The organism is Stappia stellulata DSM 5886 (assembly GCF_000423705.1).
Taxonomy (GTDB): Bacteria; Pseudomonadota; Alphaproteobacteria; order Rhizobiales; family Stappiaceae; genus Stappia; species Stappia stellulata.
In genome coordinates, this window is the sequence record NZ_AUIM01000011.1 from 167,357 (window position 1) to 280,300 (window position 112,944).

Sequence of the window (112,944 nt, forward strand, 5' to 3'; positions counted from 1 at the left end):
TGTCCGCATGTATCGGCATTCGACATTCGAAAAAGGCCCTGCCGCTGAAAGATCCCTGATGCTCCGCCTTTCCCTCGAACCGCGGTCGTCTCGAGGCGGACAACGGGCGGTTCGCCAGACAAGGCGGCTCCGCGTCCTTCAATGGCGCAGAACCCCCGTTCGGGTCAAGGTCGGATCGTTCGCAAGGGCCGGCGTTCAGCGCATCTTCAGGAGGCGGACGGCGCGGCTTGCCTCCATCTGGCTGAGGGCGGAGAACTCCCGAACGGCGGCGTCCACGGTGTCATCGGCAAGCGACAGCGCCTGACGGCGCGCGGTGGCGACCAACCGAAATGTCGCCTCGCTCACGCCCAGCGCCCGGCCGAGAATGACGGCGGTGTCGACGGCGAGCGCATTGAAGGCCCCTTGCGCGATCGCTACCGGGATCTGAAGGATCTGGGCGGCGAGCCAGCCGAGATCGTCGATCCGCTTCTCACGGGCCAGATGCGTGACCGCCTCGTCCACCTGCATCTTGCCGGCGTTGATCTCGTCGAGCATCAGCTTGCGCGCCATGCGCGCGCGCCGGGCCACCCCTTTTTCGGCCATATAGGCCTGCTGGGCAATCTCGACGGCATGTTCCATTTCATCCGCCGGCAACTGCGTCACGAAATCGCCGAGCTTCTTGCGCAGGCCTTCGGTGAGGGCATTGCGGATCTTGCCGGCCATGCTTCCGTCGTCGCGCGAGCGTGCCAGGAGGTTCTGCTGGACGGTGGAGTCCTCGCCCCCGCGTTCAAGCAACACCTCGACGCCCTTTTGCGAAAAGGCAGCGCCCTCGTTTCCGGAAATTGCCTGGAGAACCTCGCGACCGCTCTTCTCGACGATCACCTCCGTCACCGCCTCAGACACGCTCTCGCGCTTGGCAATCGCCATGCGATAGGCGTCGTCGCGATTTTCCGCGATCTCGACGAGTTGCGCATCGGTGAGTTTCGTCGACTGTTCGAGCACCGGCCGGGCGACCGCGATGGACTCGTCGCTGGCCATCTTGAAGGCAAGGGCTTCCGGCGTTCGCTCCATCGGCGCCAGCTTCTGCGCCAATTCGGCGCGCACGGACTCCGTCAACTGGTCGAGGATACGTCCGACCACCTCGCAAAAAAGCGCGTTCTCGTCGTCGCTGGGCGTCTTTTGCACGGCGTCGAAGGCCTGGGTGATTGCCAGGACCAGACCGCGCCGATCGTCGGGAGTTGCGGCAAGGCTGAGAGCCTTGATACTTGCGAGGGTTTGCACAGTGGACCTCGTCGGAATTCGGTTACGTTTTTGTTGTAACCGTATTTGGGTCGGCAAAGACGAGGATTCGGTTAATTCGAATAAACAAACACAGCTGACCCTGCGCCATGGTAAATATTGGTCATATCCAACGCTCCCCAGACTGTCGCGAACTGCGTTCGCATCCGGAATTTTGCCAGAATCGCGAGAAGATCCGTTAACGGGCTCACCTGTCCTTCCCGTTCTTGAGCCGGGTCGCTAGCGCATCAGGTCAGGCAGGAAAAGCACCAGCCCCGGGATCAGGACGATCAGCGCCAGCCGCACGATATCCGCCGCCACGAACGGCAGGATTCCGCGAAAGATCGTCGAGAGCTTCACATCCGGGAGAACCGACTTCAGCACGAAGACATTCAGTCCCACCGGCGGTGTGATCAGGCTGATCTCGGTCACCACCACGACGACGATGCCGAACCAGACGAGGTCATACCCGAGCGCGGCCATCACGGGCGCGAAAATGGGCACGGTCAGGAGCACCATGGACAGGCTTTCCAGCACCATGCCGAGGCAGAGATAGACGAGCAGGACCGCGGCCAGGATGACGGGGGCCGGCAGCTCCGAGGCACGCGCGAACCCGGAGAGCGCCGACGGCAGGCCCGCGATGTTGACGAAATTGGAAAAGATCAGCGCGCCGATCAGCACCATGAACATCATCGTCGTCGTCGCGGCGGTATCGGCGAGCGTTTCCAGCAGGCCGCGCAGGGTCAGCCGGCCGCGGGCGAGGGCGATGACGAAGGCACCGCTGGCGCCGATGCCGGCCGCCTCGGTTGCGGTGAAGGCGCCCGTGTAGATCCCCCCGATCACCAGGACGAACAGGCCGACGATCCCGGCCACCCCCCGCAGCGCCCTGAACCGGGCGGCATAGGGCATGCGCTCGGCCGGCGGCCCGGCGGCCGGATTGCGCCAGCAGGTGATGCGCACCGCCGCCATGTAGCCCAGGACGCCGAGGATCCCCGGCACGATACCGGCGATGAACAGCCGCGCGATGTCCTGCTGCGCCGTAACCCCGTAAAGAACCAGAATGACGCTCGGCGGAATGAGAATGCCGAGCGTGCCGCCTGCGGCGATCACGCCGCTCGCCAGACCGTCGTCGTAGCGGTAGCGGCGCATCTGCGGCAGCGCCACCTTGCCCATGGTCGCGGCGGTGGCGAGCGACGAGCCGCACACGGCGGAAAAGCCGCCGCAGGCAACCGCCGTCGCCATCGCCAGCCCGCCCCGGCGATGCCCGAGCCAGGCATGGCAGGCAGCGTAGAGTTCATCCGAGAGCCCCGCGCGCGTCACCAGATTGCCCATCAGGACGAAGAGCGGTACCACCGACAGCGAATAGGACAGACCGGTGTCGAAGGTCGTCTGGCCGACGATCGCGAGCGCCGGGCCGATGCCGAGCATCGCGGCGAGGCCGAGACCGCCCACGGCGGCCATCGCCATGGCGATGGGCACGCCCGCGAACATCACCACGACGAGGATCAGGAGGCCGGGCAACCAGGTTTCCATGGAGACAGCTTCCAGTTGGATGCGCACGACAAAGCGGCGCGACAGGGACGGAAGACGCTGGCGTGCAGCCGGACCGGACAGTCCGGCGGTCAGTCGCGCCGGAAGACAACGACGAGGGCAACCACGGCAGCGATGGCGGTGAAGGCAGCCATCGTGCCCGCAACCGGGCCGAGCGGGATGCCGAGATAGACGGTCGCGTCGCCATAAGCCATGAAATCGCCCGCGCTCACGAAGAGACGCCAGGCAAGCACCGACAGCACCACGGCGGTGACCGCGGCCGCGCCGACGGCGAACCCGCGCCGCACCGGGCCGGGCAGGCGCGCGGTCAAAAGATCGACCGACACATGCTCGCGCCGCGCGGTCGCGATCGGCAGGCCGACGAAGATCACCAGGGCCAGCAGCACCTCGGTGAGTTCATAGGCCCCGGCCAGCGGCGCGGAGAAAAGCTCGCGCCCCAACACATCGACGAAGGTCACGACCATCATCGTCAACAGCAGGAGCGAGGCGACAAGGCGCAGCAAAAGGCCCGCCGCCCCGACGAGGCGGCGCATGCCGCCGCCCCCGTTTTCGCCGAACCTCGGTGCCGTCATTGCGCTTTGGCGATCTCGGCCCTGAGCATCTCGAGCGCGGCCGCACCGTCGATGTCGCTCTTGGCAGCCGCATCGATGAAGCCCTGCTCGATGCCGGCCAGCTTCTCCTCGAGCGCGGCGGTCATGGCCGCATCGGCCTGCGAGAGGGCGACGCCCTTGTCGGTCATCACCTCGGTTCCGGCCGCATCCGCCGCATCCCATGCCTGGCCCGCGAGCCGGGCCATCGCTTCACCGGAGACGCTGTCGATCGCCGCCTTGTCTTCCTCCGACAGCCCGTCCCAGGTCCGGCGGTTCATGACCACGAAGAACGAGGTGTTATAGAGGCCGCCCGGCACGGAAACGCCGTTGCGCACGACTTCGTCGATACGGAAGAAAGGCACGGATTCGGCCGGAAACAGGATGCCGTCGGCAACGCCATTGGCGAGAATTTCATAGACCTGCGGCGAAGGGGCCTGCACGCCGACCATGCCGAGCCGGTCGGCAATCTTGGCGACGATGCCGCCGCCGATCCGCATCTTCAGGCCGGAGAGATCGGCGACCGAGGCGACCGGGGTATCGGTGGTGTAGATCATGCCCGGCCCGTGGGTGAAGACAGTCAACAGCTTGACGCCATTGTGTTCGTCGGCCGTGTCGAGCATGGCCTCCTGTACGCGCCAATAGGCAACCGAAAGCGCTTCGGCACTGTCGGAGAGGAACGGTCCCTCGACAATCGGCGTCAGCTTGAACCGGCCCGGCGTGTAGCCGTGCACGCCGTAGCCGACATCGGCGGCCCCCGAGCGGACCAGGTCGAACTGGGCCGGCGGCTTGCCGATGGGCGAGGTCATGATCTCGACCGTGACCCGGCCGTCGGTCGCCTCGCTCACCTGCTCGCCCCATGGGGTCAGGATGTCGCGCACGATCGGATGCGACGGCGGCAGCCAGTTGGAAACGCGCAAGGTGGTTTCCGCCGAGGCCGGCAGGGCTGTCGCGACGGCCGCCCCGATGGCGGCAACACTCGCCAGCACCCCGAAAAATTTCTTCATGTTCAATCCCCTCTGCTCGCCCGATTTGTCAGGCTTTATTGCTTGCAGTCCTGTCCTCCAGGGCATCCTCCGCCATTTTGCGGACCTTATCCAGCTGGATCTTGCCCAGCGCATTGCGCGGCAGTGCCGGTACGCAAACCACGGCTTTCGGATGCTTGTAGCGCGCCAGGCGCCCGGCGAACTGCGGGAGCAGGGTGGCCTGATCGCATCCCCCCTCCGACACCGGAACCACGACCGCAACCGGGGTTTCGCCCCATTGCGCATCGGCAACGCCGACGACGGCAGCTTCGCGCACCTGCGGGAAACCGTGAAGGATCCGTTCGATTTCCGCCGGATAGATGTTCTCGCCGCCCGAGATGATGACGTTCTTCAGCCGGTCGCGGAACCAGTAGACACCCGCCGCATCCGCCTCGGCGAGATCGCCGGTGCGGAACCAGCCGGCATGGAAACTCTCGTGCGTCGCTTCCGGCCGGTTCCAGTAGCCGGCGGTGACATTCGGTCCCTTGAGCTCGATCTCGCCGACCTCGCCGACCTCGGCCTCGCGCCCGTCGAGCATGATGCGGGCGGATGTGTGCAGGCCGGCGCGTCCGATGGCGCCGAACTCCTCCGCCGCGTCGTCGAGGCGCTGGTAGATCGAGACCGGGCCGGTCTCCGTCGCACCGTAGACCTGAAGCACCGGCACGCCGCGATCGACGAAGCCGCGCATCAGCTCGCGCGGCACATCCGAGGAACCGGTGGCCACCAGCCGCAGGCTCGACAGGTCCGCAGCGGACCAGCCGGGGTGCGCCAGGACCGCCGCCAGCGTGGCCGGGACCAGCACGGTGGCGCTCGGCCGGTCGGCGGCAAGGCTTTTCAGCACATCCTCGGGATGAAACCGGGCATGCAAGATGACGCTCGCGCCGACATAAAGCGCCGGCGTGGTCTGGATGTTCAAGCCGCCGACGTGAAACAACGGCAACACCGTCAGCACCGTGTCGGCGCTGGTCAGGCCCTGCATGTGGATGGCGTTGAGCGCATTGGCCTGAACCGCCGCCTGCGTCAGCACCGCCCCCTTGGGACGGCCGGTCGTGCCCGATGTATAGACCAGAAGCAGCGCATCCCTGGCCGTTCCCTCGCTCGCCTCGTGCCGGATCGGCGTGTCCCCGGCAGCCATGCGGATGACACCGCCCTCACCGGGATCGGCGCTGACACATTCGGGGAGCGGGCCTTCCGCCGCCATCGCCTCCAGGACCTGCGAAAAGGCCGGCTGGTGGATCAGCAGGCGCGCCCCGCTGTCGGCCACCGCATGCAGCAACTCGGGCGGCGCCAGCCGCCAGTTGAGGGGCACCAGGATCGCGCCGAGGCGCGCCGCGGCAAACAGCAGCACCAGCGTGTCCGGAGCATTGGTGCCGAGATAGGCGACCCGGTCTCCCCGGCGCACGCCATGGCGATCGCGCAGCAGACCGGCGACGGTCGCGACCGCCCGCGCCATCTCGCGATAGCTCAGCACCATGCCGTCGAACAGCACCGCCGGCTTGTCGGGGGTGAAACGGGCATGCGCTTCGATCCAGCTGTCGATGGAGGTCACGCGTCGGTCTCTCCCGGCAGATACAGGCTTTCGCGACCAATTCTGTCGAGACAGATCTCCGCCGTCCAGGGCAACATCAGCGCTCCGCAGCGGCTGTCGCGGTAAAGCCGCTCGAGCGGCAGCGTCTTCAGCATCGACTGTCCCCCGCAAGTCCGCACGGCAAGCTGGCAGATCTCGTTGGCATTTTCCATCACCGTGTAATGCGCCGCCCAGGCGCGCATCAGCTGCTCGCGCGAGGGATCGGGGCCGGCTTCCGTGATCGCCTGGAACCACAGCGCCTTGGTCTGCTCCAGCATGAGCTGCATCTGGGCAACGCCGATCTGCTTGGTCGGGAACATCCGCCGCTTGACCGGAGGCAGGCCCGGCCATTCGCCGCGCAGGTACTTGATCGTGAAGTCGCAGGCGGCCTGGGCGATGCCCATGTAGGTCGGCGACAGCGTCATGAACATGTGCGGCCAGCGGCTTGCCGCCTGATAATAGACGCCGCGCGGCATGAGCTGCTCGTGGTCCGGCACGAAGACGTCCTTGAAGATCAGCGTGCGCGAAACCGTGCCGCGCATGCCAAGCGGATCCCAGTCGCCGACGACCTCGATGCCCTCGGATCGCGCCGGCACGGCGATGTACATCGTGTCGCGGCGCGAGGGCCTTTCGCCCTCCTTCATCTCACCGCAGAGAATGCCGTAATAATCCGCGTGGCCCGACAGCGAGGCGAAGATCTTCTTGCCGTTGATCAGCCAGCCGCCGTCGACCCGCTTCGCGCTGGTGGAAAAGGGCACCGCGCCGGCCGCCGCCGCGCCGCCTTCGGAGAACGGCTGCGAGTAGATCGCGCCCTCGTCGAGAATGCGTGCGTAGTGGCGCGCCCGCCGCTCCAGATGCAGCTCGCGCTGGGCCGCACTCATCTCCAGATCGTCTGTCAGCGCGCCGGTCCAAAGGCACGAACACACATGCATGTTCCAGGTCAGCGCGGTCGCGCCGCAATAACGCCCGATCTCGGCCGCCGTCATCATGTAGGCGCGAAACGGCGCGCCGTGTCCGCCGTTCTCCTTCGGCACGCAGACGCCCAGCAACCCCGCCTCATGCATGTCGCGGTAGTTTTCCGTCGGGAAGGTCGCTTCGCGATCGTACATCTCCGCACGCGGCGCGAACTTCGACCGTCCGACACGGCGCGCAAGACGCGTCAGTTCGGCTTCCTGATCCGTGAGCCGGAACGCGTCTGGATCGAAGATCGGCCGGTCGATGTCCGTTTCGTCAGGGATGGCGATGGTCATGGAGCGGGTCCTCTCTGGTGTTTTTTCTAACGATCCGTGTCTTTCAGGAAGCTCCGGATTTCTCCGGTGAAGGCGTCGGGGCATTCCAGCGGCGCGAGATGGCCGATGCCCTCAAGCTCGACGACGCGCGCGGCCGGGATCTTGTCCGCCATGCGCCGCATCGTCGGTGCGGGCGCGTTGCGGTCCTCGCCGCCGGCGATCAGCAGCACCGGCACCGGGATCAGGGGAAGCGCGTCGCGCGCGTCGAAGGTCGCCAGGCAGCGGATCGCCGCGCGATAGGTCGCCTCCGGCACCTCTGACATCGCCGCGCGCGCCTGGTCCGCGGCCTCGGGCACGGCACGCGATCCGACAAGCCCGGGCACGAATTCGGCCGCGAGATCTGGCATTGTCCGTCCCGCGTCGAGCGGCGCGAGCCGCTCAATGACGAACTGTTTCTGAAAGCTCCCGTCGCGGCTGCCGAAGGCGGCTGTCGTTGCCGACAGCACAAGCGTGCGCACCCGCTCGGGATGGCGCGCGACGAAGGCCTGCGCCAGCATGCCGCCGATGGAATGGCCGACGAGATCGACACGGGCGAAATGCAACCGGTCGAGAAAGGCCAGAAGCGCCGCCACCAGACCGTCGAAGGTCATCTCGCCGTCGAGGTCGTGTCCGCCATAGCCGGGCAGGTTCCAGCCGATCGCGTCGCAGCGCCGTCCCAGGTCGGCAATCTGCGGAGCGAACATCTCCGCCCCCGCGCCGATCCCGTGCAGAAACACCACGGCGCGCGCGCCGCCGGTTGCGCGGATGTGATCTCCGCCGCTCATCGCAGTGCCTCGATCAGCTCGCCGTCGACGACCACCGCCTCGCCATCGAGCGCGATGGTGCAGCCGCGCACCGGAATGTCGAAATGTCCCCTGGTGAAACGTCCGGCGAATTCGTTCGCACCGGTCGAAAACAGGAAGTTTCCGGAATAGGCGCGGACTTCCGTTCCGTTGGTCTCGCGCTGGTCGTACATGGCGAGCGCCTCGTAGCGCGCCGCCTCGTTCATGCCGAAACCGACATGGCTGACCGCATAGGCCTCGCGTTCGCCCCAGGCAGCCAGATAGCGCCGGGTCAGTTCCACATCCGTCCCGTGACCGTCGATTTGTGTCACGTAATCATCGACGATGGTCAGCCGGACGGGGCTTTCCAGATAGCGCTTGAACGTCAGGTTCACGTCACCCGCATCGAGCACCAGTGTACCGTTGACGCTGCCGGTCTTCGGGAAACTGACGACGAGACCGGCCGGCCAGTGGGCGACGCTGCCGGGCCGGTCGCACCAGCCCCAGACACCGGCGGTCGACGCCCCCGTCATCAAGACGGTGAGATCGGTGCCGGCCTGCGAGGTCACCGTCATGGTCGAACAGCCGCGGAGGCGCCCGACCGCGTCGCGCACCCGATCCTTGTCGCGGGGCTGCGGCAACAGCCGCTCGAGCGCATCCGGATGCTCGTTGGAAATCATCAGGACCCGCGCGCCGTGCTCCAGAACGCGCGGCAGCTCCGGGGCATGAAGCAGGCCTTCGACGGTGAGATCCACGACGAGGCCGCTCGCGGCAAGCGCCGTGATGGCCGCGTCCTGACCGCCCAGCGCCGCGGAGGCGCCGGTCGATCGCACCGGCACGGGGGCGTCCTGCCGGGGCGTCGGCACCACGACATGAAAGACGGTGGCGCCAAGACGCTGCAGGGCGAGTTCCGCAATGTGAACGTTGAGCGGGCGGGACTGGGTTTCAGACAGCAGTGCGACGGTCTCGCCGGCGGTCACCTTGCACAGGACGAACACACGCTCGAACGCGTCGATCCATTTGCCCTCGATCCGATCGGCAAGCATGCGAACCCTCCCGAATGTTGTTCCTGGTCATGCTTTTGCGCAGGAACCGAAAAGAACTTGGAGGATCGTAGCAATATCGTTATTGTATGAAAAGGAATATTTTTAGATCTCAATGATCCAGTCGACACACAGGGGGCCGTGCCATGATGACCGACCACCGGGACTTCCGGACAGCACTGGGCCGTTTCGCCACCGGAGTGACCATCGTCACGACGCTGGATGCCACCGGGCGTCCCGTCGGCCTGACGGCCAATTCCTTCAATTCGGTTTCGCTCGATCCGCCGATGGTGCTTTGGAGCCTGGCCCGAAGTTCCCGGAACCTCGGCGCTTTCGAACGCGCGACGCACTACGCGATCAATGTGCTGGCCTCCGACCAGCGCGCGTTGTCCGACCGTTTCGCACGGCCCGCGCAGGACCGGTTCGCCGACGTCGACTGGTGCCCCGGACTGGGCGGCGTACCGGTTCTGGCCGGTGTCACGGCCGTGTTCCAGTGCCGCCACGACGCGCAGGTCGAAGGCGGCGATCACATCGTTTTCCTGGGCGCGGTGGAGGCCTTCGAAGGCCGGGAGCGCGAACCGCTTCTCTACCATGGCGGCCGATACGCGACCCCGCGCTACGCGCCGGCCCGGCCATGACCGGTTCGACCCGTTTCGTCGACGGCTATCTTCTCTATCTGCTGGCCCGCGCCTCCAGCGTGGCAAGCGCGGAGTTTCATCACGAAGTGCGCGGACAAGGCGTGTCGATCGCTGTCTGGCGCGTCCTCGCCTCCTTGAAGGGAACAAGGCAGGGCCTGACCGTCGGCGAACTGGCGCGCAGCTGTCTCGCCAACCAGCCGGCGATCTCCAAGACCGTCGACAAGCTCGTCGCCCAGGGCCTTCTGGAGCGGCATGCCGACGGCGAGGACCGACGGCGGGTCTGGGTCCGCCTCACCGCGGCCGGCGAGACACGCGCCGACGCGCTGGTCGACCGGGCAAAGGCCCACCAGGATCGCCTGCTCGAGGCGCTCGGACCGGACAATGCCGACATTCTCAAGACCGCGCTGACGCAGCTGATCGACCGCGCGCCCTGAGCTTCGCCCGCCCTGCGGCGGCGGCTCCCATCCGCAGTATCCCGCATTAACCGAATGTCTCGGTTCGCCCGCGTCCGGCTTGATTGTATGGTTCGCTCACGGTGACGGACGCACGCATTGCGTGATGCCGTCATTTGTCCGGACCGGCGGAATGCGCCGCGCCGGCACGCATCGGACAAGATCGGCAATCGGAAAAGCCGGACAGACCCGGGACGACCACCGCACGACCGACACCGCGTCGGGCGAACGGTCGGGCTACGCGTACGCGCGACGCCCGCGGTCGGCTTTTCACGGCCCATCTGCGAGATGCGATCGCGACGCAATTGTGGAGGAAATCGCATGAGCAACGAAAACGGCACGGAGGCGGGCAAGGCGTACTGGAAAGCCAACCTCGCCCTGATCCGCAACTGCCTGATCGTCTGGGCGCTGTCGTCCTTCGGCATGGGCATCCTGTTTCGCCCGCTGCTGACGGGCATCGAGGTCGGCGGCACCGATCTGGGCTTCTGGTTCGCCCAGCAGGGATCGATCCTGGTCTTTCTGGGACTGATCTTCTTTTACGCATGGCGCATGAACAAGCTCGACCACCAGTTCGGCGTCGAGGAATAAGCCCCGGGAGGCCTGATCGATGGATCAAACAACACTCAATTACATCGTCGTGGGGCTGTCATTCGCGCTCTACTTCGGGATCGCCATCTGGGCGCGCGCCGGGTCGACCGGCGAGTTCTATGCCGCCGGCCGCGGGGTTCCCCCGGTCCTGAACGGCATGGCGACCGGAGCCGACTGGATGTCGGCGGCGTCCTTCATCTCCATGGCCGGGCTGATTGCCTTCACCGGCTATGACAACTCGACCTTCCTGATGGGCTGGACCGGCGGCTATGTGCTGCTCGCCATGCTGCTTGCCCCCTATTTGCGCAAGTTCGGCAAATACACGGTGCCGGAGTTCATCGGCGACCGTTTCTATTCGCAAACCGCGCGCATCGTCGCCGTGATCTGCCTGATCGTCGCCTCGATCACCTATGTCATCGGCCAGATGACGGGCGTCGGTGTGACCTTCGCCCGCTTTCTCGAGGTCGATGTGACCACCGGCCTCTTGATCGGCGCGACGGTCGTGTTCTTCTATGCGGTGCTCGGCGGCATGAAGGGCATCACCTATACGCAGGTCGCCCAGTACGTCGTGCTGATCACGGCCTATACCATCCCGGCGATCTTCATCTCGCTGGCGCTGACCGGAAATGCGATCCCCTCGCTCGGCCTGTTCTCCGAGCACACCGCCTCGGGCCAGCCACTTCTCGCCAAGCTCGACCAGGTCGTCACCGATCTCGGTTTCGCCAGCTACACCGGCCATCACACCAACACGCTGAACATGGTGCTCTTCACCATGTCGCTGATGATCGGCACGGCGGGCCTTCCGCATGTCATCATCCGCTTCTTCACCGTGCCGCGGGTCGCCGACGCGCGCTGGTCCGCCGGCTGGGCGCTGGTTTTCATCGCACTGCTCTATCTGACGGCTCCCGCTGTCGGCGCGATGGCACGCCTCAACATCATGGACACGATCCAGACCGGCGAAATCGGTGCGCCGGAGGGCAATCTCGCTTACGAGAACCGGCCGCAGTGGTTCAAGAACTGGGAGGAGACCGGGCTTCTCAACTTCGAGGACAAGAACGGCGACGGTCGCATCCAGTTCTACAACGACAAGAACGCCGAGTTCGCCGAAAAGGCCCAGGAATTCGGCTGGAACGGCAACGAGCTGGACGTCAACCGCGACATCCTCGTGCTCGCCAACCCGGAGATCGCGCAGCTTCCCGGCTGGGTGATCGCGCTTGTCGCCGCCGGCGGTCTCGCAGCCGCGCTGTCGACGGCCGCGGGCCTCCTGCTCGCGATTTCCTCGGCGATCTCGCACGACCTGATCAAGTCGGTCATCAACCCGCGCATCTCGGAAAAGGGCGAACTCCTTGCCGCCCGCATCGCGATGACCGGTGCGATCATCGTCGCGACTTGGCTCGGGCTCAATCCTCCGGGCTTCGCGGCCCAGACCGTGGCGCTCGCCTTCGGCCTTGCCGCGGCGTCGATCTTTCCGGTGCTGATGATGGGCATCTTCTCCAAGCGGGTAAACGCGCCCGGTGCGATCTGCGGCATGCTGACGGGGCTGATCATCACGGTCGGCTATGTCTTCACCTACCTGGGCATGTTCTTCATCCCCGGCACCAACCTGCTGCCGAACACGCCGGACGCCTGGCTCTTCGGCATTTCCCCGGCCTCCTTCGGCACGATCGGCGCGATCTTCAACTTCGCGGTCGCCTATCTCGTGTCGATGCAGACGGCGGAACCGCCGCAGGAAATCCAGGACCTGGTGGAATCCGTGCGCATCCCGCGCGGTGCCGGTGTTGCCGTCGACCACTGACGGCGCGCCACGCCACACCGAGACCGGCCCCCGCCCACGGGCGGGGGTCGCACACCTGGCGGTTTGCACCGGAGGCTCCGGCACATCCAGACCGCATGACACTGGCGACAAGGTGAGCCATGACCCTCGACACCGCCTCCCTGACCGCCTTCTTCTCCCGACATCACCCCTTCGACCTGCTGCCCGAGGCCGAAATCGCGGCGCTCGCGCAAACCGCCAAGCGGAAAACGCTCGCGCCCGGCCTGCCGCTTTTCAATGTCGGCGAGACGCTGACCCACATCCATGTGGTGGAAAGCGGCGAAGTCGATCTCCTGTCTCCACAAGGCGATCCGGTCTCGCGCGCCGCCAGCGGCGAAATCCTCGGCGCCAAGGCGCTGCTGCGCGACGGGACCGCGACCCTGCGCGCCGTCGGCGCGAGTGACAGCGCGTTGATCGCCATTCCGGGCACGGTGTTTCGCGCCCTCCTCGGCCGGCATCCGCGCTTCGACGCCTTCTTCGATCCCTTGCGCGACACGCCGAAACGTCGGGCGACGGGCCCATCGGACGGGGCCGATGCGGCCCTCGTCTCCGTCGAACTGCGCGACATCATGACAGCCGACCCGCTGGTGTTGCCGCAAGGCATCGGCGCCCGGGACGCCGCGCGCATCATGGCGGACAAGAACATTTCCTGCGTGCTTGTCGGCGACAACGCAACGCTTGCCGGCATCGTTACCACCGGCGACCTCACCGCCCGGGTGCTCGCCGCCGGCCGCGACCCGCTGACACCGCTTCGCGCAATCATGACCGCCGACCCTGCTTCGCTGCCGCCCGGCGCGCTGCTCCTCGACGCCTTGATGCTGATGAGCGGTCGGGGGATCGGCCATCTGCCGGTCTGCGAGGAGGGGCGCGCCGTCGGCATCGTCACCCGCACAAATCTGGTGCGCCACCAGTCGCTCTCGGCCGTCTCGCTGATCTCCGACATCGCCCGCCAGGACACGCAAGACGCGCTTGCCGCCACCGTGGCGCAGGTGCCGCAGCTACTCGCGCAGCTCGTCGGCCTCGGCGTGGAAGCCCATCGCATCGGCCATCTGATCAGCAGCGTGACCGACGCGCTGACCCGGCGGCTGATCGAGCTTGCCGAACGCGATCTCGGCCCCGCGCCCGTGCCCTGGCTCTGGGCGGCCTGCGGATCTCAAGGAAGGCGCGAGCAGACCGGCGTTTCGGACCAGGACAATTGCCTGATCCTCGACGACGCCTATGACGAGGCGCGCCACGGCAAATGGTTCGCCGACTTCGCCGCGCGCGTCTGCGACGGACTGAACGCCTGCGGTTATGTCTATTGTCCGGGCGACATGATGGCGACCAATCCGCGCTGGCGACAGCCGGCGAAGGTCTGGAAGGGCTATTTCGAGGGCTGGATCGCAACCCCCGATCCGATGGCGCAGATGCTGGCGAGCGTGATGTTCGACCTGCGCCCGATCCACGGGGAGACCGCACTTTTTTCCGGCATGCAGCGCCGCACTCTGGATCTGGCGCGGCGCAATTCGATCTTCCGCGCCCATATGACGGCCAATTCCTTGAAACACACGCCTCCGCTCGGCCTGTTTCGCGGCTTCGCGCTGATCCGCTCGGGGGAGCACAAGGACACGCTCGACCTCAAGCACAGCGGCGTCGTTCCCGTCGTCGATCTCGCCCGGCTCTATGCGCTGGAAGGCGGGCTTGAGCCGGTCAACACGCGCGAACGGTTGATCGCCGCGCGCGAGGCGGGCACCCTCAGCCCGTCGGGCGGGCGCGATCTCGTCGATGCCTACGACCTGATCGCCAACATCCGTCTGGCGCATCAGGCAAGACAGGTGCGCGCGGGGGAGGCGCCAGACAATTTCATGGCCCCGGCGAGCCTGTCGGCGCTGGAGCGCAATCACCTCAAGGACGCCTTCGGCGTGATAAAGACCCTGCAATCGGCCATCGGCCACGGCCGCACGCTGTGACGAGCCCTGCACCGGCAACGCGCGCCATTTGACAGCGGCGCCGGCAAGCCCCATCCCTGACCGGCGCCGACAATTTCAAAGCGAAGGCAACGAATCCCATGTTCTTCACGCTGATCAGCACCTTCGTCCTCGGCCTCGCCGTCGCCGGCATCATTCTGCTGGTGAACCGCACCATCGGCGGACGCCTGCCGCGCTGGACGACCCCGGCCGCTGCCGGGCTTGCCATGCTCGCCTACACGATCTGGACGGAATACGACTGGGTCGACCGCACGACGCGCGGCCTGCCGAACGGGCTGGAGGTGGTGCGCACCTATGAGACCTCAAACATCCTGCAGCCCTGGACGCTGATCGCGCCGCGCATCAACCGTCTGGTCGCGCTCGACCGGCCGAGCATCGAGACGAACGAAAACGCCCCGCGCTACCGCAAGGCGTCGCTTTATCTCTTTGCCCGCTTCGACCAGCCGCGCGAATTGCGCCAGATCTACGACTGCGAGCAAAACCGCCGCATCGACCTGCTGCCGGGCGAAACCGTCGATCCGGCCGAGATCCCCGACGCCGCCTGGGAACAGCTCTCGAACGACCCGGTTGCAACGGAAGTGTGTGGCGGGTGAGGGGAAGAAATTCGCAGCGAGACCGGCCGGCGCCATTCAGAACCGGCGACAGCAAAGACAATCGGTTGGCGCGACCAAACCGACGATAGGGGATGAGAAAAAGTGGTGCCGGTGAACGGACTCGAACCGCCGACCCCATCATTACGAATGACGTGCTCTACCATCTGAGCTACACCGGCGCACCAAACCGGGACGTGTGCGTCCCGTATGTCTTCCAAAGCAAGGCGCTTCGGACGTTCGCCCGTCCCGGTCTTTCGGGGCGGACAGACCCCACGTCATCCGCGACAGCGAATACGGTCGCTGTCAGGCGTTCGGCGAGGTGGCCGCTTGATACCCGACCGGGCGGCGCGGCGCAAGAGGCTTTACGTGCCCCCTCGCGCCTTTTGGACAAAGCGGCAAGGCACCGCGATCTGGCAAGCGAAACGCCCCGACCCGTATGAGGGTCGGGACACGTCGAGACGCCGATCGCATCCCCGCCCCGAGGCGGGGACAACGCCCGCAAATGAAGCCGTGGCGAAGCCTCCCGCCTCCATCGGCGTATCGGGTCCCTGCCATCGAAACGGCCGGCCTTCCCGGCCAAGCGCGTGGCGCCGCCGGGCAGGCCGGGCATTCGTCAGTTGAAGAAGCGGAAACCCGGCTTCTTCTGGCTCGCCTTGTCCGCCTCGTCGTCCGGCCCCGGATCGTCGGGCATGTGTTTCAGCGGAAACTCGATCGGGCGCGACAGGTCGTCCTTCCCCTTGCCAGCGGTTTTGCCATCGGCCTTGGGGTCTGTCTTCGCGTCCGTCTTGGCGTCCGCTTTTGCAGCCTCCTTCGGGGCGTCGTCCTTCGGCTCGGCCGCACGTGCCGCAGCTGCCGGCGCCACTCCGGTCGCGTCCGCCGCTTTTACCGGGTCCGATGTCTCGTCCGTCCGGGCTGCGTCCTCTTGCGCCGGGGCGGCTGTATCCGCAGCTCGCGTGGCATCGGCCACGGGATGCGCCTCGGCGGCGGAGGCCGCCGCACCGCCGGGAGGAGAGGCCGGTGCGGGCGCCTGCGCGGCGCCGGACACAGTCTCGCCGGTCGCCTGCGGGCTTGCCTCGCCGGCCGGCGGCTTGCGTTCCAGCGGCGTCGCTTCCAGATGCGCCGGGGCGGCCGGAAGCGCTTCCAGAAGCGTCTCGTCCAGCGCCTCGAGCGGATCGTCGTGGTGATCGCGCGTTGCCGGGGGGGTGGTCCAGACGAAGGCATCCAGCCGTCCGTCGACCGGCGACACCGGCGACCAGGTGTCGCTGACGACGCCATCCGCCACCCAGGCCGGGTCGGAGGGCGCGCGCACCGCGCGGGCGAGCCATTCGCGCACCCGGCCCCTGTCGCCGTGCTGGCGTTCCTCCAGGTCCGCCATCATCAGGAACACGCGCTGCGTCGGCTCCAGGCGAAGTGCTGCCTTCATCTGCGCACGCGCCAGATCCCAGTCGCCCGCCTCGATGGCGGCCCGCGCCAGCGCCAGCGCGCCTTCCGCATTGTGGGCGCGCAGCGCGGCGAGCGACTTCACCCGCTTCAGCCGGTCCTGCGCCGAGTCGCCCGTGCGCGCATGGGCATAGGCATCGGCAAGCTCGGGATGCGGGGTGTGCTTCCAGGTGGTCTCGGCGATTTTCATCGCCTTGCGGATATCGCCGCGCCGTGTCGCGAGACGCGCGGCAGCCACCGCCGCCGGCACCAGCGCGGGCGCCAGTCCGTGTGCCTCGTTCGCCTTCTGGCGTGCGGCGTCCGGATCGCGATCCTCAAGCTCCAGCGCCTGCGCGGTCAGCAGCACCGCCTTGTGGCGGCGGAAGGTCTTCTTGTCGACGAGCTTGGAGGCGTAGTTCTTCTCCAGCGTCTTGATCGCATCGGCCCAGTCGCCGCTCACCGCCTGATAACCGAGCACCGCGCGCCCGGCCCAGTCGAGGCCCGGCATCAGCTGCGCGGCTTCCTCGGCATAGTGGCGCGCTGCAACCGGTTCGTTCAGCCGCTCCGCCTCGATGTAGAGACCGTGCAGACCCACGGGACGCAGCGCCGGATCGTCGAGCATCGCCTCGAAGCGCGACCGCGCCTCCTCGTGCCGTCCGTCGAGCTGGGCACTTTGTGCCAGCAGAAGCTGCGTCGCCGGTTCGCCGGACAGAAGCTTCGCGGCCTCCGCGCCGTGACGGCCCGCGCCGGCGGCATCGCCCACGCCCAGCGCCAGCAGGCCCTTGGACATGGCGTCATAGCCGCGGTCCTTGCGCCGGCGGCAGAAGAAGCGGCTCACGTGGTCGGGCGTGCGCAGGATGAACAGCGCAACGTTCCAGAAGACGATCCCGAGCACCAGGAGACCGAGCAGCGCGACGGCCGCCGTCATCACGCCGGTCTCGATCTGATAGCCCTGCCAGTCGAGGGTGACGATGCCCGGCTTGTCGGCGATCCAGGCGGAGGCCACCGCGACAAGGAACACAAGAGCGATGAAGATCAGCAAGCGAATCATGATGTTTCCCTCCCCCCAACCCGGCCTTGCGGGTCATGACGGCATGCGGGGCAATTGACGGGTCCGCCGGCAGTGGCGGTGAGCGCGGCCCTCATTGCGGCGCCGCGCTCAGCGATTTCAGCACGTCGCGCGTCACCTGGTCCACCAGCCGGTCGGCGGCAAGCCGCGCCCGCGCGTTGCCGACCCAGTCGCTCCCGGCAGCGCGCACGTTTTCCGGCAGCGTCTCATAGGCATCGAGCGCCCCGGCGAAATCGCCCGCATCGACCCGGGCCTCCATGCGGCCAAGGGCGGCCGACGGCGTGTTGGCGTCGCTTTCCCCCGGCTGGCGGATCGAGATGAGCGAGCGCGCATTGGACCAGAAGCTGTCGACCAGATCGCCATCGGCGGGGGCATCCAGCTTCGCGCTCATCGCACGCGCGGCGGCGCCAAACGCCGCCTGCAGCGCATTGCGGGTGGGAACGCCCTGCGCGGCACGCGCCTGCAGCGGCCCGAGATCCGTGTCCGCGGGAAGCGCGGACGCCACCGCGGCAAGCTCCGTCTCGAACGGCGCGCCCGCGTCCATGGCGGATTTCAGCGCCGAGACCGCGACGGCGCGCGCTGCCGTCTCGCGGGCGCCGACGCCGCCCATCTGCGCCTCGATCGGCGCGACCCGCTTTTCCAGGGCGGCGACCGTCGTCGAAACGCTTTTCAGCCCCTCGTCGACCCGGGTCTGCAGCGCGTCCTGCCCTTTGGTCAGGCTGGCCAGCGTCTCCCCCTGCGCCGACGCCTGGCTGTTCAGCGCAGCGATACTTTCCTGCAGGCCCGAGAGCTGATCCCTGACGCCCGACAGCCCGCCGAGCGTCTGGTCGAGCGAGGCGACGGTGTCCTCAAGCGCGGAAATCCGGCTGTCGAGCGCGGCACGGGCATCGCCGGCCCCGGCACTGTCGCCGATCTGGTCACGCAGGCTGGCGATGGTCTCGCCCTGCTCGCTCACGCTCTGGCCGAGCGCCTCCTGCCGTTCCTGAAGGCTGGCGAGACCGGCCGTCTCGCCGGCGCCGCCGGAAGACACGAACCGCCGCAGCTCCGCCAGTCCGCTCTCCAGTTGCGCAAGCCGCTCCGAAGCCGCCTCCGGAAGACCGGTGGCCGATTGCAGCCCGCTCTCCACCGAGCTCTCAAGCGCCGACATGCGGGAGCGCAGGTCCTCAAGCGCGGCGGAGGCGGAGGAGGTCGCATCCTGCGTGTCGCTCAGTCCGGCGATGCGCTCCTCAAGGCCGGCGATGCGGCTTTGTGCCGCGGTCAACGCGGATTGCACCTCGGAGGCCGCCGGAGCGGCGCTCACCGGCAGATAACCGGCGCGATGCGCGCCGTAGGCACCGCCGAGCACGAGCCCCGCGCCGACGATCGAGGCAACGACGAGGGAGCTCACGCCGGCGCCGCCGGATTTTTCCGGGCGCGCGGCGTCGGCCGCCGGGGGCTTGCCCGTGCCGGCGGAGGACTGAGCGGAGGATGTGGCGGAAGCCGAAGACGCGCCGCCCCCGGATCCGCCGGGCTTTGCCGCCGACGACGTTTCGCCGGGTTTCGCGCCGCTCGCGGAGGCCCCGGCCGGCGCCGTTGCCGGCGCGACGGCCGGTCCGGAAGCGGAACCGGCCGGCTTCTGGGGTGAACCGGACGACGAGGCGGGCGAAGAGGCGGACTTCGATGCAGGGGAGGCGCTCGCCGACGCCGGCGCGGCGGATTTCGCACCGGAAGCCGGAGACGACGACGCGCTCGTGCCCGCGCCGGCCGGCTTCGCGTCACCGGGCTTCGCATCGGACTGTTTGGTGTCGGACGGTTTGGTGTCCGCCTGCCTGCCTTGCGCGGATTTCGTCTCGCTCGGCGTGCCCGGTGCCGCGGTGTCCGGCCCCTGAGAACCGCTTTTCTGGGACCCGGTGGACTGCGGGCCGGTCGCCGGCTTTTGCGCGGCTGGCTTGGCGCCGGGCACTTCCCTGGCTTCCAGATCGATGGTCACCGGCTTGCGGCCGGATGCACTCCCGGACGCCGCTCCGGACCCGGGTTTGGATGAGGCTTTCGCGGAGTCGCTCTTCTGGTCCGGCTTCTTGCTGTCGGCGGCCATGACTGTCCTCTCGCTTGCCGGGCATCGGCCCGGTGTCTTTACCTGAAACATGGGGTTCGCGATGGAACCGGTCGCCCCCATGATTGCCGTTTTCGCGCTGCAAAACAAATATGTCTGTCGATTAGCATGTCTTTTCCAGCAAGGCGATCAACGCCGCCTCGCTTGGCTCCGCCGCGACATGGCAGGGGCCGAGCGCATGCAACGGTTCCGCGACCTGGTCCGACAGCGCGAAGAAGACGAGCCCTTCGTGAACGTCGAGCCGGGTCAGCGCAGCGATCAAGGCATCGGCGGAGCGGCGGGAATACACCAGCACCGCCAGCGGATCCTCGGGACCGCAGGACGCCAGCGCCGCGACAAGCGCGGCCGGCGGCTCGGCAAGCGCCTCCATGTCGTAGACCTCGTGCATCCTGCAGGGGATGTCGTTCGCCTGCAGGATGGCGCAAAGATCGCCGCTGCGTTGCCGGCCGGCCAGATAGACCACCGATCCGGGACGGGCGCGCAGCAAATGCGCGCACAACGATCCCAGATCCCCGTCCGCGGCCTCCACCCGCAGGGCACCCGCGTCTTTCGCGGCTGAGGCCGTCGCCTCGCCGACGGCAAAGACCGGATGCGCGCGCAGTCGCTCCCATGCGGGCGTTCCCTGCACAGCCTCGATGGCGCGCGCGCTTGTCACCGCGACCACGGCACCCGGCGGCACCTCGGGCACGCCGGCAAGGCCGATCGCGCGCATCCGCATCATCGGCGCGACAACCGGCGCATAGCCAAGTCGCAGCAGCTGCCGCGCCGTGCGGCCCGCCACAGGTTCGGGTCGTGTCAGCAACACGCGCGACATGGCCTCAATCCCGGAAGAAGCCGGGGCCGCCGCGTCGTTTCAGCTCCGCGCCGGCGTCCTGTCCGAGCGCGGCCGCATCCGAGGCCGGCCCGTCGCGAAAGGTCTCATGCGCTTCCGATCCGTCGGGACGCAGAATCAGTCCGTCGAGACGGATCCGGTCGCCATCGAGCTTTGCCAGTCCGCCGATCGGCGTTTGGCAGGAGCCGTCGAGCTCGGCAAGAAAGGCACGCTCCGCCGTCAGGCAGATTTCGGTCTCGCGGTGGTGAATGGCGGCGAGCATGTCGCGCGTCGCGGTGTCGTCGGCGCGCGCCTCGATGCAGATCGCGCCCTGGCCCACCGCCGGCAGGAACTCCGCGGGGTCGATCACCGAGGTGATGACATCGCCAAGCCCGAGACGGCGCAATCCGGCCGTGGCGAGAAGCGTGGCGTCGACCACCCCGTCGGCGAGTTTCTTCAGCCGCGTCTGCACGTTGCCGCGATACATCACCACCTCGATATCGGGCCGCATCCGCTTGATCATCGCCTGGCGGCGCAAGCTGGACGAGCCGATGACCGCGCCCTGCGGCAGATCCTGGATCTTCTGCGCCTTTGGCGAGAGAAACGCGTCGCGCACATCCTCGCGCGGCAGGAAGGCGATCAGCTCCAGTCCTTCGGGAAGCACGGTCGGCATGTCCTTGGCGGAGTGAACGGCGATATCGATGTCGCCGTCGACCATCGCCTGCTCGATTTCCTTGGTGAACAGCCCCTTGCCCCCGACCTCCGACAGCGGCCGGTCCTGGATCCGGTCCCCGGACGTCTTGATCACGATGATCTCGAATGCACTTTCCGGCAGTCCGTGCGCGGCGATCAACCGATCCCGGGTCTCATGGGCCTGGGCGAGCGCGAGCGCGCTGCCGCGCGTGCCGATGCGAAATTGGGAGGCGGAAGGTTTTGTTTGCAAGGAGGTTATTCCTGGTGCTAGGCGGGTGTCGTGCGATAGGCGAATGGATCGATGATAAGCCCTCAAGCTGCTTCGGCCAATGCGGTCGACCCTGAAAATCGCCCCGCACCCGGCGCGGCGGCGTCCCTGACAATTCTGGGTATCGAAACGAGCTGCGACGAAACCGCCGCCGCCGTGGTGCGGCTCGACGCCGACGGCACGCCGCATGTTCTCTCCGACATCATCCGCTCGCAGGTCGACGAACACGCAGCCTTCGGCGGCGTTGTGCCGGAAATCGCCGCGCGCGCCCATATTTCCGTGCTCGATACGATTGTCGCCGCCGCGATGGAAGAGGCCGCCGTCTCCTTCGACGACATCGACGCGATTGCCGCGACCGCGGGCCCCGGCCTGATCGGCGGTGTGATTGTCGGCCTGATGACGGCAAAAGCGGCCGCCCTTGCAGCAAACAAGCCGCTCATCGCCGTCAACCATCTGGAAGGCCATGCGCTGACGGCGCGGCTGACAGATGACGTCGCCTTTCCCTATCTGCTGCTTCTGGTCTCCGGCGGTCACACCCAGTTTCTTCTGGTGGAGGGCGTCGGCGCCTATCGCCGCCTCGGCTCCACCATCGACGATGCGGTGGGCGAGGCCTTCGACAAGACGGCAAAACTCCTCGGCCTGTCCTATCCGGGCGGTCCGGCGGTGGAGGCTGCCGCCGCCAAGGGGGACGCGCGTCGCTTTCCCCTGCCGCGCCCGATGCTCGACCGGCCGGGGATCGACCTGTCCTTCGCCGGCTTGAAGACGGCGGTGCGCACCGCCGCCCATCGCGCCGCGCCTTTGGATACTCAGGCCGTTTCAGACCTTTGCGCGTCCTTCCAGGAGGCGGTGAGCGACGTCATCGGCGAAAAGAGCCGGCGTGCGCTGGAGCTCTTCGCGACAGCCCACCCGGACGTCGCGCCCGCTCTGGTGGTGGCCGGCGGGGTTGCCGCCAATTCCGCGATCCGCGAAAAGCTCGACAGCGTCACGCGTGCCGCCGGCGCGCGGCTCGTCGCCCCGCCGCACAGGCTGTGCACCGACAATGCGGCAATGATCGCCTGGGCCGGCATCGAGCGGATGCGGGATGCGGCGACAAGAGGCGAGACCGTCGACGACCAGAACGTGTCGCCGCGCCCGCGCTGGCCGCTGGATGCAAATGCCGCCGGGCTGATCGGCTCGGGACGCAAGGGAGCCAAGGCGTGAACGACCCGAGATTCTTCGAAGGCGAGGTCTGCGAGACCCCGCCCGCACGCTACGACCGGCTGAAGCACAAGGCCTATATCTATCTGACGGCGGGGCGCGACCTTCTGGTATTTCGCCAGCCCGACCAGCCCTATGTCGGTCTGCAGATCCCCGGCGGCACCGTCGATCCCGGAGAAAGCCACCTGGGCGCGGCCCTGCGCGAGTTTCACGAGGAGACCGGGCTTGCGGTCTGCAATGCGCTCGACACGCTGAGCGAACAGCTCGTGCTCTTCGACAATGAACTCGGCCGCGACATCCATTCCCGCCGGCTCTATCACGCGGCCATGCCCCATAACGCTCCGGCCCGCCGGCGCGACCGGTGGGAACACTACGAGATGACGCCGTCGGCCGGCGGAGACCCGATCCGCTTCGAGCTGTTCTGGATCGACATCGACGCGGCCATCGCGCAAGGCACGGACCGTTTCTTCACCGGGTTTCACGCACCGCTTGCCGATCTGCGCGCGCGGCTGGAGACACGGGCATGACACCGGCGGAAGGTCGAAACATCGAGCGGATCGCGGTTCTGGGCGGCGGCGCCTGGGGTACAGCCCTTGCGCTTGTCGCGGCGCGTGCGGGCCGCAGCGTACGCCTTTGGGCGCGCGATGCCGACATCGTGCGCGCGCTGAACGAGGACAACGCCAACCCGCGTTATCTGCCGGGCGTGACAATCGACCCGCCGCTTTTCGCGACAACCGCTCTCGATGAAGCGCTTGTCGACGCCGACGCCGTGCTGCTGGTAACCCCTGCGCAGACGACCCGCGCCATGGCGGAAAACCTCGCCTCGCGCCTTGCGCCGGGAACGCCCGTGATCCTTTGCGCCAAGGGCATCGAACGCGACACGGGCCTGCTGCTCGGCGACGTGCTGCGCGAGGCCGCGCCGGGCGTGATGCCAGCGGTGCTGTCGGGGCCGAGTTTCGCCGGCGATGTGGCGCGCGGCCTGCCGACCGCCGTCACCATCGCCGCCGCCGACGGCAAGATCGCCGACCGGCTGTCGGCGGCACTCGCAAGCCCGCAATTTCGCCCCTATGCCGCGACCGATCTCACCGGCGTGCAGATCGGCGGCGCGCTGAAGAACGTGCTGGCGATTGCCTGCGGCGCGGTCGCCGGCAAGCAGTGGGGCGCAAGCGCATTGGCCGCGCTCACCGCGCGTGGCTTCGCCGAACTGACCCGCCTCGGCCTTGCACTCGGCGCACAACGCGAGACCCTCGCCGGCCTTTCGGGTCTCGGCGATCTGGTGCTGACCTGCGGTTCGGCGCAATCGCGCAATTTCGCCTTCGGCGAGGCGCTTGGAAAAGGCGCGAGCGTTGCCTCGCTCACCGCCGAGGGCCAGAAACTCGCCGAAGGCGTGCATTCCGCAGCCGTTGCCGAAACACTCGCCGCCCGCCACGGCGTGGAGCTGCCGATCTGCCGCGCGGTCTCCGCCGTGCTCGACGGACGCCTGTCCATCGACGACGCCCTCACCGAACTGATGACCCGGCCCCTGAAGCGCGAAGCGTGAGGGAAGGCGCCCGGATCGCGCCCAATCGCCCCCGGGCTTGCGGGCGCCCGCCGGTCGGTTATGTATTGCCGAAGCTTCCGGACACCGACACAGGGGGACACTCCATGCTCTATGCGTTGATCTGCACCGACAAGCCGGGCGCGCTTGAGGTGCGCAAGGCCAATCGCGAGGACCATCTCGCGTTTCTCGCCGCCATGGGCGACAAGCTCAAGGCCGCCGGCCCCTTCCTCGACGACGACGGCGGCATGACCGGCTCGCTCGTCGTGATCGAGGCGACGAGCCGAGACGAGGCGCTTGCCGTCTCCCAGGAAGACCCCTATGCCCGCGCGGGCCTGTTCGAGAGTGTCGAAATCCGGCCCTGGAACTGGGCCCTCAAGAATCCGGAGGCCTGAGGCATGCGTTACTGGCTGTTCAAGTCCGAGCCGGACAAATGGTCCTGGGAAATGCAGAAGGCCAAGGGCGAGGCCGGCGAGGAGTGGGACGGGATCCGCAACTATCAGGCGCGCAACAACATGCGCGAGATGAAGATCGGCGACCGTGGCTTCTTCTACCATTCCAACATCGGCAAGGAAGTCGTCGGCATCGTCGAGGTCAGCAAGGAGATCCACCCGGACTCGACCACCGACGACCCGCGCTGGGAATGCGTCGACGTCAAGGCGGTGTGCGACATGCCGAAACCCGTGACGCTGGCCGACGTCAAGGCGGAGCCGACGCTCTCGGACATGTCGCTCGTCACCTCGATGCGGCTCTCCGTGCAACCGGTCACGGAAGAGGAATGGAAAATCGTCTGCGCCATGGGCGGGCTCGACCCCCAATGACGCCGCGCGCGGATCCGGCGGGGTTCATTCTCGCCAACACGCGGATCCACGCCGTTCCCCATGCGCCGGAAATCCGCCTTCACCTCGCCGACGAGGCGATGGAGTTGTGGCAGAAGACCGAGGACGACCTCGGCGCGCTCGGCCTGCCGCCGCCGTTCTGGGCCTTCGCCTGGGCCGGCGGCCAGGCGCTCGCCCGCTACATTCTCGACACGCCGGAGCTGGTCGCCGGTCGCCGCGTGCTCGATTTCGCCACCGGCTCCGGGCTTGTCGCCATCGCCTGTGCAAAGGCGGGCGCGGCACATGTGCTTGCCTGCGACATCGACCCTTTCGCGAAGGCCGCCACGCGGCTGAACGCCGCGCTCAACGGCGTCCCGCTCGAGGTCTCCGATGCGGATCTTCTCCAGAGCGATCCGCCGCAGGTCGATGTGCTTTTCGCCGGCGATGTCTTTTACGAAAAACCGATGGCCGACCGGGTGCTGCCGTGGCTCGACCGGGCGCGGGCGCAAGGCAGCGACATACTCATCGGCGATCCGGGGCGCAGCTACCTGCCAAAGGAGCGTCTCACCCGGCTCGCCACCTACGACGTTCCCGTCAACCGCTCACTTGAGGACAACACGATCAAGCGCTCCAGCGTGTTTCGCCTCTGCCCGTCCGGCCCGCAAAACTGACGCAGCGTCACAGTTAGCGCCTGTCGTTCCGCGGACTTTCATTGCGGCAGGGGGGCTTGCGCAAGAGGCGGTTTCTGGCGTCAGATACGCGCCTCTTCACGGGTGCGCCAGCGACCGCAGGGCGGCTCCGCCAAGCCTTACACTCCGACACGCAAGCCGAGGTCACCATGCCGATCATCAATCGTTTTGCCGATCTTTCCGAGGAAATCACCGAATGGCGCCGGGACATTCATGCCCATCCCGAGCTCCTCTACGACACCCACCGCACGGCGGAACTCGTCGCGGAAAAGCTCAAGGCCTTCGGCGTCGACGAGATCGCCACCGGCATCGGCCAGACCGGCGTCGTCGGCGTGATCCGCGGCAAGACCGACACTTCCGGCAAGGTCATCGGGTTGCGCGCCGACATGGACGCGCTGCCGCTTGAGGAGATCACCGGCAAGCCCTACGCCTCGACGATCCCCGGCAAGATGCACGCCTGCGGCCACGACGGCCACACCGCGATGCTGCTGGGTGCTGCGAAATATCTCGCCGAGACCCGCAATTTCGACGGCACCGCCGTCGTCATCTTCCAGCCGGCGGAAGAGGGCGGGGCCGGCGCCAAGGCGATGATCGAGGACGGCCTGATGGACCGCTTCGGCATCCAGGAAGTCTACGGCATGCACAACCTGCCCGGCGCGCCGGTCGGCACCTTCCACATCCGCCCGGGCAGCATCATGGCCGCCGCCGACCGCCTGCGCATCGAGATCGAGGGCACCGGCTGCCACGCCGCCAAGCCGCATGAGGGCGTCGACACCATTCTCGTCGGCGCGCAGATCGTTCAGGCGGTACAGTCGATCGCCAGCCGCAACACCGATCCGCTGAAGTCCGTCGTCGTGTCGCTGACGACCTTCAACGCCGGCTTCACCGACAACGTGATCCCGCAGACCGCCGTGCTGCGCGGCACGGTGCGCACGCTCGATCCGGAAATCCGCGACATGGCGGAGGCACGCCTGAAGCAGATCGTGCCGACCATCGCCGAGGCCTTCGGCGCCAAGGCGACGATCCACTACAAGCGCGACTATCCGATCACCTCCAACCACGAGGAACAGACAGAGTTCGCCGCCGGCATCGCCCGCGAGATCGCCGGCGCCGACAATGTCGATACCGATGTGCCGCCGACGATGGGCGGCGAGGACTTCTCCTTCATGCTGGAAGAGCGCCCCGGCGCCTTCATCTTCGCCGGCAACGGCGACACGGCAATGCTCCATCACCCGGCCTATGACTTCAACGACGAGCTGATCCCGGTCGGCTGCTCCTACTGGGTCAAGCTCGTTGAAACGGCGATGAAGGCCGGCTGACGCCGACCACGCGGACGGCGTCAACCGCCGTCCGCACCTCCGCCAGAAACCATGTCCGCGTCATGCCCTTCCTGCTCTCCCGTATCTCCCTGCTGATCGTCTATGTGCTTGCCGGTGCGCTGGTGGGCGTGGTCCTCATCCATCCCGCGGTGCTTCTCATCGTCTGGGTGGAGGTCGGCCGGCTGACGCCGGACGCCCCGGCGCTCGCCGACTTCCTCAGCAACCGGCTCCTGCTGCTTGTGGTGCCGCGCCACCTCCACATGACACTGGCCTTTGCCGGCATCGGCGCGGCGGTGGGCCTCGGTTTCGGCATTGCCACGCGCTCCTATCTCGAGGCCTCGCGCGGCCTGCGCTTCTTTCGCGAGATCCACGGCGAGGAAATTCCGGCGTTGATCGCAGGCGGGGAGACGGCGGAGGTCGAATTCAAGTCGACCATGCGGTGGGATCTCAAGGAAGACCGCGTCAACAAGGCGCTGGAAACGGTGATCGCCAAGACCATCGCCGGTTTCTTCAATGCCCATGGCGGGCGGCTGCTCATCGGCGTCGCCGACGACGGTACGGTGCTCGGCCTTGAAAACGACTACGCCACGCTGCGCAGTCCCGGCCGCGATGCCTTCGAGCAGACCGTCGTCGGCGTCGTCACGAAGTGTCTCGGCGGCGACCTCTGTCCGGCGCTGCAGACGACCTTCGCCGAGATCGCCGGCAAGGATGTCTGCATGATCCTGGTGCAGCCGGCACCGCGCGCGGTCTATCTGACCGACGCCGGCAAACTGCATTTTTACGTGCGCAGCGGCAATTCCACCCGCCAGCTCGACCTGCGCGAGGCGATGGACTACGCCCGCACCCGCTGGCCTTGACCGCGCATGCTGTCCGATCTCTTCACCGGTTCCCTGCTTCCCCCCGGTCTCTCGGTCCTGGCCGCCGCCAGCCTGATCGCCGTCAGCTTCGTGACCTCCGTCGTGTCCTCCGCCTTCGGCCTTGGAGGCGGCATGATGCTGATCGCGGCGATGGCGCAGGTTCTGCCCGCCGCCGCCATCGTACCCGTGCATGGCGCGGTCCAGACCGGCTCCAACGCCGGGCGGGCGCTGGTGCTCCTGCGCCACGTCGACTGGCCGGTGACGCTCTGGTTTCTCGCCGGTGCGCTGGTCGGCGCGCTCGTCGGCGGCTCGCTGGCGATCCGGCTGCCGGCAGAGGCGCTGCGCATCGGCATCGGGCTTTTCGTGCTGTGGTTCGTCTGGGGACCAACGCCCCGGTTCCAGGCAATGCGCAAACGCGCGATGACAGCGGCGGGCCTCGTCGCCACCTTTCTCAGCATGATCTTCGGGGCCGGCGGTCCGATTGGCGGCGCGGTGCTCTCCACGCTTGGTCTCGCGCGCCAGACCTTCGTCGCCACGCAGGCGGTCACGGCGCTGATGTCACATGTCCTGAAACTCATCGTCTTCGGACTGCTCGGCTTCGCCTTCGCGCCCTGGCTCGGTCTCGTCGCGCTGATGATCCTCAGCGGCTTTCTCGGCACGCTCGCCGGCGCGCGCCTTCTGGGGCGCATGCCGGAGGAGACCTTTCGCGCCGGCTTCCGCGTTGTTATGACCGCTCTCGCACTCGCTCTCATCCTGCGCGGCGCCAGCTCCCTGCTGGCCTCCTGACCCAGGCCGCGCCCGTCGAAAGGATTTCGCCCATGTCCGTCACCCGCTCCGACATCGCGGCCGCCCACGCGCGCATTGCCGGCCATATCCGCCGTACGCCGGTGATCGAAAGCGGGGCCGGCAGCTTTGCCCTCGACGCCTCGATCAACCTGAAGCTGGAACTCTTGCAGCATTCCGGCTCGTTCAAGGCACGCGGCGCCTTCAACACGCTCTTGTCCGGCGACGTCCCGGCCGGCGGCGTCGCGGCGGCATCGGGCGGCAACCACGGCGCCGCAGTCGCCTATGCCGCGCGCAGCCTGGGGCACCCGGCCGACATCTTCGTGCCGGAAACCTCCGCCCCCGCCAAGATTGCCCGCATTCGCGGTTACGGCGCAAACCTTCACGTCGGCGGCGCCCGTTACGCCGACGCGGCCGAAGCCTGCGCCCGCCACCGCACACAATCCGGCGCAATGGACATCCACGCCTATGACGCGCCCGGCACCATCGCCGGACAGGGCACGGTGGGGCTCGAATGGCTGGAGCAGGTGCCGGATCTCGACACGGTGCTGATCGCGGTCGGCGGCGGCGGGCTGATTTCCGGCTGCGCGGTCTGGCTGCATGAGAAGGTCAAGATCGTCGCGGTCGAACCGGAGGGCGCCTGCGCGCTACATGCAGCGCTTGCGGCCGGGCGGCCGGTCGATGTCACGGTCGACAGTCTCGCCGCCGACAGTCTTGGCGCCAAGCGCTGCGGCGAGCTGGTCTATGAGCTGTCTGCACCGCGCGTTTCCGAAAGCGTCACGGTCACCGATGCGGCCATTCGCGAGGCGCAGACAAGGCTCTGGTCGGAGCTGCAGATCGCCGCCGAGCCGGGCGGGGCGGCTGCCCTGGCGGCACTGACCGGCGGCGCCTATCGCGCCAGCCCCGGCGAACGCGTCGGCGTTCTTGTGTGCGGCGGCAACGTGGCTCTGGAGACGATCGAAACCGCCTGACCCCGCGCAGGCAAGGCGGTACGGGCGCATCCCGCTTGCCAAGACCGGCACGACGATTTAGCAAATTCGCAACACCCCGAACACAAACCGAGGAAACGCATCCCATGTCCACGCACAAGCTTCTGCTCCTGCCCGGCGACGGCATCGGCCCGGACATCATGGAAGAGGTGAAGAAGATCCTCGCATGGTTCAACGCCCGCGGCGGAACGCAGTTCGAGACCGAGACGGATCTCGTCGGCGGTGCGGCCTATGATGCCCACGGTCAGGCGATCTCGGACGCGGCGATGGAAAAGGCCATGGCGGCGGATGCGGTTCTGTTCGGCGCGGTCGGCGGACCGAAGTGGGACAGCGTTCCCTACGAGGTGCGCCCGGAGGCCGGTCTGCTGCGCCTGCGCAAGGACATGCAGCTTTTCGCCAACCTGCGCCCGGCGATCTGCTATCCCGCGCTCGCCGATGCCTCCTCGCTCAAGCGCGACGTCATCGAGGGTCTCGACATCCTGATCTTGCGCGAGCTGACCGGCGGCGTCTATTTCGGCGAGCCGAAGGAGATCACCGATCTCGGCAACGGCCAGAAGCGCGGCGTCGACACGCAGGTCTACGAGAGCTACGAGATCGACCGCATCGCCCGCGCCGCCTTCGAGCTGGCCCGCACCCGCCAGGGCAAGGTCACCTCGATGGAAAAGCGCAACGTGATGAAGTCCGGCGTACTGTGGAACGAGGTCGTCACCCAGACCCATGCCGACGGCTATGAAGACGTGACGCTGGAGCACATGCTCGCCGACGCCGGCGGCATGCAGCTGGTGCGCTGGCCCAAGCAGTTCGACGTGATCGTCACCGACAACCTGTTCGGCGACATGCTGTCGGATGTGGCCGCCATGCTCACCGGCTCGCTCGGCATGCTGCCCTCCGCCTCGCTCGGCGCCACCGATCCCGCCACCGGCAAGCGCAAGGCGCTCTATGAGCCGGTCCACGGCTCGGCGCCCGACATCGCCGGCACGGGCAAGGCCAACCCGATTGCCATGATCGCCAGCTTCGCGATGGCGCTGCGCTACTCCTTCGAGCGCATCGAGGACGCCGACCTGCTCGACAAGGCGATCGCCGCAACGCTCGACAAGGGTCTGCGCACCGCCGACATCGCCGCCGCCGGCGAAAAGACCATCGGCACCGGCGAAATGGGCGATGCCATCGTCGCCGAGCTCGACGCACTCAGCGCCTGAGAACGGCCGGGCCACATCCCGGACCGCTGAAACGACGCTTCCCGAGACCGAAAAGGCCGGCTGCACCCCGCAGCCGGCCTTTTTCATGGATGGCACCCGCATCGGGATCGTCCTCCCGGCCGAATGCAATGAGAGCCAGGGTCGGAGAGGCACTGCCCAGGCGCTTCCTTTTGGCTGATAAATTCAGACTTCCGGCTCCCCGATACCGAGTCGCGCTGACGCTTGCCCGGTATGACGCGGGAAAGCATTCCTATCCGTCGTCATCAGTCTGAGGCCAACGTCTGGCTGCATCTGGATCCCGAATGGCTGACCGTCACCCAAGTCCGCGACCCGGTAGAGCCCCCGACTTTTGCAGCAAGGCCCGTCGCCATCGCCATCACCGATGTGATCGAGGTTCAATTCACATTTGGGAAATGAGCAAGCTCCTGACGACTGTCCGGAGGTCGCAGCCGCTCCGCGTCCCGCAACCGCCGAGGGCGCCAATAGACCCCGCATCGCGCTTCGCTTGCCCGGGGTGACGTCCGAGGCGAATTGCAATCACACGGCAGTGCCCCACACTCTGCCGTCACCCCGGCCACCGAGCCGGGGTCCATTGGCAACCGAACCGGTCGAAAAGGCACGCGGGCTTCCGCCAAGAGCCAAACAGCAGCCACGTCGCCGACCCCTCACGCAGCGACCCGGCAGACCCTCGGGCAGCGACGATCAGTCCTGCGGCACCGGCGCGTCGTCGATGGGGCGCGCCTCGTCGGGCAGCATGATCGGAATGCCGTCACGGATCGGATAGGCGAGCTTGGCCGCGCGCGAAATCAGCTCCTGATTGGCCGCATCATATTCCAGCGTCGTCTTGGTGAGCGGACAGACCAGCAGCTCAAGAAGCTTGCGGTCGAGGGCATGAACGGGTTCGGATGCCATAATCTCAAGTCTCCACGGATCGCACGGCAGGCACCGCGCCAGTCTATTGCAGCGTGACGCCGTCGTCGCCCTGCTTCTTGGCCAGATCCACCTCCGTCAGCGCCACCAGCGTGTCGGCCCGCGTCCTGAGATCGGGCGCCTCCAGCAACGCCTGCTTTTCCGCAGGACCATAGGGGCTCATCATCGACAGCGCGTTGACCAGAACCTCGGTGGACGCCCGGTCGATGCTGTCCCAGTCGGCTTCCAGGTCGTTGGCGTCGAGATAGGTGCGAAGTGCCGAAACCAGCCCGTCCCGGTCGACATCGTCCTCGCCCTCGCCGGTTTCGAAATCAACGGCGAAATCCTCAACCGAAATGCGCCCCATGCGATAGGGCGTGACCGTTTCCAGCTCTTCCGACAGCGCGAAGCGTGTGACGCCGGTCAATGTGACCAGACAGCGCCCGTCACCGGTTTCCTGGTAGGCGACGATCCGCCCCAGGCAGCCGATGCCGACCAGGGGCGGCTTTTCCGCCTGTTCAACCCCGGAAATCGAGAAATCCGGCTGGATCATGCCAATCAGCCGGTCGCCGCGCAGCGCGGCGTCGACCATCGCGAGATAGCGCGGCTCGAAAATATTCAGCGGCATCTGCGCCTTGGGAAGAAGAACCGCACCGGTGAGCGGAAAAAGCGGCACCGTCTGCGGCAGATCCGCAGGTCCGGCATAGGTGGCGTTGCCTGCAAGCATGAACATCACTCTCGTTTGCGGCGGTACCGGCTATATGGGCCCGGAGCGGGTCTTGGACCACCCGCCCCGGGTCTGAAATCGGCCACGTTCGATGCTGCTTACGCTCAGCGGAACAAAACGGACGACAGGCGCCGACGTCCGTAGCCGGTCGACGGATCCTTGGGCCCCCAGGCCTCGAAGAACTGGAGGAGCTGCAGGCGGGCGCCGTCTTCGTTCCACGCGCGGTCCCGGCGCACGATCTCGATCAGGTGGTCAACCGCCTTTTCCTTGTCCGGTCCCGAGCCGAGCGCGACAGCGAGATCGAAGCGGGCCTGATGGTCGTCCGGATCGGCTTCGATGCGCGCTTCAAGCTCGGCGAGATCGCCAAGCGACCCGGCCTGTTCGGCAAGCTCGATGGCGGCTTTCGCGGCTGCCATCGCCGGATCGTTTGCAATGCTCTCCGGCGCGGCCTCGACCACTTCCTTCGCGCGGGCGACGTCGCCTGTGGCGACCATGCACTGGGCAAGGCCACCGAAGGCCTTGGCGTTTTCCGGCTCCATCGACAAGACGCCGGCATAGAGTTCCGCCGCGCGGGCAAGATCGCCCGCCTCATGCGCCGCGTCGGCCTCGGTGAGCACCTGCTCCGCCTCGCTCGGACCGACCGGACCGGCGACGCGCTCGATGAAGGACTTGATCTGGCTTTCCGGCTGGACGCCCATGAAGCCGTCGAGCGGTTGGCCGTTCTTGAAGGCGATCACGGCCGGGATCGACTGGATGCCGAGCTGGCTTGCGACTTCGGGGTTCTCGTCGATGTTCATCTTCGCCAGCACGACGGCGCCGCGCGCGCTCTCGACCGCCTTTTCCAGGATCGGCGTCAGCTGCTTGCAGGGTCCGCACCACGGCGCCCAGAAATCGACCAGCACGGTCCGCTCGCGCGAGGCCTCGATCACGTCGCTCATGAAGGTCTGCGTCGTGACATCAATGATCACATCGCCCGCAGCCGCGCCACCGGCCGGGGCCGGGCGGGCGAGATCGCCGACGAGACCGGAGGGGCCCGTCGGAGCCGGGGGCGCCGCCGGGGCTGCGGGCTGCCCCGCGCCCTGCGCCGGTCCACCGCCAAAGCTGCCGCCGAAACTGCCGCCGACCGAAAACCCGTCATTGCTCATGGTTCGTATCCCCAATCCCGCGTCGACGCCTCATCGGCGCGCGCCCTGTATCGCTTTTCGTTGTGCCTAACATGGTCGCCTCGCGGCGAAAATTCAAACGTCACCCGCCGGACCGCTGACCGGCACAACCCGCACCGTGTGACCGCAGGCCGCGACAAAGCGTTTCAGGTCGTCCGCCGCGATCGTCGTCGTCGCCGTGTTTTGAAGCGGATGGTAGTTGAGCGGGTCAACCGCCATCATCGCTGCGTCGAGCACCGGCGTGACGCGCTGCGCCTCGCGGTCGTTGATCAGCGCGAAGGGCGTGACCGATCCCGGTTCCACGCCCAGCACCTCCATCAGGAGATCCGCCTTGCCGAAGGAGACCCGCCCTTGCGCGCCGATCTTCTGATGGATCGACTTCAGGTCAATCTCCGCATCATGCAGCGCCACCACCAGGAAAAGGCTCCCCTTTTTGTCCTTCAAAAACAGGTTCTTGGTGTGGCCGCCAGGGATCGTGTCGTGAATGCCCTCCGACTCCGCGACGGTGAAGACAGCCCGGTGGTCCTGCGTTGTCGTCTCGATGCCGAGGCTTTCGAGAAAGGCAAGAAGATCGGATCGCGTCGCCGGCATGGGGGCCTCGCAAGGGTTGGCGGTTCACGTCTGGCGGCAGGGCGCGGCGCCATGCGCATATGCCTGCTGTAGCCGAGCGCCGGCATCCGACACAAGCGCTTCGGGGAGGGGGGTTGCGAATTCGCCTTGCCACAGCCGGCAAGGCCAAGAAATCCACCGTCAATCCACAGGTCGGGCGCTGCGCGCAGAGATGCGAAAAAGGCTGTTGCAATCCCCGCTTCGTTGGTTCATATACAGCCCACCTCAGGCCCCGGCGCGAACCGGCGGCCACATGGATGCGGGCGTAGCTCAGGGGTAGAGCACAACCTTGCCAAGGTTGGGGTCGTGAGTTCGAATCTCATCGCCCGCTCCAAACTCTCTTTCAAAATCTGCAAAAACTGTCGCGGATTCTGGCGAAATTGTCGCCGGAATTGCGAAAGTTGCGTCCGATTGACGCAACACGCCGCCTCAGGCCGGCAGTCCGGAGCCACGTCCGGTGACGCTTCGATAATACCCCCAGAACAGCCGCGCGGCGATGCCGCGACAAGGCCGCCAGGCCTCCGCCCGGACCCGCGTTTCGCGCTGGTCGGGACGCACGTTTAGCGAAAACGCATGACGCACCGCCTCGCGCAGCGCCAGATCGCCGACGGGGAAAATGTCCGGGTGCCCAAGACAAAACAGCAAAAACACATCCGCGCTCCAAGGCCCGATCCCCTTGATCGAAACCAGCCTTGAATGCGCCTCCTCGCCCGGCAGATCGGCAAGCCCGGCAAGATCCAGTCCGTCGCCGAGTGCCTCCGACACCGCACGAACGGTTGCGATCTTCGGCCGCGACAGGCCGGCGGCCGCGAGTTCGGCATCCTCCGTCTTCGAAAGCGTTTCCGGGTCGAACGGATCGAGCAGCGTTTCCAGCCTGGAGAAAATCGCCGCCGCACTTGCCAGCGACACCTGCTGCGCGGTGACGATGCGCAGCAGACCCTTCGGATCGGGCGAGCTGCGCCTCAGGGGCAGGGGACCGGCCCGCTCCGCGACCGGGGCCAGCTCCGGCGCGATTGCCAGAAGCCGCGCGAGGCCTGCGGAAAGGTCCGCCTCGGTATCGATACACTGCATCCAACGGTCCTTCCGCGCTCCGGTCTTGGCGCGCAGGAGACCCCAGCCCGCGCGGCCGCGCAAGATGCGTTGACGCCCCGGCCGTTTCTTGGGATGGACGAGACATGAGCCACCCCGTCTATCGCTTCGCACCTTCGCCGAACGGCCGCCTGCATCTGGGACATGCGCTCTCGGCGCTGATCAATTTCGACGCCGCGGGGGCGAGCGGGGGCCGTTTCCTGCTGCGCATCGAGGACATCGACACCACCCGCTGCACACCGGCGCTGGAGGCGGCGATGCTGGACGATCTCGCCTGGCTCGGCATTGCGTGGGAAACCCCGGTCCGCCGCCAGTCGGCGCATTTCAAGGACTATCGCAACGCCCTTGAAACGCTTGAAGACCAGGGGCTTGTCTATCGCGGTTACCTCACCCGGCGCGAGATCCGCGACGCCGTCGCCTCCGCCGAAGCCCGCGACGGCGAGCACTGGCCGCGCGATCCCGACGGCGCCCCGCTTTATCCCGGCGATGCGGCCCTGCTGTCGGCGGACGAGATCGCCGCGCGAGAGGCGGGCGACGCCCCGCACGTGCTCAGGCTCGACATGAAGACGGCCGTCGCGCGGGTGGGCGAGCCGCTCACCTGGCAGGAGATGCCCGCACCGAAGGCCGATACAGAGAAGCAGGCCGCAACGATTGCCGCCGATCCGGCGCGCTGGGGCGACGTCGTTCTGGCGCGAAAGGACACACCGACCAGTTACCACCTGTCGGTGGTCGTCGACGATGCCCTGCAGGGGGTGACCCATGTGGTGCGCGGGCGCGATCTCTACGAGGCGACGGCGGTTCACCGGTTGCTGCAGGTGCTGCTCGGCCTGCCGCAACCCGCCTACCATCATCACCGGCTGATTCTGGACGAGACGGGGCGCAAGCTCTCCAAGTCGCAGGGAGACACGGCGCTTTCCGCGCTCAGGGAGGCGGGCGAGACCCCCGCAGACATCCGGTGCCGGATCGGCTTCGGCGCGCGGGATCCAGGTTCCTAGCTGCCGAGGAACACCATCCAGGCACCGGTGGTGACCACCGCCGCCGCCGTTGTCAGCGTGATCGAGTTTGCCGACATGGCATGACCGGTGCCGTAATGGGTGGCGAAAAGGAATGCATTGATGCCGGTCGGGCAGGCCGCCGTCAGCGTCGCGACCGCCACCCACAGCGGCGGCAACTGCACCACATGGGCGGCCATCACATAGACGATAGCCGGCATGACCGCGACCTTGAGCAGGCTGAGCACCAGCCCTGGGCCGATGTTGCCGCGAATGCCGTAGGCGACCATGCTCATGCCGAGCGAAAACAGCGCGACGGGAATGGCCGCGCCGGCGATCCGGCCGAGCACATCGGCAAATATCCCGCTCACCGGCAGGCCCGTGATGCGCCACAGGCCGCCGGCCAGAATGCCGATGACGATCGGATTGGCGGCGAGATTGCGCGCCACGCCTGCAAGGACCCCTGCGAGCGGCTTGGCCTCCTGCGTCCCGTCGACCACGGCCGCACGTTCCATCACCACCGAACAGACGACGGTCATCACGGGCAGGTGAATCGAGATCAGCACGAACAGCGGCACCAGTCCGGCCTCGCCGTAAATCGCGGTGATCAGCGGAATGCCGACGAGAACCGTGTTGGCGAAACCGGCGCTGATGCCGCCGATCACCCCGGCGCGCGCATCGCGTCCGAAACCGCGACGAACGACAAGCGTGCCAAGCGCCCAGGTGATCGCGACGCCGGTGAAATAGGCGATCCACAAACCCCAGGGCGACACGCCGTCGAGCGAGCTGGTGGCGAGCGTGCGGAAAATCAGGACCGGAATGGCGATGACGAAGACGAACTTGCCCAGCGCATCGCCGATGCGCGCATCGAGCAGACCGATGCGCGCGGCCCCATAGCCGATGCCGATGAGCACGAACACCGGGAGCACAATGGAAAGGATCTGGTCTGCCATAATCGCTCTTTCGCATGGCCCCCGTTCAAGCACAAGCATGCCGCGAACAGAACTGAAGCGCCTCGAACCGCAGCTCTCGCCCCCTTGATTTGCACGGCCGGGCTGTCAAAGTGCGGGACACGGTCGCGCATTCCCCGCCGGCGACAAGGCCATCCATGAGCAACACACCGACACCGCCGCACGATCCCCGCCAGCAAGAGGGCACGGAGCTCAACCCGGACCTGGCCGGCCTGCTGCATGACCTGCGCACGCCGCTTTCCGCGATGCGCACGGCGCTGGAACTGATCGATCTCGACCCAACCACCTCCCGTCAGGCCTCCGCCATCCGAACGCTGGAAATGGCGATCGACGCGCTTCTGGCGATGACCCAGGATTTCCTGGATCCCGACGGCCTGCCGTCGCCACGCGCGAGCGCACACGATACGGCCGTTGAGGCGATCTCCGCCGTCACCGACCTGTTCGCCGCCGATGCAAGGGCGCGCGGACTGCGTCTCGACTGCGACATCGCGGGCGATCTGGAGGCCTATGGCATCGGCGATCCGCTCACGCTGCGCCGGATCCTGTCCGTTCTCATCGACAATGCGCTGAAATACACGGGCGAGGGCAGGATCGCCGTCACGGCGCGGGCAACGCATGGCGGCGCGCGCCCCGCGCTCGAGGTCGAGGTGTGCGACACCGGCATCGGCATTCCCCAGGCGGAGCGTGGCAATCTGTTTCGTCCGCGCAAGCGCGGTGAGCGGGCCAGCGCCACAACGGCCGGCAGCGGTCTCGGGCTTTGGAGCGCCGCGCGCCTTGCCGCATCCGCCGGCGGACGGCTCGACCTGGTCGAGACCTCGGCGATGGGAACCACCTTTGCCTTGCGGCTGCCCCTTGTGGCCCCGGCCCCGGACCCGGAAAGGGCCGACGCCGATGCATCCAACATCCGTGCGCTGCCCCGGCGCCGGGTGCTGGTCGTGGACGACAATGAGACCAACCGCCGGATGCTCGAGGCGATGCTCGGCGCCTTCGGCGTCGACGCCGTTCTGGCCGACGGCGGACGAGACGCCCTTGAACGGCTGGCAACCGAAGCGGTGAACGCCGTACTGCTCGACATCAACATGCCGGACATGGACGGGATGGAAACGCTCTCCGCGATCCGTGCACTGAAGGGCACGCCGGCAAATCTGCCGGTAATCGGGATCACCGCCGCAATCCTTCCCAACCACCGCAAGCTGGAGGACGCCGGCTTTCAGGCGATCCTCGACAAGCCCGTCGCGCCGGCCGTTCTCTTCGCCGCGCTCGACCGCGCGATGGCCGAAGCCAATGCGGCTGGATCCGCCCGCGAGTGACTGTTGGACCGGCGCGCCGAAACCGCGCCCATCGCACGCCTAGAGAACGACGATACCCGTGTGCTTGGCCTTGTGCTCCGGCTCGACGTGGATCGTCGTGCGCGCGCCCGGAACCCCCTTGGCGATGCCTTCTTCGACCCGGTCGCAGATCTCATGCGCCCGGTCGACGGTCATCTCGCCGGGAACGACCAGATGAAAATCGATGAAGATCACGTGGCCGGCGGACCGGGTTCTCAGGTCATGCGCCTCCAGCGCGCCTGCGCCGGCCTCGGAGATCGCGTCGCGGATCTTGTCCTGAAGCGCCGGAGACACCGCCTCGTCCATCAGCCCGCCGACGGATTCCTTCACCAGTCCCCATCCCGACCACAGGATGTTGATCGCCACGAGGCCGGCAAGGAGGGAATCGAGCGCCTGGATACCGGTCGCGAACACAAGCAGGACGCCGACAAGCACGCCCAGCGACGACACCACGTCGGTGACCAGATGCTTGCCGTCGGCAACAAGCGCGAGCGAACGGTGCTGCCGTCCGACGCGAATGAGCACATAGGCCCAGACCCCGTTGAGCACGGAGGCGAGGCCGTTGATCGCAAGGCCCTCAACGGAAAACACCACCGGCTGCGGGTCGGCATAGGCAAGCCAGGCTTCGCGGATGATCGAAAGCGCCGCGAGCACGATCATCACCCCGACCAGAACGGCAGCGAAATACTCGACCTTGTGATGGCCGTAGGGATGATTGCTGTCGGCCGGCTTTGCGGCGAACCAAACGGCCAGAAACGCGGCAATCGCCGAGGCGACATTGACGACGGATTCCAGTGCGTCGGAATACAGCGCGACCGAACCGGTCCACCAGTAGGCGACGAGCTTCAGCCCGAGAACAAGCAAACCGACGAGAATGCTGGAAAAGGCGATACGAAGGCGCAGGGACATTACGGTCGGCCCATTCAGGATCGGTCATTGCCCAGACGTGCCGCCCGGCAGTCGCCGTTCGCCCGCCGGCGGCAAAGCCCTACCCTGTTTTCTCCGGGAAGACAAACGCCCGGGCGGCGTCCGCGTTTCGCGCTAGCGGATCGCCGCGCCGAGGATACGGCCCGGCCGGCCACCGTCCTCCATCTGCACGATCACCGCGCAGCGCTGCGCCTTCATCTTCTTCAGGTCGCTCATCGGAAGACGAAATTCCACCCGTCCGCCGTCCCACATGCCGACCGCCCGCAGGCTGCGCACGACATTGGTATAAACCACCTCGCGGCCACGGTTTTCGCCGCGCCCGATGTCCACGCTCACCGGGGCGGCGACAAGGGCGAGCATCACGGTCGCCATGCCCCCGGCCACCGGCATGCGGCCGTCAACCCGGATCGTGAGAACATCCTTGCGCGGCAGGATCTCCACATCGACGGGCAACGGCGCCGCCGATTCGAGCGCGACATCGAGCGCCCGGCGGTCGCTGCCGACCATGTGATCCTGGCCATTGACCACGATCTGCGGCGTATAGACGTCGCGATCGCCGCGCGCGGCCGCATAATCGCGCTGGCGGGCGCTGTTGGCCGGCGAGGCGAGCGTGTCCTGCCAGCCGAGATAGTCCCAGTAGTCCACGGGATAAGACAGCACGACAAGGTCGGACCGCCGGGATATCTCCGTGACCAGCCTGTCCGCCGGCGGACAGGAGGAGCAGCCCTGGCTGGTAAAAAGCTCCATCACCGCGCGCGGTCCGTCCGAGGCACCGGCAGGCACCGGAGCACTCAAGAGACACGCCGCCAGCACGGCGCGCAGCGCACGACGCGGCGAAGGCAGAAGCATGGGCATTGCGCGGTTCTTTCCTGGCACCGGAGCGACCCGATCCGGATGATCGGCGAATCGCCGGGGCACGAGCGTGCGAAAACAGACGCAACAATAGGCAGGGCGGCGTTCAATGACCACTCACGACCCCTTGAGGGTCGCGGCATTCCTCAGCGCGACATCGCGCCGGTTTCGCCGGGCGGATTGGCGAGCGGGGCCGCCGCGCGCCCTGCATCGACCTCGCGCATATGGTTGAGCGCCCAGTGGACGGACGGAAAGGCGATCTCCCGCCACGGGATCTCGGCCCAGTCGAACAGGCCCGCCTCCAGCGTTTCCGAGCCGGCCGCAAAGCGTCCGTCGAAACGCGCCCTGTAGATCATCTGCACCTGGGACAGCCGTGCGATGGTGTAGACGGCGAGCAGGCCGTCGAGTTCGATCTCGGCGCAGAGTTCTTCGCGCGCTTCCCGCCGCGCGCCGTCTTCCGGCGTTTCGTGAAGCTCGAGATAGCCCGCCGGAAGCGTCCAGAGCCCGCGCGACGGCTCGATGGCGCGACGACCGAGCAGATAACGCCCCTCATGCACCACCACCGAGCCGACGACGATGCGCGGGTTTTCGTAGGACACGAAGCCGCAACGCTCGCAGACGTCGCGCTCATGCGTGTCGCCCTCGGGCCGGGCACGGCGGAAGACCGGGGAAAGCGGGCCGTCGCCCATGCCGCTCTATCCGTTCGGCGTGGCGAGGATCTTGTCGAGCTCGGGAAGGAACACATCCCGGTAGCTTTCCGGCGACAGCGGGCCGATGAACTTGTAGCGGATCATGCCCGCCGCATCGACGATATAGGTTTCCGGAACCCCGTAGACGCCCCAGTCGATCGCGGCGCGGCCCTTGTCGTCGGCGCCGACGCGGTCATAGGGGTTGCCGAGCGTGCCGAGAAAACGGCGGGCGTTCTCCGGCTTGTCCTTGTAGTTGATCCCGATCATCTGTGCCTTGTCCAGGCGCGCCAGATCCTCCAGCAGCGGATGCTCCTGACGGCAGGGCGCGCACCAGGACGCGAAGATGTTGACCACGCTGACCTGGCCGAGAAGATCCGCCCGCGCCACGCCGGGGACGGGCGAACCGTCGTCGCCGCGCAGGTCCGCAACCGGCGGCAGCGTGAACTCCGGCGCCGGCTTGTCGATCAGTGCCGAGGGCACCTGGGACGTGTCCTTGCCGCTCAGGAGCTGCACCAGAAAGAGCGCAGCCAGAAGCGCGAACACCAACAGCGGCAGAAGCGCCATCAGCGGAATACGGCGACGCGGCGCGTGGCCTGGAGACCCTGTGTCTTGGCTCACGATCCGGCCTCCCCGGCATTGCTCTTGCGCGCCCGGGCGGAGCGGCGGGTCACGCCCTGCGCCTCCATTGCAGAAAGCCGCGCCCGCAGCCGGGCGCCATCGGCGAGGATCCACGCGAACAGCGCGCCGATCACCCCGAGCGTGACCAGGTAGCAGGCGACGATGAACCCGGCATGGGGTCCGAGAGCGAGAAGATCCGTCATTCGGCGGCCTGCGAGGTTGCCACGCCGACGCGCGCGCTGGCGGCCTGGAGTTGCATCGTGCGCAGCCGGCGGCGCAGGATCTCGTTGCGCATCGCCATCAGGTGCATCACGAAGAAGAGCAGCGTGAAGGCCAGCGCCATGACAAGCAGCGGCCACAGGATCGTCGGATGGATCGTCGGACCGTCCATGCGGATCACGCTGGCGGGCTGGTGCAGCGTGTTCCACCAGTCGACCGAGAACTTGATGATCGGCAGGTTGATGGCGCCGACGAGCGTCAGCACGGCCGCCGCCTTGCCGGCGCGGATCGGGTCCTCGATGGTGCGCCACAGCGCGATCAGCCCGAGATACATGATGAACAGCACCAGCACAGAGGTGAGACGCGCGTCCCAGACCCAGTAGGTGCCCCACATCGGCTTGCCCCAGAGCGACCCGGTGATCAGCGAGATCAGCGTGAAGGCGGCGCCGATGGGCGCGGCCGCCTTGGCCGAGACATCGGCCAGCGGGTGCTTCCAGATCAGCGTTCCCAGCGAGGAAACGGCCATCACCGAGTAGCACATCATGGCAAGCCAGGCGGCGGGCACATGCAGATACATGATCTTCACCGTGGCGCCCTGCTGGTAATCGTCGGGCGCGACGAAGAACGTCATGTAGAGACCCGCGGCGAAGGCGACGACGCACGCTGCGAAAAGCCACGGCAAAAGCCGCGCCGAAAGCGCAAGGAACCGGGTCGGATTGGCAAGGTCGAGAATGGCCATGATGTATTTCTAGTGGCGCGCGGCCAGCCTTTCAATGCAAGACGCGACGCGCGCGGCCGGATGCCGCGTCAATCGCTGGAAAACCGGAGCGCCATCGCCGCCGCAACCGGCCCGACGACCGCCGAAATCAGCGTCAGCGCGCACAAGAGCAGGAACGGCGTCATGAAGGGCGTCGGCTCCGTCACGGCCGCCCCCGACGCACTCACGCCGAAGATCAGCACCGGAATGGAGAAGGGCACCACAAGAACGGCAAGAAGCAGCCCGCCCCGGCGCAACGACACGGTGAGCGCCGCGCCAATCGCACCGATCAGCGTCAAGGCCGGCGTTCCGGCCAAGAGCGTCAGCGCCACCGCGCCGATCGCCAGCGGTTCCAGGTTGAGGAAGATCGACAGCACCGGCGCGGCCAGCACGAGCGGCAGGCCCGTGCCGGCCCAATGCGCCAGGCATTTCACCAGCACCAGCACCTCCAGCGGACGGCCCGACATCAACATGAGGTCGAGCGATCCGTCGTCGCGGTCGGCCTGAAACAGCCGGTCGAGGCCGAGCAGCGTGGCAAGCAGCGCGCCGATCCACAAGACCGCCGGGCCGATCAGCGCCAGCAGGTTGAGATCCGGCCCGACGCCGAAGGGAATGACGGTGATGACGGCGAGAAAGAACAGGACGCCGATCAGCGCCCCGCCGCCGACCCTGAGCGACAGGCGCAGCTCGCGCAGGAACAACGCCCCCATCCAGCCGCTCATGCCGGGGCCTCCAGGCGCAGCGTGCCGACGTCGGCAAGCGGCATTTTCTGGTGGGTGGCGGCGACGATCATGCCGCCTGCGGCAAGATGCGCGCTCATCAGTTGGCCGAGCCGGGCCTCCGACGCCGCATCGAGCGCGGAGGTCGGCTCGTCGAGCAGCCACACCGGCCGCGCGACGACCAGAAGCCGCGCGAGCGCCAGCCGGCGCCGCTGACCGGCGGAGAGATAGGCGGCCGGCAGATCGCCCGCGTGATCGATGCCGAGCGCTTCAAGCGCCTCGATAGGCGTCATCGGCTGCCATTGCGCACCGGTTCGCCCGGGCGCGAGGAACGCGGTCCAGAAGGCGAGATTTTCCAGAACGGTGAGGGCGGGTTTCAGCGCGTCGAGATGACCGTAATAATGGCAATGCTCGCCGGCGCTCAGCTCCGGATCGCCGTCCTCGACCCGGACTTCTCCGGACGCCGGCTGCACCAGGCCGGCGAGCACGCGCAACAGGCTCGACTTGCCCACCCCGTTCGGCCCGGTGACGGCGAGTGCGCGGCCGGCCTCCAGCGTCAGCGCGAGATCGGAGAACACACGGCGTCCGCCGCGTTCGCAGGACAGGTTTTCGGCAACAAGACGCATGGTGTTCCAGGTCCGGGCGGAGCGCGATGCGCACCGGGATGTTTCGCATCGCACGGCCGGCCATCCGGGATCAAGCGTGAATGCGGCCGGGACCGTGCCGGGGCCTATCCCATTTGCCGAGGCGAAACGCGTCGCTCGGTGCTGGCACCGCGCTGCAAAATTCGTTATACGGGCGCCAACACGCGCGCGGACCGGACACCGGATCACGCTGCGCGCCATGAGTTTTCTAGCGCACGTGCGCGGCCACAGCGCCGGCCGCGACGAGATACGAAGGGATGGCCAGCCGTGACCAAATCGCTCGACAGTTTCAAAGCCAGGAAATCGCTGAAGGTCGGTGACAAGACCTACACGTATTTCTCGATCCCCGACGCCGAGAAGAACGGTCTGGAAGGCGTGTCGCGCCTCCCGTACTCGCTGAAGGTGGTTCTGGAAAACCTTCTGCGCTTCGAGGACGGCCGCACGGTCACCAAGGCCGACATCCTCGCCTGCGCCGAATGGCTCAAGACGCGCAAGTCCAGCCACGAGATCTCCTATCGTCCGGCGCGCGTGCTGATGCAGGATTTCACCGGCGTCCCCGCCGTGGTCGACCTGGCGGCCATGCGCGATGCCGCCGTCAAGCTCGGTGGCGACCCGAAGAAGATCAACCCGCAGGTTCCGGTCGACCTGGTCATCGACCATTCGGTGATGATCGACTATTTCGGCACCAAGGACGCCTTCAAGAAAAACGTCGAGCTTGAGTACGAGCGCAACGGCGAGCGCTACGAGTTCCTGCGCTGGGGCCAGTCCGCGTTCGACAACTTCCGCGCCGTGCCCCCGGGAACCGGCATCTGCCACCAGGTCAACCTGGAGTACCTCGGCCAGACGGTCTGGACCAAGGACGAGGACGGCGAAACGCTGGCCTATCCCGACACGCTGGTTGGCACCGACAGCCACACGACGATGGTCAACGGCCTGGCCGTGCTCGGCTGGGGCGTCGGCGGCATCGAGGCGGAAGCCGCCATGCTCGGCCAGCCGATCTCCATGCTGATCCCGGAAGTCGTCGGCTTCAAGCTGACCGGCAAGCTGAACGAGGGCATTACCGCGACCGACCTCGTGCTGCGCGTCGTGGAAATGCTGCGCCAGAAGGGCGTGGTCGGCAAGTTCGTCGAATTCTTCGGCCCCGGCCTCGACAACCTGAGCCTGGAAGACGCCGCGACCATCGCCAACATGGCACCGGAATACGGCGCGACCTGCGGCTTCTTCCCGATCGACGACGACACGGTCAGCTACCTCAAGGCCACCGGCCGCGACGCCGAGCGTGTTGCGCTCGTGGAGGCCTATGCCCAGGCCCAGGGCATGTATCGCACCTCCGACACGGATGAACCGGTCTTCACCGACACGCTGGAACTCGACATTTCCACCGTGGTGCCTTCGCTTGCCGGCCCGAAGCGTCCGCAGGACCGCGTCGCGCTGACCGAAGCCGCACCGAAGTTTGCCGAGGCCCTCAAGGAGATCAGGGGCGGCAGCAAGAGCCCGACCGCTCCGGCGGCCTCCACCGGCGAGGCCCGCTTCGTGGGCGAAGGTGCCACCGGCGTGACCGGCGAGGTGCATCAGCGCTACGATGTCGACGGTCAGGACCACGGCCTTGCCGACGGCGACGTGGTGATTGCCGCGATCACCTCCTGCACCAACACGTCGAACCCGAGCGTCCTGATCGGCGCCGGCCTCGTCGCCCGCAACGCGCTCGCCAAGGGCCTGAAGGTCAAGCCGTGGGTGAAGACCTCGCTGGCACCGGGTTCCCAGGTTGTCACCGACTATCTGGAAAAGGCCGGCGTGCAGAAGGACCTCGACGCGCTCGGCTTCAACCTGACCGGCTACGGCTGCACCACCTGCATCGGCAACTCCGGTCCGCTCGACCCGGCGATTTCCAAGACGATCAACGACAACGATCTGGTCGCCTGCTCGGTGCTCTCCGGCAACCGCAACTTCGAGGGCCGCGTCAATCCGGACGTGCGCGCCAACTATCTGGCCTCGCCCCCGCTGGTCGTCGCCTATGCGCTCGCCGGCAGCCTGAATGTCGACATCACCACCGAGCCGCTCGGCGAGGACCGGGACGGCAATCCCGTCTACCTCAAGGACATCTGGCCGACCACGGCGGAGATCACCGATCTCATTCGCTCGTCCGTCAACGAGCAGATGTTCCGCGAGCGCTATTCGGACGTCTTCAAGGGCGACGAGCATTGGCAGGGCATCAAGGTCGAAGGCGGCATGACCTACAGCTGGCCGGCCGGGTCGACCTACGTGCAGAACCCGCCGTACTTCGAAGACATGACGATGGAGCCGAAGCCGCTGGAAGACATCGAGGGCGCGTCCGTTCTCGGGCTTTTCCTGGACTCCATCACCACCGACCACATTTCTCCGGCCGGCTCGATCAAGGCCGACGCACCGGCCGGCGTCTACCTGCAGGAGCACCAGGTCGCCAAGAAGGACTTCAACTCCTACGGCGCGCGCCGCGGCAACCACCAGATCATGATGCGCGGCACCTTCGCCAACATCCGCATCAAGAACCAGATGGTTCCGGGTGTCGAAGGCGGCGTCACCATGAAGGACGGCGAGAAGAAGTGGATCTACGACGCGGCGATGGAATACAAGGACGCCGACACCCCGCTGGTGATCTTTGCCGGCAAGGAATACGGCACCGGATCGTCGCGTGACTGGGCTGCAAAGGGCACGCGCCTGCTCGGCGTGCGCGCCGTGATCGCCCAGTCGTTCGAACGCATCCACCGCTCCAACCTGGTCGGCATGGGCGTCCTGCCCTTCACCTTCAAGGACGGCGAGAGCTGGCAGAGCCACAACATCACCGGCACCGAAAAGGTGACGATCAAGGGCGTGACCGAGCTGAAGCCGCGCCAGACGGTCGATGTCGAGGTCGAATACGAGGATGGCACCAAGAAGGTGATCGAGGTGCTCTGCCGCATCGACACCGAGGACGAGCTGGAATACGTGCGCGCCGGCGGCATCCTGCACTATGTGCTGAGAAACCTCGTTTCAGCCTAAGACCGGACAGGACCCGGTGACCTGACGAACCGAATGGCGGCCCGCGACGCGTGGGCCGCCATTTTTGCATTCGTGTCCGACAGGCTTTGCACTGCGGATCCGCTGCTAGCCGTCCAGCATCGCGTCGAGCAGGGCTTCGTAGATCGCCTCGACGCGGGCGGCTTCGGCCTCTCCGAGACGGTGGAAATAGGACAGGCCGGGCGCGGAGTTCACTTCCAGCACGCAGGCATCCGTGGCGTCTGCCCCCTCCAGCAGGAGATCGACGCCGGCAAAGCGCAGGCCCAGCGCTTGCGCCGCCCGGATCGCGAGATCGCCGACAGCCGCGCCGACGCGCTCCGTGACATCTTCCGCGCCCCCGCCGGTTGACAGATTGGCGTTGGGCAGCAGCTCGACGCGGGCACCCGCCTTCGGCACGCTTGCAAGTGTGAGGCCTTGCGCTGCGAGATGCGCCGCGATCCGCGGATCGGCGAGCACCACGCGCGCACCCTTGCCGCCGGCAGAGAACCCGCCAAGGACCGCCTGCGCAAGCTCCGCGATGCTCAGCCGCCCGTCGCCGGTGACCGAGAGGGGAGAGCGGCGGAAGACGCCGTACACGACACCATCGAGCACGATCACCCGGTGATCCGCACCGGAAACCGCCTGTTGCACCAGCACGCGTTCGTGAACCGCGAAAAGCCCGTCGAGCGCGCGGCAAAGCGCGTCCTGATCGGCGACCCTGGTGACGCCGTCGCCCTCCGACCCTTCGTTCGGCTTGACGAAGACCGGCCAGCCGGTCTCGCGCGCGAAGTCGGCTGCCGCCTCGACCTGCGGCAGGCGCGCGGCGACGGCCGGGTTCTTCAGCGCCAGCGCGGCGACCCGGCGCGGAGAGTGCAGGAGCAGGGAGCGGGGGACGGGCAGGCCGGCCGCCGCCAGAAAACGGGCGGCATAGTCCTTGTCCTTGGCGAGCGCGGAGGCGCCGGCGCCGTTGATGTCGAAATTGGTACCCTTGAAGATGAACCGCCGACCGTCGGCGGCCGTGATCGCGCCGGCATAGCCATAGAGCGGCTCGACCTCGATCCGCGCCCCGCGCGTGCGGCACAGGCGCGTCAGGATATCCACCCAGAGCGGGCTGGTCGCAGGCCGGGGAAGGGAAGGCGGGACGGCGTCCAAGGCGTGTGCGGCCTAGTTGTTCCGTCGCTGCATCATGTTCGCATTGTAGTCGATGCGGAAGAGCTTCGGATTGGTCGGGCCGTTGACGGTGGTGTTGTAGATCGCAACGGACGTGTCGTAGCCCTGCGCGTCCGTCACCGTCCACTGCTTCAGTTCGGTGGATTCTGCGTCGAAGATCAGCGTCAGCTTGCCGGAACCGAAGGTGGTGTCGTCGGAGAGAACCACCGTCACCAGGTCCGGCTCGACCGAAACGCCGGCGACATCGGCATCGGCGGCGAGATTGATCTGTTCCGCCAGCAGGAAGCGCAGCGGCGTTTCCGACAAGGGCCAGATGTCCTGGGTCGCGAGCTTGCGATCCTTCACCGAGACGGACTTGCCGTCGGCAACGATATCCACCTTGGACGGCGGATTGTAATAGAAGCGGATCTTGCCCGGACGGGCGAGGTAGAACTTGCCTTCCGCGCGTTCGCCGTTCGGGCCGAACTGGATGAAGTCGCCGTGCATGGTCTTCACCGAGTTGAAGTAGGTGTTGACCTCGGAAAGCGTCTCTTTCTGCTGGGCGTTGAGCGCGGCGGCGCCAGCCGGCGCGAACGGCGTCAGCAGGGCGGTCGCGGCAATCGCGGCAGAGGCAAGGCGCAAGAAGCTGCGGCGGGCGAATGTCATGCGGTTAGGCTCCGTCGAATGGACCCGCCTCGCGGGGGGAGGCGGGGAAATCGTGCCATCAAATCTGCCGTTGCGCTAGCAGGCGGCTGTGGCGAAGTTGCGACGAGAGACGATTTTAAAAATCGTCCTCCACCCCGTTTTGCACGAGGATCTCGCGCTTTCCGGCGTGGTTGGCGGCTCCGACGAGGCCTTCCTGCTCCATCCGCTCGATGATCGAGGCGGCGCGGTTGTAGCCGATCGACAGGCGACGCTGAATGTACGACGTCGACGCTTTCTTGTCGCGCAGCACGATCGCCACCGCCTTGTCGTAGAGGTCGTTGCCCTCGTCGCCGCTGCCGCCACCGGCGAGCTGGTCGTAGGGGCTGTCGGACACTTCGTCCTCCGCCGTGACCGCTTCCAGATATTGCGGCGTGCCCTGGCGCTTGAGATGGGTGACGATATGCTCGACCTCATCGTCGGCGACAAACGGCCCGTGCACGCGCTGGATGCGCCCGCCGCCGGCCATGTAGAGCATGTCGCCCTGACCGAGAAGCTGTTCCGCCCCCTGTTCGCCGAGGATGGTGCGGCTGTCGATCTTGGAGGTGACCTGGAAGGAGATACGGGTCGGGAAGTTCGCCTTGATCGTGCCGGTGATGACGTCAACCGACGGGCGCTGCGTCGCCATGATCAGATGGATGCCGGCGGCACGCGCCATCTGCGCCAGACGCTGGATCGCACCCTCGATGTCCTTGCCCGCCACCATCATCAGGTCGGCCATCTCGTCGACGATGACGACGATATAGGGCATCTTCTCCAGCGGCAGCTCCTCATCCTCGAAGATCGGCTCGCCGGTGTCGCGATCGAAGCCGGTCTGCACGGTGCGGGTGAAGACCTCGCCCTTTTCCAGCGCCTGGGTAACGCGCGTGTTGAAGCCGTCGATGTTGCGCACACCCATCTTCGACATCTTCTTGTAGCGCTCCTCCATCTCGCGGACGGTCCACTTGAGCGCCACGACCGCCTTCTTGGGGTCGGTGACGACGGGCGTCAGCAGGTGGGGAATGCCGTCGTAGATCGACAGTTCCAGCATCTTCGGGTCGATCATGATCAGCTTGCACTGATCCGGCTCCATCCGGTAGAGCAGCGACAGGATCATCGTGTTGATCGCCACCGACTTGCCCGACCCGGTGGTGCCGGCGACGAGCAGATGCGGCATGCGCGCCAGATCGGCGATCACCGGTTCGCCGCCGATGGTCTTGCCGAGCGTCAACGCCAGTTTCGCCTTGCTCTTCTCGTAGTCGCTGGCCGCCAGAAGCTCGCGCAGCAGCACCATTTCACGGCGCTGGTTGGGAAGCTCGATGCCAATGGCGTTCTTTCCCGGAATGACCGCGACACGCGCCGAAATCGCGCTCATCGAGCGGGCGATGTCGTCGGCCAGACCGATGACGCGGCTCGACTTGATGCCGGGGGCCGGCTCCAGTTCGTAAAGCGTCACCACGGGACCGGGGCGCACCTCGATGATCTCGCCGCGCACGCCGAAATCCTCCAGCACGCCTTCCAGGATGCGGGCGTTCTGTTCCAGCGCATCGGTGTTGACCGCCGTCTGGCGGCCGCCGTTCTTGGCTTCGGCCAGCAGATGCAGCGGCGGCAGCTCGTAGGCCCCGGGCTGACGCAGGAAGGAAGGCTGCGCTTCCGCCGCAACGCGTTTGCCGGGCCGCGGACGTCCCGCCGGCGGCACAACGCGCCCCGCGGGCTGCGCGTCACGGCTCGCCGGTCCGGCGATGGCACGCGGCAATGGGGTGGACATCGGGCCGCCGGCCTCCGCATCGTCCTCGTCAAGGTCGGGCAGATCGTCGAGGCTCGGAGCGGGTGGCGCGGGTTCGGCGATCTCCGGCTCGTGGTCCTGCGGATAAAACGCGTCCAGCCCGTCGTCTTCCGGCGGCATAAGGCGGTCGGCGAGCTTGCGGCGCAGCGCGGAAAAGCCACCGTGGCGGCCGACCGGATCGTCCTCATCGGCAAGGTCCTGCGGCGCATCGTCCCAGCCGTCGTCTTCGTCGTCGTAGGGCTGGAGATCGAAGCCGTCACGGCTGCGCGCCGCGCCGCGCCGGCGCGAGATCAACCGGCGTGCGGTCGCACCGGCAAGCAAACCCATGTGCGCGACGGCCCCGGCAACCGCCTGCCAGCGTCCGCCGCCGTGGTCGTCCTCGTCGTCGTCCCCATCGTAGTCCGGAACCGCGCCGACGCTGCGCGCATGGCGCGACGGCTCCGGCAGGGGCTCCAGCACCTGCACCGGCTCGCGCCCGAGCCAGCCGGCGGCGCGCAGCATCAGGATCGTCGCCGGCACGCCAAGGCCGAGCCCGCCAACGATCATCGCCATGCCGGGCGTCAGGTCGTCGGTCAGGAGAGCCGGGATCATATGGACGAAATCGCCGAGAAACCCGCCAAGCCCCGTCGGCAGCGGCCAGCTTGTCGGAACGGGCAGGGCGGCAAGCGCGCCGGCCGCCAGGAGCGTCCCGGCGGCCCAGGCGCCCAGGCGCCGCACGGCGATGCCGCTTGCGCGCGCCGACAACAGGCGCCAGCCCCACAGGACCACGGGCACGAGAAACACCGCCGCCGCAAGCCCGATCGCCTGCATGAAGAAATCCGCGATCACCGCACCCGGCCAGCCGAGCGCATTGCGCACCGGCGCGGTGGTCGCATGGCTGAAGCTTGGATCGGTGACCGACCAGGTGGCCAGCGCGGAGGCAAGGGCAGCGCTGGCCGCGATCACGGCGAGACCGGCGGCGCCGATCATGTTGCGCTTCAGGAAACGCTTCAGAGGCGCTTCGGTGTCTTCCAGCCCGAGGGCTGCGGCACGGCCGGAGCGAGCAGGGTTGGCGCGGCGCATGATCTCAAGACCCTCCCAGAACGCTGCGGACACGCGTGAGGCCGGCCTCGACGGTGGCAAGATCGTCGATCAGCGCAAGGCGGATGAAATCCGCGCCCGGATTGCCCGCACCTGCGTCCACCGCAAGCACGTCGCCCGGCAGCACCTTCACACCGGCCTCTGCCCAGAGCCTTTTCGCAACCGCGCTGCCGCCGCCCCGGCTGGCGACATCGAGCCACAGAAAAAATCCGCCCGGCGGCACGAGTGCGGGAAACAGCGATCCGAGGATCCGCTCCGCGCTTGCGTATTTCTCGTTGTAAAGACGGCGGTTTTCCACGACATGCGCCTCGTCGCGATAGGCTGCTGCGGCCACCGCCTGAAGCGGCATCGGCACCTGCGGCGCGGCCAGGCCGCGAAACCGCGACCAGCTCGCCAGAAATGCCGGATCGCCGGCGGCGAAGCCGCAGCGCAGGCCCGCGAGGTTCGACCGTTTCGACAGCGAATTCAGGCTGATCACATTGGCGAAACCGTCGCCCAATGCATGGGCTGCCTCCAGCACGCCCGGCGGCGGCGTCTCGCGGTAAATCTCGGAATAGCACTCGTCGGCGACGATGAAAAAGCGATGCTTGCGGGCAAGCCCGATCAGCTTCGTCCAGGTCGCGAGATCGGCAACCGCGCCCTGCGGATTGGCGGGGGAGGCATAGATGAAGGCGATGGTGCGCTCGAGAAGCTCCGGCGACAGCGCATCGAGATCGGGCAGGAAGCCCGTCTCCGCGCCCGCATCCAGATAGACGGCCTCGGCTCCGGCCACATGGGCGGCGGCCGCATAGGTCTGGTAGAACGGGTTCGGCATCAGGACCGCCGGACGGTCGGTCGTCTTGGCGAGATAATCGCGCGCGCCGAGGGCGGCGAAGGTCAGCCCCTCGCGCGATCCGTTCAGCGGCAACACGCCGCGCGCCGCATCCAGCGTGCCGCCAAGGCGATAGCGGGTATCGAGCCACTGCGAGACGGCGGCGCGGAAATCGTCGGTGCCGCGAATGTTGGGATAGCGGCTGAAGTCGGCCAGATTGGCGGCCAACAGGTCACCGGTAAAGGCGGGAATCGGATGACGCGGCTCGCCGATGGTCATCACGATGGGGTCTGCACCGGGCGTCACGCCCTCAATCAGCGCCGCAAGCCGCTCGAACGGATTGGCGGAGGGCAGGCCGGGACCGGACTGGACAGTGCGAATGGGCGAAACGGACATGCGAACCTGACTTCTCCCGCTCCGCGCCGTCAACCGGACGCGGAACCCAAGATATTGAAATCATTCGACCAAAGCCCGGAAAGGCGGCAGCCTTCGGTTCCAGGCGGTCTTGTTTGTCCGCAAAGCCTATCGTTGGTTGGTAAATCCCTCATTAACCAAGGACGGAAAGCGCCGGGCGCAAACGCCCCAGACCGGTGCCGGTCAGAAATCGCTGGCGATGCCCTTGATCTCCCAGTCCGCATAACGCGTCGGCTCCAGCCCGCCGCGCCCGTCGATCTCGCGCGGAAGGGCCTTTTGACGCGCATCGATCTCCTTGCGCCGGGCCTGTGCTTCCTTCAACGCGCGCTGCGCCGCTTCGGGAAGGTCCTCGAAACGCCGGGGGGCGGGGGCCTCGGGCGCGGCCTCCGGTGCCGGGGACGATGCGGTCTCGCTTTCGGTGGTGCTGGACATGATGGCGGGTGTCCCTCGCGGTTTCAGCCTTCGATGCAGGAGCCGGACTTGCACGAAACACGGGCCGGTCTCTTGCGCAACGGTTCGTCTCGGCCAACATATAGGGCGCATCGCCACATGGCCGCAACGCCGCCGGCGGATGCGCCCGGGGGAGAAGACGGTAACCGACGCGGCCAGGCCGCCAGACAGGGTTGAAACGGATGAACTATTTCCGCACGGCACTTCTGCTTGCCGCGATGACCGCGCTCTTCATGGGGCTCGGGTTTTTCATCGGCGGCCAGTCGGGCATGGTGATCGCCTTCCTGATCGCGGCCGGGATGAACGTTTTCAGCTACTGGAACTCCGACAAGATGGTGCTGAAGATGCACCATGCGGTCGAGGCGAACGAACGCCAGGCGCCGGAACTCTTCGCCATGGTGCGCCAGCTTGCGGCACGGGCGGAATTGCCGATGCCCAAGGTCTATCTGATCAACAACCCCCAGCCCAATGCCTTCGCCACCGGGCGCAATCCGCAAAACGCCGCCGTCGCGGCCACCACCGGCCTGCTCAACTCCTTGTCCCAGGAGGAGGTCGCCGCAGTGATGGCGCATGAGCTGGCGCATGTGAAGAACCACGACACGCTGATCATGACGATCACCGCGACGATAGCGGGTGCGATTTCCATGCTGGCCAATTTCGCCTTCTTCTTCGGCGGCAACCGGGACAACAACAACCCCTTCGGCTTTGTCGGGGTGATCGTGATGATGATCGTCGCCCCGATGGCGGCGATGCTGGTGCAGATGGCGATCAGCCGCACGCGCGAATATGCCGCCGACCGACTGGGTGCCGAAATCTGCGGCAATCCGATCTGGCTCGCCTCCGCGCTCGACAAGATCGCCGGCGGCGCGGCCCGCATTCACAACCCGGATGCGGAACGCAATCCGGCAACCGCCCACATGTTCATCATCAACCCGCTGTCGGGCGAACGCATGGACAATCTGTTTTCCACGCACCCGAATACGGAAAACCGCATCCGTGCCTTGCGCGAAATGGCAGGCGGGGGAGGCGGCACACGCACCGAGGGTCCCGTGCGCACCGACCCTCCCGGCCCCTGGGGCCGACGCTCGGGACGGCGCGAAACCCGCTCGGCAACGCCCCGCGGCCCCTGGGGCTGACGGGCGGGGCCGGACACCTCACGCAACGCCGGCAATGGAATTCGCCCTTGTGAAGACCGCACCGGCCGGGGCATATGCGCAGGCTCACGCAATTGCGCTCCGCGTCCGTCAGTACCGCGCCAGATCCGGCGCCCCGGAGCGACGCCGAACCGAAAGACCGCGCCCATCGTGCCGAACACCAGACCGCCCAGCCGCCCGACCGCAAACCACCGCAAGCCCCAGACGGGGCGCAAGGTGCCGGACCGGGAAACCCCGGGCCTCAAGGCACGCAAGATCGCGGCCGAAGTGCTCGGACGCGTGATCCACGGCCGGCGTCCGCTGGACGAGGAACTTCACGACGCTCGCGGACACCCCGACCTGCACACGCTGGGCGACAAGGACCGCGCGCTGGTGCGTGCGATCCTTGGCCTTGCGCTGCGTCGACGGGGCCAGATCGCGGCGGTCCTCCAGTTGCTGCTCGACCGGCCGATCCCGGAAAAGACCGGCGCCGTCATGAACATCCTGCATGTGGCCGGCGCGCAGATCCTGTTCATGGAGGTGCCCGACCGCGCCGCCGTCGACATCGCGGTCGCCGATGCCGGACGCGACCCGGTTACCCGCCGCTACAAGGGTCTTGTGAACGCCGTGTTGCGGCGCATGTCGGACAATTGCGCCGAACTGCTGGAAAAGACCGGACAAACCTGGCGCAACACGCCGGTCTGGCTCTTCGCCGGCTGGCAGAAGGCCTATGGCGAGGACGTCGCACTTGCGATGGCCGCCATGCACCAGCACGAGCCCAATCTGGATCTCACCGTGAAGTCCGACCCGCAAGCCTGGGCGGAACGGCTCGGCGGAGCGCTTGTCGCGCGCGACACGGTCCGCCTGGCGCAGGCCAGCGGACGCATCGAGGCGCTTGCCGGATACGACGACGGCGCGTGGTGGGTGCAGGACGCGGCCGCCAGCCTGCCGGCAAAGCTTCTGGGCGATGTGGCAGGCAAGCATGTTGCCGATCTTTGCGCCGCGCCCGGCGGCAAGACGGCGCAGCTCGCACAGGCCGGCGCGAAGGTCACCGCCTTCGACATCTCGAAAAAACGGCTGGCGCGGCTTTCGGAAAATCTCGAAAGGCTTGGGCTCGCCGCGGAGGTTGTGGCCGCCGATCTGCTGGAACACGATCCGAATACGCTTTTCGACGCAATCCTGCTCGATGCCCCCTGCAGCGCGACCGGTACGATCCGCCGCCACCCGGAGGTCGCCTGGAACCGGCGCAAGGAGGACATCGACGCGCTCGCCGAACGCCAGGCGGCCCTGCTCGAGCGGGCGGCAGGCTGGCTCGCGCCCGACGGAACGCTTGTCTATTGCACCTGTTCGCTGGAACCGGCCGAGGGCGAAAAGCAGGTCGAGGCGTTTCTCGCAGCCCATCCGGATTTCCGGCGTGCGCCCGTTCTCGAGACGGAAACCGGCGTGCCCGGAACGGTGACCGACGCCGGCGACCTGCGCACGCTTCCGTCATCGCTCGCGCGCGACCCGGCCGCGAGCGGGGGGCTCGACGGGTTCTTCGCAGCACGCCTCGTGCGCCGCACAGCCACAGGCGCGGACGGCTGATTCCCAAAAGGTTTGCCGTTCGGTGCGTGGATGGTTCGCACGTCGGGAGCCATCGGCTGAAAAGGCGCGTCTGCCGCGACCCTTGACGCAGTATCGGCGGCCGTATATCTCATATATGAGAGATTTGCTCAAAAGTGAGAAGCTCCATGGTGCGCGACCCGGACGCCAGGCTCGCCGAACGGATCCGGACACTGCGGACCCGCCAAGGCTGGACGCTGCAGGATCTGGCGGACAGGAGTTCGGTCAGTCGGGCAACACTGTCGCGCATCGAAAATGCGGAGGTCAGCCCCAACACGCAGGTGCTGGTTAAGCTGTGTTCCGCGTTCGGACTGACCCTGACCCGGCTGCTTGCGCCGCTGGACAGCGGATTTCAGGCGCTGATTGCACGCGACGAGCAGACGACATGGGCCGATGACGACATCGGCTACACCCGCCGGGTCGTCTCGCCACCGAACCGCGATCTTGCCGCCGAGGTGCTCCGCTGCGAGCTGCGGGCAAACACCCGCATCGACTATGAAACACCGCCCGTCGCCGGCCAGGAACACCACCTGGTCATGCTGGACGGCGAGTTGACCGTCGAAATCGACGGCCGTGCCTACGGGCTCTCACAGGGGGACTGTCTGCGCTATCGGCTGTTCGGCGCCTCGCGGTTCGAAACCCGCGCGGCGCCTGCCGCCTATCTTCTTGTCCTGGGCTGATCTCATGTCAAACATCGCAATCGCACATCTCTTCGGCGATGCGCTTGAAGCGCGCCTCGACGATCTTTCGGCCATCCTCGTCGCCAGCGTGAACGCCGGCGCGGCGATCGGCTTCCTGCAGCCTTTCGACCGTCCGGCGGCGCGGCGCTTTTGGGAAAGCCGCGTATTGCCGGAGGTCCGCCGGGGCAACAGGCTGCTGCTGGCGGCCGTTTCCGGCGACACCGTGGTCGGCACCGTGCAGCTGGAAACGATGCTTCCGCCCAATCAGCCGCATCGCTGCGAGGTCTCGAAAATGGCCGTGCACCCAGAGCACCGGCGAAAGGGCATCGCCCGGTCGTTGATGCAGGCGCTGGAAACCCACGCCAGATCACGGGGCAAGACGCTGATCACCCTCGATACAAGGACCGGGGATCCGGCCCAGAGCCTCTACGCCTCGCTGGGCTACAGACAGTCCGGCATCGTGCCGGGCTTCGCGCTCGACCCCGACGGCCGCAAGCTTCATTCGACCACCTACATGTACAAGGCGCTTTGATCCCGCGCAGTCGGTTTCAGGTCCCGCGCCAACAGGCCGTCCGGCCGGTCCCGGGGCGGAAACGCCACCAGGACGCCACCGTCCGTCGATGCGGCGCTGACGCTACGGCCGCCGCGCAATCGCGAAAAACCCGGGCATTTCCAGAGATACATGTCGAATCCTGCGGGAAGTTGTAACGGATCGCTAACCTTAATCCGTGAGACTCGTCCATCATGCGAACACGTGTCGCGAAAGGATTTGCGCGCAACGCCCAAAGGGCTGGAGGGAAACCAATCGAAATGACGCTATTATCAGTGGCCGAACGGGCACGGGTCTGGCGTCTTCTCGCGCATACGGCCTGGCAGTCCGTATTGCGATGGGTTCACGGCGGCCCCCTGTTTCGCTGGCGACCGTTCTCGGGCGCGCCCGCGCGCCTGCTGATCGCACCGCAAGACCTGCGCACCGCCGACGGCACCAACGCGGCCGACATCTACGCCGGCCGCTTCGTCTTCGCCGGCCAGCAGATCGAGGCGAACGGGCGCTCGCCCTTCGAGGTCGAGCCGCCGTCGCGCGACTGGGCGCGGGCGCTGCACGGCTTCGGCTGGCTGCGCCACCTCAAGGCCGCCGACACCGTGGTCGCGCGCCAGAATGCCCGCGCGCTCGTCGACGACTGGATGCGCTATTGCGGTTACTGGCACGAGATCGGTTGGGAACAGCCGGTGGTGGCCCGCCGGGTGCTCGCCTGGCTGTCGCAGTCGCCGCTCATCCTGGAAGACTGCGACCGGGAGTTCTATCGCCGCTTCCTGCGCGCGCTGGCCCGTCAGGTGCGCTATCTCAGACGCACGATGAACGAGACACCGGACGGCGTGCCGCGCCTCACCGCGGCGATCGCCGTTGCGGCGGCCACCGTCTCCATGTCCGGACAAGGGCGCTACGTGCGCCAGAGCCTGCGCCGCCTCGACCAGGAGCTGACCCGCCAGATCCTCGCCGACGGCGGTCATGTGTCGCGCAATCCCGCTGCCCTTCTCGATATCCTGGTGGATCTTCTGCCAGTCCGACATGCACTGACCGTTCAGGGGCTGCCGACGCCCCAGGCGGTGATGCAATCCATCGACCGAATGATGCCGATGATCCGCTTCTTCCGGCACGGTGACGGCGCCTTCGCGCATTTCAACGGCATGGGGCCGACCCCGGCGGATCTCGTGGCCACGATCCTTGCCTATGATGACGCCCGCGGCGCGCCACCGACCAATGCGCCGCATTCCGGCTATCAGCGGCTCAGCGCCGGCGACACGGTCGTGCTGATGGAAACCGGCTGCCCGCCACCGCCCGTGCTCAGTCTGAACGCCCATGCCGGCTGCCTGTCGTTCGAGCTTTCGTCGCGTCGCACGCGGCTTGTCGTCAATTGCGGCGTGTCGTCCTCCGACCGCGGAACCTGGCGCGCGGTTTCGCGCGCCACCGCCGCCCATTCCACCGCAACCATCGACGACACCTCGTCGGCGCGGTTCCTCTCCGACCCGCGTTACCGCGACTGGCTCGGCGCGCCCATCGTCGCCGGGCCGACGGCCGTTCCCGTTTCCCGGGAGGACGGGCCCGACGGGGCGCGCGTCGTCGCCAGTCACAACGGCTACCAGGAAAGCCACCGCCTGATTCATGAACGCGACCTCACACTGGCCACCGACGGCAGCGTTCTGGACGGCATCGACCGCTTCATGCCGACCGGCAAGTCCGTGCGCGGCGACGAATTCGCGCTCAGGTTCCACCTTCACCCCGCGCTCAAGGCAAGCGCGGTGCGTGCCGGGACGGCCGTCCTGATCGTTTCGCCCGACGGCGAGGCCTGGGAGTTCGTCGCTCCGGGCTGCGAGACGGTCATCGAGGAGTCCGTGTATCTGTCGGATGCCTATGGCCACAGGCGCAGCGAACAGATCGTGGTTTACGGGCGTGTCACCCACCGCCGCGAGGCGGCGTGGCAGTTCCGCCGCACAGCGACACCGCGCGCCAACCGCCGCCGTGTCAGCGACGCGGGCGCGGAGGAGCTCGACATCTAGAGCGCTGGAAGGGCTTTGCGGAAGCGGCGTTTGCGCAGGAAGCCTAGTCCGACGGGGTCCGGCTGGCATAAAAGGCAGCGACTGCGGCAATCTCCGCATCGGTCATCGCATCGGCGATCCGTTCCATGACACCGAGAGGGCTGCCGCTGCGCTTCCCCGCCTTCCAGGCGGTCAGCTGGGCTTCGATGTAGGCGGCGGGCTGCCCCTCCAGCGGCGGCGCGATCGCGATCTCGGCAAGATCGCCGATCCCCTCATGACACATGACACAGGCCGTCACATCGCGTCCGTCGGGGGCACGGCGCCCGGCATAGGCCAGCAATTCGCCGGATCGCGCAAGCTGCCAGTCGAGATCGGCCGGCGGCTTGCCTTCCGGGCGGGGCAGGCTCGCGTAATAGGCGAGAACCGCCGTTTTCTCCGCCTCCGCAAGACGGGCCGCGATGGGTGCCATCACGTCGTTGACCCGTTCGCCGCCGATATAGGCGGCAAGCTGGGCATAGAGATAATCATAGGGCAAACCCGCCAGCCCCGGCACGATCCCGGTGCCTTCGCCCTTCAGGCCGTGACAAGCCATGCATTTCATGTCGACACCGCCTGCCACCGCGCCGCCGGTGGCGATCTCGCGCCCCCGCGCGATGCGCGCATCGTCGAAACGCGCGGCTGCCTCCTCCCCAAACCCGAACAGTCCGGACGATCCCCGGTCCGCGTCCTGGGCCACGGCCTGTCCGGAACCGGACGCAATGAAAATCGAGGTCCACAGCAAGACGGGGCGAAGCCGAGCAAACAGCGACATGCGCTCACCCTCCCTCAAGTTCGGCAAATTCCTTGCGCATCCGCGCCACCGCCTCGGCCGTCACCTCTCCCTGGTAGCTGTTGCCAAGGTTGCTGCGCAGGAAGTTCACGATTGCGGCCACCTGGCTGTCGTCGAGCCATTCGGCAAAGGACGGCATCGCGCCATTGCCTTCGAGGATGAGATTGACCGGATACCGGGCGGTGCTCATGCGCGCGTTTCCGGCAAGGGCGGGATAGGCCGCCGCGCCCGAAACGCCTTCGCCATCCGATCCGTGACAGCCCGAACAGGCACGGCGAAACAGCGTTGCGCCATCCGTGTCGGTGAACCGGTCGACGGTCGATCCCAGGTCATGCGTGCCGGGCCTGGCCGGCGCGTCATGATCCTGCGACCATGCGGCAAAGCCGACGGAGGCGAAAACGACGACAAGAGCGCAACGTGCAACGTGGGTCATGCAAAGCCTCCTTCGACGCTCACGGCGCGCTCGTCGCGTGGTCATGCACCTGCCGGATGGCATCGAGCGCCGACAACAGCGAGCCCTCCTGCCAGCCGGGAAGATAGGAGATATGCTCGCCCGCACACACGAAGCGCTTGTCCATCGTCGCGGCGATTTCATAGTCGCGGCCGCGCTCGTCCCAATTGCTGTAGCAGCCCAGCATCCAGGGAACCCGGTGCCAGCTCAGGACAACGCCGGTGGAGAATTCCTCGCGATACTGCGGATGAATTTGCGCCCCTTGCGAGAGAACCGATTCCAGACGCTCCCCGGGCGCCATCGAATTGTAGGCATAGGCCTGCGGGCCGTAGACGTAAGCGCCCAGGAGCACACCGGGCCCGCTTGAATGCATCTCGTTGGAGGGATAGCTGATCTCGGCGATGGGCAGGTCCGTCAGGGTGATGCCGCCGTAAATCTGCTCGTCGCGCTCCCAGAACCGGCGCTTGAATTCCAGTCCGGCCTTGACCGCCTCGTGATAGTGCAACTGCCGCATCACGCGGCGCAACTCGGGTGATACATCGACATCCAGCTGGCTGAGGATCGTGAAGGGAATGGTACAGACACAATAATCCGCCGCGACCTGCCCACCCTCGCCGTCGCCACCGACCTTGTCGAAGTCCACGGTCACGCCGTCCTCGCCCTGCACGACCCGCGTCACACGGGCATTGTAGGTGATCAGGTCGCCGACCTCCCGCTGAAAGGCCTGCGCGATCTGCTCCATCCCGCCGACAGGCTGGAACATCGGCGCATGATGCCGGTAGGTGGTGTGGTTGCGCATGTACTGCCAGAAGCGCGACGTAAGCAGGTCGTTCAAGGCGATCGGCTCGGACGGCTCCGGCGCGGCATCCCAGAGCCCCCCGCCAGGCGCGCCGGCATCGGGGTAGCCCCGGTATTCGGCGGTGTCGAGATTGCGGCTGTAGCGATGGTTCTTGTCGAGCACTCCGAAGGAGGTCAACGATTCCAGCAGGATCTCGGTGTCCTCGACACTGGCGGTCTGGTCCAGCGCCCCCTTGTTGGTGGCCTTTGCCAGCAGTTCCGAGATCTGGCCGACGTAATCCGCCCAGGCATGACCGTAGCGCACCGGCTTGCCCCCGAAATGATCGGCCGAATGCAGATAGGCATTCTGGTTTTCCTGAACGAACACCTCCAGAGGCACATTCAGCCGCTCGCAGTAATCGAGCAGCGCCCGGTGATGGTGGGGGATGCGCCACGGGCCAATGTTGATGTATTGGCCCTTGGAAAACCCGACGTCCTGCGTGTAGCCGCCAAGCTCTTCGATCCGGTCACCGCCCTTCAGCGTCCAGCACCGGCCGCCGGCGCGTGCCTGATACTCCAGGATCCGCACCGAATAGCCCGCATTGCGCAATTCCAGCGCCGCGCACAGGCCGGCAAGACCGGCACCCAGAACGACAACCGAGGCGCCCTCAGGGGCACCGCTCAGCTCCGGCGGCCCGCGGTAGGGGCTTTGCTGGGCATGACCGAGGCTCGTCATCGCGCTCATCATGGAGCCGGACCCTGCAGCAAGCCCGATCATCTTCAGCAGCGCTCGGCGGGACGGGCGGGAAGGGGTGTCAGACATAGGGCACCTTGCAACGTCATTGAATGGCACCTCTCCAACAGCTGCAGGATCCGGTTTGTTCCGAGAATTCTGCGGGACCGACCCGGCGGAGGGGCGATGTCACCATGAATCGCACCGCCCGGCGCGTTTTCGCCGGCTTTCCACCATCGCCGGCTTCCCGAAACCCGAGCTTCATGCTAGGCGCTTGGACCATCTCCCAATGCCCAACCGTCGAAGGAAAATCCACATGGCCGTGGCGTCGAAACGCATCCCCGTTCCCGAACTGGTCCCCGTCAAGCGCGCGCTCCTGTCCGTCTCCGACAAGACCGGGCTGGTCGACTTCGCCAGGGCGCTTGCAGATCGGGGCGTTTCGCTGGTCTCCACCGGCGGCACCCGCGCGGCGCTTGCCGACGCAGGCCTTGCCGTCAGCGATATTTCCGAGGTCACGGGCTTTCCGGAAATCATGGACGGCCGGGTGAAGACACTGCATCCCAATGTCCACGGCGGCCTTCTGGCGATCCGCGACGACGCCGACCACGCGGCCGCGATGCGCGAGCACGGCATCGAGGGCTTCGACCTCGTCTGCGTGAACCTCTATCCCTTCGAGGAAACGGTGGCGAGCGGCGCGGATTTCGCGACCGCCATCGAAAACATCGACATCGGCGGCCCGGCCATGACCCGCGCGGCGGCCAAGAACCACGCCTATGTGACCATGATCAGCGATCCGGCCGACTATGCCGGCGTGATCGACGCCATGGACCACAATGAAGGCCAGGTGCCGCAGGAACTGCGCAAGCGCCTGGCACAGAAGGCCTTCGCCCGCACCGCTGCCTATGACGCGGCCGTCTCCAACTGGTTCGCCACCGCGATCGGCGAGCCGGCACCCGCGCATGTGGCGATGGGCGGCCAGCTGTCCTCGGTGATGCGCTACGGCGAGAACCCGCACCAGCAGGCGGCCTTCTACACCACGCCGGAACGCCGCAACGGCGTCGCCACCGCCCGGCAGGTCCAGGGCAAGGCGCTGTCCTACAACAACATCAACGACACGGATGCCGCCTTCGAGCTGGTCAGCGAGTTCGATCCGGCAGCGTCCGCAGCCGTCGCCATCATCAAGCACGCCAATCCCTGCGGCGTCGCCGTCGGCGACACGCTGCGCGCGGCCTATGAGAGCGCGCTCGCCTGCGATCCCGTCTCCGCCTTCGGCGGCATCGTCGCCCTCAACCGCCCGCTCGACGCGGACGCCGCCACCGAAATCGTCAAGATCTTCACCGAGGTGATCATCGCACCCGACGCGAGCGAGGAAGCCATCCGCATCGTCGCGGCGAAGAAGAACCTGCGCCTGCTGCTGACCGGGGGGCTCGCCGACCCGCGCGCGGGCGGACGGATCGTCAAGTCGGTTGCCGGCGGCCTGCTGGTCCAGGACCGTGACACCGGCATCGTCGACGATCTCGACCTCAAGGTGGTCACCAGGCGCCAGCCGAGCGATCAGGAGCTGGCCGACCTCAAATTCGCCTTCCGTGTCGCGAAACACGTGAAGTCCAACGCCATCGTCTACGTGAAGGACGGCGCAACGGCTGGCATCGGCGCAGGCCAGATGAGCCGCATCGACAGCGCGCGTATCGCCGCCCAGAAGGCGCAGGACGCCGCCGATACGGCCGGCTGGGACGCACCGCGCACGCACGGCTCTGCGGTGGCCTCCGACGCGTTCTTCCCCTTCGCCGACGGCCTGCTCGCCGCCGCCAAGGCGGGTGCGACCGCCGTGATCCAGCCGGGCGGCTCCATGCGCGACCAGGAGGTGATCGACGCCGCCGACGAAGCCGGGCTCGCCATGGTCTTCACCGGCATGCGGCACTTCCGCCACTGACGGACGATGGAAACGCGCGGCGCGTGCTTTGAAAACGCGCGCCGCGCACCCCACATGTCTTCCCGAGACGGCAGTTCACGCAAGAAGGGCGGAGGCATGGCGACGAGCGACTACGATCTTGGTATCGATCCCGAATATCTCGGTCCCGAAGACGAGCGGGAACAGAAGGTCAGCGCGCGCATCTTCACTGTCGCCCGCAAGGCGGCTAGGCAGATTCCCTTCATGGAAGACGTGATCGCGGCCTATTACTGCGCACTCGATCCGGCAACGCCATCGCGGGTGCGCGGCGCGATCTTCGCCGCCCTTGCCTATTTCGTGATGCCGCTGGACATGGTCCCGGACATGCTTTTGGGGATCGGCTTCACCGACGATGCCAGCGTGCTCCTGGGGGTTCTGGCGATGATGCGTACCCATGTACGCGACGAGCATCTGGAAGCCGCGCGCGACGCATTGGATCCCTCACGCGCGCGAACCGGCAAGACCGGCGCCTGAGGCCTCGGCGGCGCGCTCAGTCCGCCAGGTCGTCCCGCACGTCGCGCGGCGGCGTGCCGGGTGTGCGCCAGCAACCCGCCTGACGGCCCGCCAGCAGCCAATAGACGAAGCCGCCAACGAAACCGGCGGCGAGAACGACGAGGCTGCCCGGCGGAAGGCCGCGGTGCGACGCCTGGTCGCCCGCCTCCTGCATTGCCCACAGGCCAAGCGCGATCACGCCGCCGGCGGCAAGATGAAAAACGATGCCGCGCAAGCGAAGCGCTTCCGACAGGAAAACGGCGAAAAGCGCCGGCACGAAGGACAGCCCGCCGATAACGCTGGCCCCGACAAGGCCGGCGCCGACTGCCGCACCGATTTCAGCGGGATGAGCCTCTCCCGTCCAGGCCTGAAACAGGCCAAAGGCCAGGAAAAAACCGGCTGCGACAAAGGCCAGCACCAGAGCGATCACCACACGGATCGTTTGCGCCAGCGCTGCGGCGGCATTGGTCATGGCGCTCAGGCGCTCTGTCCGGCCGGCGCGCTTTCAAGCGCTGCCCGGTCGCGGGCGCGCATGCGTTCCGATTCCGACTTGAGCTGACCGCAGGCGGCGAAGATATCGCGCCCGCGCGGGGTGCGGATCGGCGACGCGTAGCCGGCATTGTTCACCACATCGGCGAAGGCTTCGATCTGCTCCCAGTCCGAGCATTCGTGCGCCGAGCCCGGCCACGGATTGAACGGGATCAGATTGATCTTGGCCGGAATGCCGCGCAGCAGCTGCACCAGCTTGCGCGCGTCGGCCAGACTGTCGTTGACACCCTTGAGCATCACATACTCGAAGGTGATGCGCCTGGCATTGTTCAGGCCCGGATAGGCGCGGCAGGCATCGAGCAGCGCCGCTATGTTCCATTTCTTGTTGATCGGCACCAGCTCGTCGCGCAACTCGTCGCGCACCGCATGCAGCGAAATCGCCAGCATGCAGCCGATTTCCGCGCCCGTGCGCGCGATCTCCGGAACGATCCCCGACGTCGACAGGGTGATGCGTCGCTTGGACAGCGACAGGCCGTCGCCATCGGAGGCGATCAACAGCGCCTTCTTGACGTTGTCGAAATTGTAGAGCGGCTCGCCCATGCCCATCATCACGATGTTGGTGACCAGGCGCCCTTCGCTCGGCACCGCCGCATCCGCGGGCGTTTCGCCGCGCGGGAAATCGCCGAGACGGTCGCGGGCGATCAGGATCTGGGAGAGGATTTCCTCCGCCGTCAGATTGCGGACCAGTCGCTGCGTACCGGTATGGCAGAAGCTGCAGGTCAGCGTGCAGCCCACCTGCGAGGACACGCAAAGCGTCCCCCGTCCCTCTTCCGGGATATAGACGGTCTCGATCTCGACAGGTCGTCCGGCGCCGCGCGGCGGAAAGCGGAACAGCCACTTGCGCGTGCCGTCATTGGAGATTTGCTCGGAAACGATTTCGGGACGCGCGATGGTAAAAGCTTCATCGAGCTGCGCCCGCAAATCCTTGGAGACATTGCGCATATCGGAAAAATCGGAGACGCCGCGCACATACATCCAGTGCCACAGCTGTGCCACCCGCATGCGCAGCTGCCGCTCGGGAACGCCAATGCGCGAAAGCGCCTGTGCCAGGTCGTCCCGGTCGAGGCCGATCAGTGTCGGCTTTTCCGCGGGCTGTGCTGCCGTGGCCGGTGCGGTTTTGCGCCGCTTGTCGGGGCCGTCGATGTCGATCACGGTCATGATCCGGTTTCCAAAGGTTCGTGCGTCTTGAGGATCCGGCGCGAATGGGCCGCCCGGGACCCGTTCGGCTGCAGGGCCGCAGTCGAACGGTCGAAGTCTAACATGCCCGGCATCGGGCAACCTGCCCGAAATGAAAAGCCCTGCACCAACGCCGAAAGGCGGTGGCCTGAACCACCGCCTTTCGACAGGACGACTGAATATACGTCATCGCCGGCAAATGCGAGTCCGATTGTCGCGGAAAACCGCCGGTTTTACCGGCAGGAAGAGTCCGCGGAGCCAATCGCAGCCGTCACGCCGGACAGCGAAAAGGTGTAGGTCGTCTGGGTACCGCGCGCCGAAACGCCCGACACGACCATGTCCCGGCCGGCCTTCATGGCGGCGACGAGCTTGCGCTCCTCCGCCGGATTGGCCATCCAGGCACCATCCTTCTTGGTGAACATCGTGAACTTCTGCCCGTCGACATCGACGGAAACGGAAGACTGCTCCTTGAAGGAATAGCCGACGATCACGCTTGGCTCATTGTCGACGTTCTCGCCCGGACGGTTCGATACGAAGAAGAACACGTCTCCGTGATTGCGATCGCTCGGGGCGAGCTTTGTGGGTTTCGAAAGCGCGTAGCAAACCTTGCCCTTGGCTCCGCCATAGGAATAGGTCGCCCATGCGCTGTGCTGGCCGATCAGAGCCGGCGTCTGCGCCAGCGCTGTCGCGCTCGTGAAAACAAGCGCAAGAAGGGCCGCAATTAGCGTTCGTGCCTGCATCATCTCCTAACCGCTACTGCTCCCGTTGCATTTGGGTCAAACTCGCCAGGTTGGGGTTACCTTGTCTTAAGGATATCGCACCGCAAGTTACGAAAGGGTTGATAGATCCGCGTGAACGTGGCGCGACCTGTAAAACTCGGTATGATCGTGATGTGGAGCACGCTGCCTGTACAAATCGGGCGAGAGTGTGACATCACCGGAAAAGCGGGAAAAACCAAAACGCTATTGACGAATGCCGTCATGGCGGGCTGTTGTGCCAGCGGGGTCGAGACACGGATTGCAGGGTGTTCGAGACTTGTTTCCAGGCGTCGCTGGCGGGACCGACGCGCCCGACAATGCGGGTGCGGCATGCAGGAATGGACAACGATAGACGATGTGGAACACTGCCGACCAGCTTCCTTGGACGGGTGAGGCCGCATAGACCGTGGCAACGCCCGACCAGCTGACAGACCTTATCCGCCGCGTTGCAGACGAGCGCGACAAGACCGCCTTTGCGGCCCTGTTCGACCATTTCGCGCCGCGTCTGAAATCCTATCTGGTGCGCCTGGGGGCCGACGCCGCCTCGGCGGAGGAACTGACCCAGGAAGTGATGATCACGCTGTGGCGAAAGGCGCATCTCTTCGATGACAGCCGCGCGACCGCGGCCACATGGCTGTTCCGCATCGCCCGCAACCGGCGGATCGACGCGCTGCGACGCGACCGCTCGGCCCTGCTCGACAAGGAAGACCCCAGCCTTCGACCAGCGGCGCCTGAAGATCAGGACGACGAGCTCGACGCGCGCCTGCGCGAGGACCGCGTGCGCGCGGCGCTGACCTCGCTGCCCGAGGAACAGGCCGACCTTATCCGCCGCGCATTTTTCTCCGGCCTGTCACACAGCCAGATCGCAGAGGACACCGGCCTGCCGCTCGGCACCGTGAAGTCCCGCATCCGCCTCGCCTTCGGTCGCCTGCGGCGCATCCTGGAGGCCGACGAGGCCGTCGACATCGACTGATACATATCTCCGGAAAACCTGGCCGCTTCAAACCGGCAGGCGCGAGACCAAAGCAAAAGGGCCGCCGGCAATGCCGCGGCCCTTTCTATTAAGCTATTGATAAATATTGTCTTTAAGACGAAACACCGAGAATTCGGCAAATCTCGTCGAGCTGTTCCAGCGACGCATAGCGGATCTTGAGTTCGCCGGTGCCCTTCTCCTGCTTGTGAGCAATGGCGATCTTCAGGCCGAGCGTATCGGTCAGCCGCTTTTCGAGCGCGCGCGTGTCGGCGTCCTTCTCAGCCTTTTCAGCCTTGCCCTTCGGGCCGGCCTTCTTGGCGAAGGCATCCGGGTCTTGCGCCAGCCGCTCCGCCTCGCGCACGTTCAGGCCCTTTTCCAGGATCAACTCCGCCAGCGCGGCCGGGTCTTCCGCCGTGATCAGCGCACGTGCGTGACCCGCGGTCAAAAGCCCCTCGGCCAGATAGTCCTTCACCGAATTGGGAAGCTTGAGCAGGCGCAGCGTGTTGGCGACATGGCTGCGGCTCTTGCCGATGACCTTGGCCAGTTCGCTCTGGCTGTAGGAAAACTCCTGGACGAGCTGGTCGTAGCCGAGCCCCTCCTCGATCGGATTGAGATCGGCGCGCTGGACATTCTCGATGATCGCCAGTTCCAGGGCTTCCTGATCGGTAACATCGCGCACCACGACGGGCACCACATGCAATCCGGCCCGCTGCGCCGCCCGCCAGCGTCGTTCGCCGGCAATAATCTCATAAGCATTGTCGCGAGAGGACACCGGCCGCACCAAAAGGGGCTGGACAATTCCCTTTTCGCGAATGGAGGAGGTCAGGTCGTCAAGATCGGCCTCGGTAAAGCTCTTGCGCGGGTTTCGCGGATTCGCGGTGAGGAACTCGATCGGCACCCGACGCGTGTCGCGCGGCGGGCGTGGATCCGAGGGCGGTTCGGTCCCGACCTCACCGATCAGTGCGGCCAGCCCCCGCCCGAGCCGCTTCTTCTTTCCGCTGTCGTCGTCCGCCATTTCGCTCACTCGTCACCCCTGCGCCCGATGCGCGTGTCCCCTGAAAGTCCTCAGTTTCAATTGTTGCGCATCCGAATCCATGCGCCGGCCGCTCCCCGATCAGGCGGCAACGCCGCGCAGAGTCCGCTCGCGCTGGATGATTTCCGACGCAAGACGCAGATAGGCCTGGCTGCCGGAGCACTTCAGATCGTAAAGCAGCGCCGGCTTGCCATAGGACGGCGCTTCCGACACCCGCACGTTGCGCGGAATGACCGTGTCGTAGACCGCATCGCCCATGGTCTCGCGGACATCCGCGACCACCTGGTTGGAAAGGTTGTTGCGGCTGTCGAACATCGTCAGCACGATCCCGTGAATGGAGAGTTCCGGATTCAGCGCCGCCTTGACCTGCTCGACCGTGCTCAGCAACTGGCTGAGGCCCTCAAGCGCGAAGAACTCGCACTGCAGCGGCACAAGGATCGAATGGGATGCCGACAGCGCATTGATCGTCAACAGATTGAGCGAGGGCGGGCAATCGATCAGCACATAGGTGAAATCGAAGCTGCCGTCGCCCCGCTCGCCATGCGCCATTTCCGAAACGGCGGAGCGCAACCGGTGGGCCCGGTCGCTGCGCGCGGCGATTTCCAGCTCGACACCCAGAAGATCCATCGTAGAGGGTGCAACCCACAAGCGCGGCACCGCCGTCTCCTGGATCGTTTCGGCGAGGGAACACTCCCCGGTCAAAACATCGTAGGTCGACAGATCGCGGGCGCGGCGGTCAATGCCGAGCCCCGTCGAGGCATTGCCCTGCGGATCGAGATCGACCACCAGCACACGTTCGCCGATAGCGGCCAGCGCGGTTCCGAGATTGATGGCGGTCGTCGTCTTGCCGACACCGCCTTTCTGATTGGCCAGCGCCAGAACGCGCGGAGACTGAGGAAGCATGCTCATCCGGATCTAACCTTTCCCTGTCGCGCCGCGCGGCCGGATCCGCTTGAGTATCAAGAGCCGGCTGTCGGGATCGATGAGGCTGTTCTGTTCTACCATGTCGAAGGCCCAGGCGTGAGACGCTTGCGCGACCTCCTCGCGAAAATTCTTCCCCTTGTGGAAAATCGCCAACGCACCGCGACGCACGAAGGGCTCCGCGAAGCCGCAGAGAACCGAGAGATCGGCCAGCGCCCGCGCCGAAACCGCCTGGATCGGCGCTGTGCCGAACGACGCCAGCTCTTCCGCCACCGCCTCGATACGCTCGGCGTGAACCGTTGCCGGGCATCCGGTCTCCCGGATCACGGCGCGCAGGAAGGCAACCTTGCGCTGGTTGCTCTCCACCAGATGCACATGGGCATCGCCTTCGGATTTGCCGTCCTGCATCAACGCGATGGCCGTCACCAGCCCGGGAAAGCCCGCGCCGCTGCCGAGATCCACCCAGTGCCGCGCGCCCTCCCCGGCCTTGAGAACCTGGAGACTGTCGGCGACATGACGGCGCCACACGTCCGGCAATGTCGACGGCGCGACGAGGTTTTGCGCCTTTTGCCAGCGCAGCAGAAGGTCGACGTAGATCCTCAGACGGTCTTCTGTTTCACGTGAAACGGGGAAAACATCGTGGAGAACCTGGGGATCGTCTGTGACGGAAACGGCGGCGGGACGGCTCATGCCGCTGCCCCCGGCCGGTCGGCCCGCCGGCGGACATGCGACAACAACAGGCTGAGGGCGGCCGGCGTCACCCCGTCGATCCGCGCCGCCTGCCCGAGGGTTTCCGGCCGCACGGCATCGAGCTTCTGCCGGGCCTCGTTTGAGAGCCCGCGCACCGATGCATAGTCGAGGTCCTCCGGCAAGACCAACGCCTCGTCCCGCCGCAACGCATCGATATCCGCCGCCTGTCGCTGCAAATAGACCGCATAGAGCGCATCGATCGCGACCTGCTCCGCGCTGGCACGGTCAAGCGAGCCGATTTCCTGCGGCCACAGCGCCGACAACCGGTCGAGGTCGATGTCAGGATAAGACAGAAGCTCGAAGGCCGAGCGGCGCACGCCGTCCCGATTGATTGGCAAGCCCGCGCGTCGCCCGGCCTCGGGCGTGGCCGTCAGGCCCTCCAGGATCGAGCGGGCCTCGGACAGCCGCGCGCATTTCGTTTCGAAAGCGACTCGACGCGTCGAGCCGACGCAGCCGACCTCCAGCCCGAGCGGGGTCAGACGCTGGTCGGCATTGTCCGCCCGCAACGACAGACGATACTCGGCACGCGAGGTAAACATGCGATAAGGCTCGGAAACCCCACAAGTGACGAGGTCGTCGATCATCACGCCGATGTAGCCCTGATCGCGACCGAAGACGATCTCTGCACCGCCACCGACCGCCCTTGCGGCATTGAGGCCGGCAACCAGTCCCTGCGCTGCGGCCTCTTCATATCCGGTGGTGCCGTTGATCTGCCCTGCGAGGAACAGCCCTGCCACCCGCCTGGTTTCCAGCGTGCGCCGAAGCTCGCGCGGATCGATGTGATCGTATTCGATGGCATAGCCCGACTTGATCACCGAAACGCGCTCCAGACCCGGAATGGTCTTCAGGAACGCGAGCTGCACATCCTCCGGAAGCGAGGTCGAGATCCCGTTCGGATAGATCGTGTGGTCGTCCAGCCCCTCCGGCTCGAGAAAGATCTGATGCCCGTCGCGATCGGCAAAGCGCACGACCTTATCCTCGATGGAGGGACAATAGCGCGGGCCCTGCCCGGAGATATGCCCGGCGTACATTGCGGAACGTTGCAGGTTCTCGCGAATGATCGCATGGGTCTCCGGCGTCGTGCGGGTGATGTGACACGAAATCTGCGGTGTCTCGATGGACGCCGTCAGGGTGGAAAAAGGTTCCGGAGCCGAATCGCCCTTCTGCTCGTCAAGACGCGCCCAGTCGATGGTGCGCCCGTCCAGGCGCGCGGGAGTTCCGGTCTTCAACCGACCGAGCTCGAAGCCATGATCGAGCAAGGATGCGGCAAGCCGCCGTGCCGGTGGTTCGCCCGCCCGCCCGGCCGGGATCCTGCGGTCGCCAATATGAATGACACCGCGCAGGAAGGTTCCGGTCGTCAGGACGATGGCGCCGGCTGAAAGCTCGCGCCCATCGGCCAGCCGGACGCCCGTGGCCCGTCCATCGACGACAAGCAGCTCCGCCGCCTCTCCCTCGACGACATCGAGATTGGCCGTTTCGCGGATCGCTTCCTGCATCGCAGCGCGATAGAGCGCCCTGTCCGCCTGGGCACGCGGACCGCGCACCGCCGGTCCCTTGCGACGATTGAGCAGACGAAACTGGATACCGGCCTTGTCGGCAACCCGCCCCATCAATCCGTCAAGCGCATCGACCTCCCGCACCAGATGGCCCTTGCCAAGACCGCCGATCGCCGGATTGCAGGACATCACGCCAACGGTCTCGAAGCTGTGGGTCACCAATGCGGTGCGCGCGCCCAAGCGTGCGCTGGCAGCCGCGGCCTCACAGCCGGCGTGACCGCCACCGATCACGATCACATCGAGGCACAAATCAGCCCGCTGCGATCCATTCGAACGCGTCGCGTCCGCCATCATTGTCTCTCCGAACGCTCGGGAAACGACGCGTGCCAGACGACACCCGCCCCTTCGCATATACCGACCTTGATCCGATTCCACGTCGCTGAGAACCGAGCCCCATCGATTTGCGGCATTGCGTCAATCCTCGCCCATGCGGCGGATGATCTGCAAGACAGGGCCCGGATCCGTGGAAATCCGCCAACCCCTGATATCCAATCCATAAGACCTGGTCAAAACAACTTGCCTTGTCCGGCGCCGGAACGATTCCCCGAACGCAGCGGGCACCCTGGTTCGCGGATCGCGGAATCCCCTATCATTTCGGCTGAGTCTTCATTTCGGTTTTGAATCGATGCCGGGTTTGTGCTGTTTCACGTGAAACGCTCGTTTACTTCCCGATACAAAACTCTGAGAAAATAACGTCCAGGAGATCCTCCACCCCGACCCGCCCGGCAATCCGTCCGAGCGCATCCGCGGCATTTCTCAGGTCCTCCGCCCGCAATTCCAGCGGCCGACCGCCGGCGATCGCGGCCGTCAGCGAGTCGCGCGCGACAGAAATCCAGCGACGATGCCGGTCGCGGGTCGCCACCGGATCGGACGTGGTTCCCACCACATCGCGCGCAAAATCCCCAAGAGCGGATATCAGGCCGGGCAGCCCGTCTTGCGTATGGGCGGACAATCGAAACGTGCCGTCCTGTGTCGAGCCGGCATCTGGTGCGGCGCGCATGTCGATCTTGCTTTCCACGATCCAGACCGGCGCGGACAGCTGAGGCGGGGACGCCTGTGCCTCGCCCGCTTCCGGGTCCGTCAGCCACAGCACGAGATCGGCATCATCCGCGCGCGCCAATGCCCGCCGGATGCCCTCCCGCTCCACCTGTCCCTCGGCCTCCCGAATGCCGGCCGTGTCGATCAGCGTCACCGGGTAACCGTCCAGATCCAGATGCACCTCGATAATATCGCGCGTGGTCCCGGCTTCCTCGGTGACGATCGCAACATCGCGCCGCGCAAGGGCATTCAACAGGCTCGACTTGCCGGCATTCGGACGCCCGAGGAGCGCCACCTGAACACCGGAGCGCAAACGTTCGGCCCCTCTCGCGCGCGCCAAATGGGCATCGATCTCGTCGCGCAGCTCCCTTGCCTGCGACCAGATACCATCCGCGACGCTCCCGGGCACATCCTCCTCGTCCGCGAAATCGAAGTCCGCCTCGATCATGGCACGCATCCGAATCAATCGGGCCCGCCAGGCGTCATAGACAGCCGTCAGCGCACCGCCCATCTGCGTCACCGCCTGCCGGCGCTGCGCTTCGGTCTCCGCATGAATGAGATCGGCAAGTCCCTCGGCCTCGAGCAGATCGAGACGGTCGTTGTCGAAAGCGCGCCTCGTGAACTCTCCGGCCTCCGCCGGCCGGTAACCGGGCAAACGGGAAAGCACGTCAAGAAGCGCAGCGACGACCGCCCGCCCCCCGTGGCACTGGATCTCGGCAATATCCTCGCCAGTGAAGCTCGCCGGAGCGGGAAACCAGAGGACGAGCGCTGCGTCGAGAAGATGCCCGGACGCCGGGTCGTGCAAGCGGGCAAGGGTTGCCTTTCGCGGCTCGGGAAGGCGACCCATCATCGCGTCGAAAGCACACCGTGCATTGCGCCCTGAAATTCGCAGGATCGCGACACCCGTCGGCAGGCCGCCACTCGACAGCGCATAAATCGTATCCTGCATTCCCAGTGCCTCATTTTTCGCTCTCGCGGCCCCAGGTCCGCGCATGTCTCACACGGCAGGCGTGAAAGAGCCGGGCCGGCATCGAGACAACAGCACCCGCCTTGCTGCTTGTCCGCTCTCGTCCCTGCATTACCTTCATGGCAACGCACGACCGGACACGCCCGCGCCCGGCGCGGCTTCTCAATAACGGGAACCCCCATGACCGACAACCGCCTTGCGAACGCCACCAGCCCCTATCTACTCCAGCACAAGGACAATCCGGTGGCCTGGCGCCCCTGGGGCCCCGACGCACTTGCGGAAGCACGCGACTGCGGCAAGCCCATCCTTCTGTCGGTCGGCTATGCCGCCTGCCATTGGTGCCATGTCATGGCCCATGAAAGCTTCGAGGACCCGGATGTCGCGGATGTGATGAACACGCTCTTCGTCAACATCAAGGTCGACCGGGAAGAGCGGCCGGACATCGACCAGATCTACATGAGCGCCCTTCATGCGCTTGGCGAGCAAGGCGGATGGCCGCTGACGATGTTCCTGACCAGCGAGGCCGAACCCTTTTGGGGCGGAACCTATTTCCCCAAAACCGCCCGATGGGGCCGCCCGGGATTTGTCGATGTGCTCGAGGCCGTGTCCAAGGCTTTTCAGTCGGACCGGTCCCGAATCGACCAGAACCGCGACGGGCTGATGTCGCATCTGCGTCAGGCCGCGACCCGACGGGGCCCGGACGACGCTGGTCCCGGCCTTCCCGCCGGGCTGGCGACAACCGCCGGACTGAGGCTCAGCGAACTCCTCGATCCGATCAACGGCGGGACCAGGGGCGCGCCGAAATTTCCACAGGCGAGCGTGATGGAGCTGATCTGGCGGGCCGGCCTGCGCGCCGGTCGCGAAGACATCCGCATGGCGGGCATTCATTCGCTCGAACGCATGAGCAACGGCGGGATCTACGATCACATCGGCGGCGGCCTCTCGCGCTACTCCGTCGACGAGCGCTGGCTCGTTCCCCACTTCGAAAAGATGCTCTACGACAATGCGCAGTACCTGTCGCATCTCGCCCTGGTCGCCGGAAGCGAACCCGCGCCGGATCATGCGGCGTTGTTCCGCCAGCGAATCGATGAGACGGTGGCCTGGATCGATCGGGAGATGCGAACCGACGGTGCCTTTGCCGCGAGCCTCGATGCCGACACCGATGGTGAGGAAGGCAAGTCCTATGTCTGGACGCCGGACGCGGTGGTCGAGGTTCTCGGAAAAGCCGATGCCGCTGCCTTCAACCGCGTCTATGACATTTCGCCGGCCGGAAACTTCGAGGGCGCCAGCATTCCCAACCGGCTGACGCGCACGGACGACCCAAACGATCCGACCACCGAGGCCCGGCTTGCCGAGACACGCAAGCGTCTTCTGACCGCGCGCGACCGTCGGCCGCAACCGGGCCGCGACGACAAGATCCTGACCGACTGGAACGGGCTTCTCGTCTCCGGCCTCGCACGCGCAGCGGAGATTGTTTCACGTGAATCCCTGCGCGACATGGCAGTTGAGACCTATCGCGTTCTCATGAAGCGGATGATGACGGAGACCGGTCTCGCCCACGCCTGGCGCGCCGGCACCATGGTCGCGCCAGGGTTCGCCACCGATCATGCCGCCATGATGCTCGCTGCCCTGGCGCTTGCCGAGACATCGCCCGATCCCCGGGAGACCGAGGGGTACATCCAGGATGCAGAACAGCTGGGCACTTTCCTCGACCGGCACTACCGGCATGAGAGCGGGGGCTATTATCTGACGTCGGATCGCGCCGAGGACCTGATTGTACGGCCGCTTTCGCCGATGGACGAGGCAACACCCAATGCCAACGCCATGGCCGCGGAAGCGTTTGTGCGTCTCTGGCACCTGACCGGTGACAACGCCCACCGAGCCAGGGCCGACGCGATCGTTGCCGCCTTCGCCGAAGCGATCCCGAAAAACGTTTTTGGAACGGCCGGGCTGTTGAACGCGCTCGACACGCTGGAACACGGAGTGCTCGCGGTTATGGTGACCCGGGACGGCGCGCGGGACCGGGGCCTCGATCACGCGATCCTCGCGCTCGGCGATCCGTCGATCATCCGCAGAACCGTCGAGGAGAGCGGCGCTGCCCTGCCCGACCAGCATCCGGCTGCAATGAAGCCGACGATCGACGGCATGCCCACACTCTATCTCTGCACGGAAGGGCGCTGCGGCCCGCCGCTCACCGATCCGTCGCGGGTGGCGGAAGCGCTTCACGCGCTGCGCGGCAGGTGATCTTCAGGGACCGCAAGACGATAGAGCACGTGATCGCGCAAGGGGTGGGCCTCGGGCAACGCCGGATGCGCGAAGGCGCCGGACGGATCCTCGCTCATTCCAAGGCGTGCCATCACCCGGCGCGATGGCACATTCGAGACGGTGGTGAAGGAAATGATTTCGCGAAGGTGGAGGGTTTCGAAACCGAATCGAAGCCAACACCGCGCCGCCTCCGTCGCGAAACCCTTGCCCCAGGCGTGACGTGCGAGCCGCCAGCCAATTTCGAACGTCTCGGGCACCGGCACGTCCGGGACGGGTCGGTTCAAGCCGACAAATCCCAAAAATGCGCCAGTTTTCTTTTCTTCCACGGGCTGAAAGCAAATCCCGCCGGCTTCCGCCTTTTCCACGGCCCGGGCAATCATTGCATCGCTCTGCGCGCGGGTGAGCGTCGCAGGAAAATAACGCATGACATCCGGATCGGCATTGAGCGCGGCGAAGGCATCGCTGTCAGCCGCGCGCCAGGGACGCAACCGCAAGCGGTCGGTTTCAAGACTGATTTCGGGCACGTGTGGATCCCTTGTCATTGCAGAACCGAATCGACCTGATTCACGTGAAACACAAAGCAAAACACCCGCAAGATCGGCTTGCGGGTGTTCCACGTGAATCCATCGTCGCGCAGACCGCGACAATCGAAATCGGTCAGGTGTTCATGCTGTCGAAGAAATCGTCGTTCGACTTGGTCTGACGCAGCTTGTCGAGCAGGAACTCGATGGCGTCGACCGTTCCCATCGGATTGAGGATCCGGCGCAGGACGAACATCTTCTTGAGCTGGACCGGATCGACCAGGAGCTCTTCCTTGCGGGTGCCGGAACGCTGAATGTCGATGGCCGGGAACACGCGCTTGTCGGAGATCTTGCGGTCGAGAATGATTTCGGAGTTACCGGTTCCCTTGAACTCCTCGAAGATGACCTCGTCCATGCGGCTGCCGGTATCGATCAGCGCGGTTGCAATGATCGTCAGCGAACCGCCCTCCTCGATGTTGCGCGCCGCGCCGAAGAAGCGCTTGGGACGCTGCAAGGCATTGGCATCGACACCACCGGTCAGCACCTTGCCCGAAGACGGAACGACGGTGTTGTAGGCGCGTCCGAGACGGGTGATGGAATCGAGGAGGATAACCACGTCACGACCGTGTTCGACGAGGCGCTTGGCCTTTTCGATGACCATCTCCGCGACCTGGACGTGACGCACCGCCGGCTCGTCGAAAGTCGAGGACACGACCTCGCCATTGACCGTGCGCTGCATGTCGGTGACTTCTTCCGGCCGCTCGTCGATCAGCAGCACGATAAGATAGCACTCGGGATGATTGGTGGTGATCGCCTTGGCGATGTTTTGCAGGACAACGGTCTTGCCGGTCCGCGGCGGCGCGGTGATCAACCCGCGCTGACCCTTGCCGAGCGGCGCGACGAGGTCGATGACCCGCGCCGTAAAGTCCTTGCCGTTGGGGAGTTCGACTTCCATCTTGAGCCGCTCGTCGGGATAGAGCGGCGTCAGATTGTCGAAATGAACCTTGTGGCGGGCCTTGTCCGGATCCTCGAAGTTGATCTTGTTGACCTTGAGAAGCGCGAAATAGCGTTCTCCGTCCTTCGGACTGCGGATTTCCCCTTCGACCGTATCGCCTGTGCGCAATGAAAAGCGCCGGATCTGGGATGGGGAAATATAAATATCATCCGGGCCAGGCAGATAATTGGCATCGGGCGAACGCAGGAACCCGAAACCATCCTGAAGCACCTCCACGACGCCCTCGCCGATAATATCGACGTCCTGTGTGGCCAGTTGCTTCAATATCGCGAACATGAGCTCCTGCTTGCGCATGGTGCTCGCGTTTTCGACCGCATGTTCCTCCGCAAAGGCAAGGAGTTCGGTCGGTGTTTTGATCTTGAGATCTGAGAGTTTCATTTCCCGCATGGGCCAGGGAGAGTCTTCTGCTGGAGTGATTGGATGCAAACGATCCGCATGCGACGACAGGGCAAGTGAACCGAAAGACTGAAAAGTTGGGGATTCCGTGGGTCGAAAGCCGGTCTCTTGAACCAGCCTGATCTCGAAACGGGTTCGGTTATGAACCCTGAGACCATGCCCAATGGATTTGAGGTTGCCGGAATCTACATTTTTAATTGAGCAAGAGCAAGCGCGATTCTGCGCCTCCCGCCGATTAAATGACGGGAAATTCAGTCATACACAAGTCGGACCCTGCGGCATTTGCAGAACACGACCTCAAAACGGTTTGATTACCACCAGAATGACGATCGCGACCATCAACAAAGTCGGCACTTCATTGATGAACCGGTAATGGCGATGTGTGCGGGTGTTTCCGTCGACGGCAAACACCCGCACACAGCGTGCGAGATATCCGTGATATCCGCTCATCACCAGCACCAACGCGAGCTTGGCGTGAAACCAGCCGTCGCGAAAAAACCCGCCCTCATACGCCACCCAGAGCCCGAACACCCAGGTTGCGATCATTGCCGGCGTCATGATCGCCTTCAACAGACGGCGTTCCATGATCTTGAACGTTTCGCTTTGCTGCGTCCCCGTGTCTGTTTCCGCGTGATAGACGAACAAGCGCGGCAAATAGAACAGCGCCGCCATCCAGGCGATCACCGACATGATGTGCAGCGCCTTGAGCCAGAGATAGAGCATGTGGCGATCAGCCCCTTGGATCCGGTGTGGCGCGCACGCGTTCGATCATGCGGCGCACATTGTCCGGATCCGCGTCCGGCGTGACACCATGCCCGAGGTTGAAAACAAGCGGGCCGTCGCCCAGCGTCTTGAGAACCTGATCGACACCCTCGTCGAGCGCGGCCCCCCCGGCGACCAGCCGCATAGGATCGAGATTGCCCTGCACCGGCACCAGCTTCTGGACGTCCTGCGCCAGGCTCGCCGGCACCGTCCAGTCGAGACCGACCGCATCGACACCCGTCTCCGCAATATAGGTCTTCAACCGGGCCGCCGAGGCCTTGGGGAAGCCGATGATCTTGGCATGGGGAACGGCCGCCTTGACGCCGGCGACAATCGCCTTCGTCGGCGCGATCGACCAGCGGGCAAAACCGGCATCATCCAGAACGCCCGCCCAGGTGTCGAACACCTGAACCGCATCGGCGCCCGCCTCGAACTGGCGGATCAGATAACGGATCGACGCCGGTACCAACTGGTCGATGAAGGACTGCATCAGGTCCGGATCGCGATAGGCGCCCACACGCGCGGCAACCTGGTCCTGGGTGGTGTGACCCGCCACCGAGTAGCAGGCGACCGTCCAGGGGGCCCCGCAAAAGCCGAGAAGGGTCGTTTCGTCCGGAAGCTCCGCCCTCAGGCGCCTTACCGTCTCGATCACCGGATTGAGATGATCTTCCGCACGTCCCTGATCGAGCCTGTCGACCAGATCGCGCTTGAGCGGATCGAGCACCGGTCCGCGTCCTTCCTCGAAGCGAACGGGATATCCAAGAGCATCGGGCACGACGAAGATGTCGGAGAACAGGATTGCCGCATCGAACCCGTACCGTCGGATCGGCTGGAGCGTGACCTCCGTTGCCTTGTCCGTGTCGTAACAGAATTCCAAAAAATTAACCGTCTTTGAACGAACTTCACGGTACTCAGGAAGATACCTGCCGGCCTGTCGCATCATCCAGACGGGAGGCGGCCACAGCCGATCTCCTTCGAGCACACGCATGACTCTTCGCGAGCTTGTCTGAGACACGAACACCCCCTTCTAAAAAAAAGAAAAGAATCCTGAATCTGGATTCTGTTGTTTTAGTTTGTCGGTGGACATCCGGGATTGCCGGTTGTCGACACCTCTCCACATGACTCATTCATGGCGAAGCTGTCGAGGAGTTTTGCCTGAAAAGATTCCCGTGCCAACCGGTGACAACCCGGATTCCGATAAATTTTTCAACCCGGTGCGTCATGGTTAACTTCTTGTTAACCTTTGATTCCCGTCTGGCCTTTCTGGGGATGGTTCTGGAACAAATCCTTTGTCCCCACTCCAGCGGATGCTTTCGGGTCCGGCGCCCTCGTCCATGTGAATTGTTGATTGTTTTTGCGCTTCGGGCATGGTGTGCGGGCATCGTGAAACTTATGCCCAGACCGGGACCCTTTATGAACACCAAACGCATGACACGGGGATAACAGCTTGGGAAAAACCCGTAACTTCTTTCATTTGCACATGGTTTCAGACTCCACCGGCGAAACGCTGATGACGGTTGCCCGCGCCGCGACCGCGCAATATGAGGACGTGCAGGCGATTGAACACGTCTATCCGTTGATGCGATCCCTCCGCCAGCTCGACCAGGCAATTGCGGAAATCGAGAACGCTCCGGGCATTGTCCTCTATACGCTTGTCGACGCAGATCTGGCGGAACGGCTGGAAAAAGCGGGCCGGGCGCTCGGTATTCCCTGTGTCAACATCCTGTCGCCGGTGTTTTCCGTCTTTCAGTCCTATCTGAATGTACAACTGACCGGGCGGGTTGGCGGTCAACATGCGCTCGATGCCGACTATTTTCACCGGATCGACGCGTTGAATTTCACCATGATGCATGACGACGGCCAGATCCCCGACGATCTGGACGAAGCCGATGTGGTGCTTCTGGGCGTCAGCCGGACATCCAAGACGCCAACCTGCATCTATCTGGCAAATCGCGGGATCAAGGCCGCCAACATTCCCATTGTTCCGGAAATCAGGCTGCCCTACCAGCTTGACGAGGTGCGTCGGGCCATGGTCGTTGCCGTTATCGCGTCGGTGGAGCGTATCCAGCAGGTTCGCCAGAACCGGATCCTGTCGCTGAATGCGGCGAGTTTCGCCAATGAAAGCTATGTCGATCGTCGTGCCATCGCAGGCGAAATCGCTGCCACGCGCAAACTGTGCGCGGAGCGCGGCTGGCCCGTCATCGATGTGACGCGGCGGTCGATCGAAGAGACCGCCGCGGAGATCATGAGCCTCTATCGTGCGCACAAGAGTGCGCTGGAAAAGTCGCCCACTGCCTGATATCGCCTCACCGAATGTCCGCATGTATCGATGCGGACCCCGTCATCCAGACCTGTTGGATCCGATCATGCCCGAACTCGTTCTTGCCAGCGGAAGCCGCATTCGCGGTGAGCTCCTGCGCAACGCCGGCCTGCGCTTTGCCGTCGATCCTGCGGATGTGGATGAACGCGCGATTGAGGACCCGCTCCTGAAAAGCGGTTTTTCGCCGGCCGATATCGCCCAGGTTCTTGCAGAAGCAAAGGCCCAGGCGGTAAGCGAACGGCATCCGGGCGCCTTTGTGATCGGCGCTGATCAGGTGCTTGAATTCGAAGGCGGGCGCTTGACCAAGCCCGAGGACATGGAGGCGGCGCGACGCCAACTCCTGGCCATGTCCGGCAAGCGGCACGAGCTTCACTCGGCGGTCGTCGTCGTTCGCGACGGCGAAACGCTGTGGCGCCATATCGGTACTGTCCGGTTGACGATGCGGCCGTTTTCGCCCGCCTTCGTCGGCCGATATCTGGCGCAGGTCGGCGATGCTGTATTGACGAGCGTCGGCGCTTATCAGCTCGAGGGACCGGGCGTACAGCTCTTCGAGACAATCGACGGCGACTATTTTTCCGTTCTCGGACTTCCGCTCCTTTCCCTTCTAGGAAGGTTGCGCGAGGAAGGGGCGATAGAGGCATGACGCGCCGCGCCGCCATTACCGGATATCCGGTCGCCCATTCCCGCTCCCCGCTCATTCACGGTTACTGGCTGAAGCGCCACGGGCTCGACGGGACCTATGAGCGGGTCGCGGTCGAGCCTGCGACCGCCGAGACATTCTACCGCGAATTCGCAAAGAGCGGCCTTGTCGGTTGCAATGTCACCGTGCCGCACAAGGAAGTGGCCGCCGCCTGCTGCGATGTTCTGGACGATGCCGCCCAGGCAATGGGCGCGGCCAATACGCTCTGGCTTGACGACAACGGTCGCCTGATGGGCGCCAACACCGATGGTCTCGGGTTTCTGGGAAACCTGGACCAGAATGCACCCGGCTGGGTTGGACGGTGCGACACGGCGCTTGTGCTGGGGGCCGGCGGTGCCGCACGTGCGATTGTCTGGGCACTTGTCTCCCGGGGTGTGAAAAAGGTGCTTGTCGCCAATCGGACGCTGTCGAAAGCTCAGGATTTTGCGGATCGTTTCGCCCCCGTCGCAAAAGCCGTTTCCTGGGACTATCTTGCGGATATCCTGGGGAGATCTGATCTCGTGGTGAACACCACATCGCTCGGCATGGAAGGCCAGCCGCCGCTCGATCTGGATCTGTCTCCCCTGCCGGTCGATGCGCTGGTGAGCGATATCGTCTATGCGCCCCTGGTCACGCCGTTGCTGCAGGCGGCGCACGACCGGGGAAATCCGACCGTCGACGGTCTTGGCATGCTGCTTCATCAGGCCGTTCCGGGGTTTGAACGCTGGTTCGGCGTGCGGCCCGAAGTCGACGAGGCCTTGCGGAACCTCGTTCTGGCCGATCTCGGGGTGGCCTCGTGATCGTCGTTGGCCTCACCGGCTCCATCGGCATGGGAAAATCGACGACAGCGGCCATGTTCGCCGGCGCGGGGGCGGCCGTTTACGACGCGGATGCCGCCGTCCACGACCTCTACCGAAGCGAAGGCGCGCCCGTGATCGAGGCCGCCTTTCCCGGGACCGTTGTCGCGGGCGTCGTTGACCGAAAGGCGCTTGGCGCGCGGGTGATCGGAAAGCCCGATGAGATGAAGCGCCTGGAGACGATCGTTCATCCGCTCGTGCATGCCCGGGAGACAGCGTTTCTTGAGACGGCAAAAGCCGCCGGTGCCCGCATTGCCGTGCTTGATATTCCATTGTTGTTCGAGACCGGCGGCGAGGCGCGCGTTCACGCCAGTGTTGTCGTCACCGCGTCCGCCGAGGTTCAGCGGTCCCGCGTTCTGGCGCGTCCTGGTATGAGCGAAGACACTTTTGCCGCGATCCTGGCCAAACAGATGCCCGACGCGCAAAAGCGCCGTCGCGCCCACTTCCTTGTGGATACCGGTCATGGAAAGGCCCATGCCCGGCGAACCGTGGCTGCCATTCTGCGCGCGCTTGCCGCTCTCGGCTGAACGAAGCGCCAATCGCCGTCATATGGATAAGCAGGGGATGAACGGTGGACCACCATTGCGCGGCTTGAGCGCTCCGCCTCGCGCGTCGAGACTGCACCGTCCCCCGGGATCAACAAGAGAGATCTGCCGCCATGCGTCGTGAAATTGCCTTTGATACGGAGACCACCGGTCTCGATCCGCGAAACGGTGATCGTCTTGTCGAGATCGGCGGCGTGGAGCTGATCAATCACGTTCCCACGGGGCGGACCTATCACGTCTATCTCAATCCCGAACGTGACGTGCCGATCGAGGCCTTCAACGTTCATGGCCTGTCGGCGGAGTTTCTGGCCGACAAGCCGAAATTTGCCGAGATCGTGCAGGAATTCCTGGAGTTCGTCGGCGATGCGACGCTCGTGATCCACAATGCCGCTTTCGACATGGGCTTCATCAACATGGAGCTCGGTCGGCTCGAACTCGGTCGCTTTCCGGATGAGCAGGTGCTCGACACGCTGGCGATCGCACGACGCAAGCATCCCGGGTCGCCCGCCTCGCTCGATGCGTTGTGCTCGCGCTACAGGATCGACAATTCCAGGCGGACCAAGCACGGCGCGCTGCTCGATTCCGAGATCCTGGCGGAAGTCTACATCGAGCTGATTGGCGGCAAGCAGGCAGGCCTTGCGCTTTCGGTTGAGGATGAGACGGATTATTCCGGGTCCGAGTCAAAGCGGAAGCGCGTGCCGGCACGCCCGCGCCCGCAACCGTTGCCTCCGCTGCTGAGCGATGCCGAGATCGAGGCGCATCGCGCCTTTGTTTCCGAGATGGGTGAGGCTGCGCTCTGGCGGCGCTACGACGCCGACTGAGCCTTTTGCGGGTTATTCGTCAATGAAAACGCCCGCGAATCGATCCGCAGGCGAATCCTTTCGCGGGCGCCAAAATGGTCGCGGGCGGTTTTCCTCGCCTCAAAGCATCGACGGCAGAACGCGATCCGGCGGACGGTGGCCGTCCATGAAGGTCTTGATGTTGATGATGACCTTTTCGCCCATGTCGATGCGTCCTTCGATGGTGGCCGAACCCATGTGCGGCAGCAGCACCACCTTGTCGGAGGCAACGAGCTTGGGATTTACCGCCGGCTCGTGTTCGAACACGTCGAGGCCGGCGCCTGCCAGCTGACCGGCTTCCAGCTGGCGGATAAGGGCCGCTTCGTCGATCACTTCGCCGCGGGCCGTGTTGACGAGATAGGCTTCGGGTTTCATCAGCTTCAGCCGGCGCGCCGACAGAAGGTGATAGGTCGCGGGCGTGTGCGGGCAATGCACCGAGACCACGTCCATGCGCGCCAGCATCTGGTCGAGACTGTCCCAATAGGTCGCCTCGAGCGCTTCTTCGGTCGCTTCCGGCACCCGGCGGCGGTTGTGGTAATGGATCGACATGCCGAAGGCTTTTGCCCGCCGCGCGACGGCCTGGCCGATGCGGCCCATGCCGACGATGCCGAGCCGCTTGCCCCAGATGCGGTGGCCCAGCATCCAGGTCGGCGACCATCCGGCCCATTCGCCGTGTTCCATCGCCTTGATGCCTTCGGCGATGCGGCGCGGCACGCCGAGCATCAGCGCCATCGTCATGTCGGCGGTGTCTTCCGTCAAAACGCCCGGCGTGTTGGTGACGGTGATGCCGCGATTGTTGGCGGTGACGACATCGATGTTGTCGACGCCATTGCCGAAGTTCGCGATGAGCCTGAGGTTCGGACCCGCTTGCGACAGGACGGCGGAATCGATGCGGTCGGTGACGGTCGGAACGACGACGTCGGCCGTCTTGACGGCCTCCACCAGCTCTGCCTGGCTGAGCGGCCGATCCGTATCGTTGAGCCGGGTTTCGAAGAGTTCGCGCATGCGCGTCTCCACGACGTCCGGCAATTTGCGTGTCACGACGACCAGCGGCTTCTTCTTCGGCATGCTCCTCGCCTTCCGCGCTTTATTGAGGGGTCCTTAACCCTGAATCCTCCAAAGTGCGCCCTTTCCACACAGGACGGCACGACGCTGTCGTTCTCCTTACCAGATGGTCCGGTCAAAACAAGGGATTGCAGCCGATTGATTTTGGCACAATCGCGACCGCTTTTGGGAGATGCCCTGTCGGGATGCCATCAAAATGTGCGATTCGGGCGGTGTTGGTAAGGGTGGTCAGCGTGCATCGTGGAGAAAGGAAACGATTGAAATGATACTTCACCCGGCCGGCAGGATCGGCCTCGTGTCCCTCCTCGCGCTCTGCCTTTTCGCCGCCGTCGCCGTGGGGCCGTCCCTGGCCCAGTCGGGAACCGTCGGCGCGAGCGGCTTTCCCGTCCCGCGGTTTGTCAGCCTGAAATCGGATCGGGTCAATGTGCGTGTCGGACCGAGCCGGGATCATCGCATCGGCTGGACCTTCGTGCGCGCCGGGCTTCCGGTGGAGATCGTTCAGGAATTCGAGAACTGGCGCCGAATTCGCGATTGGGAAGGCTCGGAGGGCTGGGTGTTTCACTCGCTGCTCACCGGTCGGCGGACCGCTCTGGTCACGCCCTGGGAGAGCGACATTGTCACGCCGCTCCGGCAGGAGCCGCGCTCGGACGCACGCATCGTGGCCGAACTTTCGCCCAAGGTCCTGAGCGAGGTCGGAGAATGCGGGCAAGGTTGGTGCGAAGTGTCGGGCGACGGGTTTTCCGGCTGGATCGACCAGACCCGCCTGTTCGGCGTTTACCCCGACGAAACGGTGGAGTAAGCGCGCCGGGCACCAGTCGATGCAGGCACGGTGCCGCATCGACCGGCGCGTGGCGGCCGGAGACGAGGATGATCAGTCGTCTTCGACGATCTTCTGCGCCCGCGCTTCCTGGGTTTTGAGTGCATCGAGACGCGGCATCGACACGGTGCTGAAACCGGAATCCACGAAATGGATCTCGCCGGTTACGCCGGACGAAAGATCCGACAGCAGATAAAGCGCCGAGCCGCCGACCTCATAGTGGGTGACGGTGCGGCCGAGCGGCGAATGCTGCTTCTGGTAATTGAACATCACCCGCGCGTCGGAAACGCCCGATCCCGCCAATGTGCGCACCGGTCCCGCCGAAATCGCGTTGACGCGAATATTGTCCAGTCCAAAATCCATCGCCAGATAGCGGACGGAAGATTCCAGCGCCGCCTTGGCAACGCCCATCACATTGTAGTTGGGCATGACCTGGTTGGAGCCACCGTAGGTCAGCGTGATCATCGAGCCGCCCTCGTTCATCATCGCTGCCGCGCGTTTTGCGACCTCGGTGAAGGAGAAGCAGGAAATCACCATGGTGCGGGTGAAGTTCTCGCGCGAGGTGTCGGCGTAGCGCCCGCGCAGTTCCGACTTGTCGGAAAAGGCAATGGCGTGCACCAGGAAGTCGATCTTGCCCCATTTTTCCCTGAGGGTATCGAAGACCGCATCGACCGTCTCGATGTCCTCGACGTCGCAGGGCAGCAGCAGATCGGCACCGACGCTGTCGGCCAGCGGCTTCACCCGGCGCCCGAAATTCTCGCCCTGATAGGTGAAGGCGAGCTCGGCGCCGTGGTCGGCAAGCGTCTTGGCGATTCCCCAGGCGATGGAGTGGTCATTGGCCACGCCCATCACCAGGCCGCGTTTGCCTTTCATGATTCCCGACATTCTGGCCCCCTCAGCCGTGATAGCGCGACAGCGCGAGGGAGGCGTTGGTGCCTCCGAAACCGAAACTGTTGGAAAGCACCGTATCGAGGCCCGCGTTGTCGACCCGCTTCATCGCGATCTCGTCGGGGCTGAGTGCCGGGTCGAGTTCCGTGATGTTGGCGGAGGCGGTGATGAAATCGTTCTGCAGCATCAACAGGCAGTAGATTGCCTCATGCACGCCGGTGGCACCGAGACTGTGACCCGTCAGCGACTTGGTGGAGGAGGCAACCGGCTGGTCGTCGCCGAACACCTTGCGGATCGCCTCGATCTCGCCGATGTCGCCGACCGGCGTGGAGGTGCCATGGGTGTTGATGTAGTTCACTTTCCGCTCGCCCAGCGTCTCGATGGCAAGGCGCATGCAACGCTCGCCGCCTTCTCCGGACGGTGCGACCATGTCGTAGCCGTCGGAATTGGCGGCATAGCCGGTGACCTCGGCGTAAATCTTGGCGCCGCGGGCCTTGGCATGCTCCAGCTCTTCCAGCACCACCACGCCGCCGCCGCCGGCGATGACGAAGCCGTCGCGGGTTGCGTCATAGGCCCGAGAGGCTGTGGTCGGCGTGTCATTGTATTTCGACGACATGGCGCCCATCGCGTCGAACAGGCATGACAGCGTCCAGTCGAGTTCCTCGCCGCCGCCGGCGAAGACGATGTCCTGCTTGCCAAACTGGATCTGTTCGGTGCCCGCGCCGATGCAATGCGCCGAGGTCGAACAGGCGGAGGTGATGGAATAGTTGATGCCCTTGATCTTGAAGGGCGTCGCAATGCAGGCGGAATTGGTCGAACTCATGCCGCGCGTAACCATGAAGGGTCCCATGCGTTTGGGAGACCCCTTCTCGATGACGATCTTGTGCGCCTGGAACAGGTTCTTGGTCGACGGGCCGCCGGATCCCATCACGATGCCGGTGCGCGGATGGGACACCTCGGTGTCTTCAAGCCCGCTGTCGGCGATCGCCTGTTGCATGGCGAGGTAATTGTAGGCCGCGCCGTCGCCCATGAAGCGCAGCTGGCGCTTGTCGATCTCGGCCGCCAGATCGATGTTCGGCATGCCGTGCACCTGGCTGCGGAAGCCGTGTTCGGTGTAGTCCGGCGCCGCGCAAATGCCGGATGTGCCGTCGCGCAGGCTTTTGGTGACTTCTTCCGCCGAATTGCCGATCGACGAAATGATGCCCAGTCCGGTTATAACCACCCGCCTCATCGCGGTCTCCCGTCTGTTTCGGACCGTCCTCGCCTCTGATCGCGATTGGCCCTGTCTTCCTTGCCGAACCGGATGGCCTCCGTTCAGGGAGATTTCCGGTTCGAAACCTGTCGAATTCGTTGACCGTTCGAGCCGCATTCGGGGTCGCCGGTGCTCGCGGCGAAACGTCGCGCCGCCCCCCCCGCAGATAGGGACCGCGGCGCGGGGGATCAATCGGTGGTGAGCTGCAAGGCTCAGTCGGTCTTGAAAAGACCCACGCGCAGATCCTTGGCCTTGTAGATGGTTTCGCCATCGGCCTTGAGCCAGCCGTCGGCAATGCCGAGCACCAGACGCCCGCGGCGCAGTTTCTTGATGTCGATGCCGTATTCCACAAGCTTCACGTCCGGCGTGACCATCTTGGAAAAGCGGATTTCGCCAGTGGAGATCGCGCGGCCCTTGCCCGGCTCTCCGAGCCAGCCAAGGAAAAAGCCGGTCATCTGCCACATTGCGTCGAGCCCCAGGCACCCGGGCATGACCGGATCGCCCTGGAAGTGACATGCGAAGAACCACAGGTCGGATTTTACGTCGAGTTCGGCGCGCACGCATCCAAGGCCGTGTTCGCCGCCGGTCTCGGATATCTCCGTGATCCGGTCGAACATCAGCATCGGAGGAAGCGGCAATTGCGCGTTGCCGGGGCCAAATGTCTCGCCGCGTCCGCAGGCAAGCAATTCGTCGTAGGAGTAGCTCGATTGCCGCACGTTCATATTCTTCCCGCAGGTTATGGATGCTTCGATCCCGTCACGAGGAAACGACGGACGGGCGAAGTCTAGATTATGGAGCGCTTACTAACATAGCCCCCTGCGCTCCGAAAGCCCGCCGCCAACCGAGAAATCTGCGTTCCGACAGCGTTTTCCGCTTCGACCCCCGATTTTCGCCCGGACCGCTTCGGTGCAGGCCGGTGGCGGGCGCGTGTCGTGCCATGCTGCAGGACTTGCAAAACGCGCGGGGTTTGTGGCAGAAATCTGCGACTGACGTGCGGTCGGATTGCCCAGCGGGCATTCGCCGGTCCTGATACGGCAAAGGGCCGCGAACGCCTTGCGCAAGCGCGCGCGAGATCGTGCAGCTTGCGCAATATGCACAGGATGGCATGATGTCGACAGACGGGGCGGCCGGACAACCTGCGGTCCACCCTGACGTTGGCAGTCCGCGAGACGCCCAGACAGCAAGCGAGGCAGAGTGAGCGAGATCGAGGGACAGCGCGAAGTTCGGGACATGCTTCGGGTGGCGGGACTGCGTCCGACGCGTCAGCGCGTGGCGCTGGCCGAACTCCTGTACTCCCGCGGCAACCGTCACATCTCGGCGGAACTCCTGCATGAGGAAGCCGAGGCCGCACATGTGCCGGTGTCGCTCGCGACCGTCTACAACACCCTGCATCAGTTTACCCAGGCCGGCCTTTTGCGCGAGGTCGCGGTCGAGGGCACAAAGACCTATTTCGACACCAACACCGACGATCACCATCACTTCTTCATCGAAGGCGACAACCAGGTGATCGACATTCCCGGTTCGGGCGTCTCGATGGCCCGTCTTCCGGAAGCGCCCGACGGCATGGAAATCGTGCGGGTCGACGTGGTCGTGCGGCTGCGTCGAAAGCAGTAGACGCGGGCCCCGACTGTTCGACGGCGAGGATTTCGTTCTTTTTCGATCTCTTGCGTTTCGACCCGCACCGGCAGGGCACGAATGCCGCGCCATGCGTCATCGGCGCTGCGTGTTTTCCGGGCTCTTGCACAGATCCGCGATCAGGCATTTCTCGCATTCCGGCTTGCGGGCCTTGCAGATGTAGCGTCCATGCAGGATCAGCCAGTGATGGGCGTGCAGCAGGAAGTCCGCCGGCACCGCCTTCTCCAGCGATATCTCCACCTCCAGCGGTGTTTTTCCGGGAGCAAGGCCGATCCGGTTGCCGAGCCGGAAGAGATGCGTGTCGACAGCGATCGTCGGTTGGCCGAAAGCGATGTTCAGGACGACGTTGGCGGTCTTGCGACCCACACCCGGCAGCCGCTCCAGCGCCGCCCGGTCGCGCGGGACCTCCCCGTCGTAGTCGTCCACCAGCATCCGTGACAGCGCGATCACGTTCTTGGCCTTGGTCTTGTAGAGGCCGATCGTCCTGATTGCCTCGCGCAGCGCGTCCTCACCGAGCGCCAGCATTTTTTCCGGGGTGTCGACGGTTTCGAACAGCGGCCGCGTTGCCTTGTTGACGCCGACGTCGGTCGCCTGTGCCGACAGGGCAACCGCCACCAGCAGCGTGTAGGGATTGACGTAATGCAGCTCGCCGGTCGGCTCGGGGTTCGCGGCATGAAAGCGCGCGAAGATCGCATGGATCTCGGCCTTCGTGTAACGCGGCCGTTTCAGTGTGCGCTTGGGTTTCGGCGCCGTCGCGGATTTCTTCCCCGCAGGTGTCGATGCCATAGGTGTTTTCACGGGATCGCTCTGGTTCTCGCTCATGGCTTCTCTATACTGTTGCATCATGACGAGCGGCAATCCGAAAACAGATCGTACCCTTGCGGACGGCGGCGGCGACGCGCGGGTCGACGACCCGCCGTTCTTCGCGGCCATGCTCACGCCCTATCGGTCGTTGGGGGCGAACGGCTTTCGCGTGCTCATGCTGGTCGTTTGCGCCATTTGCCTTGTCTCCGGCCTGGTTTTCCTGGCGCTGGGCGCCTGGCCGGTCTTCGGATTCCTGGGCCTCGATATTCTGCTGATCTTTCTGGCGTTTCGCTGGAACTACAAGGCCGCGCGGGCCTATGAGCAGGTCAGCGTGTCGCGCACCGAGATCACCATTTTGAAGGTCAGTGCCGGCGGGCGGCGCTCCTGCTACCGCTTCAACCCGTTCTGGGCGCGGCTTCTGGTGCGCGAGGAAGACGACGAGGGCGTGGTGCGCATCACCATCAAGGCGCGCGGGCAATCCGTCGACGTCGGCGGGTTCCTCAACCCCGACGACCGCACCAGCTTTGCCGGTGCGTTTCGTCAGGCGGTCGCGACGGCCAAGGCCGGCGGACCGTTTCCCGCGCCGCTTGCCTCGTGATCCGGGCAGCGCCCGCCGTCAGTTGAAGACGCGACAGGACTGGGGCGCTGCCCCGGGCCGTTTCCATGTCACCCGGTTTCCCGCGCCCGACAGAACGTATCCGCGCTGGGCATAATAGAGGTCGGCGTTGTTCGACCGGTCTGCAAGCGTCACCGGAGACAGGCCGGACTCCCGAACGATGGCGACACGGCGGGTGTTGTCGATGGTCACCGCCAGATACGCGCCGCTGTCGCAGTCGTAGCTGATCTCGACCAGATCGCCACCCGGACCGGGAAAAAGCGGGGCCGGAGCGATGGGCGCGACATAGTTGGGTTCGGGAAGGCGCGCAGGCGCACGACCCGGTGAGATCGTCACGACGCGCGACCGGTCCCGTGGCAGATAGATGCCGAGGCAGTCGCCGCGCGGGGTGGTGACGAGCCAGGGGTGACCGATGAGCGTCGGTTGCACCATTTCGCCGCCTGCAGGAACCCGGGCCTGGCTTTGCCGCTCGCCGTTGAAATCGAGCCAGTGCACGACAATCGGACGGCGGCGTTCGTTGCGAAAGATCAGCGTGGCGGGGCGGTCGCTGGCGACCGAGGTGATAAAGCCCTCCTCCCGGCAACTTGGCCGGCCGCGCGGATCCGTGTCCGAGACGCCGGAGGAGCGACGGGGCGCGGAGGCGACAGCCTCCGGCCGGGGAACGGCGCAGGCCTCGCGGAACCGACCGACCGGGCCTGCGCTTCCCGAAAGCGATACGCGATAGGCCGGACTGCCCTCGACGTTGACGGACAGGGTCGAGCCCCGGATCAGTGCGGTCCAGATCGGATCGGTCGCGCGCAGCGAGACAACGGCGTCCGGTTGTCCGCTTTGCGTGTTCGCGGACGAGCCGCGCGCGGTGTAGGAGCGCGTCTGGTCGCGGGCGGACAGTGTGACGGAGGCCGTGCCGCCCGGGGCAAGCCGGTCGACGGTGGTCTGCGTGATGAAGTCGATTTCCCCCGAACCGGGGCGGCAGGTCGCCAGAAAGCCGCGGTCGTCGGTCTCGCGAATGCCGTAGACCAGGGCCAGGCTTTCTCCGCCAGCGCGCTCGACATACCATGTGCGGTCCTCAAACAACGGGATTTCCGCCGATCGGAGGGTCCCTTGCAAGGATCGCGGATCGGTTTCGCTCGCGTCGCGCGCCAGGGCGTCGGTCTCGCCCGTCCGGGTCCGTGATCCCGACCTTGTGTCCCCGGACCGCGTCGTGGCGGAGGGCGTGTCCTCGGCGCTGCCGCGAAGGCTGGTCTCCGGCCGCCGCACGCCGCCGGCAAGCGGCGGAGCCGCCGGACCCTGGCCCGAGGGCACCGCCTGGCGCACGCCGCGCGCGGAGCCACGGGCGAGGGTTGCCGAGGAATCCACCGTCACCTTCCAGTCGCCGCAAATGTCGACATCGTCTTCCAGAATGCGGCCGTCTGCGAGCACCAGCCGCAACGACCTGCGGCAGGCGATCTGGCCGGCGTTGTCGGGATCGCCGGCGACCTCGACGAACACGCGCGCCTTCGACCGCCGGCGCACCTTGACGGCCGCGCCGTCGATGGCGACGTCGCGAATGGCGGTGTCGTCATCGGTCTGGATCATCACCAGCTTGCGCTGGATGCGCGTTTCGGGTTTGCCTCTGGCAGCAAGATCGTCCGCCGAAACGCTGACGACGTAGTTGATCGCGCAAAGATCGTAGGTCCTGGTCAGCGACCGCCCGTCCGACAGACCGAGGGTCAGCTCCTGCTCGCAGGTGAAGGCCTTGTTCTCGCGTCCCGCTTCCGCGAAGAGGATCCCCGACCCGCGCCCGACCTGCTTCAGCGCGGTGGTCCCGCTCTTCACGCTGTCGACCGTCACGCCCTCAATGGTGCTTTTCAGCGAGACAATGCGGGTTTCGGCGGTGCCGGCGTTGGGCGCGGCGATCAGCGTGACGGCAAGGGCGGCTGCAAACAGGCGGCGGCGGATTGTGGAAGAGGGCCGGATGGGCATTGGCGGTGTCATCTCGTCGGTTTCGGGTCGGGACCGTTGCTGCAACAGTGGCGCGGGTTTTTGGCCGAAGCAAGACGAAGTCCGTCCGCCCACGCTCGCAAATCGGGTGGCGGGCGCGACCGTTCGGGCGATAGTGTCACGGCACCGACAATGAAGGTGACTTGCCATGACCGCGACCGGCCCAGCCATTGCCCTGACGTCTCCCGCCGCCCTGCCATCGGGCCAGGACCTCGACGACTATGACGTGGTGCGCCGGACCTTGCAGGCGATCACCGAGCGCTGGCGCGACCAGCCGCAGCTGGAGGAACTCGCCGCGGAGGCCGGCGTGCAGCCGATCCAGCTGCAGCGGGTGTTTTCGCGCTGGGCCGGACTGACCCCGAAGCAGTTCCTGCAGGCGGTGACGCTCGATCATGCCCGGGCGTTGCTGAAGAGCTCCGCGACGGTGCTTGAAACGAGCTATGAGGTCGGCCTGTCCGGCCCGGCGCGCCTGCACGATCTCTTCGTCACCCACGAGGCGATGACGCCCGGCGTCTACCGGGCCAGGGGGGCGGGCGTCACGCTTCGCTACGGATTTCATCCGTCCCCCTTCGGCATCGCGCTGGTGATGGCGACCGAACACGGTCTTGCCGGTCTGGCCTTTTGCGATCCCGGCGGCGAGGCGGAGGCGCTCGACGACATGCGCGCGCGCTGGCCGGCCGCGGACTATGTGGAGGACCTCGCGGTCACCGCTCCCGTCGCGCGGCGCGTGTTCGATCCGGCAAGCTGGTCGGCGGAAACGCCGCTGCGCGTCGTCATGATCGGGACGGATTTCGAGATCCGCGTCTGGGAGGCGCTGCTGCGCATTCCCGTCGGTGCGGCGACGACCTATGCCCGGATTGCCGAAGGCCTCGGCAAACCCAAGGCCGCCCGCGCGGTCGGACGCGCCGTCGGGCGCAATCCGGTGTCCTTCGTGGTGCCCTGTCATCGGGTGCTGGGCAGCGGTGGCGGGCTGTGCGGCTACCACTGGGGGCTGACCCGCAAGCGGGCAATCCTCGGATGGGAAACAGGACTGGTCGGGGGCGGTGCAGCCAGCCGTTGAGAACAGCCGTCCCTATCGCGGTCCGGACGCCGTGGCGGCCGCGCGCTTGAGCCGGTAAAGCGCCTCGAGCGCATCGCGCGGCGTCATATCGTCGGGATCGAGCTCGGCAAGCGCCTCAGCCAGGACATCGCGGTCCCGGACAGCCGGAGCCGGGGCGGCGACCGGCGCGGCGGCAAACAGCGGCAGGTCGTCGATTGCCTGCTTGCCGGGCGTGCGCCGGTCCTGTTCCTCCAGTTGCGCCAGAACGGCGCGGGCACGCTCGATCACCTGCGTCGGCAGGCCGGCGAGTTTCGCCACCTGGATTCCGTAGGAGCGGTCGGCCGCGCCTGCGACGATCTCATGCAGGAAAACGACTTCGCCTTCCCACTCCTTGACGCGCACGGTGGCGTTCGACAGGCGCGGCAGGCGCGCCGAAAGCGCCGTAAGCTCGTGATAGTGGGTGGCGAAGAGCGCGCGCGCCTTGTTGGTCTCATGCAGATGCTCGATCGCCGCCCAGGCAATCGACAGTCCGTCGAAGGTCGAGGTGCCGCGCCCGATCTCGTCCAGGATGACGAGCGCCCGCTGGCCCGCCTGATTGAGGATGGCGGCGGTCTCCACCATTTCCACCATGAAGGTGGAGCGTCCGCGTGCCAGATCGTCGGCCGCACCGACGCGGGAGAACAGCCGGTCGACGATGCCGATATGGGCATGGGCTGCGGGGACGAAGGCCCCCATCTGTGCGAGAACCGCGATCAGTGCGTTCTGGCGCAGGAAGGTCGACTTGCCGGCCATGTTCGGGCCGGTGATTAGCCAGATCCGCCCGCCGTCCTCGCCCTCGCCCGGGCCGAGGTCGGCGTCATTGGCGACGAAGCCTTCGCCGCTCGATTGCTTCAGCGCCCGCTCCACCACGGGATGCCGCCCGCCCGAAATGTCGAAGGCGAGACTGTCATCGACCAGCGGTCGGGTGTGATTGTCTTCCTCTGCAAGCTCGGCAAGGGCGGCGGCAACGTCGAGGACCGAGAGACCGTCGGCAACCCCCTTGATCGCATCGCCGCGCGCGATGACATCGTCGCACAGCCGTTCGAAGGCGGCCGTCTCGAGCGCCAGCGCGCGGCCCGCCGCATTGGCGATGCGGCTTTCCAGATCCGCCAGATCCGGTGTGGTGAAGCGCATGGCACCGGCCATGGTCTGGCGATGAATGAAGCGCGCCGGATCGCCGGTGAGCTTGTCGGCATGAGCCGCCGGCACCTCGATGAACCAGCCGAGCACATTGTTGTGCTTGATCTTCAGCGCCCGGACCGCGAGTTCCTCGCAAAGGCTGCCCTGAAGCTGCGCGATCACCTTGCGGCTGTCGTCCCTGAGCCGGCGCAATTCGTCCAGCTCTCCGATATAGCCTTCCGCGATGAAATTGCCGTCGCGGGCGAGAAGCGGCAGATCGTCCTTCAGTGCCCGGGCAAGGTCCGCGCATAGATCGCGCGGCGCCGCGTCGATGCGCGTCAGGGCCGCATCGAGTTCTTCTTCTTCCAGCCGGCCGGTGTCGTCGCGCGGGACAAGTCCGGCAATCTCGAGCGCGGCCTGAAGGCCCTGGGCCAGCGCCAGAAGATCGCGCGGACCGCCCCGGTTGAGCGAAATGCGCGACAGTGCGCGGGCCATGTCCGGCACCTGCTTCAACTGGGCCCGCAGCCGTTCGCGCAGATAGGTGTCGGCGTGAAAACGGGCGACGGCGTCCTGTCGGCGACGGATTTCCGCAACGTCTGTCAGCGGACTTGCAAGCCGCGATGCCAAAAGCCTGGAGCCGGCGCCGGACACGGTGCGGTCAATCACCGACAGCAGCGATCCGCCGCGTTCGCCCGACAGCGTGCGCATGAGTTCCAGATTGGCGCGCGTCGCCGGGTCGATAAGCATGCGCGCGCCGGCGCCTTCGCGGGCCGGCGGGTCAAGCGGCGCGCGGTCGCCGAACTGGGTCTTTTCCACATAGGCAAGCGCGCCGGCGGCGGCCGTCGTTTCCAGTCGCGAAAACTGGCCGAAGGCCTCCAGCGTCGCGACGCCGTAGTAATGCGCCAGGCGGTCGGCGGCGGTCGCCCCGTCGAACAGGCTGCGCGGCACGGGCGAGAGCGACGCCGGGCTTTCCTCAAGCAACGCGCGCAGGGCGGGGTCGTCGAGCAGGGTGTCGGCGACGACGATCTCACGCGGGTCGATGCGGGCGAGATCGGCGGCAAGACGGGCGCCCTCGCTGCTCGCCACCTTGAAGGCCCCGGTGGAGATATCGACCCAGGCAAGCGCATAGGCGGTGTCGTCATCGAGCGATCCACCGCGATTGCGCGCCAGCGCCAGCAGAAAATTGTTGCGTGACGCCTCCAGCAGTCGCTCTTCGGTGAGCGTGCCGGGCGTGACCAGCCGCACGACCTCGCGGCGCACAACCGACTTTGCGCCGCGTTTTTTCGCTTCGGCCGGATCCTCGGTCTGTTCGCAAACGGCGACCCGAAAGCCCAGCGCTATCAGTTTTTGAAGATAGTCGTCGGCCGCATGCACCGGCACGCCGCACATGGGGATATCCTCGCCCAGGTGCTTGCCGCGCTTGGTCAACGTGATACCGAGCGCGCGCGAGGCATCTTCCGCGTCCTGGAAAAACAGTTCGTAGAAGTCGCCCATGCGGTAGAACAGCAGGCAGTCCGGATTGGCGGTCTTGATCTCGATGTATTGCGCCATCATCGGCGTCGGCTGCGCCAGGGGGGCCTGCGCGCGCGTCGGTGCCGCATCCTTGCCGGTCCGGGGTTCGCCTGCCTCTTCGACCATGCTCGCGACCTTCGTGTTCGGGTAGCGGGTGTCGCATCCACCCTTTGCCTCTGGTGAGGACGTTCTAGCGCGGTTTAGCAAATCGGCGGAAGGGTTTCAGCCCGAGGCGACCCCATGGCGGGTTGAGTGCAGTATTTGCAGGGGATAATGTCTGCCCCCGCTCTCACGGGCGGCAGCGCAATTGGAGGGCTATATGCCGACGACGGACAAATCGGGCAAGAGCAATGTGAGCTTCACGGAACAGGAGGCGCTGCAGTTTCACCAGCAGGGTCGCCCGGGCAAGCTGGAGATCACGCCGACCAAGCCCATGGCCACCCAGCGCGACCTGTCGCTGGCCTATTCGCCCGGCGTCGCCGTGCCGGTGCTTGCCATCGCGGAAGACCCTTCGCGCGCCTTCGACTACACCACGCGCGGCAATCTGGTCGCGGTGATTTCCAACGGAACCGCGATCCTCGGTCTGGGCAATCTCGGCGCGCTCGCCTCCAAGCCGGTGATGGAAGGCAAGGCGGTGCTGTTCAAGCGCTTCGCCGATGTCGACAGCATCGATCTGGAGGTCGACACCGAGGACGTCGATGCCTTCGTCAACGCCGTGCGCTATCTGGGGCCCTCCTTCGGCGGCATCAACCTTGAGGACATCAAGGCGCCGGACTGTTTCATCATCGAGCAGCGCCTGCGCGAACTGATGGACATTCCCGTCTTTCACGACGACCAGCACGGAACGGCGATCATCGCCGTCGCCGGCCTGATCAACGCCATGCATCTGACCGGCCGCACGCCGGCGGACACGCGCATCGTCTGCAACGGCGCCGGTGCTGCCGGCATTGCCTGCATCGAGCTCGCCAAGGCCATGGGCGTGCCGCACGACAATATCATCCTCTGCGACACCAAGGGCGTGATCTACAAGGGCCGCACCGAGGGGATGAACCAGTGGAAGTCCGCCCATGCGGTGGAGACGGAGGCGCGCAGCCTTTATGACGCGCTGAAGGGCGCGGACGTCTTCCTCGGCGTGTCGGTCAAGGGCGCGCTCACCGAGGACATGCTCCGGGTGATGGCACCGAACCCGGTGATCTTCGCCATGGCCAATCCGGACCCGGAAATCACGCCGGAAGAGGCTCATCGCGTTCGCGACGACGCCATCGTCGCCACGGGGCGTTCCGATTATCCCAACCAGGTCAACAACGTCCTGGGCTTTCCTTATATCTTCCGCGGCGCGCTGGATGTTCAGGCAACCACCATCAACGACGCGATGAAGGTGGCCTGCGCCGAAGCGCTGGCCAAGCTCGCCCGCGAAGAAGTGCCCGACGAGGTCGCCGCCGCCTATCGCGGTTCGCGGCCGAAGTTCGGACCCGAGTACATCATCCCCGTCCCCTTCGATCCGCGGTTGATCTCGACGATTCCGCCGGCGGTGGCGCAGGCGGCGATGGACACGGGCGTCGCCCGCCGCCCCATCGTCGACATGGAGGCCTATCATCACCAGCTGTCGGCACGCCGCGATCCCGTCGCCGGCACCCTGCAGCGGATCTTCTCCAAGGTGCGCCAGCAGCCCAAGCGCGTGGTCTTCGCCGAAGGCGAGGAGGAACCGGTCATTCGCGCGGCGGCAAGCTTCGTTGCCCAGGGCCTTGGCGAGGCGATCCTGATCGGCCGTGAGGACGAGATCCGCGAGGCGGCGATCGGGGCCGGCATCGACATCGAGCGTGCCGGCATCTCGGTCCACAACGCGCGTTTGTCCAACCGCAACAGCGACTATGCCGAGTTTCTCTACGGTCGGCTGCAGCGGCGCGGCTACCTGCAGCGCGACTGCCAGCGGCTCGTGAACAACGACCGCAACTACTGGGGCGCGATCATGGTCGCGCGCGGCGATGCGGATGCCATGGTGACGGGCCTGACCCGCAATTACTCCGTGGCGCTCGACACCGTGCGCAACGTGATCGACACAAAGCCCGGGCACCGGGTGATCGGCGTTTCGCTGGCGCTGTGCCGGGGGCGCACGGTGCTGGTTGCCGATACCGCCGTGATCGACATGCCGACCTCGGAGGAACTGGCCGACATCGCGGAAGAGGCCGCCCATGTCGCGCGCCGGCTCGGCTATGAGCCGCGCGTCGCGATGCTCGCCTATTCCACCTTCGGCCATCCGCGCGGCGAGCGGTCGGAAAAGGTGATCGAGGCGGTGAAGATCCTCGACCGGCGCCGGGTGGATTTCGAGTACGATGGCGAGATGGGCGCGGATGTCGCGCTCAACATGGACAAGATGGGCGCCTATCCGTTCTGTCGCCTGACGGGTCCGGCCAATGTGCTGATCATGCCGGCGTTCCACTCCGCTTCCATCTCCACCAAGATGCTGCAGGAGCTGGGCGGTTCGACCGTGATCGGCCCGCTGCTCGTCGGTCTCGACAAGCCGGTGCAGATCCTGCCCATCGGTGCCAAGGACAGCGACATCGTCAACATGGCGGCGATTGCCGCGTATAATGTGACGTGAGCCATCTGTCCCGGCGTGTCGTAAAGGGTTCGGCACGTCGGGACGGTTCGTCCCTCACCGCGATACCGAAAGTGACAGGAACAATGGCCAAGGGCCCGATCAAGATCTGCGGTCTGTCGACCGAGGACACGCTGGAGGCGGCGATTGCCGCCGGTGCCGGCATGATCGGGCTTGTTTTCTTCCCCAAAAGCCCGCGCCATGTCGACCTTGCGACCGCTGCCCGGCTCGCCGATCTGGCGCGTGGACGGACCGAAATCGTCGCCCTCACGGTAAACGCCGACGACGCGACGATCGACGCGATCGTGGCGCGCGTGCGCCCCGACTGGCTGCAGCTGCACGGATCGGAAAGCCCGCAGCGCTGCGCGGACCTCAAGGCGCGCCATGGCGTCAGGATCATGAAGGCGCTGGGCATCCGCGAGGCCGATGACATCGCCGCCGCCCTGCCCTATGTGGGCCACGTGGACCGGCTGCTGTTCGATGCCAAACCGCCGAAGGGCGCGGATCTGCCGGGCGGCAATGGCGCAAGCTTCGACTGGACGCTGCTTCAGGGCCTTGACCTTGGCGTTCCGCTCATGCTTTCCGGAGGGCTCGATCCGCGGACGGTGGCGGACGCGATCCGCATCGGCGGCATCGCCGACGTTGACGTTTCCTCCGGCGTGGAGCGAGCACGCGGGGAAAAGGACGAAGATCTCATTCATGCGTTCGTGGCGGCGGCACGCCAGGGCGCAACCGACAGGCCCGCCGGAGACAGATCGCTCTCCGGGCGCGCGGCGCAACAAGGACGGACCGCATGACCACCCAGCCCAACACCTACCGTTCCGGCCCCGACGAGCGCGGCCATTTCGGCATTTTCGGCGGTCGCTACGTGGCGGAAACACTGATGCCGCTGATCCTCGATCTGGAGCAGGCCTACGAGGACGCCAAGGCGGATCCGGCCTTCCAGGCCGAGGTCGACGACCTAAATACCCATTACACCGGCCGGCCCTCGCCGCTTTATTTCGCCGAGCGCCTGACCGAGGAGCTGGGCGGCGCCAAGATCTACTTCAAGCGCGACGAGCTGAACCACACGGGCAGCCACAAGATCAACAACTGCCTGGGCCAGATCCTGCTGGCGAAGCGCATGGGCAAGACCCGGATCATCGCCGAGACCGGTGCAGGCCAGCATGGCGTCGCGACGGCCACCGTCTGCGCCCGTTTCGGTCTGCCTTGCGTCGTCTACATGGGCGCGACCGACGTGGAGCGGCAAAAGCCGAACGTTTTCCGCATGAAGCTTCTGGGCGCGGAGATCGTGCCGGTGACGGCGGGGGCCGGAACGCTGAAGGATGCGATGAACGAGGCGTTGCGCGACTGGGTGACCAATGTCGAGGACACCTACTATCTGATCGGCACGGCGGCCGGCCCGCACCCCTATCCGGAAATGGTGCGCGACTTTCAGTCGGTGATCGGCACCGAAACCCGCGAGCAGATGCTGGCCGCCGAAGGCCGTCTGCCCGATGCGCTGGTCGCAGCCGTCGGCGGTGGATCGAACGCCATCGGCCTGTTCCATCCCTTCCTGGACGATCCGGGGGTGGAGATCTATGGCGTCGAGGCGGGTGGCAAGGGACTTGAGGGCGAGGAGCATTGCGCCTCGCTCAACGCCGGCAAGCCGGGCGTGCTGCACGGCAACCGCACCTATCTGCTGCAGGACGACGACGGCCAGATCCTGGAAGGCCATTCGATCTCGGCCGGTCTCGACTATCCCGGCATCGGGCCGGAGCACTCCTGGCTCAAGGAAAGCGGCCGGGTGAGCTATCTTCCGGTCACCGATGCGGAGGCGATGGAAGCCTTCAAGCTGCTCACGCGGGTCGAGGGCATCATTCCCGCGCTCGAGCCGGCGCATGCGCTGGCCCAGGTGATGAAGCTCGCCCCGACGATGGCGAAGGACAAGATCATTGTCATGAACCTGTGCGGGCGCGGCGACAAGGACGTCTTCACCGTCGGCAAGATGCTGGGTTACGACCTCTGATCGGTCCGGCGAGCTTCTGAATTCCGGAAAAGGCGGCGAAGTGATTTCGCCGCCTTTTCTGTCTCCCAGCGCAGGATCCCGGTCGCACTGCCGGTCGGGCTCCTTGGGGCTGTACGGCTGCGGGCGCATGACAGGTACGCATGGTGCTGACCGGCGATGATTTCGCATGGCCTGAAGCGCGCGTGAACGAGGCGGCTTGTGCGGGGACCTGCCGTGGAGATGGCCCCTCGCGGGCCCGGCCGACCGGCATGTCCGCTTTGATGGAGAAAGCGCGGCGCCGACCTCTTCGGCCGACACCTTCGCGGCGGTCTTGCAAGACCGGGATGCGCCACGCAAAGTCCCCCACCCTGCTGCCGACGATCTTCCCCACGAACAGGACGTCCGCGGTTGCGACATGCGTTCGCAGGGTCTTGGGGCCGATCCTGCGCGCGCCGGAAATGCCGCGCGACGAGAAGTCGTTTGCCGCAGGCGAAGCCGAGACAAAACCATTGCCTCTCCCCGGCGGATCGGCTATCCCTCGGCCTGTTCGGCGCATCCACGCGCCAAGGCACCCGTAGCTCAGCTGGATAGAGCGCTGCCCTCCGAAGGCAGAGGTCATAGGTTCGAATCCTATCGGGTGCGCCATCTCTTTCAATGACTTATCAGGTTCTGGCTTTCCGCCGAAATGTCCCGGGTAGCACGCTGGGCTGGGATTTCGCGCATTTTGGCCGTGACACGCGCTGCCTTTGCCGCGCTCTCGAGCGCGGGCTGTTTGCGTTTGACGGCGCAGATCTCATTCTTGTCGAGGACTTGGGGTCGCGGTTGGCGTCATCGTCCGGATTGCGGAAACTCGAAGTCCGCGCCCCGGCGGCCGCGGGATGGTCCGCCGCCGCCGGGGTCGAAAATCAACTCTGACCGTCTGGCACACATTCAGCGCCTGACGTTTCGACACCGTCAGATCTGTCAGAAGTCCGGCGCAACGCCGAAGACGAACTCGCAAGGCGTTTGCGACATGTTGAAATACTGGTGGTCGAAACCGGCGGGAATGTAGAAGCCGTCGCGCGGGTTGAGCTCGAACCAGGCTTGTCCCTCGGCCTCGGGGATATGGATGTTGAGCACGCCAGAGACAACATAGAGGCACTCATCGCCCTTGTGACGCTCGATGCGCGTGCGATTGCCGCCGAGCACTGTCGTTTTGCCGACCGTCAACTGGTCTGTGGCACAGTAAAAGCCGGTATAGGCGCCTTGTGTTTCCGCGTCGAGGCTCCACAACATGTCGGCCTCGTGCTTGGGATGGATGGTGCGGGCCTCTTGTCGCTCGGCCGAAGCCATTGGCCAGCGGCCGAGGAATTCCTCCTGGATGTAGCGGCTTTCCGCAAGCATCGGCTTGGTGCGCGCATAGGGACCGGACGTGCCCTTGGCCGGCGGCGGAGCGAAGAATTCGAGAACGCGAACCTGGTCCTGGCCAAGGTTGAAGCCATGGTGCCAGGTGTCCTTGCGGAAGAACAGTGCTTCGCCCGGCCTGGCGATACAGACTTCACCCGTTTCCGGGTTTGCGAGACCGAGCGTTCCGCTGACCACATAGAGCAACTCGTCGGCGCCAAAGATGGTGCGGAAGGCATCGGTGTGTTTGAAGCAGCCGCCCGGCTGCATGCCGAAGACGATCTGGTGGATTTTGTCCGTGGACGCGTAGATCCAGTCGTCGACGAGGCCGGCATTTTCCTCGCCCCACAGGTGGCGCGTCACGCCGGCATAGGGAATGTGGCTGGGTCGATCAAAGACGGGGCGGGGGGATGGCTTGTAGCCCATGGAAACCTTCTCCTTCATGTGGTGGAACGCTTGGATGCGGACCCAAAAATGAGACTGACGTGACGTCGGAACGCGGGAGCCTTCGCGAGACAGGGCGCGCGAAGCGGGTCGGTTGCCCGGTCGAGCGCGCCGACAATGAGGGACATGCCTGTTTCCGGGACCCGGGACTTGACCGGACTGCGTCTCCCGGGCATCGCAGAAGCTTGAAAACAGCTGCATTTCCCGCGTTTTTGCTTCCTGACGAGACGCAATCCGCGTCTGGCCGATCAACCTCATTCATGGGTCCGCACCCTAGGAAGCGGTGTTTTCGGGCCGTGTGCGTGCGACCAGCCGGTCGATGACGGCCTGTTTCATGGCGGGGTCGAGATGCATGACGTTGAACACTTCGGCCATCCACATGCCTTCGATGGCGAGGCGGATGATTGTGGCTTCAACAGGATCGAGGCCGTCTGTCTCGACAGCGGCCTGGCAGCGGATGTTCTGCTGATGGACGATCTCGAGGAGATCGGGAAAGTTCGACAGCGCTGCCGTGATGCTGGCGCCGAGGCGGTCGTAATGGTTGCCGGTGCTGGCCGCCGCTCCCATTGTCGCCTTCATGTAGGCGCGCGTATAGCGGCCATGCGGTTCCTCGTCCTCGCCTTCGAGCCCGGACAGTCCGGTCTCGAAGCGATAGACGAAACGCTCAACCATGGCGCGCACCAACGCATCCTTGCTGGCGAAATGGTAGAGGATGCCGCCCTTGGAAAGGCCGGTCACCTCCGCCACCTTGTCGAATGTAAGAGAAGAGACGCCCTCGTTGACGACGATCTCTTCGGCCGCGGTGAGAATGCGTTCCCGTGCGGTGCCACGTTTGGCCATGTCGAACCCCGATATTGTTGCTGGTCTTCGCGTTACAGCGACGAACTTTCGCGCAGACGGCCGACGATGTCTGCCATCAAGGCAAGGTCCTGGCGGGAATCGTCGAGCGTCGTCTTCGGCGTCGTGCCGTTCACGAGATGGTCGTGAAAGGCGTTCAGCTCGATGGAGAAGGGGTCGGTGTAGCTGGGACCGAATGTTCGGGTTTCCGTTTCGGTGTCGGTTGAATCCGTCACCTCCAGCGTTGTCGGCAAATTGCGGATATAGGGCGTGTCGTAGCCGACGCTCATGCGGCGGCGGTCGGAATAGACTTCAATGCTGGCGTCGAAGCGCGCGACATTGTCGATCAGCGCCTCGTAGACCGCGGTGAAATGACCGTAATCGAAGAGCGCCACGATCTGCTCCCCGTTCTGCTTGTGGTGGGCGGCGATGACCCGCTGCGGCAGGCCGATCAGCTCGCGCATCGCGGAAAGGCTGTGCGAGGAGAGCCCGGTCAGGACCTGGTAGGCGCGCATCAGGCTCGGCGGAGCGTCCTTGCCGGCGACGTCGTGCAGCAAGCTGTCGGTCTCGGCGCGGGACCGCTCGAGGAAAGCGTCGTCGAGATCGTCAGGATAGAAGATGTCACGGGTCTGCCGGATGAAAAACGGACCTTCGCAGATAAGGTCGCGCACGCGCACATAGCGCAATTCTTCGCGCGGCGGCATCATTTCCTTGGCCTTCAGGAAACTCGCCGAATAGCGTCGCATGTAGGCGACGAAGACAAGACAGCCGGACTGTCGGGCAAGCGGCATGACGCTGTCGACCTCCTCCAGGGTCAGGCAGGCCGGCTTCTCGAGGAAAACGTGCTTGCCGGCCTTCAGTGCCATGTCGAGATAGTGGCGATGCGTCTGGTCCGGCGTCAGGACGAAGACGGCATCGATATCGGGAGCGGAGGCCAGGGCCTCGGCACTGTCATAAGCCTTTGCAGAGTACCGGTCGGCGCAATGCGCGGTCAGGCTCGGCGAGACGTCGAAGACGCCGGCGATTTCGAACAGGTGGCGGTGATCGGCAAGGATCGGCAGATGCATGAGCTGGCTCACCTCGCCAAGGCCGATAAGGCCGACACGGACGATACGCATGGAAAAAGACCTTTCTGCCCCGCTAGGGGCCTATCCCTTGACCGCACCGGCGGTGAGGCCGGACACGATGTATTTCTGGAGAAGGAGTGCCAGCAGGATCAGCGGCACTGTGACGATGGTGGACGCTGCCATGATCGCGCCGTAGGGGAACTCATAACGGCTGGAGCCGGAAATGAGGCCGATCGCGACCGGCACCGTCCGGTTCTCATCCGTCAGGATGAAGGTGAGCGCGAAGAGAAACTCGTTCCACGAGGCGATGAAGGCAAGCAAGCCCGTCGAGATCAGCGCCGGCCCCATCATCGGCAGAAAAATGCAGCGCAGGATGCGCAGTGGCGAACAGCCGTCCATGATTGCCGCCTCTTCGATCTGCCGTGGCAGGCTGCGCATGAACGTGGTCAGCACCCAGATGTTGAAGGGCAGCGTGAAGATCATGTAGGCGAAGACCAGCGATCCGAGCGAGTTGTAGAGGCCCAGCCAGCGGATCATCTCGAAGAGCCCGGAAAGCAGCGCGATCTGCGGGAACATCGAGACAGCGAGGAACAGGAACATGATCGGCGAACGGCCAGCGAAGTCGATGCGGCCCAGCGCATAGGCGGCCGTGACCGCCAGTCCCAGCGAGAGCGCGACGACGGATGTGGCCACGATGAACGAGTTCAGCAGGCTGCGCAGGAACACGCCATCCGACAGGATCACCTTATAGTTGTTGAACTTGAGGTCCGGCAGAAAGGTGACGTCGAAGATCGCCTGGCCCGATTTCAGCGAGGAGGCGATCATCCAGTAGAAGGGAAACAGCGTGTAGAGCGCGATCACGGCAAAAAGTCCGTAAATCGCGATGCGCTGAAGACGCCTGCCTGTTGTGCTGTGCACCATGTCATGCCCCCAGAAGCTTGCGGTTGAGCCGGAAGACGGTCAGGTAGATCGCTGTCACGAGGGCGATCATCAGGAAGATTGCAGCACTCGCCGCCGAGCCGACACCCATGTCCTGGAAGTTGACCAGCACCTCGCGGGCATAGATCGACACGGTCTTGGTATCGTCGCTGTTTGAGGAGAGAACGAAGCTGAGGTCGAACATGCGGAGCGCGTCGAGCAGGCGGAAGAGCACGGCAACGGCAATGCTGGGTGCAAGCAGGGGCAGGGTGAGCGCGGTAAACTGCCGCCACTGCGACACGCCGTCGATTGCGGCCGCTTCGTAGATGCTCTTCGGCAGCATTTGCAGCCCGGCAAGGATGAGCAGCACCATGAAGGGCGTGGTGATCCAGACATCGACCGCGATGATGACCGGCATCACGAGATCGGGGTCGGCTGTCCAGGCGATGCCATGGTCAATGAAGCCCATCAGCTTCAGCACATGATTGACGATGCCGAACTGGTCGTGAAGCATCCACTGCCACATGCGCGCGCTCACGACCACGGGGATGGCCCACGGAATGAGAATGACCGCGCGCAAGGCACCACGGCCGGAAAGTCTGGCATTCAGCAGCAGCGCGATGGCAAGCCCCAGCGCCGTTTCGATGGAAACGGAAATGACGGTGAAATAGAGGGTATTGCGGACCGACTGCCACCAGAGCGGATCTTCGAACAGCGTGAAATAATTCTCCAGGCCGATGTAGTCGTAGAGGTCGGGCTGGGTGAGGAAGGCGTCGGTGAAGGAGAACAGGAAGGTTCGTCCGAGCGGCCAGAGCGCCACGGCAAAGAGCACGAGAAAGCTCGGTGCCAGGAAGAGCCAGGCCGTACGTGCCCGCGTGGCTTTGAGGCCGATGCGCATGGGTCCGCTCGTCATGTCATGCCCCCTTCCTGCTTAGGGCGCGTTCGTCCTTGTCGAAGAGATTTGCGCGGGTATGGTTCCAGCCGACGCTGGTTGTGGCGCCCGGGCGGATGTCCGGCTTTCCCTGCACCTTCACGACGATCGAGCGACCGTCTTCGACATTGAGATGAACCAGGGCTTCGCCGCCCAGCGGTTCGACGAGCAGGACGTCAGCCGTCAGCGTGACCTCGCCGCCGCCGAGGATAAGGTCTTCCGGACGGATGCCGACGGTGACCTCGCCGGCATAGTCGTGAGCCGGGAGACGGTGGGGGGTGCCGAAAAGCGTCAGCACGCTTTCCTCTCCGTCCTGCGTCAGCGTTCCGGGAAGGAAATTCATCCGCGGGGAGCCGATGAAGCTGGCGACGAAGCGGTTTGCCGGGCGTTCGTAAAGCTCCATCGGCGTTCCGGCCTGCGCAATGCGCCCCTCCTTCAGGACGACGATGCGATCGGCAAGGGTCATCGCCTCCATCTGGTCATGGGTGACGTAGACGGTGGTGGCTTTCATCTCGCGGTGGATGCGGGCGATTTCCACGCGCATCTCCATGCGCAGGTCCGCATCGAGGTTGGAGAGCGGTTCGTCGAACAGGAAGAGTTTTTGCTGGCGCACGAGCGCGCGGCCGATGGCGACGCGCTGCTGCTGCCCGCCGGAAAGTTGCGCGGGGCGGCGATCGAGAAGGTGGTCGATCTGCAGGAACCGCGCCGCTTTCGTCACACGCTCGCGGATTTCGGCGGCGGGAAGCCGCGCCGTTTCCAGCGCAAAGCCGAGATTGCGCTCGACATTCATATGCGGATAGAGCGCATAGGACTGAAAGACCATGGCGATGTTGCGTTTGGCCGGCGGCGTCTCGTTCATCCGATTGCCGGCGATGCGCAACTCGCCGCTTGAGATTTCCTCCAGCCCCGCGATCATGCGCAACAATGTCGACTTGCCGCAACCGGAGGGGCCGACGAAGACGACGAACTCGCCCTCGGTTATGTCGAGATCGACGCCGTCGATGACTGTCAGCTCGCCGAAGCGTTTGACGACGTTGATGAGATCCAAGCTGCTCATGACCGTTCCATCTTGCTGATTGTCTTATTCGTACCTGCGTCGAGTGACCTGGCCGCCAATGCGGCCACGCCGACGGTGCAGGCTGTGCCGCCGAGGTGGCTTGCGACAATCGGCATGTCTCGCGCGCCGTCGGCCCAGATGAATTCGCGCGTCAACGCTGCCAGGCGAGGCGTCACATTCGGATCGCTGCCGATGCCGCCACCCAGGACAAGCATGCCGGGGTCCAGAGTGTTGACAAGCTGGCCCAGATAAGAGGCGAGCGACAGGAGCGCCTTGCCGATCAGCTCCGCGGCGCGCGTATCGTCCGCCTCAGCTTCAAAAAGCGTCTGTGCCGAAGCCGCGGACCGTCCGACAAGCGCGGCATATTGTTCGCCAAGTGCCTTTCCGCTCGCGAAGAGCTCCAGATTGTGCCGGACTTCCCGGCCGTTTCCGTCGAAGGCGACGATGTCGCTGCCGGAGAAGTGGATGGCGAAACCGCGGGCGCCTTCATAGGGGGTGCCGCCGATGACCAGCGAGTGGGAAAGGCCCGTGGAAATGGTGACATAGACGAAAGGATCGACATTCTTGCCTGCGCCGATCCAGCCCTCCGCATAGGCGGCCGCGCGCACGTCGCTGTCGATGTGGCATGGGGCAAGGGCGTTCAACCGCGCACGGTAATCGAGGCCACGCCAGTCGAAATTCCAGGCCGATGCCGCTTCACCGTCCCGCGTCACGAGTTCCGGCAGGCAAATTCCGAGGGCGGCAACGCCGAGGCCCTGTGCCGTCGCGCGGTCCTGCATGCCGGCTGCGAGGCCGCAGACAAGATCGAGCACGGCCTCTCCGCCCTCACGGCAGGGTGTCGCCTCCGTGCGCTCGGCGACGACCCTTCCGTCCGAAAGCCTGACGATGCAGGCCTTTGTCTTGGTGCCGCCCACATCGATTCCGATTGCATGGCCTGTCATGGCCGGCGTCCGGCGGCGATATCGGCATGGAGTTCGCCGTTGGCGCATTCGGCAAGAATGGTTGCCGGCCAGCTGGGGTCGTAGGCCGTGGCGTTTGAAAGTCGCCCAAAGGCTGCGCGTTTGCCATCCCCCCAAACGATCATTGCAACGGCTTTCGAGAGCGTGGCGATGGAACCGGTGCCGATGGTCAGGCCATGGGCCGGGACGCTTTCGATCCCGGTGAAATCGGGAAAGGTCGCGAGGTTGTCGTGCCGTGTCTGCTCGGCCAGGGCGACGATGCGCGTCCGGCTGTTGCGATCGGAACCCGGCGGGTTGAAGGCGATGTGGCCATCGCCGGCACCGGAGGCCAGCAGGAAGAGATCGACGCCGCCGAGCTTGGCAAGATCACGATCGAAGGCCTCAGGCTCAGCGAGCGAAGGCATACGGAAATTCGCCTCCTGCATGCGCAAGGCGTCCGGCAAGGGCCCGTTTATGCGACCGACGATCTCCCGTTCGCCAAAGCCGCGGCAGGAATAATGGGCACACGCGGGGGGGACATGAAGGCCGTCGGCATCCCCCAGCAGATATTCGTCCATCATCGCGATGACCAGCCGTGAACAGTCGACCGGAGTCGCTTTCAACCGACGCTCAAGGGCCTGGTAGACGGGCATCGGGCTGCGTCCGCCCGGGCAGCCGAGAACATATGGCCTGCCGTCGGCATTGGCCTCGCCGATTTCGGCGAGAATGCGGGTTGCGAGATGTTCTCCGATCGCCTCGGGCGTATCGTGGATCGCGATTTTCATTTGCCGGCCCGCTCCGCGACCAGGCTGGAGACGAAGGTGAAGTTTCGGGCGGCGATCGCCTCGGGCGGTTCCGGGTGTTTTGGTGCAAGATCCTGTTCGACGACGAGAGGGCCGTCATAACCGCTTGCAGCCACGGCCCGCATGAAATCGGCGATATCGACGGCACCGCGGTCGAGGTCGGTCATGATGCCGTCTTCGAAGGCGCTGTCGCAATGGATGTTTTCCGCCAGGACCTTCTCGCGGAACGCGCCGTCGACGTTCTTGAGATGGATGCTGTTGATGCGTGCCTTGTGGCGCAGGAAGAACGCTTTCGGATCGGCCTTCCAATAGGCATGGTGGCCGGTATCGAGGCAAATCCCGACGAGATCAGGGTCGGTCTCTGCGAGAAGCCGCTCGATCTGGTCCTCATGCTCGATGCAGGTGCCGACGTGCGGGTGGAAGCTGAACTGGAGGCCGTATTCGCGCACGATCCGGGCGGATAACAGGGTCGATCCGACGACCGCGCGCCAGCCGTCCTCGTCGACGACCCCCATCCTGTCCTTCGGGTAAAACTCGGATTCATCCATCAGGATAAAATGCGTGCCCCCGACGGACTTGAGCAGGCTGCATATCTGATGGGTCCGCTCGGCGAGCGCGGCCGAGGTGGCCGCGTCCGCCAGCGTGTGGACATGTGCCGCCGCGACCGCGGACAGGCCGCGGCGGTCCAGTTCGCGCGAAAGCACCTCGGGATCGGTCGAGAAATAGCCGTAGGGGCCGAGTTCGGTATGGCGGTATCCGGCGGCAACGATACGGTCGAGATAATCGGTCCAGCCGAGAGTGTTTCCTGTGGGCCAGTAGATGCCCCAGCAACACGGTGCAATCGCGATGTTCACTGTCTTGTCCTTGCGTTTTTGCTGGAATTGCGTCGAGCGCCTACCAGCCGCGTTTCTTTAGCCGTTCGAGGTTGTCGCTCACCTTCGAAAGGCCTTCTTCGGCGTTTTCCTTGCCGCTCAACACGTTGTGCACGCCGCTGAAGATGCGTTGCGAAACGCGATTGTAGGAGGCTCCCGTGACCTGCGAGGGCCGCGAAGCGCTTTCCGCATAGGCCTCCTCGGCAAACCGCAGCGAGGGGTTTTTCGCGAGGATTTCCGCGTCCTGGTAAAGCGCCTTGAGCGTCGGGCTGTAGCCCTGCAAGGCACGGCGCTTTTGCTCCCTGGCGTTTGTGAGGTACCGCACCAGGCTGACGGCCGCCTCGACGTCTTCGGCGTATTTGGACACACCGAGAAGGCCGGCGCCGTAGCAGCCGCTCGAGCGTTCCCCTTCCACGCCAATCGGCAGCGCCATCACGCCGACCTTGCCGAGAAGTGCCGAGCCTTCGGCCTGGCTGGTCCCCCACACGTAACCCCAGTTGCGGTGGAAGACTGAATTGCCGGCCTCGAAGACGCCGCGCGAGCCCTCCTCGTCATAGTTGAGCACGCCTTGCGGGCTGATGCCGCCGATCCAGGTGCGCGCAAGCTCAAGCGCTTCGACAGCTTCGGGATTGTTCGCCGTGATTTCACCGTCCGGAGCGATGAAGGTGCCACCACCATGAGAGGCGACCCATTCGAGCGCATTGCAGGTCAGGCCCTCATAGGCACGGCCCTGCCAGACGTACCCCCACATGTCGTTGTTGCCGGCGGCGCGTTCCTGCTCCTGAATGAACTTTGCGGTCTCTGTCAGCTCTGCCCAGGTTTTCGGCTCTGGCTTGCCGTATTTTTCGAGCAAGTCCTTGCGGTAGAACATCTGGCCCGCATCGACGAACCAGGGCATGGCGAGCAGCTTGCCTTCAAGGGTGGAGTCGGCAAGGGCTGCTTCGAAATGGGCCGACAGTTCCTCCGCCGGCACCTTCTTCTTCAGGTCGACGAGGTGGGGGGCGAGCGCGCCGACCCAGATATTGTCGAGTGTCAGCACGTCGATATCGCCGGACTTGCCGGCAAGAAGCTGCTGGTAGAGCGGGAGCGCCTCGCCCCAGTTTGCCGGCATCTTGTTGATCTTGACCGTGTTGCCAGTTTCCTTCGCCCAGGCGTCGGAGGCCGATTGGCAAAGCTCGAGTTCGGCGCCGGCCGAGCTGCAGAAGATCGAGATTTCCGCTGCCCCTGTCGAACCGCTCCAAAGGATGGCCCCGACAAGGGCCGTCGTTTTCAATAGTCCGTCCAATTGCACCGTGTTTCCTCCCCGGTCACGTTCAAGACAGGTCAATTACTATACCGTCTGGACGGTAAAGTAAACGGATCGGCGTGGCGCATGGGTCAAGGAGCGCGAGGGGTGTGGATGCCCGAGGTGGCGTCCGCGCGCCGGCGCGACGATTCAACCGGCCATGCGGCGACTTGAGCCCGCGTTTCATTTGCTTTGGGCCGACTGGCTGAGCGGGCGATGTCCAACGGGATGCGGTGGTGCAGATCGATCGCTTTCGGCGGCGTCGGAGAGCGCGCCGCACGGAGACGTTGACAGCGCGCGCCAATCCCGTAGTGTGAATGTGACTAACTGGTCACATTTGCTGAGGGGAGCGCGTTTCGGCAATGACGATAGGGATCGCCGCATACGGACAGAACGCGGGACGCGCCGTTCTCGACGGCCTGCGCGCCACTGAAGTCCTCGGGCGCGGCGCCATCGGTGGCTTTGCGGTGTTCTCGATTCT

At 65.6% G+C, this 112,944-nt stretch carries 107 protein-coding genes and 3 tRNA genes (2 of these 110 only partly in view); 45 read left to right on the forward strand and 65 right to left on the reverse strand.

Features of this window, described 5'->3' with window-relative positions; translation table 11 throughout:
* From G572_RS26210 to G572_RS0108315, 9 genes are all read right to left on the reverse strand, one after another.
* Positions 1-26: the start of a hypothetical protein gene (locus tag G572_RS26210; protein WP_156884522.1), read on the reverse strand. The gene continues 118 nt to the left of window position 1, outside the view; the window shows 26 of its 144 coding nt (coding positions 1-26); the start codon lies at positions 24-26; the stop codon falls past the left edge of the window.
* 169 nt (positions 27-195) lie between these two features.
* Positions 196-1,260, reverse strand: a complete 1,065-nt coding sequence (locus G572_RS0108280) for a DUF2336 domain-containing protein (protein ID WP_029058063.1) — start codon at positions 1,258-1,260, stop codon at positions 196-198.
* A 237-nt stretch (positions 1,261-1,497) separates the two neighbouring features.
* The gene (locus G572_RS0108285) at positions 1,498-2,790 is read right to left on the reverse strand and encodes a TRAP transporter large permease (protein ID WP_029058064.1); all 1,293 of its coding nucleotides are present in this window, start codon (positions 2,788-2,790) and stop codon (positions 1,498-1,500) included.
* Positions 2,791-2,879: 89 nt separating this feature from the next.
* Entirely contained in the window at positions 2,880-3,380 is a 501-nt protein-coding gene (locus G572_RS23110) for a TRAP transporter small permease (protein WP_051242020.1), read from the reverse strand.
* Positions 3,377-4,402, reverse strand: a complete 1,026-nt coding sequence (locus G572_RS0108295) for a TRAP transporter substrate-binding protein (RefSeq protein WP_029058065.1) — start codon at positions 4,400-4,402, stop codon at positions 3,377-3,379. The genes G572_RS23110 and G572_RS0108295 overlap by 4 nt, the downstream gene beginning before the upstream one ends.
* A gap of 28 nt (positions 4,403-4,430) precedes the next feature.
* The gene (locus G572_RS23115) at positions 4,431-5,969 is read right to left on the reverse strand and encodes a class I adenylate-forming enzyme family protein (RefSeq protein WP_245566183.1); all 1,539 of its coding nucleotides are present in this window, start codon (positions 5,967-5,969) and stop codon (positions 4,431-4,433) included.
* Complete coding sequence (locus G572_RS0108305) at positions 5,966-7,237, reverse strand: acyl-CoA dehydrogenase family protein (RefSeq protein WP_037546254.1); 1,272 nt, start codon at positions 7,235-7,237, stop codon at positions 5,966-5,968. The genes G572_RS23115 and G572_RS0108305 overlap by 4 nt, the downstream gene beginning before the upstream one ends.
* Before the next feature lie 26 nt (positions 7,238-7,263).
* Positions 7,264-8,040 (reverse strand): alpha/beta fold hydrolase, encoded by a 777-nt coding sequence (locus tag G572_RS0108310; RefSeq protein WP_051242022.1) that lies wholly within the window; start codon positions 8,038-8,040, stop codon positions 7,264-7,266.
* A complete protein-coding gene (locus tag G572_RS0108315) occupies positions 8,037-9,083 on the reverse strand; it encodes a 2,5-dihydroxypyridine 5,6-dioxygenase NicX family protein (protein WP_029058068.1) in 1,047 nt (348 codons plus the stop codon). Before G572_RS0108315 ends, G572_RS0108310 begins: the two co-directional genes overlap by 4 nt.
* A 143-nt stretch (positions 9,084-9,226) precedes the next feature.
* On the opposite strand from G572_RS0108315, the gene G572_RS0108320 reads away from it, so the two are divergent.
* The 6 genes from G572_RS0108320 (at position 9,227) to G572_RS0108345 (ending at position 15,131) form a co-directional block, all read left to right on the forward strand.
* On the forward strand, positions 9,227-9,718 hold the full coding sequence (locus tag G572_RS0108320; RefSeq protein WP_208979068.1) for a flavin reductase family protein: 492 nt from the start codon (positions 9,227-9,229) through the stop codon (positions 9,716-9,718).
* Positions 9,715-10,152, forward strand: a complete 438-nt coding sequence (locus G572_RS0108325; protein ID WP_029058070.1) for a MarR family winged helix-turn-helix transcriptional regulator — start codon at positions 9,715-9,717, stop codon at positions 10,150-10,152. Before G572_RS0108320 ends, G572_RS0108325 begins: the two co-directional genes overlap by 4 nt.
* 339 nt (positions 10,153-10,491) lie before the next feature.
* Entirely contained in the window at positions 10,492-10,758 is a 267-nt protein-coding gene (locus G572_RS0108330; protein ID WP_029058071.1) for a DUF4212 domain-containing protein, read from the forward strand.
* A gap of 19 nt (positions 10,759-10,777) precedes the next feature.
* Complete coding sequence (locus tag G572_RS0108335; protein ID WP_029058072.1) at positions 10,778-12,553, forward strand: sodium:solute symporter family protein; 1,776 nt, start codon at positions 10,778-10,780, stop codon at positions 12,551-12,553.
* 119 nt (positions 12,554-12,672) lie between these two features.
* Complete coding sequence (locus G572_RS0108340) at positions 12,673-14,520, forward strand: DUF294 nucleotidyltransferase-like domain-containing protein (RefSeq protein WP_029058073.1); 1,848 nt, start codon at positions 12,673-12,675, stop codon at positions 14,518-14,520.
* A gap of 98 nt (positions 14,521-14,618) precedes the next feature.
* The gene (locus G572_RS0108345; RefSeq protein ID WP_029058074.1) at positions 14,619-15,131 is read left to right on the forward strand and encodes a hypothetical protein; all 513 of its coding nucleotides are present in this window, start codon (positions 14,619-14,621) and stop codon (positions 15,129-15,131) included.
* A 103-nt stretch (positions 15,132-15,234) separates the two neighbouring features.
* Here G572_RS0108345 and G572_RS0108350 read toward each other — a convergent pair.
* From G572_RS0108350 to G572_RS0108360, 3 genes are all read right to left on the reverse strand, one after another.
* A tRNA-Thr gene (locus G572_RS0108350) sits at positions 15,235-15,310 on the reverse strand.
* A 434-nt stretch (positions 15,311-15,744) separates the two neighbouring features.
* Entirely contained in the window at positions 15,745-17,601 is a 1,857-nt protein-coding gene (locus G572_RS0108355; protein WP_029058075.1) for a heme biosynthesis protein HemY, read from the reverse strand.
* 91 nt (positions 17,602-17,692) lie between these two features.
* Positions 17,693-19,006: a COG4223 family protein gene (locus G572_RS0108360; RefSeq protein WP_029058076.1), complete on the reverse strand. Its 1,314-nt coding sequence runs from the start codon at positions 19,004-19,006 to the stop codon at positions 17,693-17,695.
* 82 nt (positions 19,007-19,088) lie between these two features.
* On the opposite strand from G572_RS0108360, the gene G572_RS0108365 reads away from it, so the two are divergent.
* Positions 19,089-19,487, forward strand: coding sequence for a hypothetical protein (locus G572_RS0108365; RefSeq protein ID WP_029058077.1), 399 nt, complete (start codon positions 19,089-19,091; stop codon positions 19,485-19,487).
* A gap of 327 nt (positions 19,488-19,814) precedes the next feature.
* On the opposite strand, the gene G572_RS25415 is transcribed toward G572_RS0108365, so the two are convergent.
* Entirely contained in the window at positions 19,815-20,525 is a 711-nt protein-coding gene (locus G572_RS25415; RefSeq protein WP_029058079.1) for a uroporphyrinogen-III synthase, read from the reverse strand.
* Between the two features lie 4 nt (positions 20,526-20,529).
* Positions 20,530-21,465 (reverse strand): hydroxymethylbilane synthase, encoded by a 936-nt coding sequence (hemC, locus tag G572_RS0108380; RefSeq protein ID WP_029058080.1) that lies wholly within the window; start codon positions 21,463-21,465, stop codon positions 20,530-20,532.
* Positions 21,466-21,516: 51 nt separating this feature from the next.
* Here hemC and tsaD point away from each other — a divergent pair, with 51 nt between their 5' ends.
* The 11 genes from tsaD to leuB all read left to right on the forward strand — a co-directional run bounded on the left by tsaD (position 21,517) and on the right by leuB (position 30,871).
* Entirely contained in the window at positions 21,517-22,683 is a 1,167-nt protein-coding gene (tsaD, locus tag G572_RS0108385) for a tRNA (adenosine(37)-N6)-threonylcarbamoyltransferase complex transferase subunit TsaD (protein ID WP_084649962.1), read from the forward strand.
* Complete coding sequence (locus G572_RS23125; protein WP_051242024.1) at positions 22,680-23,207, forward strand: NUDIX hydrolase; 528 nt, start codon at positions 22,680-22,682, stop codon at positions 23,205-23,207. The genes tsaD and G572_RS23125 overlap by 4 nt, the downstream gene beginning before the upstream one ends.
* Positions 23,204-24,220, forward strand: coding sequence for an NAD(P)H-dependent glycerol-3-phosphate dehydrogenase (locus G572_RS0108395; RefSeq protein WP_029058082.1), 1,017 nt, complete (start codon positions 23,204-23,206; stop codon positions 24,218-24,220). The genes G572_RS23125 and G572_RS0108395 overlap by 4 nt, the downstream gene beginning before the upstream one ends.
* 104 nt (positions 24,221-24,324) lie before the next feature.
* Positions 24,325-24,612 carry a YciI family protein gene (locus G572_RS0108400; protein ID WP_029058083.1) on the forward strand — a complete coding sequence of 96 codons (288 nt, stop codon included), beginning with the start codon at positions 24,325-24,327 and terminating at the stop codon, positions 24,610-24,612.
* Positions 24,613-24,615: 3 nt separating this feature from the next.
* Positions 24,616-25,038 (forward strand): EVE domain-containing protein, encoded by a 423-nt coding sequence (locus G572_RS0108405; protein WP_029058084.1) that lies wholly within the window; start codon positions 24,616-24,618, stop codon positions 25,036-25,038.
* The gene (locus tag G572_RS0108410) at positions 24,996-25,706 is read left to right on the forward strand and encodes a class I SAM-dependent methyltransferase (protein WP_425423423.1); all 711 of its coding nucleotides are present in this window, start codon (positions 24,996-24,998) and stop codon (positions 25,704-25,706) included. Before G572_RS0108405 ends, G572_RS0108410 begins: the two co-directional genes overlap by 43 nt.
* Before the next feature lie 167 nt (positions 25,707-25,873).
* Positions 25,874-27,043 (forward strand): M20 aminoacylase family protein, encoded by a 1,170-nt coding sequence (locus G572_RS0108415; RefSeq protein WP_029058086.1) that lies wholly within the window; start codon positions 25,874-25,876, stop codon positions 27,041-27,043.
* 62 nt (positions 27,044-27,105) lie between these two features.
* Positions 27,106-27,900 carry an AlbA family DNA-binding domain-containing protein gene (locus G572_RS0108420; protein WP_029058087.1) on the forward strand — a complete coding sequence of 265 codons (795 nt, stop codon included), beginning with the start codon at positions 27,106-27,108 and terminating at the stop codon, positions 27,898-27,900.
* A gap of 6 nt (positions 27,901-27,906) precedes the next feature.
* Positions 27,907-28,686, forward strand: coding sequence for a sulfite exporter TauE/SafE family protein (locus G572_RS0108425; protein WP_037546258.1), 780 nt, complete (start codon positions 27,907-27,909; stop codon positions 28,684-28,686).
* A 32-nt stretch (positions 28,687-28,718) separates the two neighbouring features.
* Complete coding sequence (locus tag G572_RS0108430) at positions 28,719-29,654, forward strand: threonine/serine dehydratase (RefSeq protein WP_029058089.1); 936 nt, start codon at positions 28,719-28,721, stop codon at positions 29,652-29,654.
* A 104-nt stretch (positions 29,655-29,758) separates the two neighbouring features.
* The gene (gene leuB / locus G572_RS0108435; protein WP_029058090.1) at positions 29,759-30,871 is read left to right on the forward strand and encodes a 3-isopropylmalate dehydrogenase; all 1,113 of its coding nucleotides are present in this window, start codon (positions 29,759-29,761) and stop codon (positions 30,869-30,871) included.
* Positions 30,872-31,573: 702 nt separating this feature from the next.
* Here leuB and G572_RS0108440 read toward each other — a convergent pair.
* From G572_RS0108440 to G572_RS0108455, 4 genes are all read right to left on the reverse strand, one after another.
* A complete protein-coding gene (locus tag G572_RS0108440) occupies positions 31,574-31,783 on the reverse strand; it encodes a Trm112 family protein (RefSeq protein ID WP_029058091.1) in 210 nt (69 codons plus the stop codon).
* A gap of 43 nt (positions 31,784-31,826) precedes the next feature.
* Positions 31,827-32,507, reverse strand: coding sequence for an LON peptidase substrate-binding domain-containing protein (locus G572_RS0108445; RefSeq protein WP_029058092.1), 681 nt, complete (start codon positions 32,505-32,507; stop codon positions 31,827-31,829).
* A 104-nt stretch (positions 32,508-32,611) separates the two neighbouring features.
* Positions 32,612-33,652, reverse strand: coding sequence for a thioredoxin (gene trxA / locus G572_RS0108450; protein WP_029058093.1), 1,041 nt, complete (start codon positions 33,650-33,652; stop codon positions 32,612-32,614).
* A gap of 93 nt (positions 33,653-33,745) precedes the next feature.
* A complete protein-coding gene (locus tag G572_RS0108455) occupies positions 33,746-34,261 on the reverse strand; it encodes a prolyl-tRNA synthetase associated domain-containing protein (protein ID WP_029058094.1) in 516 nt (171 codons plus the stop codon).
* A gap of 277 nt (positions 34,262-34,538) precedes the next feature.
* Between G572_RS0108455 and G572_RS0108460 the strand changes: the two genes are divergently transcribed.
* Positions 34,539-34,613: transfer RNA gene (locus G572_RS0108460), tRNA-Gly, on the forward strand.
* A 95-nt stretch (positions 34,614-34,708) separates the two neighbouring features.
* Here the strand turns inward: G572_RS0108460 and G572_RS0108465 are convergent.
* Complete coding sequence (locus tag G572_RS0108465; protein ID WP_037546366.1) at positions 34,709-35,350, reverse strand: DNA-3-methyladenine glycosylase family protein; 642 nt, start codon at positions 35,348-35,350, stop codon at positions 34,709-34,711.
* A 104-nt stretch (positions 35,351-35,454) separates the two neighbouring features.
* Here G572_RS0108465 and gluQRS point away from each other — a divergent pair, with 104 nt between their 5' ends.
* Positions 35,455-36,363 (forward strand): tRNA glutamyl-Q(34) synthetase GluQRS, encoded by a 909-nt coding sequence (gene gluQRS, locus G572_RS0108470; protein WP_029058096.1) that lies wholly within the window; start codon positions 35,455-35,457, stop codon positions 36,361-36,363.
* On the opposite strand, the gene G572_RS0108475 is transcribed toward gluQRS, so the two are convergent.
* On the reverse strand, positions 36,360-37,313 hold the full coding sequence (locus G572_RS0108475; protein WP_029058097.1) for an AEC family transporter: 954 nt from the start codon (positions 37,311-37,313) through the stop codon (positions 36,360-36,362). The genes gluQRS and G572_RS0108475 overlap by 4 nt on opposite strands.
* 155 nt (positions 37,314-37,468) lie before the next feature.
* Between G572_RS0108475 and G572_RS25420 the strand changes: the two genes are divergently transcribed.
* Positions 37,469-38,641 (forward strand): hybrid sensor histidine kinase/response regulator, encoded by a 1,173-nt coding sequence (locus tag G572_RS25420; RefSeq protein WP_029058098.1) that lies wholly within the window; start codon positions 37,469-37,471, stop codon positions 38,639-38,641.
* A 39-nt stretch (positions 38,642-38,680) separates the two neighbouring features.
* Here the strand turns inward: G572_RS25420 and G572_RS0108485 are convergent, their stop codons facing one another.
* The 8 genes from G572_RS0108485 to ccmA form a co-directional block, all read right to left on the reverse strand.
* Positions 38,681-39,568 (reverse strand): cation diffusion facilitator family transporter, encoded by an 888-nt coding sequence (locus tag G572_RS0108485; protein ID WP_029058099.1) that lies wholly within the window; start codon positions 39,566-39,568, stop codon positions 38,681-38,683.
* Positions 39,569-39,700: 132 nt separating this feature from the next.
* Positions 39,701-40,441, reverse strand: a complete 741-nt coding sequence (locus tag G572_RS0108490) for a DUF1223 domain-containing protein (protein ID WP_029058100.1) — start codon at positions 40,439-40,441, stop codon at positions 39,701-39,703.
* Between the two features lie 143 nt (positions 40,442-40,584).
* Positions 40,585-41,127, reverse strand: a complete 543-nt coding sequence (locus G572_RS23140) for an NUDIX hydrolase (RefSeq protein WP_037546262.1) — start codon at positions 41,125-41,127, stop codon at positions 40,585-40,587.
* A gap of 6 nt (positions 41,128-41,133) precedes the next feature.
* Entirely contained in the window at positions 41,134-41,691 is a 558-nt protein-coding gene (locus tag G572_RS23145; protein WP_051242026.1) for a DsbE family thiol:disulfide interchange protein, read from the reverse strand.
* A 50-nt stretch (positions 41,692-41,741) separates the two neighbouring features.
* Positions 41,742-41,948 carry a heme exporter protein CcmD gene (gene ccmD, locus G572_RS0108505; RefSeq protein ID WP_029058101.1) on the reverse strand — a complete coding sequence of 69 codons (207 nt, stop codon included), beginning with the start codon at positions 41,946-41,948 and terminating at the stop codon, positions 41,742-41,744.
* A complete protein-coding gene (locus G572_RS0108510; RefSeq protein ID WP_029058102.1) occupies positions 41,945-42,703 on the reverse strand; it encodes a heme ABC transporter permease in 759 nt (252 codons plus the stop codon). The genes ccmD and G572_RS0108510 overlap by 4 nt, the downstream gene beginning before the upstream one ends.
* A gap of 68 nt (positions 42,704-42,771) precedes the next feature.
* Positions 42,772-43,431, reverse strand: coding sequence for a heme exporter protein CcmB (gene ccmB, locus G572_RS0108515; RefSeq protein ID WP_029058103.1), 660 nt, complete (start codon positions 43,429-43,431; stop codon positions 42,772-42,774).
* A gap of 8 nt (positions 43,432-43,439) precedes the next feature.
* Positions 43,440-44,066 carry a heme ABC exporter ATP-binding protein CcmA gene (ccmA, locus tag G572_RS0108520; protein ID WP_029058104.1) on the reverse strand — a complete coding sequence of 209 codons (627 nt, stop codon included), beginning with the start codon at positions 44,064-44,066 and terminating at the stop codon, positions 43,440-43,442.
* A 285-nt stretch (positions 44,067-44,351) separates the two neighbouring features.
* Here ccmA and acnA point away from each other — a divergent pair, with 285 nt between their 5' ends.
* The gene (gene acnA, locus G572_RS0108525) at positions 44,352-47,102 is read left to right on the forward strand and encodes an aconitate hydratase AcnA (RefSeq protein ID WP_029058105.1); all 2,751 of its coding nucleotides are present in this window, start codon (positions 44,352-44,354) and stop codon (positions 47,100-47,102) included.
* A gap of 105 nt (positions 47,103-47,207) precedes the next feature.
* Here acnA and G572_RS0108530 read toward each other — a convergent pair whose 3' ends face one another.
* The 5 genes from G572_RS0108530 to G572_RS0108550 form a co-directional block, all read right to left on the reverse strand.
* Positions 47,208-48,200 carry an ATP-dependent carboxylate-amine ligase gene (locus G572_RS0108530; protein ID WP_169391298.1) on the reverse strand — a complete coding sequence of 331 codons (993 nt, stop codon included), beginning with the start codon at positions 48,198-48,200 and terminating at the stop codon, positions 47,208-47,210.
* 63 nt (positions 48,201-48,263) lie between these two features.
* Positions 48,264-48,914 (reverse strand): outer-membrane lipoprotein carrier protein LolA, encoded by a 651-nt coding sequence (locus G572_RS0108535; RefSeq protein ID WP_029058107.1) that lies wholly within the window; start codon positions 48,912-48,914, stop codon positions 48,264-48,266.
* A 115-nt stretch (positions 48,915-49,029) separates the two neighbouring features.
* The gene (locus G572_RS0108540; RefSeq protein WP_029058108.1) at positions 49,030-51,777 is read right to left on the reverse strand and encodes an FtsK/SpoIIIE family DNA translocase; all 2,748 of its coding nucleotides are present in this window, start codon (positions 51,775-51,777) and stop codon (positions 49,030-49,032) included.
* Positions 51,778-51,781: 4 nt separating this feature from the next.
* Entirely contained in the window at positions 51,782-53,002 is a 1,221-nt protein-coding gene (locus G572_RS23150) for an aminotransferase class I/II-fold pyridoxal phosphate-dependent enzyme (protein WP_051242028.1), read from the reverse strand.
* Between the two features lie 201 nt (positions 53,003-53,203).
* The gene (locus tag G572_RS0108550; RefSeq protein ID WP_029058109.1) at positions 53,204-53,452 is read right to left on the reverse strand and encodes a DUF1674 domain-containing protein; all 249 of its coding nucleotides are present in this window, start codon (positions 53,450-53,452) and stop codon (positions 53,204-53,206) included.
* Positions 53,453-53,652: 200 nt separating this feature from the next.
* On the opposite strand from G572_RS0108550, the gene htpX reads away from it, so the two are divergent.
* The 5 genes from htpX to G572_RS0108575 all read left to right on the forward strand — a co-directional run bounded on the left by htpX (position 53,653) and on the right by G572_RS0108575 (position 59,444).
* Positions 53,653-54,606, forward strand: coding sequence for a zinc metalloprotease HtpX (htpX, locus tag G572_RS0108555; protein ID WP_029058110.1), 954 nt, complete (start codon positions 53,653-53,655; stop codon positions 54,604-54,606).
* 168 nt (positions 54,607-54,774) lie between these two features.
* The gene (locus G572_RS0108560) at positions 54,775-56,187 is read left to right on the forward strand and encodes an RsmB/NOP family class I SAM-dependent RNA methyltransferase (protein ID WP_051242030.1); all 1,413 of its coding nucleotides are present in this window, start codon (positions 54,775-54,777) and stop codon (positions 56,185-56,187) included.
* A 146-nt stretch (positions 56,188-56,333) separates the two neighbouring features.
* Positions 56,334-56,885 carry a helix-turn-helix domain-containing protein gene (locus G572_RS0108565; RefSeq protein WP_029058112.1) on the forward strand — a complete coding sequence of 184 codons (552 nt, stop codon included), beginning with the start codon at positions 56,334-56,336 and terminating at the stop codon, positions 56,883-56,885.
* 4 nt (positions 56,886-56,889) lie between these two features.
* The gene (locus G572_RS0108570; protein WP_029058113.1) at positions 56,890-57,417 is read left to right on the forward strand and encodes a GNAT family N-acetyltransferase; all 528 of its coding nucleotides are present in this window, start codon (positions 56,890-56,892) and stop codon (positions 57,415-57,417) included.
* 278 nt (positions 57,418-57,695) lie between these two features.
* Positions 57,696-59,444: a heparinase II/III family protein gene (locus G572_RS0108575; protein ID WP_029058114.1), complete on the forward strand. Its 1,749-nt coding sequence runs from the start codon at positions 57,696-57,698 to the stop codon at positions 59,442-59,444.
* A gap of 43 nt (positions 59,445-59,487) precedes the next feature.
* Here the strand turns inward: G572_RS0108575 and G572_RS23155 are convergent, their stop codons facing one another.
* From G572_RS23155 to G572_RS0108590, 3 genes are read right to left on the reverse strand one after another with little or no spacing between them, the layout of a single operon-like run.
* Positions 59,488-60,234 carry a c-type cytochrome gene (locus G572_RS23155; protein WP_051242032.1) on the reverse strand — a complete coding sequence of 249 codons (747 nt, stop codon included), beginning with the start codon at positions 60,232-60,234 and terminating at the stop codon, positions 59,488-59,490.
* 4 nt (positions 60,235-60,238) lie between these two features.
* Positions 60,239-60,685: a c-type cytochrome gene (locus G572_RS23160; protein ID WP_051242034.1), complete on the reverse strand. Its 447-nt coding sequence runs from the start codon at positions 60,683-60,685 to the stop codon at positions 60,239-60,241.
* A 19-nt stretch (positions 60,686-60,704) separates the two neighbouring features.
* Entirely contained in the window at positions 60,705-62,303 is a 1,599-nt protein-coding gene (locus G572_RS0108590; RefSeq protein ID WP_029058115.1) for a flavin monoamine oxidase family protein, read from the reverse strand.
* A gap of 226 nt (positions 62,304-62,529) precedes the next feature.
* Here G572_RS0108590 and purH point away from each other — a divergent pair, with 226 nt between their 5' ends.
* Positions 62,530-64,146, forward strand: coding sequence for a bifunctional phosphoribosylaminoimidazolecarboxamide formyltransferase/IMP cyclohydrolase (gene purH / locus G572_RS0108595; protein WP_029058116.1), 1,617 nt, complete (start codon positions 62,530-62,532; stop codon positions 64,144-64,146).
* A gap of 96 nt (positions 64,147-64,242) precedes the next feature.
* Positions 64,243-64,638 (forward strand): YkvA family protein, encoded by a 396-nt coding sequence (locus G572_RS23165; RefSeq protein ID WP_037546265.1) that lies wholly within the window; start codon positions 64,243-64,245, stop codon positions 64,636-64,638.
* Between the two features lie 16 nt (positions 64,639-64,654).
* Here the strand turns inward: G572_RS23165 and G572_RS23170 are convergent, their stop codons facing one another.
* The 3 genes from G572_RS23170 to G572_RS0108615 all read right to left on the reverse strand — a co-directional run bounded on the left by G572_RS23170 (position 64,655) and on the right by G572_RS0108615 (position 67,124).
* Positions 64,655-65,128 carry a hypothetical protein gene (locus G572_RS23170; protein WP_051242036.1) on the reverse strand — a complete coding sequence of 158 codons (474 nt, stop codon included), beginning with the start codon at positions 65,126-65,128 and terminating at the stop codon, positions 64,655-64,657.
* A gap of 5 nt (positions 65,129-65,133) precedes the next feature.
* Entirely contained in the window at positions 65,134-66,363 is a 1,230-nt protein-coding gene (rlmN, locus tag G572_RS0108610; protein ID WP_029058117.1) for a dual-specificity RNA methyltransferase RlmN, read from the reverse strand.
* Positions 66,364-66,614: 251 nt separating this feature from the next.
* Complete coding sequence (locus G572_RS0108615) at positions 66,615-67,124, reverse strand: invasion associated locus B family protein (RefSeq protein ID WP_029058118.1); 510 nt, start codon at positions 67,122-67,124, stop codon at positions 66,615-66,617.
* A 421-nt stretch (positions 67,125-67,545) separates the two neighbouring features.
* Here G572_RS0108615 and G572_RS0108620 point away from each other — a divergent pair, with 421 nt between their 5' ends.
* Positions 67,546-68,112 carry a sigma-70 family RNA polymerase sigma factor gene (locus G572_RS0108620; RefSeq protein WP_029058119.1) on the forward strand — a complete coding sequence of 189 codons (567 nt, stop codon included), beginning with the start codon at positions 67,546-67,548 and terminating at the stop codon, positions 68,110-68,112.
* Between the two features lie 112 nt (positions 68,113-68,224).
* Here G572_RS0108620 and G572_RS0108625 read toward each other — a convergent pair whose 3' ends face one another.
* From G572_RS0108625 to mnmE, 5 genes are all read right to left on the reverse strand, one after another.
* The gene (locus G572_RS0108625) at positions 68,225-69,127 is read right to left on the reverse strand and encodes a ParB/RepB/Spo0J family partition protein (RefSeq protein ID WP_029058120.1); all 903 of its coding nucleotides are present in this window, start codon (positions 69,125-69,127) and stop codon (positions 68,225-68,227) included.
* Positions 69,128-69,226: 99 nt separating this feature from the next.
* Positions 69,227-70,054: a ParA family protein gene (locus tag G572_RS0108630; RefSeq protein WP_029058121.1), complete on the reverse strand. Its 828-nt coding sequence runs from the start codon at positions 70,052-70,054 to the stop codon at positions 69,227-69,229.
* A 6-nt stretch (positions 70,055-70,060) separates the two neighbouring features.
* Positions 70,061-70,756: a 16S rRNA (guanine(527)-N(7))-methyltransferase RsmG gene (gene rsmG, locus G572_RS0108635; RefSeq protein WP_029058122.1), complete on the reverse strand. Its 696-nt coding sequence runs from the start codon at positions 70,754-70,756 to the stop codon at positions 70,061-70,063.
* Positions 70,753-72,666: a tRNA uridine-5-carboxymethylaminomethyl(34) synthesis enzyme MnmG gene (mnmG, locus tag G572_RS0108640; RefSeq protein ID WP_245566184.1), complete on the reverse strand. Its 1,914-nt coding sequence runs from the start codon at positions 72,664-72,666 to the stop codon at positions 70,753-70,755. The genes rsmG and mnmG overlap by 4 nt, the downstream gene beginning before the upstream one ends.
* Before the next feature lie 367 nt (positions 72,667-73,033).
* The gene (gene mnmE / locus G572_RS0108645; protein ID WP_029058124.1) at positions 73,034-74,359 is read right to left on the reverse strand and encodes a tRNA uridine-5-carboxymethylaminomethyl(34) synthesis GTPase MnmE; all 1,326 of its coding nucleotides are present in this window, start codon (positions 74,357-74,359) and stop codon (positions 73,034-73,036) included.
* 198 nt (positions 74,360-74,557) lie between these two features.
* Between mnmE and G572_RS0108650 the strand changes: the two genes are divergently transcribed.
* Positions 74,558-76,621: a thioredoxin domain-containing protein gene (locus G572_RS0108650; RefSeq protein ID WP_029058125.1), complete on the forward strand. Its 2,064-nt coding sequence runs from the start codon at positions 74,558-74,560 to the stop codon at positions 76,619-76,621.
* Here the strand turns inward: G572_RS0108650 and G572_RS0108655 are convergent.
* The 4 genes from G572_RS0108655 to hemE all read right to left on the reverse strand — a co-directional run bounded on the left by G572_RS0108655 (position 76,600) and on the right by hemE (position 80,351).
* The gene (locus G572_RS0108655; protein WP_245566185.1) at positions 76,600-77,166 is read right to left on the reverse strand and encodes a GNAT family N-acetyltransferase; all 567 of its coding nucleotides are present in this window, start codon (positions 77,164-77,166) and stop codon (positions 76,600-76,602) included. The genes G572_RS0108650 and G572_RS0108655 overlap by 22 nt on opposite strands.
* A 133-nt stretch (positions 77,167-77,299) precedes the next feature.
* Complete coding sequence (gene rho / locus G572_RS0108660) at positions 77,300-78,565, reverse strand: transcription termination factor Rho (RefSeq protein WP_029058127.1); 1,266 nt, start codon at positions 78,563-78,565, stop codon at positions 77,300-77,302.
* A gap of 306 nt (positions 78,566-78,871) precedes the next feature.
* Entirely contained in the window at positions 78,872-79,297 is a 426-nt protein-coding gene (hemJ, locus tag G572_RS0108665; RefSeq protein WP_029058128.1) for a protoporphyrinogen oxidase HemJ, read from the reverse strand.
* A 7-nt stretch (positions 79,298-79,304) separates the two neighbouring features.
* On the reverse strand, positions 79,305-80,351 hold the full coding sequence (hemE, locus tag G572_RS0108670; RefSeq protein WP_281168757.1) for a uroporphyrinogen decarboxylase: 1,047 nt from the start codon (positions 80,349-80,351) through the stop codon (positions 79,305-79,307).
* A gap of 432 nt (positions 80,352-80,783) precedes the next feature.
* Between hemE and G572_RS0108675 the strand changes: the two genes are divergently transcribed.
* The 5 genes from G572_RS0108675 to dnaQ all read left to right on the forward strand — a co-directional run bounded on the left by G572_RS0108675 (position 80,784) and on the right by dnaQ (position 84,558).
* Positions 80,784-81,635 (forward strand): pyruvate, water dikinase regulatory protein, encoded by an 852-nt coding sequence (locus G572_RS0108675; protein WP_084649964.1) that lies wholly within the window; start codon positions 80,784-80,786, stop codon positions 81,633-81,635.
* A 64-nt stretch (positions 81,636-81,699) separates the two neighbouring features.
* Positions 81,700-82,299 carry a Maf-like protein gene (locus G572_RS0108680; protein ID WP_208979080.1) on the forward strand — a complete coding sequence of 200 codons (600 nt, stop codon included), beginning with the start codon at positions 81,700-81,702 and terminating at the stop codon, positions 82,297-82,299.
* Positions 82,296-83,135 (forward strand): shikimate dehydrogenase, encoded by an 840-nt coding sequence (locus G572_RS0108685; RefSeq protein ID WP_029058132.1) that lies wholly within the window; start codon positions 82,296-82,298, stop codon positions 83,133-83,135. Before G572_RS0108680 ends, G572_RS0108685 begins: the two co-directional genes overlap by 4 nt.
* On the forward strand, positions 83,132-83,719 hold the full coding sequence (gene coaE, locus G572_RS0108690; RefSeq protein WP_029058133.1) for a dephospho-CoA kinase: 588 nt from the start codon (positions 83,132-83,134) through the stop codon (positions 83,717-83,719). The genes G572_RS0108685 and coaE overlap by 4 nt, the downstream gene beginning before the upstream one ends.
* Positions 83,720-83,850: 131 nt before the next feature.
* The gene (dnaQ, locus tag G572_RS0108695; RefSeq protein ID WP_029058134.1) at positions 83,851-84,558 is read left to right on the forward strand and encodes a DNA polymerase III subunit epsilon; all 708 of its coding nucleotides are present in this window, start codon (positions 83,851-83,853) and stop codon (positions 84,556-84,558) included.
* 99 nt (positions 84,559-84,657) lie between these two features.
* Here dnaQ and G572_RS0108700 read toward each other — a convergent pair whose 3' ends face one another.
* The gene (locus G572_RS0108700; RefSeq protein WP_029058135.1) at positions 84,658-85,644 is read right to left on the reverse strand and encodes a 2-hydroxyacid dehydrogenase; all 987 of its coding nucleotides are present in this window, start codon (positions 85,642-85,644) and stop codon (positions 84,658-84,660) included.
* Between the two features lie 259 nt (positions 85,645-85,903).
* Between G572_RS0108700 and G572_RS0108705 the strand changes: the two genes are divergently transcribed.
* The gene (locus tag G572_RS0108705) at positions 85,904-86,440 is read left to right on the forward strand and encodes an SH3 domain-containing protein (protein WP_051242038.1); all 537 of its coding nucleotides are present in this window, start codon (positions 85,904-85,906) and stop codon (positions 86,438-86,440) included.
* 72 nt (positions 86,441-86,512) lie between these two features.
* Here G572_RS0108705 and fabI read toward each other — a convergent pair whose 3' ends face one another.
* The 3 genes from fabI to fabA form a co-directional block, all read right to left on the reverse strand.
* On the reverse strand, positions 86,513-87,343 hold the full coding sequence (gene fabI / locus G572_RS0108710) for an enoyl-ACP reductase FabI (RefSeq protein ID WP_029058137.1): 831 nt from the start codon (positions 87,341-87,343) through the stop codon (positions 86,513-86,515).
* A 10-nt stretch (positions 87,344-87,353) separates the two neighbouring features.
* On the reverse strand, positions 87,354-88,577 hold the full coding sequence (fabB, locus tag G572_RS0108715; RefSeq protein WP_029058138.1) for a beta-ketoacyl-ACP synthase I: 1,224 nt from the start codon (positions 88,575-88,577) through the stop codon (positions 87,354-87,356).
* Positions 88,578-88,810: 233 nt separating this feature from the next.
* Complete coding sequence (gene fabA, locus G572_RS0108720; RefSeq protein WP_029058139.1) at positions 88,811-89,320, reverse strand: 3-hydroxyacyl-[acyl-carrier-protein] dehydratase FabA; 510 nt, start codon at positions 89,318-89,320, stop codon at positions 88,811-88,813.
* Between the two features lie 472 nt (positions 89,321-89,792).
* Between fabA and irrA the strand changes: the two genes are divergently transcribed.
* A complete protein-coding gene (gene irrA / locus G572_RS0108725; RefSeq protein ID WP_029058140.1) occupies positions 89,793-90,212 on the forward strand; it encodes an iron response transcriptional regulator IrrA in 420 nt (139 codons plus the stop codon).
* A 96-nt stretch (positions 90,213-90,308) separates the two neighbouring features.
* Here irrA and nth read toward each other — a convergent pair whose 3' ends face one another.
* Entirely contained in the window at positions 90,309-91,019 is a 711-nt protein-coding gene (nth, locus tag G572_RS0108730; protein WP_425423428.1) for an endonuclease III, read from the reverse strand.
* Between the two features lie 145 nt (positions 91,020-91,164).
* On the opposite strand from nth, the gene G572_RS0108735 reads away from it, so the two are divergent.
* Positions 91,165-91,635 carry a DUF2244 domain-containing protein gene (locus G572_RS0108735; protein WP_051242115.1) on the forward strand — a complete coding sequence of 157 codons (471 nt, stop codon included), beginning with the start codon at positions 91,165-91,167 and terminating at the stop codon, positions 91,633-91,635.
* A gap of 18 nt (positions 91,636-91,653) precedes the next feature.
* On the opposite strand, the gene G572_RS23175 is transcribed toward G572_RS0108735, so the two are convergent.
* The gene (locus G572_RS23175; protein WP_037546270.1) at positions 91,654-93,615 is read right to left on the reverse strand and encodes a VHL beta domain-containing protein; all 1,962 of its coding nucleotides are present in this window, start codon (positions 93,613-93,615) and stop codon (positions 91,654-91,656) included.
* 166 nt (positions 93,616-93,781) lie between these two features.
* Here G572_RS23175 and G572_RS0108750 point away from each other — a divergent pair, with 166 nt between their 5' ends.
* Positions 93,782-94,693, forward strand: coding sequence for a methylated-DNA--[protein]-cysteine S-methyltransferase (locus G572_RS0108750; protein WP_037546272.1), 912 nt, complete (start codon positions 93,782-93,784; stop codon positions 94,691-94,693).
* Positions 94,694-94,705: 12 nt separating this feature from the next.
* Here the strand turns inward: G572_RS0108750 and mutS are convergent, their stop codons facing one another.
* Positions 94,706-97,468, reverse strand: a complete 2,763-nt coding sequence (gene mutS, locus G572_RS23180; RefSeq protein WP_425423424.1) for a DNA mismatch repair protein MutS — start codon at positions 97,466-97,468, stop codon at positions 94,706-94,708.
* Between the two features lie 193 nt (positions 97,469-97,661).
* Here mutS and G572_RS0108760 point away from each other — a divergent pair, with 193 nt between their 5' ends.
* The 4 genes from G572_RS0108760 (at position 97,662) to G572_RS0108775 (ending at position 102,573) form a co-directional block, all read left to right on the forward strand.
* The gene (locus tag G572_RS0108760) at positions 97,662-99,944 is read left to right on the forward strand and encodes an NADP-dependent malic enzyme (protein WP_029058144.1); all 2,283 of its coding nucleotides are present in this window, start codon (positions 97,662-97,664) and stop codon (positions 99,942-99,944) included.
* Between the two features lie 83 nt (positions 99,945-100,027).
* The gene (locus G572_RS23185; RefSeq protein ID WP_037546275.1) at positions 100,028-100,738 is read left to right on the forward strand and encodes a phosphoribosylanthranilate isomerase; all 711 of its coding nucleotides are present in this window, start codon (positions 100,028-100,030) and stop codon (positions 100,736-100,738) included.
* Positions 100,735-101,949 carry a tryptophan synthase subunit beta gene (gene trpB, locus G572_RS0108770; protein ID WP_029058145.1) on the forward strand — a complete coding sequence of 405 codons (1,215 nt, stop codon included), beginning with the start codon at positions 100,735-100,737 and terminating at the stop codon, positions 101,947-101,949. The genes G572_RS23185 and trpB overlap by 4 nt, the downstream gene beginning before the upstream one ends.
* 547 nt (positions 101,950-102,496) lie before the next feature.
* Positions 102,497-102,573 (forward strand) — tRNA-Arg (locus G572_RS0108775).
* A 318-nt stretch (positions 102,574-102,891) separates the two neighbouring features.
* Here the strand turns inward: G572_RS0108775 and G572_RS0108785 are convergent.
* The 10 genes from G572_RS0108785 to G572_RS0108835 form a co-directional block, all read right to left on the reverse strand.
* Positions 102,892-103,737: a cupin domain-containing protein gene (locus G572_RS0108785; RefSeq protein ID WP_029058147.1), complete on the reverse strand. Its 846-nt coding sequence runs from the start codon at positions 103,735-103,737 to the stop codon at positions 102,892-102,894.
* 291 nt (positions 103,738-104,028) lie between these two features.
* Positions 104,029-104,595 (reverse strand): TetR/AcrR family transcriptional regulator, encoded by a 567-nt coding sequence (locus tag G572_RS0108795; protein ID WP_029058148.1) that lies wholly within the window; start codon positions 104,593-104,595, stop codon positions 104,029-104,031.
* Between the two features lie 32 nt (positions 104,596-104,627).
* On the reverse strand, positions 104,628-105,710 hold the full coding sequence (locus G572_RS0108800) for a Gfo/Idh/MocA family protein (RefSeq protein WP_029058149.1): 1,083 nt from the start codon (positions 105,708-105,710) through the stop codon (positions 104,628-104,630).
* A gap of 30 nt (positions 105,711-105,740) precedes the next feature.
* The gene (locus tag G572_RS0108805; protein WP_029058150.1) at positions 105,741-106,580 is read right to left on the reverse strand and encodes a carbohydrate ABC transporter permease; all 840 of its coding nucleotides are present in this window, start codon (positions 106,578-106,580) and stop codon (positions 105,741-105,743) included.
* 1 nt (position 106,581) lies between these two features.
* Positions 106,582-107,490, reverse strand: a complete 909-nt coding sequence (locus G572_RS0108810; protein WP_245566187.1) for a carbohydrate ABC transporter permease — start codon at positions 107,488-107,490, stop codon at positions 106,582-106,584.
* A 1-nt stretch (position 107,491) separates the two neighbouring features.
* Positions 107,492-108,565: an ABC transporter ATP-binding protein gene (locus G572_RS0108815; RefSeq protein WP_029058152.1), complete on the reverse strand. Its 1,074-nt coding sequence runs from the start codon at positions 108,563-108,565 to the stop codon at positions 107,492-107,494.
* Entirely contained in the window at positions 108,562-109,506 is a 945-nt protein-coding gene (locus G572_RS0108820; RefSeq protein ID WP_029058153.1) for an ROK family protein, read from the reverse strand. The genes G572_RS0108815 and G572_RS0108820 overlap by 4 nt, the downstream gene beginning before the upstream one ends.
* The gene (locus G572_RS0108825; protein ID WP_029058154.1) at positions 109,503-110,288 is read right to left on the reverse strand and encodes a 6-phosphogluconolactonase; all 786 of its coding nucleotides are present in this window, start codon (positions 110,286-110,288) and stop codon (positions 109,503-109,505) included. The genes G572_RS0108820 and G572_RS0108825 overlap by 4 nt, the downstream gene beginning before the upstream one ends.
* Positions 110,285-111,160 carry a sugar phosphate isomerase/epimerase family protein gene (locus tag G572_RS23190; RefSeq protein ID WP_051242042.1) on the reverse strand — a complete coding sequence of 292 codons (876 nt, stop codon included), beginning with the start codon at positions 111,158-111,160 and terminating at the stop codon, positions 110,285-110,287. The genes G572_RS0108825 and G572_RS23190 overlap by 4 nt, the downstream gene beginning before the upstream one ends.
* Positions 111,161-111,200: 40 nt before the next feature.
* Positions 111,201-112,451 carry an ABC transporter substrate-binding protein gene (locus G572_RS0108835; RefSeq protein WP_245566188.1) on the reverse strand — a complete coding sequence of 417 codons (1,251 nt, stop codon included), beginning with the start codon at positions 112,449-112,451 and terminating at the stop codon, positions 111,201-111,203.
* A gap of 374 nt (positions 112,452-112,825) precedes the next feature.
* Here G572_RS0108835 and G572_RS23195 point away from each other — a divergent pair, with 374 nt between their 5' ends.
* A protein-coding gene (locus G572_RS23195) for a DUF6963 family protein (RefSeq protein WP_051242044.1) crosses the window boundary here: on the forward strand, positions 112,826-112,944 show its 5' end (the start). The gene runs 814 nt beyond the window's last position; the window shows 119 of its 933 coding nt (coding positions 1-119); the start codon lies at positions 112,826-112,828; its stop codon lies beyond the right edge, outside the window.

What these genes read in the sequence shown, in the direction of transcription:
- G572_RS0108285 (WP_029058064.1), bottom strand. Translation starts at nt 2,790, where the DNA reads ATGGAAACCTGGTTGCCCGGCCTCCTGATCCTCGTCGTGGTGATGTTC.
- G572_RS23110 (WP_051242020.1), bottom strand. Translation starts at nt 3,380, where the DNA reads ATGACGGCACCGAGGTTCGGCGAAAACGGGGGCGGCGGCATGCGCCGC.
- G572_RS0108295 (WP_029058065.1), bottom strand. Translation starts at nt 4,402, where the DNA reads ATGAAGAAATTTTTCGGGGTGCTGGCGAGTGTTGCCGCCATCGGGGCG.
- G572_RS0108305 (WP_037546254.1), bottom strand. Translation starts at nt 7,237, where the DNA reads ATGACCATCGCCATCCCTGACGAAACGGACATCGACCGGCCGATCTTC.
- G572_RS0108310 (WP_051242022.1), bottom strand. Translation starts at nt 8,040, where the DNA reads ATGAGCGGCGGAGATCACATCCGCGCAACCGGCGGCGCGCGCGCCGTG.
- G572_RS0108315 (WP_029058068.1), bottom strand. Translation starts at nt 9,083, where the DNA reads ATGCTTGCCGATCGGATCGAGGGCAAATGGATCGACGCGTTCGAGCGT.
- G572_RS0108320 (WP_208979068.1), top strand. Translation starts at nt 9,227, where the DNA reads ATGATGACCGACCACCGGGACTTCCGGACAGCACTGGGCCGTTTCGCC.
- G572_RS0108325 (WP_029058070.1), top strand. Translation starts at nt 9,715, where the DNA reads ATGACCGGTTCGACCCGTTTCGTCGACGGCTATCTTCTCTATCTGCTG.
- G572_RS0108330 (WP_029058071.1), top strand. Translation starts at nt 10,492, where the DNA reads ATGAGCAACGAAAACGGCACGGAGGCGGGCAAGGCGTACTGGAAAGCC.
- G572_RS0108335 (WP_029058072.1), top strand. Translation starts at nt 10,778, where the DNA reads ATGGATCAAACAACACTCAATTACATCGTCGTGGGGCTGTCATTCGCG.
- G572_RS0108340 (WP_029058073.1), top strand. Translation starts at nt 12,673, where the DNA reads ATGACCCTCGACACCGCCTCCCTGACCGCCTTCTTCTCCCGACATCAC.
- G572_RS0108345 (WP_029058074.1), top strand. Translation starts at nt 14,619, where the DNA reads ATGTTCTTCACGCTGATCAGCACCTTCGTCCTCGGCCTCGCCGTCGCC.
- G572_RS0108355 (WP_029058075.1), bottom strand. Translation starts at nt 17,601, where the DNA reads ATGATTCGCTTGCTGATCTTCATCGCTCTTGTGTTCCTTGTCGCGGTG.
- G572_RS25415 (WP_029058079.1), bottom strand. Translation starts at nt 20,525, where the DNA reads ATGTCGCGCGTGTTGCTGACACGACCCGAACCTGTGGCGGGCCGCACG.
- tsaD (WP_084649962.1), top strand. Translation starts at nt 21,517, where the DNA reads ATGATAAGCCCTCAAGCTGCTTCGGCCAATGCGGTCGACCCTGAAAAT.
- G572_RS0108395 (WP_029058082.1), top strand. Translation starts at nt 23,204, where the DNA reads ATGACACCGGCGGAAGGTCGAAACATCGAGCGGATCGCGGTTCTGGGC.
- G572_RS0108400 (WP_029058083.1), top strand. Translation starts at nt 24,325, where the DNA reads ATGCTCTATGCGTTGATCTGCACCGACAAGCCGGGCGCGCTTGAGGTG.
- G572_RS0108405 (WP_029058084.1), top strand. Translation starts at nt 24,616, where the DNA reads ATGCGTTACTGGCTGTTCAAGTCCGAGCCGGACAAATGGTCCTGGGAA.
- G572_RS0108410 (WP_425423423.1), top strand. Translation starts at nt 24,996, where the DNA reads ATGGAAAATCGTCTGCGCCATGGGCGGGCTCGACCCCCAATGACGCCG.
- G572_RS0108415 (WP_029058086.1), top strand. Translation starts at nt 25,874, where the DNA reads ATGCCGATCATCAATCGTTTTGCCGATCTTTCCGAGGAAATCACCGAA.
- G572_RS0108420 (WP_029058087.1), top strand. Translation starts at nt 27,106, where the DNA reads ATGCCCTTCCTGCTCTCCCGTATCTCCCTGCTGATCGTCTATGTGCTT.
- G572_RS0108425 (WP_037546258.1), top strand. Translation starts at nt 27,907, where the DNA reads ATGCTGTCCGATCTCTTCACCGGTTCCCTGCTTCCCCCCGGTCTCTCG.
- G572_RS0108430 (WP_029058089.1), top strand. Translation starts at nt 28,719, where the DNA reads ATGTCCGTCACCCGCTCCGACATCGCGGCCGCCCACGCGCGCATTGCC.
- leuB (WP_029058090.1), top strand. Translation starts at nt 29,759, where the DNA reads ATGTCCACGCACAAGCTTCTGCTCCTGCCCGGCGACGGCATCGGCCCG.
- G572_RS0108440 (WP_029058091.1), bottom strand. Translation starts at nt 31,783, where the DNA reads ATGGCATCCGAACCCGTTCATGCCCTCGACCGCAAGCTTCTTGAGCTG.
- G572_RS0108445 (WP_029058092.1), bottom strand. Translation starts at nt 32,507, where the DNA reads ATGCTTGCAGGCAACGCCACCTATGCCGGACCTGCGGATCTGCCGCAG.
- trxA (WP_029058093.1), bottom strand. Translation starts at nt 33,652, where the DNA reads ATGAGCAATGACGGGTTTTCGGTCGGCGGCAGTTTCGGCGGCAGCTTT.
- G572_RS0108455 (WP_029058094.1), bottom strand. Translation starts at nt 34,261, where the DNA reads ATGCCGGCGACGCGATCCGATCTTCTTGCCTTTCTCGAAAGCCTCGGC.
- G572_RS0108465 (WP_037546366.1), bottom strand. Translation starts at nt 35,350, where the DNA reads ATGCAGTGTATCGATACCGAGGCGGACCTTTCCGCAGGCCTCGCGCGG.
- gluQRS (WP_029058096.1), top strand. Translation starts at nt 35,455, where the DNA reads ATGAGCCACCCCGTCTATCGCTTCGCACCTTCGCCGAACGGCCGCCTG.
- G572_RS0108475 (WP_029058097.1), bottom strand. Translation starts at nt 37,313, where the DNA reads ATGGCAGACCAGATCCTTTCCATTGTGCTCCCGGTGTTCGTGCTCATC.
- G572_RS25420 (WP_029058098.1), top strand. Translation starts at nt 37,469, where the DNA reads ATGAGCAACACACCGACACCGCCGCACGATCCCCGCCAGCAAGAGGGC.
- G572_RS0108485 (WP_029058099.1), bottom strand. Translation starts at nt 39,568, where the DNA reads ATGTCCCTGCGCCTTCGTATCGCCTTTTCCAGCATTCTCGTCGGTTTG.
- G572_RS0108490 (WP_029058100.1), bottom strand. Translation starts at nt 40,441, where the DNA reads ATGCCCATGCTTCTGCCTTCGCCGCGTCGTGCGCTGCGCGCCGTGCTG.
- G572_RS23140 (WP_037546262.1), bottom strand. Translation starts at nt 41,127, where the DNA reads ATGGGCGACGGCCCGCTTTCCCCGGTCTTCCGCCGTGCCCGGCCCGAG.
- G572_RS23145 (WP_051242026.1), bottom strand. Translation starts at nt 41,691, where the DNA reads ATGGCGCTTCTGCCGCTGTTGGTGTTCGCGCTTCTGGCTGCGCTCTTT.
- ccmD (WP_029058101.1), bottom strand. Translation starts at nt 41,948, where the DNA reads ATGACGGATCTTCTCGCTCTCGGACCCCATGCCGGGTTCATCGTCGCC.
- G572_RS0108510 (WP_029058102.1), bottom strand. Translation starts at nt 42,703, where the DNA reads ATGGCCATTCTCGACCTTGCCAATCCGACCCGGTTCCTTGCGCTTTCG.
- ccmB (WP_029058103.1), bottom strand. Translation starts at nt 43,431, where the DNA reads ATGGGGGCGTTGTTCCTGCGCGAGCTGCGCCTGTCGCTCAGGGTCGGC.
- ccmA (WP_029058104.1), bottom strand. Translation starts at nt 44,066, where the DNA reads ATGCGTCTTGTTGCCGAAAACCTGTCCTGCGAACGCGGCGGACGCCGT.
- G572_RS0108535 (WP_029058107.1), bottom strand. Translation starts at nt 48,914, where the DNA reads ATGACATTCGCCCGCCGCAGCTTCTTGCGCCTTGCCTCTGCCGCGATT.
- G572_RS0108540 (WP_029058108.1), bottom strand. Translation starts at nt 51,777, where the DNA reads ATGCGCCGCGCCAACCCTGCTCGCTCCGGCCGTGCCGCAGCCCTCGGG.
- G572_RS23150 (WP_051242028.1), bottom strand. Translation starts at nt 53,002, where the DNA reads ATGTCCGTTTCGCCCATTCGCACTGTCCAGTCCGGTCCCGGCCTGCCC.
- G572_RS0108550 (WP_029058109.1), bottom strand. Translation starts at nt 53,452, where the DNA reads ATGTCCAGCACCACCGAAAGCGAGACCGCATCGTCCCCGGCACCGGAG.
- htpX (WP_029058110.1), top strand. Translation starts at nt 53,653, where the DNA reads ATGAACTATTTCCGCACGGCACTTCTGCTTGCCGCGATGACCGCGCTC.
- G572_RS0108565 (WP_029058112.1), top strand. Translation starts at nt 56,334, where the DNA reads ATGGTGCGCGACCCGGACGCCAGGCTCGCCGAACGGATCCGGACACTG.
- G572_RS0108570 (WP_029058113.1), top strand. Translation starts at nt 56,890, where the DNA reads ATGTCAAACATCGCAATCGCACATCTCTTCGGCGATGCGCTTGAAGCG.
- G572_RS0108575 (WP_029058114.1), top strand. Translation starts at nt 57,696, where the DNA reads ATGACGCTATTATCAGTGGCCGAACGGGCACGGGTCTGGCGTCTTCTC.
- G572_RS23155 (WP_051242032.1), bottom strand. Translation starts at nt 60,234, where the DNA reads ATGTCGCTGTTTGCTCGGCTTCGCCCCGTCTTGCTGTGGACCTCGATT.
- G572_RS23160 (WP_051242034.1), bottom strand. Translation starts at nt 60,685, where the DNA reads ATGACCCACGTTGCACGTTGCGCTCTTGTCGTCGTTTTCGCCTCCGTC.
- G572_RS0108590 (WP_029058115.1), bottom strand. Translation starts at nt 62,303, where the DNA reads ATGTCTGACACCCCTTCCCGCCCGTCCCGCCGAGCGCTGCTGAAGATG.
- purH (WP_029058116.1), top strand. Translation starts at nt 62,530, where the DNA reads ATGGCCGTGGCGTCGAAACGCATCCCCGTTCCCGAACTGGTCCCCGTC.
- G572_RS23165 (WP_037546265.1), top strand. Translation starts at nt 64,243, where the DNA reads ATGGCGACGAGCGACTACGATCTTGGTATCGATCCCGAATATCTCGGT.
- G572_RS23170 (WP_051242036.1), bottom strand. Translation starts at nt 65,128, where the DNA reads ATGACCAATGCCGCCGCAGCGCTGGCGCAAACGATCCGTGTGGTGATC.
- rlmN (WP_029058117.1), bottom strand. Translation starts at nt 66,363, where the DNA reads ATGACCGTGATCGACATCGACGGCCCCGACAAGCGGCGCAAAACCGCA.
- G572_RS0108615 (WP_029058118.1), bottom strand. Translation starts at nt 67,124, where the DNA reads ATGATGCAGGCACGAACGCTAATTGCGGCCCTTCTTGCGCTTGTTTTC.
- G572_RS0108625 (WP_029058120.1), bottom strand. Translation starts at nt 69,127, where the DNA reads ATGGCGGACGACGACAGCGGAAAGAAGAAGCGGCTCGGGCGGGGGCTG.
- G572_RS0108630 (WP_029058121.1), bottom strand. Translation starts at nt 70,054, where the DNA reads ATGAGCATGCTTCCTCAGTCTCCGCGCGTTCTGGCGCTGGCCAATCAG.
- rsmG (WP_029058122.1), bottom strand. Translation starts at nt 70,756, where the DNA reads ATGAGCCGTCCCGCCGCCGTTTCCGTCACAGACGATCCCCAGGTTCTC.
- mnmG (WP_245566184.1), bottom strand. Translation starts at nt 72,666, where the DNA reads ATGATGGCGGACGCGACGCGTTCGAATGGATCGCAGCGGGCTGATTTG.
- mnmE (WP_029058124.1), bottom strand. Translation starts at nt 74,359, where the DNA reads ATGCAGGATACGATTTATGCGCTGTCGAGTGGCGGCCTGCCGACGGGT.
- G572_RS0108650 (WP_029058125.1), top strand. Translation starts at nt 74,558, where the DNA reads ATGACCGACAACCGCCTTGCGAACGCCACCAGCCCCTATCTACTCCAG.
- rho (WP_029058127.1), bottom strand. Translation starts at nt 78,565, where the DNA reads ATGCGGGAAATGAAACTCTCAGATCTCAAGATCAAAACACCGACCGAA.
- hemJ (WP_029058128.1), bottom strand. Translation starts at nt 79,297, where the DNA reads ATGCTCTATCTCTGGCTCAAGGCGCTGCACATCATGTCGGTGATCGCC.
- G572_RS0108685 (WP_029058132.1), top strand. Translation starts at nt 82,296, where the DNA reads ATGACGCGCCGCGCCGCCATTACCGGATATCCGGTCGCCCATTCCCGC.
- dnaQ (WP_029058134.1), top strand. Translation starts at nt 83,851, where the DNA reads ATGCGTCGTGAAATTGCCTTTGATACGGAGACCACCGGTCTCGATCCG.
- G572_RS0108700 (WP_029058135.1), bottom strand. Translation starts at nt 85,644, where the DNA reads ATGCCGAAGAAGAAGCCGCTGGTCGTCGTGACACGCAAATTGCCGGAC.
- G572_RS0108705 (WP_051242038.1), top strand. Translation starts at nt 85,904, where the DNA reads ATGATACTTCACCCGGCCGGCAGGATCGGCCTCGTGTCCCTCCTCGCG.
- fabI (WP_029058137.1), bottom strand. Translation starts at nt 87,343, where the DNA reads ATGTCGGGAATCATGAAAGGCAAACGCGGCCTGGTGATGGGCGTGGCC.
- fabB (WP_029058138.1), bottom strand. Translation starts at nt 88,577, where the DNA reads ATGAGGCGGGTGGTTATAACCGGACTGGGCATCATTTCGTCGATCGGC.
- fabA (WP_029058139.1), bottom strand. Translation starts at nt 89,320, where the DNA reads ATGAACGTGCGGCAATCGAGCTACTCCTACGACGAATTGCTTGCCTGC.
- nth (WP_425423428.1), bottom strand. Translation starts at nt 91,019, where the DNA reads ATGGCATCGACACCTGCGGGGAAGAAATCCGCGACGGCGCCGAAACCC.
- G572_RS0108735 (WP_051242115.1), top strand. Translation starts at nt 91,165, where the DNA reads ATGCTCACGCCCTATCGGTCGTTGGGGGCGAACGGCTTTCGCGTGCTC.
- G572_RS23175 (WP_037546270.1), bottom strand. Translation starts at nt 93,615, where the DNA reads ATGCCCATCCGGCCCTCTTCCACAATCCGCCGCCGCCTGTTTGCAGCC.
- G572_RS0108750 (WP_037546272.1), top strand. Translation starts at nt 93,782, where the DNA reads ATGACCGCGACCGGCCCAGCCATTGCCCTGACGTCTCCCGCCGCCCTG.
- mutS (WP_425423424.1), bottom strand. Translation starts at nt 97,468, where the DNA reads ATGGTCGAAGAGGCAGGCGAACCCCGGACCGGCAAGGATGCGGCACCG.
- G572_RS0108760 (WP_029058144.1), top strand. Translation starts at nt 97,662, where the DNA reads ATGCCGACGACGGACAAATCGGGCAAGAGCAATGTGAGCTTCACGGAA.
- G572_RS23185 (WP_037546275.1), top strand. Translation starts at nt 100,028, where the DNA reads ATGGCCAAGGGCCCGATCAAGATCTGCGGTCTGTCGACCGAGGACACG.
- trpB (WP_029058145.1), top strand. Translation starts at nt 100,735, where the DNA reads ATGACCACCCAGCCCAACACCTACCGTTCCGGCCCCGACGAGCGCGGC.
- G572_RS0108785 (WP_029058147.1), bottom strand. Translation starts at nt 103,737, where the DNA reads ATGGGCTACAAGCCATCCCCCCGCCCCGTCTTTGATCGACCCAGCCAC.
- G572_RS0108795 (WP_029058148.1), bottom strand. Translation starts at nt 104,595, where the DNA reads ATGGCCAAACGTGGCACCGCACGGGAACGCATTCTCACCGCGGCCGAA.
- G572_RS0108800 (WP_029058149.1), bottom strand. Translation starts at nt 105,710, where the DNA reads ATGCGTATCGTCCGTGTCGGCCTTATCGGCCTTGGCGAGGTGAGCCAG.
- G572_RS0108805 (WP_029058150.1), bottom strand. Translation starts at nt 106,580, where the DNA reads ATGGTGCACAGCACAACAGGCAGGCGTCTTCAGCGCATCGCGATTTAC.
- G572_RS0108810 (WP_245566187.1), bottom strand. Translation starts at nt 107,490, where the DNA reads ATGACGAGCGGACCCATGCGCATCGGCCTCAAAGCCACGCGGGCACGT.
- G572_RS0108815 (WP_029058152.1), bottom strand. Translation starts at nt 108,565, where the DNA reads ATGAGCAGCTTGGATCTCATCAACGTCGTCAAACGCTTCGGCGAGCTG.
- G572_RS0108820 (WP_029058153.1), bottom strand. Translation starts at nt 109,506, where the DNA reads ATGACAGGCCATGCAATCGGAATCGATGTGGGCGGCACCAAGACAAAG.
- G572_RS0108825 (WP_029058154.1), bottom strand. Translation starts at nt 110,288, where the DNA reads ATGAAAATCGCGATCCACGATACGCCCGAGGCGATCGGAGAACATCTC.